A 111,693-nucleotide genomic window follows, 5' to 3' on the forward strand; every position below is an offset into this window, starting at 1 on the left:
ACGCCCGCGCCGCCGGCGCCTCGGCGCTCGATCCAGGACCGCACCCGGCGCCGACGTCGGCGTCGCGCATCCTTGCCCACATCCGGACCGCACTGGCCCAGCTGTAACTCGAGAGGAAACGCCATGTCGCGCAGGCACAAGCCCGCCCCCCACATCGCTCCCGCGTACACCGGCCGGCTGGCGATGGCGCCGGTGCCGTCACTGCGCATGCCCGAGGAGTGCCTCGATCCGCAGTCGGCGTACCGGTTCATCCACGACGAGTTGATGCTCGACGGCAGCTCCCGGCTCAACCTCGCGACGTTCGTCACCACGTGGATGGACCCCGAGGCCGAGAAGCTGATGGCCGAGACGTTCGACAAGAACATGATCGACAAGGACGAGTACCCGGCGACCGCGGCCATCGAGCAGCGCTGCGTGTGCATGGTCGCCGACCTGTTCCATGCCGAGGACCTGCGCGACGACGAGCCGGCCAGCGCCGTCGGGGTGTCGACGATCGGGTCGAGCGAGGCGGTGATGCTGGCGGGGCTGGCGCTGAAATGGCGGTGGCGTCAGCGCAACGACGATTGGAAGGGCCGTACCCCGAATCTGGTGATGGGCGCCAACGTCCAGGTGGTGTGGGAGAAGTTCTGCCGCTACTTCGACATCGAGCCGCGCTACCTGCCGATGGCCGAGGACCGCTACGTCATCACCGCCGAGCAGGTGCTGGAGCACGTCGACGAGGACACCATCGGCGTGGTGGCGATCCTGGGCACCACCTACACCGGTGAGCTCGAGCCGATCGGCGAGATCTGCGCCGCCCTCGACGAACTCGCGACAGGGTCCCGCAAGCTCGACATCCCCGTGCACGTGGACGCCGCCAGCGGCGGGTTCGTGGTCCCGTTCCTGCACCCTGATTTGGTGTGGGACTTCCGGCTGCCGCGGGTGGTGTCGATCAACGTCAGCGGCCACAAGTACGGACTGACCTATCCCGGCATCGGTTTCGTGGTGTGGCGCAGCGCCGAGCACCTGCCCGAGGAACTGGTGTTCCGGGTGAACTACCTGGGCGGTGACATGCCGACGTTCACGCTGAACTTCTCCCGGCCCGGCAACCAGGTGGTCGGCCAGTACTACAACTTCATCCGGCTGGGCAGGGCCGGGTACACGCAGGTGATGCATTCCCTGTCACACACCGCGCGGTGGCTCGGCGACCAGTTGCGCGACAGTGAGCACTTCGAGCTGATCACCGACGGCTCGGCCATCCCGGTGGTGAGCTTCCGGCTCAAGGGCGATCCCGGCTACACCGAATTCGACGTGTCACAGGCGCTGCGGGGCTACGGGTGGCAGGTCCCGGCCTACACCATGCCCGAGGGCGCCGAGAACGTCTCGGTGCTGCGGGTGGTGGTGCGCGAGGGCTTCTCGACCGACCTCGCCAGAGCGCTGCGCGACGACATCGTGACCGTGCTGGGGCACCTCGACGCGCTCAAGCCCGACGGCCGGTTCGACGAGATCCAGCCCTTCGCGCACTAGTCCCGCGGGCGGCCCCGGCGGCGCCTCGGCGGCCTCTGGGACAATCGGTGACGAGATGACTGCGCCGCCGACCGACCTCACCACCACCGCGCAGGCGGTGGTGGACCTCGACGCGGTCGCCCACAACATCGCCGTGCTGCGCGAACGCGCCGGATCGGCGCAGGTGATGGCCGTCGTCAAGGCCGACGGGTACGGCCACGGCGCCGCTCCGGTGGGGCGCGCGGCGCTCGCCGCCGGAGCGGCCGAATTGGGCGTGGCCACCCTCGACGAGGCGCTGGCACTGCGCCGCGACGGCATCACCGCGCCCGTGCTGGCCTGGTTGCACGCGCCCGGCGCCGACTTCGCCCCCGCCGTGGCGGCCGACGTCCAGATCGCGGTGTCCTCGGTGCGTCAACTCGACGACCTCCTCGGCGCGGTCCGCCGCACCGGGCGCACCGCCACCGTCACGGTCAAGGCCGACACCGGACTGAGCCGCAACGGTGTCAGCCCGGCCGAATACCCGGCGCTGCTCGACGCGCTGCGCAGGGCGCAGGCCGACGACGCGATCCGGTTGCGGGGGCTGATGTCGCATCTCGCCCTCGGCGATGAACCGGACAACCCGGTCAACGACCGGCAGGCCCGGCGGTTCACCGAGATGCGGGAGCTGGCGCATGACCGCGGAGTCCGCTTCGAGGTGGTGCACCTGTGCAATTCGCCGGCGGCGCTGACCCGTCCGGACCTGGCCTACGACCTGGTTCGGCCGGGCATCGCCGTCTACGGCCAGACGCCGATCCCGCAGCGCGGCGACATGGGGCTGCGGCCGGCCATGACGCTCACCTGCCCGGTCGCGATGGTCCGCAGCATCACCGCCGGCGACGGTGTCTCCTACGGCCACACCTGGATCGCCGAGCGTGACACCACCGTCGCACTGCTGCCGATCGGCTACGCCGACGGCGTGTTCCGCAGCCTGGGCGGCCGCCTCGACGTGCTGATCAACGGACGGCTGCGTCGCGGCGTCGGCCGCATCTGCATGGACCAGTTCGTCGTCGACCTCGGCCCGGGTCCGGTGGACGTCGCCGAGGGTGACCGCGCCATCCTCTTCGGCCCGGGCGACGCCGGGGAACCGACCGCGCAGGACTGGGCCGAGCTGCTCGGCACCATCAACTACGAGGTCGTCACCAGTCCGCGGGGCCGGGTCGCCCGGGTGTATCGCGGCGGACCGCAGGCGGTTTCGGCCCGGTGACCGGCGACGAGGCACGCAGGCGCGGACGTCTGCGCGGCGCGCGCTGGCTGGCAGGGGCGGCGGGCCTTGCGGCCGTCGGCGGGCTCGCCGGTTCGACGGTGATGAGGTCGCTGACCCGGCGCGTCACCGACGACGACCCGCACCTCGACGAGGACTTCGAACTCCTCGACGCCGACCGCAGTTCGGTGGTGACCACGTCGGACGGGGTGCCGCTGGCGGTTCGCGAGACCGGGCCGCTGGACGCGCCGCTGACGGTGGTGTTCGCGCACGGCTTCTGTCTGCGCATGGGCGCGTTCCACTTCCAGCGCGCCCGCCTGGCCGAGCAGTGGGGGCCGCAGGTCCGGATGGTGTTCTACGACCAGCGCGGCCACGGCCAGTCCGGTGCGGCGCCACCGGACACCTACACCGTCACCCAGCTCGGTCAGGACCTCGACACCGTGCTGGCCGTGACGGCGCCGAAGGGCCCGGTGGTGCTCGTCGGACATTCGATGGGCGGGATGACCGTGCTGTCGCACGCCCGCCAATTCCCGCAGCGCTATCCCACCCGCGTCGTCGGCGCCGCACTCATCTCCTCAGCCGCCGAGGGAGTTTCGCGTTCGCCACTGGGCGAGATCCTGAAGAACCCGGCCCTGGAGGCGGCGCGGTTCGCGGCGCGGTACGCACCCGGGGCCGTCCACCGCACCCGCGGCGCGGCGCGCGCGGTGATCGGCCCGGTGCTGCGGGCGGCGTCCTACGGCGACGAGAAGATCAGCCCGAGCGTCGTCGCGTTCTCCGAGCGGATGATGCACGACACCCCGATCGCCACCCTGGTCGAATTCCTGCACGCGCTGGAGGTGCACGACGAGACCGCGGGCCTCGCGACGCTGGCCAAGGTGCCCACTCTGATCGCCTGCGGTGACCGCGACCTGCTGACCCCGATGGAGTACTCGCAGGAGATGGCCGCGGCGCTGCCGAAGTCCGAGCTGGTGATCGTCGGCGGCGCAGGTCATCTGGTTCAACTCGAGGAGCCGGAGACCATCGACGACGCGCTGGTGCGGCTCGTCGAGCGCGCCACGCCCTCCAAGCTCGTCGCTCTCGGGCGGCGGCTGCGGGAGCGGGCCCGGCCCCATGGCTGAGCGGTCGGGCGGGACGGCGGAACTGGCCACCGCCGAGGACACCGTCGCCCTCGGTGCGCGGCTGGGCGCACAGTTGCGCGCCGGCGACGTGGTGGTGCTGTCGGGACCGCTGGGTGCAGGAAAAACCGTGCTGGCCAAGGGGATCGCGCAGGCGATGGACGTCGACGGGCCGGTCACCTCGCCCACCTTCGTGCTGGCCCGCGTACACCGGGCGCGACGGCCGGACGCACCCGCGATGGTGCACGTCGACATGTACCGGCTGCTCGACCATCCCGGTGCCGACCTGCTGGCCGAGCTCGACTCACTGGACCTCGACACCGATCTCGACGATGCCGTTGTGGTCGTCGAGTGGGGTGAGGGTCTGGCCGAGCGGCTCTCCGAGCATCACCTCGGCATCCGCCTCGAACGCAGTGCGCACACCGAGGCCCGCAGCGCGGTGTGGCAGTGGAGCGCGCAGTGAGCACGCTGATCCTGACCATCGACACCGCCACCCCCGCGGTGAGCGCCGGTGTGGTGCGCCGATCGGGTGCCGAGGTGACCGTGCTCGCCGAGCGCGTCACCGTCGACGCCCGCGCGCACGCCGAACAGCTGACCCCGAACGTGCTCGCCGCACTGCGCGACGCGGACGTCGGGGTCGACGCGCTCGACGCCGTGGTCGTCGGCTGCGGACCGGGACCGTTCACCGGGCTGCGGGTCGGCATGGCGAGCGCCGCCGCCTACGGTCACGCGCTGGGCATCCCGGTGCGCGGGGTGTGCAGTCTGGATGCGATCGGTGTGGACGCCTCCTCCGCCCCGGATCTCCTGGTGGTCACCGACGCCCGGCGCCGCGAGGTGTACTGGGCGCGCTACCGCAGTGGCGTGCGGACCGACGGCCCCGCGGTCAGCGCACCGGCCGACGTGCCCGCCGGTGCCGGCGCCGTGGCCGGTTCACCGGAGCATGCCGCGCTGTTCGACCTGCCGCGACTCTCTCCGGTGTACCCGTCGCCGGCCGGGCTGGTCCGCGCCGTCGACGACTGGGACGCCGAGCCCGAGCCGCTGGTGCCGCTGTATTTGCGCAGGCCCGACGCGAAGCCCCCGACGGCGCGGCGATGACCGTCGTCTACGGCCCGCTGCAGCCTGAGGACGCTGCGCGGTGCGCGGAACTGGAGTCCCTGCTGTTCCCGGGCGACGACCCGTGGCCGGCGCAGGCGTTCCGCACCGAATTGGCCGCCAGGCACAACCACTACGTCGCGGCGCGCGTGGACGACACACTCGTCGGCTATGCCGGGATCGCCCGGCTGGGCCGAAAAGCGCCGTACGAGTACGAGATTCACACCATCGGTGTCGATCCCGAATACCAGGGCAGGGGCATCGGCCGCCGGCTGCTGGACGAGGTGCTGGTGCACGCGGGCGACGGTGTGGTGTTCCTCGAGGTGCGCACGGACAACGACCCGGCGATCGGGCTGTACACCAGTTCCGGCTTCGTCGTGGTGGGCCTGCGCAAACGGTATTACCGGGTCAGCGGCGCCGACGCCTATACGATGAGGCGCGATCCGCCATGACCATCATCTGTGCCATCGAGAGCTCCTGCGACGAGACCGGTGTCGGTGTCGCCGAGCTGACCGACGACGGCGCCGTCCGGCTGCTCGCCGACGAGGTGGCGTCCAGCGTCGACGAGCACGCCCGGTTCGGCGGCGTGGTGCCCGAGATCGCGTCCAGGGCGCACCTCGAGGCGCTCGGCCCGACGATGCGCCGGGCCCTGGAAACCGCCGGTGTGCGCAGACCCGACGTCGTGGCGGCCACCATCGGACCGGGTCTGGCCGGGGCGCTGCTCGTGGGGGTGGCGGCGGCCAAGGCCTACGCGGCCGCCTGGCAGGTGCCGTTCTACGCCGTCAACCACCTCGGCGGTCACCTCGCCGCCGACGTCTACGACCACGGCCCGCTGCCCGAGTGCGTCGGGCTGCTGGTGTCCGGCGGGCACACCCATCTGCTGCATGTCCGGTCACTCGGCGAGCCGATCCTGGAACTGGGCAGCACGGTCGACGACGCGGCGGGGGAGGCCTACGACAAGGTCGCGCGCCTGCTCGGGCTCGGCTACCCCGGCGGCAGGGTGCTCGACGAGCTGGCGCGTGAGGGCGACCGCGCGGCTGTCGCGTTCCCGCGCGGGATGACCGGCCCCCGCGACGATCCGTACGCGTTCAGCTTCTCCGGGCTCAAGACCAGTGTCGCCCGCTATGTGGAGAGCCACCCGGAGGCGGCGCAGGCCGACGTCGCGGCCGGCTTCCAGGAAGCCGTCGCCGATGTGCTGACCCTCAAAGCGGTGCGGGCCGCCACCGAGCTCGGGGTGTCCACGCTGCTCATCGCCGGCGGGGTGGCGGCCAACTCCCGGCTGCGTGAGCTCGCCGAAGAGCGTTGCGCCGCAGCCGGACTGACCCTGCGCGTGCCGCGCCCCCGGCTCTGCACCGACAACGGCGCGATGATCGCCTCGTTCGCCGCGCACCTGATCGCCGCGGGTGCGGCGCCCTCGCCGCTAGACGTCGCCAGCGATCCGGGTCTGCCGGTGGTCAAGGGTCAGGTGGCGTGAGCGACGAGGTCGGCCTTCGCCGCCGCCGCACACCTGTTGGTGGATCCGCGAACATCTGACGGCCGGTGCGGCAGACTCGCTGCCGTGCACTACGACCTGCGGTTGAGACCTGCACAGCCGGCGACACCCGCGCCGGACGCCTTCGAGATCCACCGCCGGCACGTCTCCGCGAGCGAGCACCGCGACGGCTTGTCGCTCGCGTTCGTGCACGAAGGCCTCGGCGGCTACCCGTTGTTGTTGGTGCACGGTTACCCCGAGACGAAGCGGATCTGGTGGCGCAACATCGGTCCGCTGGCCGCGGCCGGCCACGAGGTGATCGCGCCCGATCTGCGCGGCTTCGGCGACTCCGATCTCTCGGCCGACGACGTCTACGACCTCGCGGCGTGGAGCCGTGACCTGTACCTGCTCGTGCACGACGTGCTCGGTCACGAGCGTTGCGGCGTCGTCTGCGGTGACCTCGGCGGTGCGGTCGCCGTCGACATGCTGCACCGGTACCCCGGATTCGTCGACAAGCTCGTCTACTTCAACACGGTGCCGCCGTTCGTGTTCGACGACTTCGTCGCGGCGGGCATCGACGTCGCATCGATAACAGCACTCGGCGACGGACCGACCGCCGATTACCGCCACCTGCAGGGTGTGACACCGGATGCGCTGGCCGCGGAACTCGATTCACCGGCCAAACGCAGGCGGTACATCGGCGGAATGTACGGCCACCGGCTGTGGGCGTCGCCGGGTACGTTCAGCGCCGCTGACATTGACTTCATGGCCGAACCGTTCGCCACCGAGGAGCGGATGCGTGCCGGCTGGGCGTGCTACCAGCTGATGCACGGCAGGCCGATGAGTGAGCCGCCGATCCTGGACCGCAAGGTCGACGTGCCGACGCTGATCCTCTACGGCATGGACGACCACGTCATCGGGCCGGATTTCCTGCACACCTGCGAGGTGGCGTTCACCGACCGCGCCGGGCCGGTCGTGGTGCCGGGTGCGGGCCACTTCCTGCAGTGGGAGCGGGCGGACCTGCTCAATCCGCTGGTGACCGCGTTCTTCGGTGACCTTCGCGTTCACCATTCACGGTAGGCACTACCCGAGCCTTGAGTGCTAGCACTCGCATGTATAGAGTGCTAGGTGGCAGGCGGCCAACCCCCTGCGCCGGCACCCGCGACGACGGCGCACGGACCCGGACGCATGCCGAACACCTGGTAATACACAGGTCCGGGGTGTGCCCGGATCTACACCCGAAATAGTGGAGGGCTCCATCGTGGCGAGCGTGAACATCAAGCCACTCGAGGACAAGATCCTCGTACAGGCCAATGAGGCCGAGACCACGACCGCTTCCGGTCTGGTCATCCCCGACACCGCCAAGGAGAAGCCTCAGGAAGGCACCGTCGTCGCTGTCGGCCCCGGCCGCTGGGACGAGGACGGCGAAAAGCGTATCCCGCTGGACGTCTCGGAAGGTGACACCGTCATCTACAGCAAGTACGGCGGCACCGAGATCAAGTACAACGGCGAGGAATACCTCATCCTGTCGGCGCGCGACGTGCTGGCAGTCGTCTCCAAGTAGTGACGTGTTCCGCCCCGGAGATCCCCGTGCAGACGGGTGATGTCCGGGGCGGCATGCGTTCCTCTCGTCTTTCACACCCCTTTTCTTTTCACGACATCCGTCTTTTCAAGCAGGAAGCAGTTCTATGAGCAAGCAGATTGAGTTCAACGAGACTGCGCGCCGGGCAATGGAGGTCGGCGTCGACAAGCTCGCCGACGCCGTCAAGGTGACACTGGGCCCGCGCGGCCGCCACGTGGTGCTGGCCAAGTCCTGGGGCGGCCCGACCGTCACCAACGACGGTGTCACGATCGCGCGCGAGATCGACCTCGAGGACCCGTTCGAGAACCTGGGCGCACAGCTGGTCAAGTCGGTGGCCACCAAGACCAACGACGTCGCGGGCGACGGCACCACCACCGCGACGGTGCTGGCGCAGGCGCTGGTGAAGGCCGGGCTGCGCAACGTCGCGGCCGGCGCCAACCCGATCGCGCTCGGCGCCGGGATCAGCAAGGCCGCCGACGCTGTGTCCGAGGCGCTGCTGGCCGCGGCCACCCCCGTCAGCGACAAGAAGGCGATCGCCCAGGTCGCCACCGTCTCCTCGCGCGACGAGGAGATCGGTGAGCTGGTCGGCGAGGCCATGACCCGCGTCGGCGCCGACGGCGTCGTCACGGTCGAGGAGTCCTCGACGCTGAACACCGAGCTCGAGGTGACCGAGGGCGTCGGCTTCGACAAGGGCTTCGTCTCGGCCTACTTCGTCACCGATTTCGATTCGCAGGAGGCCGTCCTCGAGGACGCCCTGGTGCTGCTGCACCGCGACAAGCTCAGCTCGCTGCCCGACCTGCTCCCGCTGCTGGAGAAGGTCGCCGAGGCGGGCAAGCCGCTGCTGATCATCGCCGAGGACGTCGAGGGCGAGGCGCTGTCGACGCTGGTGGTCAACGCCATCCGCAAAACGCTCAAGGCCGTCGCCGTCAAGGCGCCGTTCTTCGGCGACCGCCGCAAGGCGTTCCTGGAGGACCTCGGCATCGTCACCGGCGCGCAGGTGGTCAACCCCGACGTCGGCCTGGTGCTGCGGGAGGCCGGCCTCGACGTGCTGGGTTCGGCGCGGCGCGTGGTCGTCGACAAGGACAGCACCGTGATCGTCGACGGCGGCGGCGGCGCGGAGGCCATCGCCGACCGGGCCAAGCAGCTGCGGTCGGAGATCGAGTCCACGGACTCGGAATGGGACCGCGAGAAGCTCGAGGAGCGGCTGGCGAAGCTGGCCGGCGGTGTCGCGGTGATCAAGGTCGGTGCTGCCACCGACACCGACATGAAGAAGCGCAAGGAAGCCGTCGAGGACGCCGTGTCGGCGGCCAAGGCGGCGGTCGAGGAGGGCGTGGTCACCGGCGGCGGTGCCGCGCTGGTGCAGGCCCGCTCGGCGCTCGACGGTCTGCGCGGGTCGCTCACCGGCGACGAGGCGCTCGGCGTCGAGGTCTTCTCCTCCGCGCTGTCGGCTCCGCTGTTCTGGATCGCCACCAACGCCGGGCTCGACGGCGCCGTGGTGACCAACAAGGTGTCGGGTCTGCCGAACGGCCAGGGCTTCAATGCGGCCACGCTGACATACGGCGACCTGTCCGAGGACGGCATCGTCGACCCGGTCAAGGTGACCCGCTCCGCGGTGCTCAACGCAGCGTCGGTGGCGCGGATGATCCTGACCACCGAGACGGCGATCGTCGACAAGCCGGCCGAGGACGAGGATCACGGGCACGGCCATCACGGCCACGCCCACTAGATCAAGCACTGAGAAGGCGCCCCCGGTCCTTGTGACCGGGGGCGCTTTCGTTCGTCGGTGGGTGCCCAGCCCGTCGATGGTCGACATCTCGGCTCTGAGGGCGGATGCGGCCGAAACGTGCCACCATCGGCAGGTGGCACCGGATTTGCCGATAGGCAGTGCGCTGCCGGCTGAGAACCCCACCTCGCCGGCACCGACCGGGACATCGCCATGATTGCTCCGCGGCGACTGTCGGGCAGGTATGAACTCGGCGAGATCCTCGGCCTGGGTGGCATGTCCGAAGTCCATCTGGCCCGCGATCTGCGGTTGCATCGTGACGTCGCGGTCAAACTGCTACGTCTCGACCTGGCTGAGGACCCCAGCATCAATCTGCGGTTTCAGCGAGAAGCGCAGAACGCGGCATCGTTGAACCACCCTGCCATCGCCGCCGTCTACGACACCGGTGAGGTGCAGACGCCGAGCGGGACGCTGTCCTACATCGTGATGGAGTACGTCGACGGTGTGACATTGCGCGATTACGTGCGTACCCACGGTGCGATGCGCCAACGGCAGGCCATCGAGGTGATCGCTGATGCCTGTCAGGCGCTGAACTTCAGTCACCAGCGTGGGATCATCCACCGCGACGTCAAGCCGGCCAACATCATGATCGGCACGGCCGGCTCGGTGAAGGTGGTGGACTTCGGCATCGCCAAGGCGATCGCCGACAGCGACGTGGGCGTCACCCAGACCGGCGCGGTGATCGGCACCGCCCAGTACCTGTCGCCTGAACAGGCCCGCGGCGTTCGGGTCGACGCTCGGGCCGATGTGTACTCGCTGGGGTGCGTGCTCTACGAGATCGCCACCGGTGAACCACCTTTCGTGGGGGATTCGCCCGTCGCGGTCGCCTACCAGCATGTCCAGGTGGAGCCGGTTGCGCCGTCAGTGCTCAACAGTGAGGTCACGCCCGACCTGGACGCAGTGGTGCTCAAGGCGATGGCCAAGAATCCCGACAATCGATATCAGACGGCCGCAGAGATGCGCACCGACCTCGTTCGCGTGCATCGTGGTCTGACCCCGTACGCCTCGTCGGTGGGGACCGACGCCGCCGGCCACTCAGCCCTGGCCGGGTCGCCCGACACGATTCCGCCGACTGAGCAGTTGGCGACACAGCCGTCAGGTGACGGCAGGCGGCACGCAGGCCGGTCGACCAGGCGTTGGCTGACTGCGGTCGCGGTGCTGGCTGTGCTCACCATCGGGGGTGGGATCGGGATCAATCTTCTTGCAAGCGATTCCCGCGACGTGGCGGTTCCCGACGTGCACGGTAGGACTTCGGCCGACGCGGTCACCGTCCTGAAGAACGACGGCTTCAAGACCCGCATCCTGCAGAGCGCGGACGCGACCGTACCGCCCGGTCTCGTGATCAACACCGACCCCGACGCCGACACCGCGGTCGCCGCCGGGGAGGAGATCACGCTCAATGTGTCGACGGGTCCCGTCCCCGACGTGTCGACCGGTGCTGCGCAAGTAACGGTGCCGGAGGTGAGGTCGTTGACCTATGCCGATGCCGTCCGCGAGTTGACGGACGCAGGCTTCGGGCGGTTCCAGCAGGCGTCGTTACCGTCACAACCGGAGATGAAGGACCTTGTCGTGGGGACGAATCCCCCGGCCAACCGAATTGTCGCGACCACCACCGAGATCACCATCGTGCTGGGTTCCGGTCCCCTGGCTCCTGATCCCTGATCTCATGAGGGCAGCGGTACGCGCGTGATCAGGTCGTCGAGTGCGACCAGGTCCAGGTACGCGACGACGCGGGTCACCCGTTCGTTCGCCATAGTCATCACCCAGGCGTACTCGTTGACGTACGGCACGCCGTCGCGTGCGGTCGCGGTGCCCCGCCATCGCGCGACCACCTGGTCGTCGTCGGCGATCAACTCCTGCACATCGGCCTGGATCTGTCCGGTCAGCCGGTCCACGATCGGGGCGACGCCGTCGTCGAGGAACTGCTGCCGGCTGGTGTACGTGGTCGGTGCCGTCGCCCGCGCCACCGTCCAGGTCACGTCGTCGGCGAGGATCGCGTAGAAGGTCTCGGCGTCCCCGACACCGCGTGCGAAGGCCTCCCGCACGAGGTGGGTGTTGCGTTGTTTGGCATCGGCCTGCGGCGGTGCGGCGTCGGCGGTGGCACATCCCGCCGTGACGGCGGCCGCAGCGAGCAGTGCGGCGAAGGTTGTCCTGGTCCTGCGTCGATCGGTCATATCCGCAACGTAGCCAGGCGGTGGCGTCTCAGGCAGGGTGCGGTACTCCCTGGCTGGACACCACGGGCGCGGCAGTCATGGTCGGACGAGTAACAGCCGCGCGCCCATGGCGATATCGGCGCCGGCGCAAGCCGCGGCGTACGTAGGGGGCAGGCGGGTGATCGAGGCATCGTGGGTGAAGACCGCGTCATACACCGCGTGGGCCGCCCAGCCGACGCCCACGACGCGACGGGCGGTGCCGGCGGGCAGCCAGGTCGCGGCGCTTGCGACCGCGCACGCTGCGGTGAGCGTGATCGCCTCACGGGTGTCGATGCCCCACCGTCGACGCGACAGCGGATACACCGCGGCAGCCGCGACCAGGCCGACGGCCGCGACTGCCGTGCGCCTGCGCGGGAGGAATCGAGCCATCGCCATGTCGGCCGCGAGTGCGAACCCTGCGCCTTGAGCGAGCGGGCTCCACGCCTCGAAAGCATTGCTGCGAAACATAACTGAACCGTTCTGCTCGGTGGGCCGGTCTCGTCGTCACCTGCTCTGCATTCCTGGTATCCGGATAATGCTAAGCAACTGCACAGCACATGGGTCGGAATTGCCTCGACTCACGGCGGGGAATTCCTGGGCACGCTGCGACGCTGCCAATCCGTGTACGTACGTCGGCTGGAGGATGCATGAGTAGGCGTTACCCCGCGATCGCTTTCACCGACGACGTGCAGGCGGTGCAGCGCGAGCACGGCAGCGACCGGGTGTACGCCCGCAAGCGCATCACTGCCGGTGCGTCCGCCGAACCGGACCGGCTGACCGACGACGAAGCCGAGTTCCTGGCCGAGCGCGACGGGTTCTATCTCGCATCTGTCGGCGAGACCGGCTGGCCGTACGTGCAATTCCGCGGTGGGCCAGCGGGATTCGCGCGCGTCTTGGATCCCGGCACGATCGGCTGGGCGGACTTCCGCGGCAACCTGCAGTACATCAGCACAGGCAACATCGGAGGGAACGACCGGGTCGCGATCATCGCCATGGACTACGCCCGGCGGAGGCGGCTGAAGATCTTCGGGCACGCCCGGATCGTGACCGCCGAGGAGGATACGGAGTTGATCCGGTCCCTGGGCGACGCCGGATATGACGCGGTGGTCGAGCGCGCGGTCATCGTCAGCGTGGACGCGTTCGACTGGAACTGCCCCCAGCACATCACGCCCCGGTTCACCGTCGAGGAACTCGAGCCGGTACTCACAGATATGCGGCGACGGCTGGCCGTCCTGGAGGAGGAGAACGCCGCGCTCAAGTCAGAGCTTCGTACGGGTCGGTGACCGCCCTCAGCCGAACTCCAGCAGGGTGTAGGCGCCGCGGATCTGCTTGGTGAGTCGCAGTTGCCAGAAGGCGGGAAACAGTCTGTCGAACACCAGGCCCCGGCCGTGCGGCATCGGGAGGTCGTGCACGGCAAGGATTCCCGGCACCGTGCCGGCCAGCTCCGCCAGCTGGGAGGCCGACATGCTGAACGGCATCGGCGGGACACGGTACCTGCGCGAGGCCCGCATCCCGTTCGGCGCGAGCCGCTTCACCAGCACCGGCGGCAGGTCGAACATCATCTGCCCACCCGGGAAGCGGTTGGCGCACTCCCTGATGAGGCCCATGGCCTCCTCCGGCTGCAGATACATCAACAGGCCCTCGGCGGTGATGAAGACACCGTCGCTCGCGTCCACCTGATCCATCCACGTGTAGTCGAGGGCCGATTGCGCGATGCTGAGGATCCGTGGGGACGACGGCAGCAGTCTCCTGCGTAGTTCGACCACGGGCGGCAGATCGACGGTGACCCAACGGAATGTGGCATCGGGCAGCGCGCTGTTCAGGCGCCAGAAGCTGGTCTGCAGCCCTTCGGCGAGGGCGACGACCACCGCCGACGGACGCCGGGTCAGGTATCGGGCCGCGGCGCGGTCGAAGGCGAGGGCGCGGACGGCCGTCTCCTGACCTCGTCGACCGAACTTGCCGAAGTCGAAGTCGATGGCGTCGGCCAGCTGGATCGCCATCGGGTCGTCGATCACGGGGCTCGGGTGGCGGGCCTGGTACGCCCGGGCGTTCAGTGTGAGCAGGGCGGTCTCCGAGACTCCGGTCAACGAGCTGGCGTCGACCTGCTCGCCGTCTGCGCGGTTCACCGGAATCAACCTACCCGGCGGCCGGCGAGTCCGGCGGGATCGATGACGATGCCACCGGTGGCCGGATTCCGGCGGTGACTGACACTCTGGCCACTGGCTGCGGGCGGACCCGCTGACCACCATGAGGACATGACCAGCCGGCACAACGTCCCGTTGACCACCCGAGGCGCTCAGTGGGACCTTCCCGACTCCGACATCTCCTCAGCAGCATTGAAGCTGGTGTTCGACGTCTCACCGGCATTCCTCTCCAACCACTGCGTCCGCAGCTTCTTGTTCGCGCGCGAGCTCGCGTCCACCCCCGACCGACGCGGAGGGGACGGCCTCGACGAGGAGACCCTTTTCCTCGCCTGCCTGCTGCACGACCTCGGCATCACCGACTACGGGACGGGCGGTCAGCGATTCGAGGTCGACGGCGCCGACGCCGCTGCGCGGTTCCTTCGCGACCACGGCATCGCCGAGGACCGGATCGTCACCGTGTGGCAGTCCATCGCCCTGCACACCAGTCTCGGCCTCGCGCAACGGTTCGGAGACGTGCAGTCACTCGCGTTCTCCGGTATCTCGCTCGACATCGACGGTATGGACAAGGGCCGACTCGCCCCGGGTTTCGCCGAGCGGGTCCATGACGCGTGGCCGCGCGACGACCTCGGATACGCGATCGCCCGAGCCATCGACCGCGGCATCCAGGCCGATCCGATGAAGGCGCCGCCCTTCACGTTTCCCGCGCACGTGCACGAATTGTTCAACGGCAGATCGCTGACATTCTTCGATGTGATCGCGAACTCCGGCTGGGGGGATCGACCGCCGCAGGAGTGACGCTCGAGGCGATCCTGTGAATTCCGCGCAAACGCAGGCGTTCTCCGTCCGGATGGCTAGGTTTCCAGTCATGAGAAGGCATCTGGCGCGCACGGTCGTGGCGATGGCGGCGCTGACCTTGCTGACGGCATGCGCGGGATCGCCCGTGGGCACCAGCACGGAACCCGCGACCGGCAACATGAAGGACGCCGCCGGCGCACCGGCGCCCCAGAACGGGCCGCCGCAGGAGCTGACCGAGCAGCGCGACGTCGTCAAGACCGCCTCCATGACGATCACCGTGGCAAGCACATCGGAAGCCGCCGACAAGGCGGCGGTGATCGTCGAGAACGCCGACGGGCGGGTCGACAGCCGTTCCGAGGATTCCGGCTCGGGGCAGGGCCGGGCGCTCACCTCGATCGTGCTGCGGGTGCCCGCGCCGAAATTGGACGGTGTGGTGCGCGAACTCAAGACGCTGGGCACCGTTCAGACCGCCGAGACCCGGTCGGAGGACGTGACCGCTCAACGCGTCGATCTCGACGCGCGGATCAAAGCTCTGCAGACGTCGGTCGACCGACTGTTGACGATCATGCGTGACGCCAGGGATCCCGAGGCGCTCATCGCCGCCGAGAACGCCCTGTCGCAACGCCAGGCCGATCTGGACAGCCTGCGGGCACAGCGCGATCAGCTCGGCGACCGGATCGACTACAGCACCGTGGACGTCACGTTCGTCGCCGAGCGGGTCGGCGGGCCGTCGCCGCAGCAGTACCAGGGATTCCTCGGCCAGGTCGAACGGGGATGGGACGCATTGGTCTCGGTGACCGGGACGCTGTTCCTGCTCGTCGGCCTGCTGCTGCCGTGGCTGGCTGTGCTCGCCGTGTTCGCACTGGCCGGCTACGCACTCATCCGGGTGGTGCGGTCGCGCCGATCGTGAAGCCGGACGGCGCACACCGAGCCGTCATTCGGTGGCGGGTGCCTCGAGGGTCATCAGGTAGTGGTCGACGGGTGCGCGCGTCTGGTCCGATGTCTGGAGCAGGCTCGGCAGCGTGTCGACCAGTGTCTGCGCCACGACGTGCAGCTTGATGTTCAGTTCCTGGGAGCGCCATCTCAACACCGCGAAGGCGGCGTCGGCGGTGAGGTCGTAGATGGCCATCAGCATGCCCTTGGCGATGTCGATCGACTCACGGTGGGCGACGATGACCTCGAGTTCCTCGTTGATCGTCTCCTGGACCTGAGCGTGGACGCTCGCCGTGATGTCGATGTAGAAGCCACGGGTGGCCACGATCCGCTTGTCGTCGTCGGTGACGGCTTCACCGACGACCACGACGTTGCGCGTGGTGCCGTCCTTGGCGATGATGCGGTGCCTACTGCTGAACGGCGCCGACGTCTGCTGCAGCAGTGCGCGCACCTTCGCCAGGTCGTCGGGGTGCTTGTGGCTGAGGACGAGTTCGGTGGTGGGTGTCACCTCGCCTGGCTCGTAGCCGTGCATCCGTGCCACGGTGTCCGACCACGTCCAGGTGTCGGTGAGGTAGTGGTATTGGAAACGCCCGACCCGCTGTGGGGGTCCGCCCATCAGGGCGCGGTCGAGGCGACTCGCGGCCTGGCCGTCGACGCCCATCTCGGCAGCATCGGCGGCCGCCTGGCTCGTGAAGCCGCTGCTCGTTTTCTTTGAAGCCTTGGTGGCCATGTTCCGAGATTAGGCCAAGCCGGATGGCGATCGACGCCGGCGTCAGAAATTGGCCGCCTGGTGCGGTAGGCACGGGCGAGCGCTGCTTTCTCAACGAGAGGGTTGATCCCGTACCCACCTCATAGCGAGCCTGTCAACGCAACCGCGTTGCACCCGCCACTCCACTGAGTATGCCCTTACCCGGGTGGATCAAACCCCGGGGCTCAGCCGCCGACGGCGGGCCGCAGGAAGTCGCCGGTCACCTTGATCGCGGGCGCCGAGGTGTTCCCGCCGACCACGAGCGTCGCGAAGGCGATGTCGTCGACGATGCCCGCGAACCAGCCGTGCGAACTCGTGTTGTCGCCGAACTCGGCGGTCCCGGTCTTGCCGCCCAGCCCGGGGATGTCGCGCAGCTCGCTCGCGGTGCCGTCGGCGACCGTCTGACGCATCATCGCCCGGAGGCTGTCGACGATGGCCGGGGGAATGGGCTTCGACTCGGTGTCCGCCGTGGTCTCCTCGCCGACGACGAGTGTCGGCGTGATCGTCGACCCGTGCCCGAGGCTGGCCTCGGCGACCGCCAGGCCGAACGGGCTCACGGTCACCGTGCCCTGACCGATTCCGTTCTCCACCTTCTGCGCCGGGGTGTCGGCGCTGGGCACGTTGCCCGTGATGGTGGTGAGGCCCGGGATGACGTAGTCCACGCCGATGCCGAACAGTTTCGCCATGTCGGGCAGCGCGTTCGCGGGCAGCTGGTCGGACAGCACCGCCATGGTGGTGTTGCACGAGCGGGCGAACGCCGTCGTCAACGGCACGGTGCCCAGGTCGAATTCGTCGTCGTTCGGGATCGTGCGGTCCTCGACCGTGACCCGACCGGGGCAGGCCTGCGGGCTGTCGGGTGTCGCGATGCCCGCCTCGAGCGCCGCCGCCGTGGTGATGGTCTTGAACGTCGAGCCGGGCGGATACGTGCCCGAGAACGCTATAGGCCCTTGCGCATCGGCGGGTGCGTTCTGCGCGGCGGCCAGGATGCCACCGGTGCCGGCTGAGATCGCCACCACGACGGCGGGCCGGGATTCCGCGGCGACGGCCGCCTGCGCCAATAACTGCAGGCGGGTGTCCAGGGTGGTGCGGATCGGCGGCGTGTCCCTGGCCGGCGTCGAAGTCAGGTCGTAGGTGGGCTGACCCTGGGCGTCGACGAGGGCCACCGACCACCCGGCGGCCGCATCGATCGCCGCGCGCCAGGCATCATCCAGGCCGCTGATCACCGGCGAGGACAGCTCGCGGTTGGCGGTGAGCAGCGCACCCTGCTCGGTGACCGTGACGCCCGGGATCTGGGCCAGCTGATCGCGAACCACGGCCAGATCGGCTTCCCGTAGTCGGATCACCGTGACGGCGTCGTCCTGCGTGGCTGCGAACTGTTCGGCGATGGTGGCGTCGGTGATGGTCGGTGCGAACTGCTGTAGCAGCGGCGCCAGGGTGGCCGCCGAGGCCAGGTTGTCCCGGCGCAGGTCGACCACGCCGACGGTCTGCCATGTCATCAGCGGCTGGCCGTCGCGATCGGTGACGGGGGTGAGGAAGTTCTTGTCGTCGCTGTACTGGAAGTGCATGCCCGCGGCCAGGTCCGGGTGCAGCACCGTCGGCGCCCACTGCACCCGCCACTCGTCGCCGGACTGCGTCGCGGTCGCGGTCGCGTCGTACCGGAAGTTCCGCTCGGGTCCGAACGTCCACGAGTAGTTCAGCGTTGCCTGGTGGGTGTCCTCGGACACGTCGCCGACGTCGACGGTCACCGTGGTGTCCTCCGGCACGCCGTCGAACATCGACGTGATGGCCGGCGCGGCCGCCGCCTGGTCGGTGGTGCCGGCCGCCGCGGCGGCGGCGTCCTTGCGTTGCAGCGCATCGGCGAATGCCTGCAACGCGTCCTTCGGGTCGCTGCCGGTGAACAGCGAACACCCCGTCGACGCGGACCACAGGACACATACGAGCAGCAGGAGTGCGAAACGTCGAGTCATGGCACCACGAGGGTAACCATGACGCCGTGCGGCGCCGCCTAGGCTTCGAGACGCGCCCGGACGCTCGCGAGGCGCTGCTGCAGCGTCGCCTCGTCGACCACGCCGCGCGCCAGCAGCGAGTGCGCGAGCGCCATCAACTGGTTCTCGGGGTAGGGCAGATCCGCGTACCGGCTCGCCGAGAGGGCGTCCTCCTCGTCGCGGCGTTCCTTGAAGTTCGGCACATTCGCGTCGCACGCCGCCTGGTCGAGCGCGTCGCAGAGGCCGTCGAGGCTGGTCTTCCACGGGGGCACCGGATTCTCGACGCCGTACTTGGCGGCCATCCGCGGCCACACCTGGTTGCGCTCGACGATCTCGTCCAGGACAGCGCTTCTGACCTCGTCGACGGGTTGTGATTCAGGCACGGTGGACACGATGGGTTCTCACTCGGCCGGAATCGGATGCGTCGCCGGACGGGTCTTGGTGATGACGTTGGTGGTCACGCCCGCCTTGGGCAGCGCCACCCCGATCAGGCAGTCGCGGGTGATGATCTCGGCCAGCTGGTCTTCGCTCCAGCCCTCGGTGCCCTCGGGCTGCATGGGCATCACCATGAACCGGTGCTTCTGGTTGGAGTCCTGCACCCGGACCTCGACGTCGTCGGGCAGGTACAGGCCGAATTCGGCGAGCACCGGGCGGGGCCACCGGACGAGGCGGCGGCGGTAGTTCGGGGTGCGGTACCACTCGGGGGAGTTGCCCAGGATGGGCCGCGGGTAGCACGAGCACAGCGCGCACACGATGACGTTGTGCAGAGTCGGTGTGTCGGCGAGGATCTCGAACGCCGTGAAGTCGCTGGGCGTGCCGAAGCCGGTCGGCTCCATCCAGTCGACGCCGCACTCCTTGCTGGCGGTCATCGGTTCGGTGAGTGCCAGCTGCTTGAAGTCGGGGTCCAGCCACGCCCTGGCCACCAGGCGCGCCGCGGGCGTGGGACCGATCTGCTCGGCGAACTCGGTGAAGCGACGATGCTCCTCGGCGGTGAAGATGCCCTTCTCGATGCACAACTCGCGCAGCGCGATCTCGAGGACCTCGAAGTCGGTGACTTCGTCCACCATCGGCTTGACCGTCCGGTCGTGGTCGTGGTCGTGGTCGTGGTCGTGGTCGTGAGACATGTATGGATTCCCTCTCGAAAACCGGCAGTCAGTGGGCGGATTCGAGCCAGCGCTCGGGCAGCTCGGTGCGCAGTGTGTCGGTGGCGGTTCCGGTGTAGCCGTCCCACAGCTCGGACATGTTGAACTGGACCACGTAAAACCATTCGGGCTTGGCGTCCTCGCGGTCCCAGGTCTCGTCCTCCGCGGCGGGACTCTCGTAGGCGACCGAGGCGATCTCGCCGGTGGCGCCGCGGCAGTATTCCGGTGTGCGGGTGTAGAAGATCACCGGCAGTTCGCGCACCGTGACCCGGTCGCCCACCTTGAATCCCGGCTCGCCGGCCAGACCGGAGTACTTCTGTGGATCACCTTTGCCGACAGCGTCTTTGTGGTGGCTGTTCCGTTTCACCTGGGACCCGTCGCCCTCGGACTTCGGCTGCGCCTCGAGCTTCCTACCGTCGAGGCCACCGGCGTACCGCGAGGACACCTCGGCCATCCGCTCGCTGATCTCACCGAGCGCCAGGTGATGCTTCTCCACCAGGATGCGGGCGACGGCAAGCAGCCACCGGCCGTAGTAGGGCAGGCCGAGATACTCGGCCCGGCCCACGTCCACGTTGCCGATGCGGCGCCGTTCCTCCGACAGCCAGATGCCGCGCCATGCCAGCACCTCGCAGATGACGTAGGTGAGTTCCTCCCACTGCTCGTACTCCTTGTTCACGAATTCTTCGGGCGCGCAGGGCTCTCCACCGACATCGTGAACGGGCTTGAGGTAAGCCGTGATCCGGGCATGGTCGAGCAGGTCGGGAGTGGGGGCGTCCGGGAGCTCGGGGTAGGCGGACTTCAGTCGCGACACCAGTTCGAGCTGCGCTACGCGTTCGGCTGCCGTGCTCATGGGGGCTCCCTTCATCGCGCCATGGTGTGGCGGGATGTCGAAGTACCGATCGTCGCGACTCAATCTAGTGGCGCGCGCCCGCGAGATGTGGGCTTTTCGGCGCGTTCTCCGCAGGGAGGCCGGGGTCCGGACACGGCGAGGCCCCACCCCGGTTTCCCGGAATGGGGCCTCCTCGAAGTCTTCTCTACGCCGTGCGGCGGATGCCGCGTTTGAGCAGCAGTTCGCGTTCCGCCTCGCTCAAACCGCCCCAGATGCCGTAGGGCTCGCCGACCGCCAACGCGTGGGACCGGCACTGTGCGATCACCGGACAGCTCCGGCACATCTCCTTGGCACGCATCTCCCGTTGGGCGCGGGCGCGACCGCGCTCGCCATCGGGATGGAAGAACACCGACGAATCGACGCCTCGGCAAAGGCCCTGCATTTGCCAGTCCCAGATGTCGGCATTGGGTCCGGGCAGCTGCTGCGGCTGTGGCATGGGTAAAACCCCTCTCTACACACTCTTGTGGAGAACGCGGGAGCGCGTGAGTTGTGGAACCGATCCGAGCTCGTGTCGCCGATGACTACTCGTGCACACAAAGTAGGGGTGCGCCAGAAATTCCGTCAATAGCCTGCACGTGTGCTCAATGACATAATCGCAGCTCGAGAATTTACGTCACGTTCATTGTTGTGACCTGTGGGTAGCGCGGAAGGTGGTAGCGAATCACCTTCGACCAGTGCGCTTCACGCGTTTCCGCAGATCGGGTTCGCCGGTTCTGCCCATGTTTCGCGGCACACCGGCGAGTACCGTAACGCCGCCGTAACCCGTGCACCATCAACTGTTAACCGCGGCTGATCCGGATCGTCGACGAATTTGCCGCAACGACCCCCGCGGTGTGCTTGATACCGTCGCCGAGCGATGACGACGACCCCAGCGACCGCTCTCCGGCTCGCCGCGTTCGGCGCCGACCCGGGCCGCTGGCCGCTGCCGCCCGCCGCGAGTCCGGCCGACCGGTGGCTGCGCGCGGTCGCCGCGGGCGGGCAGGGCCGCTACGGTGCGGCGCTGGCCGACCTCGCGGTCGTGTGCCGGTCGCCGGGCGGGCCGGTGGTGTCCCTCGCGCACAGCACGCGGGCATCGTTTCTTCGTCAACTCGGTGGACATCGCCACGCCCGGCGCTGGGACGGCACCGCGCTGGCCCTGGCGGGCGGCGATCCCGAGGCCCGTGCCGACGCCCTGACCGGACTGGCGGCCGACGCGCTGGGCACCGGCCGGTTCGCACTCTCGGAGCGGCTGCTGGATCAGGTGCGCGCCGAGGCCGGCGCCGTCGCGTCGGAGCGACCGCGGATCCGGCTCGGCTGGGTGTCGGCCGAACTGGCCATGGCGCGCGGCGACGGCGCCGCCGCCGTCGGCCATGCGAGAGCAGCGGTCGCGACAGCGGCGACCTTCGGCTCCACCCGGCACTCGGTGAAGTCGGACGTGATCCTGGCGGCCGCGCTGTGCAGTGCCGGCGCCGTGGACGCCGCCCGCCCGGTGGCCGACGCCGCGCTGGCCGCCGCCGACGCCGCGGGGCTGGTTCCGCTGCAGTGGGCGCTGGCCTGTCTGCTCGCCGATATCGGAAGTGCGACCCTCACCGCGGAGCGCGTCGCCGCCGTTCGGGACCGCAGCGCCGATATCGTGCAGCACAGGGGCGGCGTGTGGTCTGATCGCTGACCCCGGGCCGCTTCGGCACGGTCGTTATTGTTTAGCTCAGCCACACCACCGAGAGTGTCGGCGTTCGTAACGCTGGAGAAGCCGCCCACGATGACAAATTCGAGAGAACGTCTCGATGCTGTCGTTGCTGAGGCAGTGGCCGGCGATCGGGACGCGCTACGGGAGGTGCTGGAGACCATCCGGCCCATCATCGTCCGGTACTGCCGGGCAAGGATCGGGGCGGGCGAACGAAGTGGTCTCTCAGCAGATGACATCGCTCAGGAGGTGTGCTTGGCCGCCATCACGGCGCTGCCGCGCTACAAGGATCAGGGACGTCCGTTCCTGGCCTTTGTGTACGGTATCGCTGCTCACAAGGTTGCTGACGCGCATCGTGCCGCCGCCCGCAACCGCTCCGAACCCACCGACGTCGTGCCCGAGCGGTTCTCGACCGACGCCGGACCGGAGCAGATGGCGATGGACGCCGAGGCGTCCGCCCGGATGAACAGCCTGCTGGCCACGCTGCCGGAGAAGCAGCGCGAGATCCTGATCCTGCGCGTCGTCGTGGGGATGAGCGCCGAGGAGACCGCCGAAACGGTCGGCAGCACCGCGGGCGCCGTGCGGGTCGCACAGCACCGCGCCCTGGCCCGGCTCAAGCAGGAGATCATGGCGACGGGGCACGACCATGCCTGACTTCGGACGGTGGACCAACAACGGTGGTGACCCCTCGCTGAACGAGGTGAACCGCACCGACCGCTTCCTCGACGCGCTCGCCGGCGAGCAGCCCGTCTACTCCACCGATGCGGGCGAGGCGGAACTGGCTTACGTGTTGGCCGGCTGGCGCGACGAGGTCCGGCAGGCGCCGGTCACCTCGGTGGTGACCACCCGGGACGCGGTCATGGCGCTGGACCGGTCGGCGTCGTCGCGGCAACGCAGGCGCGCCTCGATGGCCGTGCTGGGCTCAATGGCCGCCGCCGTCCTCGCCGTCGGTGGCTTCGGCGCCGTGATCGCCGGAGCCGGACCCGAGGACCCGCTCTACGGATTGCGCACCGCCCTGTTCGGTGAACAGCAGCAGACCCGCGACGACCAGGTGGTGCTGGCGGCGCAGTCGCAGCTCGCCGAGGTGCAGCAGCTCATCGACCAGGGCGACTGGACGGCTGCCCAGACCAAATTGCAGACGATGACCACGACCGTCGCCGCGGTGGACGACTCCACCCGCCAGGAAGAGCTCGTCGAGCAGTGGCAGCAGCTGTCGGTGAAGGTGGACACCCGGGACGTCAACGCGACCGTGCCCCCGGACGCGCCGCCGGTCGTGCTGCCCGAGGTCCCGACGGACCTGCCGCTTCCGGTGATCCTCGATCCGGACGCCGCGACCTCGCCGCCGCCGGCCACGAGCGCCGGGGAGACCCCGGGTTCGACGTCGCCGACCACCACGTCGCCGACCACCCCGTCACCGTCGGACGGCACGCCGTCACCGACGCCGACGCCGTCGACACCGCTGCCGAGCCCGACGCCGTCGCCACAGTTGCCGCTGCCGACTCCGTCGCCGTCGCCGCAACCGAGCCCCACGCCGCTGCCCACCCCGCAGCCGACGCCTCAGCCCACCCCGACGCCGCGGCCGATCCCGACACCGCGGCCGATCCCGGCGCCGCCGCCGCAGGTGCCCACGACCACCTTCGTCCCGGCGCCGCCGATCCCGGCGCCGCCGCCTGTGCAGCTGCCGCCCGTCGAGGCGCCGCAGGCCGAGCAGCCGCCGGTGCAGGAGCCTGTCGAGTTACCCCAGCCGCGACTCAGTGGTGGTGGGGCGCAGGATCAGGGGCCCGCGAGGATTCCGCCGGTGGTCCAGATGCCCGAGTTGGTGCTGCCAGAGGTGGCCACGCCGAAGGGCGCTTGAGTGACCGGTCGGGTCAGCGGTATCCGTCGGACTCCGACGTAGCCTCGTTGAGCGAGGCGTCGGCGTAGCCGCGGCAGTAGTCCCACGTCACGTAGGCATCGGGTTCCGGGTCGTAGGCCGGCTCGTGCGGCCGCACCGTTCCGTCGACCAGCAGCTGTAACAGGTTGGCGCGCAACATGTCCCAGTCGTGGTAGTGGTCCTGCTGGCATTCGTCGCAGCACACCACGAGGCCACGGATGCCCTTGTGGGCCAGGAGTGCTTCATAGACCGCCAGATCGGCGAGATCGGCTTCCACCGCGGTGCGTTCCTGCGGGTCCAGCGGCTGACCCGGTTCGAGCGCATCGAGCGCAGCCGACGGATCGCACGGATCGTCGGCGAACGGGTCAGGCGGCAAACCCGGCGGCAAGTGGTCTCGCACGCGTCCAGAGTACGCAGCCCCACTGGGATCGCGCCAGCGGTTGCCCCGGCGCGGCGACCCAGGGATGGAATCGCGAGTTGCGACTGCTGAGCCGATAGGATTGAGTATCACGCTTCGCCCCGATGGAGGCAGTAAGGAGTCGAGGCCCATGTCGATCGCTGAAAGCAGCGTTCCCCTCGCCGTACCGGTCCCCACCGGCGGTGACGATCCGACCAAGGTCGCGATGCTCGGGCTCACGTTCGACGACGTCCTGTTGCTGCCCGCCGCCTCCGACGTGGTGCCGGCGATGGCCGACACCTCGAGCAGGCTGACCAAGCGCATCCGGCTGCGGGTGCCGCTCGTCAGCTCGGCCATGGACACTGTGACCGAGTCCAGGATGGCCATCGCGATGGCACGCGCCGGCGGGATGGGCGTGCTGCACCGCAACCTGCCCGCAGCCGAACAGGCCGGCCAGGTCGAGACGGTGAAACGCTCCGAGGCGGGCATGGTGACCGACCCGGTGACCTGCTCGCCGGGAAACACGCTGGCCGAGGTCGACGCCATGTGCGCGCGGTTCCGCATCTCCGGGCTGCCGGTGGTGGACGACAATGGGCAGCTCGTCGGCATCATCACCAACCGCGACATGCGCTTCGAGGTCGACCAGAGCAAGCCGGTGTCGGAGGTGATGACCAAGGCGCCGCTGATCACCGCGCAGGAGGGGGTGTCGGCCGAGGCCGCGCTCGGGCTGCTGCGCCGGCACAAGATCGAGAAGCTGCCGATCGTCGACAACCACGGCAAGCTCACCGGACTGATCACCGTGAAGGACTTCGTCAAGACCGAGCAGTTCCCCCTTGCCACCAAGGACTCCGACGGCCGGCTGCTGGTCGGGGCGGCGGTAGGGGTCGGGGACGACGCCTGGACCAGGGCGATGACGCTGGCCGACGCGGGCGTCGACGTCCTGATCGTCGACACCGCACACGCGCACAACCGCGGCGTGCTGGACATGGTCAACCGGGTGAAGATGGCCGTCGGCGACCGCGTCGACGTGATCGGCGGCAACGTCGCCACCCGGGCGGCGGCAGCGGCGCTGGTACAGGCCGGAGCCGACGCGGTGAAGGTGGGTGTCGGGCCGGGCTCGATCTGCACCACCCGGGTGGTCGCCGGTGTCGGCGCACCGCAGATCACCGCGATCCTCGAGGCCGTCGCCGCCTGCGCGCCGTCCGGCGTGCCGGTGATCGCCGACGGCGGGCTGCAGTACTCCGGCGACATCGCCAAGGCGCTGGCCGCGGGCGCGTCGACGGCGATGCTCGGTTCGCTGCTGGCCGGCACCGCCGAGGCGCCCGGCGACCTGATCTTCGTCAACGGCAAGCAGTACAAGAGCTACCGCGGCATGGGGTCGCTCGGTGCGATGCAGACCCGCGGCACCCGCAAGAGCTACTCCAAGGACCGCTACTTCCAGGACGACGCGCTGAGCGAGGACAAGCTGGTACCCGAGGGCATCGAGGGCCGCGTGCCGTTCCGCGGACCGTTGTCGACAGTGATCCACCAGCTCACCGGCGGCCTGCGCGCGGCCATGGGGTACACCGGGTCGGCCACCATCGAGCACCTGCAGCAGGCGCAGTTCGTCCAGATCACCGCCGCGGGGCTCAAGGAGAGCCATCCGCACGACATCCAGATGACCGTCGAGGCGCCGAACTACTACGCCCGCGGGGTCTGACGCGCATGCGCGACATGGTCGAGATCGGCATGGGCCGCACCGCCCGCCGTACCTATGAGCTCGGCGACATCAACATCGTGCCGTCCAGGCGGACCCGGTCGTCCAAGGACGTGTCGACCGCATGGCAGCTGGACGCCTACCGGTTCGACATGCCGGTGCTGTCGCATCCCACCGATGCGCTCGCGTCCACCGACTTCGCCATCGAGCTGGGCCGGCTCGGCGGCCTCGGCGTGCTCAACGGCGAGGGGCTGATCGGCAGGCACGCCGATGTCGAGGAGAAGATCGCCCAGGTGCTCGAGGCCGCCGAGAAGGAGCGTGGGTCCAACCCCGGGTCGCTACGCTCCTGCCCGCCGGCGCCGTCGGCCGCCATCCGGCTGCTGCAGCAGCTGCACGCCGCGCCGCTGGACCCCGAGTTGCTGGGCGCCGCGGTGGCGCGGATCCGCGAAGCGGGTTTGACGACGGCCGTACGGGTCAGCCCGCAGAACGCCAGGGCGCTGGCACCGTCGCTGATCGCGGCCGGGCTGGACCTGCTGGTGATCCAGGGCACCATCGTGTCGGCCGAACGCGTGGCCTCCGACGGCGAGCCGCTGAACCTGAAGACCTTCATCTCCGAACTCGACGTCCCGGTCGTGGCGGGCGGGGTGCTCGACCACCGCACGGCGCTGCACCTGATGCGCACCGGCGCGGCCGGCGTCATCGTGGGGTACGGCTCCACCAGCGGCGTCACCACCAGCGACGAGGTGCTCGGCATCAGCGTGCCGATGGCCACCGCGATCGCCGACGCGGCCGCCGCCCGCCGCGAGTACCTCGACGAGACCGGCGGCCGCTACGTGCACGTGCTGGCCGACGGCGACATCCACACCTCCGGAGACCTGGCCAAGGCCATCGCGTGCGGTGCCGACGCGGTGGTGCTGGGCACCCCGCTGGCCTCGGCGGCCGAGGCGCTGGGCGGCGGCTGGTTCTGGCCTGCCGCGGCCGCCCACCCGTCGCTGCCGCGCGGCGCGTTGCTGCAGGTCGCGGTGGGGGAGCGGCCGTCGCTGCGGCAGGTGCTTGACGGCCCGTCCGACGATCCGTTCGGTTCGTTGAACCTGGTGGGCGGGCTGCGCCGGGCGATGGCCAAGGCCGGATACTGCGACCTCAAGGAATTCCAGAAGGTCGGTCTGGCCGTCGGTTCCTGACCGCGCCGGCGCAAGTGTGACGCCTTTACAACTTAGGTCCACCTGTCTAGAAAAGTTACCCAGCGGTAACTCATACTGGTGTGATGCAGCCTGACTATGACGTCCTGATCATCGGCTCGGGATTCGGCGGCAGCGTGAGCGCGCTGCGACTCACCGAGAAGGGCTACCGCGTCGGCGTCCTGGAGGCCGGCCGCCGCTTCGCCGATAAGGAGTTCGCCAAGACCTCCTGGAACCTGCGCAAGTTCCTGTGGGCGCCGAAATTCGGGTGCTTCGGCATCCAGCGCATCCACCTGCTGCGCAACGTGCTGATCCTGGCCGGCGCGGGCGTCGGCGGCGGCTCGCTCAACTACGCGAACACGCTGTACGTGCCGCGCGAGCCGTTCTTCAAAGATCCGCAGTGGAAGCACATCACCGACTGGCGCGACGAGTTGCTGCCGCACTACGAGCAGGCGCAGCGCATGCTCGGCGTCGTCACCAACCCCACGTTCACCGACGCCGACCGCATCATGAAAGAGGTCGCCGAGGACATGGGCGTCGGGGACACCTTCGTGCCCACCCCGGTCGGGGTGTTCTTCGGCCCCGACGGCGAGAAGACGCCCGGCAAGACCGTCCCCGACCCGTACTTCGGTGGCGCGGGCCCGGCCCGGACCGGGTGCATCGAGTGCGGCCAGTGCATGACCGGCTGCCGCTTCGGCGCCAAGAACACCCTGCTGAAGAACTACCTGGGCCTGGCGGAGTCGGCGGGGACGCAGATCCATCCGATGACCACGGTGACCAGCCTCCAGCAGCGGCCCGACGGGCTCTGGGAGGTCAAGACCGCCCACACCGGCCGGCTGCTGCGCCGGAAGCGCCGCACGTTCACCGCCACTCACGTCATCGTCGCCGCGGGCACCTACGGCACCCAGAAGCTGCTGTTCAAGATGCGCGACACCGGGAAGCTGCCGAAGCTGTCGAACCGGCTCGGCCTGCTCACCCGCACCAACTCCGAGTCGATCGTCGGTGCGGGCCGGCTCCAGGTCCGCGACGATCTCGACCTCACCCACGGTGTCGCCATCACGTCGTCCATCCACCCGACGGACGACACCCACGTCGAACCCTGCCGCTACGGCAAGGGGTCCAACGCGATGGGCCTGCTGCAGACCCTGATGACCGACGGCGCCGGCCCGCAGGGCACCGACGTGCCCCGCTGGAAGCAGCTGTTCCAGAATGCCGGCGCCGACCCGAAGGGCACGCTGCGGCTGCTCAACCCGCGGCGCTGGAGCGAGCGCACCATGATCGCGCTGGTCATGCAGAACCTCGACAACTCGATCACCACCTTCACCAGGAAGACCAAGCTCGGCTTCCGCATGCTTGACAGCAAGCAGGGCCACGGCGAGCCGAATCCGAGCTGGATCCCGGTGGGCAACGAGGTGACCCGGCGCATCGCCAAGAAGATCGACGGCGTGGCCGGCGGCACCTGGGGTGAGCTGTTCAACATCCCGCTGACGGCGCACTTCCTTGGCGGCGCGGTGATCGGTGACAGCCCCGATCACGGGGTCATCGACCCGTACCACCGGGTGTACAACTACCCGACGCTGTACGTGGTCGACGGTGCGGCCATCTCCGCCAACCTCGGCGTGAACCCGTCGCTGAGCATCACCGCCCAGGCAGAGCGCGCGGCGTCGCTGTGGCCGAACAAGGGCACCGAGGATCTGCGGCCCGCCCAGGGTGAGGGCTACCGCCGGCTCGACCCCATCGAGCCCGAACACCCGGTGGTGCCTGCCGGAGCGCCCGCCGCGCTGGACTGGAACGCCAGCGCCGAGGACGTCAACCGGCGTGACCCCACCACCGCGGAGGCACGCGGCGCCTGAGCCGCAGCGCGGTCACACCTCGCCGGTGAGCCGGCGCCGCAGCGGTTCTCGGCCGGGTGGCTGCGGAGGCGCGGGCAGCAGCGGCTTGCGTCGCCGCACCGCGACGGTGGTCGGCTCCGCGGTGGTGACCTGGAGTTCCTCACCGGCGTGCCGGATCGTCAACTCGCCGTCGGGCCCGTCGCGCAGCGTATAGGTCACCTCGTCGTGCTCGGCGTTCACCGTCAACCGGAAACCCCTCCAGCACAGGCGGAACCGCAACCGGGAGAACGCGTCGGGCAGATGCGGGTCCAGCGACAGCACACCCTCGTCGTCACGCAACCCGCCGAACCCGGCGACCAGCGCGGTCCACGCCCCGGCCAGCGACGCCATGTGCAGCCCGTCGCGGGTGTTGTGGTGCAGGTCGCGTAGGTCGATCAACGCCGCCTCGAAGGTGTAGTCGTGCGCGAGCTCCATGTGCCCCACCTCCGCGCACATCACCGCCTGGGTGCACGCCGACAGCGAGGAGTCGCGGGTGGTGCGCCGCTCGTAGTAGTCGACGTTGCGGGCTTTCTGCTCGTCGGTGAACGCGTGGCTCTGCCACTGCATCGCCAGCACCAGGTCGGCCTGCTTGACTACCTGCGCCGGGTAGAGGCGCACGTAGGGCTCGTTGAGCAGCAGCGGGTAGGAGGTGTTGTCGGTGAAGTCCCACTCGGCCAGCGTGGTGAAGCCCTCGCACTGCTGGTGCACGCCGAGTTCCTCGTCGTAGGGGATGTGCGCCGAAGCGGCCGCGTCGCGCCAGGCCGCGGTCTCCTCGGTGGTCACCCCCATCTCGCGGGCCGCCTCGGGTCGCCGGGTGCACGCGTCGGCGGCCACCCGGAGATTGTGCGCGGCCATCAGATTGGTGAACACGTTGTCGCGCACCACGGCCGTGTACTCGTCAGGCCCGGTGACGCCGTCCAGGTGCCACACGCCGTGCCGGTCGTGGTGGCCGATCGATATCCACAGCCGGGCGGTGTCGACCAACACGGCCAGTCCGCACTCCTCCTCGAGGGAGTCGTCACCGGTGACTGTGCGGTACCGGTCGAACGCCATCGCGATGTCGGCGTTGACATGCCACGCTGCGGTGCCTGCCGGCCAGTAGGCCGAACACTCCTCGCCGCGGATGGTGCGCCATGGGAACGCGGCGCCCTCGAGATCGAGTTGGGCGGCGCGTTCCCTGGCCAGGTGCAGAGTCGACGCCCGCCAGCGCAGCGCGTCGGCCGCCGCGTTCGGTTTGGTGTACGTCAGCACCGGCAGCACGAAGCCCTCGGTGTCCCAGAAGGCGTGGCCGTCATATCCGGTGCCGGTCAAGCCCTTTCCGGGGATGGCGCGTCGTTCGGCGCGGGCGCTGGCCTGCAGCACGTGGAACAGCCCGAACCGCACCGCCTGCTGGATGTCCGGGTCGCCGTCCACCTCGACGTCCGCGCAGTCCCAGTATTCGTCGAGGTATTCGCGCTGGGCGTCGAGCAGCCCCTGCCACCCGACGTAGCGTGCGCCGGTCAGCGCCGCGGCGACCTGGTCGCGCAGCGCGGGCCGGGAGCGCAGGCTGGACCAGCCGTATGCCAGGTATTTGACGATCCGCAGCTGCTGGCCGGGTCGCAGCCCGCAGATCACTGTGGTGCGCGCCAGGTCGTCGCGGGAATCGGTGTGCACCTCGACCCGGCCGGGCACGTCGACCTCGTGGTCCATGGCCGCCGCCATCATCAGCGCGCTGCCGCGGGTGCGGTGCACCAGCACCGCCGACGTGTCGGTGTTCTCGTGGGTGATTGCCTCGAGCGGCGTCTTCAGCGCCGCCGCCACCCGCGGATCGTCCGACGTCTCCGGCTGGTCCTCGTTGGCGACCAGCTCGGATTGCACTGTGACGCGGACGAATTCGTCCATCGCCTCGACGATGTACTCGATGGCCGCGACGCTGCGTTGTGCCAGCGAGACCAGGCGGGTGGACCGCACCTTGACCTGCCTGCCCGCCGGGGAGCGCCAGTGCGCGCAGCGCGTCAGCGTGCCTGCGCGCAGATCGAGGACGCGCTCGTGGTCGATCAGCTCGCCGTAGCGGACGTCGAACGGCTCGTCGTCGACCAGCAGCCGCATGATCTTGCCGTTGGTGACGTCCACGACGGTCTGCCCGGCCTCTGGATAGCCGTATCCCGCTTCGGCGTAGGGCAGCGGCCGGATCTCGTAGAACGAGTTGAGGTAGGTGCCGGGCAGCCCGTGCGGTTCGCCCTCGTCGAGGTTGCCGCGTAATCCGATGTGGCCGTTGGACAATGCGAACAACGACTCGGACTCGTCGAGCAGGTCGAAGTCCAGCTCGGTCTCCCGGACCTGCCACGGCTCGACGGGGAAGGCGTCGTGGGAGATCACGACTCGTCCAGCAGTTCGGCGAGGTCGGTGACGACGATGTCGGCGCCGTTGCGGCGCAACTCCTCGGCCTGCCCCACCCGGTCGACGCCCACTACGTAGCCGAAATAGCCGGCCCGGCCCGCGGCGACCCCGGACAGCGCGTCCTCGAACACGGCCGCCGCGGGTGGCGCCACGCCGAACAACTGCGCCGCGCGCAGGAAGGAGTCGGGTGCCGGCTTGCCCGGAATGTTCTCCTCGCGCAACGTGACCCCGTCGACGCGGTGCTCGACGAACCGCGCCAGGCCGGTCACCTCCAGCACGTCGCGGGTGTTGGCGCTCGACGACACCACCCCGACGCCGAGCCCCGCGGCGGCGACCGCCTCGAGGTAGCGGCGGGAGCCGTCGAACACCTCGATGCCGTCGGTGCGCAGGGTCTGCTGGAACAGGTCGTTCTTGCGGTTGCCCAGCCCCGCGACGGTCTCGGCGTCCGGCGGGTCGTCGGCGTCGCCGTCGGGCAGTTCGATGCCGCGGCTGGACAGGAACGAGCGGACGCCGTCGTCGCGGCGCTTGCCGTCGACGTATTCCAGGTAGTCGTGGTCGACGTCGAACGGCACGAACTGCTCACCCGCCTTGTCGGCCCGCTGCCGCAGGAAGTCGTCGAACATCGCCTGCCAGGCCTTCTTGTGCACGCTCGCCGTGTCGGTGAGGACACCGTCGAGGTCGAACAGGCAGGTGCGTACTTCGTCGGGCAGACCAAGCACTGGCCACCTCGCTTCCGTCGGGTCGTCGAACGCGCAGTACCTCTTCAATGCCCACTTTCGTCGAGCGGCATACGTCGGACGTGGGCGGTGACGCTGTCGGTGGGATGAAGGCCCTGCGTGTGTCCGGTTTCTACGTTTGGCCTGCCGGCCGCGGGGTAGCTTCGTCAAGGAGCGTCGGGCGAGAAGGGCATGTCGATGAGGCTGCTGAGGCGGATGCGCATGGCGGTGCCCGTCGCGGCTGTGCTGCCCGCGCTGCTGCTGTCGGCCCCGGCGAGCGCGACACCGAGTGACGGGGAGTTCCTCGAACAACTGAGCCGGGACGGCGTCATCTTCACCGACTTCAGGGCGATGCTCGAATACGCCCACGGCATCTGCGCGTCGCTCGACCGGGGCGTGTCGCACGTCGACGTCGTCGATGACGTCATGGTCGACCAACCGCAACTCGACCGGGACCGGGCGGTGGTGCTGACGGTCAGCGCCTACCTGGCGTACTGCCCGTGGCACGCGCTGCCGGGTTCGGGTTCGGGGTCGGCATCCGGTGTGGCGTTCGCCTAGGCCGGCTGTCCGCTGACCGGCATACTTCGGGCGTGGACGAGGTGCGCTGGGATGCGCTGACCGAGGTGTCGCTGGTGATGACGACCGACGGGCCGGACGCCGAAGACGTGTTCCTGGTGTGCAATCACAGCGACGGCCCGGACACGGTGCTCGGCCTCGACGAGGTCGGCGGCGTGCTGGCCCGGATGCAGGCGCTGCCCGGCTTCGACAACGACGCATTCATCAGCTCCATGGGTGCGGGCAAGGACGGCGTCGCCGTGTTGTGGCGCCGCTGAATCGGCGTCACCGGTCGGGTCGCCACCGCCCGTGACGACCCGGGCAGCTGATTCCCCACCCCCCACTAGACTGGGCCGGTGAATTCTCCCGCCGATCCCTCGGACCCGCGGCCCGTTCTGGTGGTCGACTTCGGCGCGCAGTACGCCCAGCTCATCGCCCGTCGCGTGCGTGAGGCGCGGGTGTACTCCGAGGTCGTGCCCCACACCGCCAGCGTCGAGGACATCAAGGCGCGCGATCCGCAGGCGATCGTGCTGTCCGGCGGCCCGGCCAGCGTGTACGCCGAGGGGGCGCCGCAACTGGACCCGGCGCTGTTCGACCTGGACGTCCCGGTGTTCGGGATCTGCTACGGGTTCCAGGCCATGGCGCAGGCGCTCGGCGGCACCGTCGCGCGCACCGGGACCAGCGAGTACGGCCGCACCGAACTGAAAGTCGCCGGCGGTGAACTTCATTCGGATCTGCCCGCCACCCAGCCGGTGTGGATGAGTCACGGCGACGCGGTCACCGCCGCGCCCGAGGGTTTCGACGTCGTCGCCACCAGCACCGGCGCGCCGGTCGCCGCATTCGAGAACCGCGCCCGCCGGCTGGCCGGTGTGCAGTACCACCCCGAGGTGCTGCACTCGCCGCACGGCCAGCAGGTGCTCAGCCGCTTCCTGCACGACTTCGCCGGGATCGGCGCCAAGTGGACGCCTGCCAACATCGCCGACGCGCTGGTCGAGCAGGTGCGCGCGCAGATCGGCGACGGCCGGGCGATCTGCGGTCTGTCCGGCGGGGTGGACTCCGCCGTGGCGGCCGCACTCGTGCAGCGCGCCATCGGCGACCGGCTCACCTGTGTGTTCGTCGACCACGGGCTGCTGCGGTCCGGTGAGCGGGCCCAGGTCCAGCGTGACTTCGTCGCCGCCACCGGTGCCAACCTGGTCACCGTCGACGTCGCCGACCGGTTCCTGCAGGCGCTGTCCGGGGTGACCAACCCCGAGGGCAAGCGCAAGATCATCGGTCGCGAGTTCATCCGCGCCTTCGAGGGCGCGGTGCGTGGGTTGGTGGAGGACAAGGCCGGGGACGTCGACTTCCTGGTGCAGGGCACGCTGTATCCCGACGTCGTCGAGTCCGGCGGCGGGTCGGGCGCCGCGAACATCAAGAGCCACCACAATGTCGGCGGCCTGCCCGACGACCTCAAATTCAAGTTGGTGGAACCGCTGCGGCTGCTGTTCAAGGACGAGGTGCGCGCGGTCGGCCGCGAGCTCGGCCTGCCCGAGGACATCGTCGCCCGCCAGCCGTTCCCCGGACCGGGGCTTGGCATCCGCATCGTCGGCGAGGTGACCGCCGCCCGGCTCGACACGTTGCGCAGTGCCGACGCGATCGCCAGGGAGGAGCTCACCGCCGCCGGTCTGGACAACCAGATCTGGCAGTGCCCGGTGGTGCTGCTCGCCGACGTCCGGTCGGTGGGCGTGCAGGGCGACGGGCGCACCTACGGCCACCCCATCGTGCTGCGCCCGGTCTCCAGCGAGGACGCGATGACCGCCGACTGGACCCGGGTGCCCTACGAGGTGCTCGAGCGCATCTCCACGCGCATCACCAACGAGGTGCCCGCCGTCAACCGCGTCGTGCTCGACGTCACGAGCAAGCCGCCGGGCACCATCGAGTGGGAGTAGCCCTCAGCGCGGCGTGACCGGCACGACGGCCTCGTTGCGGCGGCGGAAGGGCAGCGTGAACGGAGGGTCGTAGAACCAGGCGACGGGCTCGCCCTCGGCCCGGTAGCCGCTCCCGGCGAGCACGTCCAGCAGTTCCGCGCCCTTGCGCGCGACGACAGCGGGGCTGCGGTCGCCGCTGTACCGCAGCACCGCGACGGTCTCCGCGGGCACCGTCACCAGGCGCACTGCGGCACTGTCGGGTTCGGGCAGCGTCTCGAGGCTGTACTTCGACGGCATGAAGAACCGGATCGTCGAGCCGCCGCCGGTGCCCGACTGGGCGACCGGGGCGGTCATCGAGATCTGCTCACCACCGGCCCCCGACTGGGCGACCGGCGCGGTCATCGCGATCGAGGTCTCGCTGTGATTGCCGCCGAAGATGTAGCGGGCCAGCCGGCGGAACCCGATGCTGCGCGCGGCGTCGTCGTCGGCCGCGACGAGCGTCTCGGCCGCGACCCGGGGACCGTAGACCCGGATCTCCACATCGCCGATCCGGTCGGTGACCCGGTGGTGGGGTTCCTCGGTGCCGAACCGCAGGCCCACGATCGATCCGGCCGATTCGGCGATCTGGACGGGGAGCTTCACCAGCGTGTTCAAGGACGTCATGGGGGTGATTCGGTGCTGTCGGCGCGGCGGATCGCCCGCCGGCGGAAACGGTTGACGAGGGGGTCGGCCGCTTGACGGTGTCAGAGGCGAGGTGTTTACTCGGAGCATCGAACATACATTCGAACAACGGGTGAATCGGATGGTGCTGGAGGTGCTGCTGTGACAGCGGCGACGAGTCTGGATTTGCGCCGCCTCAACCATACTGAACAGGTAGAACACCTGCGCAGGCAGATGGCGGCGGTCGGCGGGAAAGTCGGTTCCGGGCGTCGCGGCGCGGCCCCGTCGGCCGACCTGCTGCCCGAGTCGGAATCTTTGCTGCCGCTGCCCGAATCGCTGGCGGGACTGCTGCCCACCTCGTTGCCGCGCGGCACGGTGGCGGTGGCGACGGGCGCCCGGTCGCTGTCGCTGAGCATGGTGGCGGCGGTGACGGCCGCGGGCGGACACGCGGCCATCGTGGGTCAGCCCGACGTGGGCCTGCTGGCCGCCGTGGAGATGGGGGCCGACCTGAGCCGGCTGGCCGTCATCCCGGACCCCGGGGCCGACCCGGTCGAGGTGGCCGCGGTGCTGATGGACGGCATGGATCTGGTGGTGCTCGGGTTGGGTGGGCGTTCGGTGACCGCGGGCCGGGCCAGGGCGGTGGTGGCCCGCGCGCGGCAGAAGGGCTGCACCCTGCTGGTCACCGACGGCGAGTGGCAGGGGGCGTCCGCGCGGCTGGAGGCCCGGGTGTGCGGCTACGAGGTGAGCGGGGCGGGCCGGTCCGGCAGGCCGGTGCCCGGCTGTGGGCGCATCAGCCGGGTGCGATTGGCCATGCGGGCGTGCGGACGGTCCGTCGGCGCTCTGCGCGCCGTGGGGGAGTGAGGCGCCGTGGCCTCCCGGGTGCTGGCCGTCTGGTGCATGGACTGGCCCGCGGTCGCCGCCACGGCCGCAGCCGGGCTGGCCACGACGGCACCGGTGGCGGTCACGCTGGCCAACCGGGTGATCGCGTGTTCGGCGTCGGCCAGGGCGAGCGGGGTGCGACGCGGTCTGCGCCGCCGTGAGTCGCAGGCCCGCTGTCCGCAACTCCACGTGGCGCCCGCCGATCCGGCACGCGACGCCCGGCATTTCGAGAACGTGACGGTCGCCGTGGACGATCTGGTGCCCCGGTCGGAGGTGCTGCGGCCGGGCCTGCTGGTGCTCTCGGTCCGTGGGGCAGCCCGCTATTTCGGCTCCGAACAGGCCGCCGCCGAACGACTCGTCGACGCGGTGGCCGCGGCGGGCGCCGAGTGCCAGGTGGGTATCGCCGACCAGCTGGCCACCGCGGTCTTCGCCGCCCGTGCCGGCCGGATCGTCGAACCCGGTGGCGATGCCGGCTTCCTGTCGGCGCTGTCCATCCGGCAGCTGGCCACCGAACCGAGCCTGGCCGCACCCGGACGCGACGAGCTGGCTGACCTGTTGTGGCGCATGGGTATCCGTACCGTCGGCAAGTTCGCGGAGCTGTCCCGCAGCGATGTGGCGTCCCGGTTCGGCGCCGACGCCGTGGCCGCGCACCGGTTCGCCCGCGGCGAACCGGCCCGGGGCCCGTCGGGGCGCGAACCCCCGCCGGAACTCGACGCCGTGATGGACTGCGACCCGCCGATCGACCGGGTGGACGCCGCGGCCTTCGCGGGCCGGTCGCTGGCCGGCGACCTGCACCGCAGCCTGGAGGCGGCCGGGGTCGGCTGCACCCGGCTGGCCATCCATGCCGTCACCGCCAACGGCGAAGAGCTGGAACGGGTGTGGCGGTGCGCCGAGCCGCTGACCGAGGATGCCACCGCCGACCGGGTGCGCTGGCAGCTCGACGGGTGGCTGAACCGGCGGAATCAACACGACCGGCCTACCGCAGCGGTCACGGTGCTGCGGCTGCGCCCGGTGGAGGTGATCTCGGCCGAGGCGTTGCAACTGCCGCTCTGGGGCGGCGTCGGTGAGGAGGACCGGTTGCGGGCCCGCCGCGCCCTGGTCCGGGTGCAGGGCCTGCTTGGTCCGGAGGCGGTGCAGGTGCCGGTGCTCAGCGGCGGCCGGGGACCCGCCGAGCGGATCACGCTCACCCCGTTCGGCGACGAACCCGTCCCGGCTGCCGATCCGAACCAACCCTGGCCCGGCCGGTTACCCGAGCCGTCGCCCACGGTGCTGCTCGACGACCCGGTCGAATTGCTGGACGGCCAGGGCGATCCCGTGCGGGTGACCCACCGGGGACTGTTCTCCGGCGATCCGGCCCGGCTGGACGGCGGGGGGTTCCGCGGTGACCTGAGCTGGTGGGCGGGGCCGTGGCCGGTCGACGAACGGTGGTGGGATCAGGACCGCGCCAAGGGGCGCACGGCGCGGGCCCAGGTGCTGATCGGCGGCGAACCCGAGAAGGCGCTGCTGCTGTGCTACCGCCAGCGGCGGTGGTACGTCGAGGGGGTCTATGAATAGACAGTCTTGATCACCGATCAGCCCAGGCGACGGGCGAACTCGCCGACCCGGGCGATGAACCGGTCGAAGAACACATCCGGATCCACCTCGACGCCGACGAGCGCGTTCGGGTCGCGTCCCCACCGGCCGTGCCAGTCCGCCACGGTCATCCCGCGGGTCAGCGAGCCGGTCAACTCGACGTCGACCGTGGTCTGCCGGTAGCGCACCAGCTCCGGGTCGAGGGCCACCGCTGCCGCCAGCGGGTCGTGCAGGTGCGCGAGATAGCCTTCGCCCTGGTCGAAGTGGAACTCGAAGTAGAACCGCATCGCATCCTCGAGCACCCGGATCAACGGGTTGGCGGCCACCGACCGGGTGCCGCGGTCGTCGAGCACACTCATCGGCGCGGTCGGCGAATCGGCCGCGGCCGCCAGCCGGCTCAGCAGCGCCGGAGTCATCGCGATGTTCTCGGTGAGGTTGAGCCCCAGCACGATCGGTAGATGACCGGGCGCCCTCTGCTGGTCTCCGGAGCCCCATGCCGCACCCCAGCCGGCGAACACCTCGGCCGCGGCTTCGGGGTCGACGCTGACGTTCCACTCGGCCACCGCGGTGGTGTTGCCCCGGTAGTCGAACGCACCGCCCATGATCACCAGCCGGCGCAGCAGCGTGGGTAGCGCCGGTTCGGCGCGCAGCGCGAGGGCGAGATTGGTCAGCGGCCCGACGACCATGCCGATCAACTCACCGGGATGGGCGTGTGCGGCGCGGATCCACGCCTCGGCCGCATCGTGGGCGGTCAGTTGACAGTCGGAGGGTGGCAGCCGGGCGTAGCCGAGCCCCTGCGGCCCGTGAGTGTCCTCGGCGGTCCGCAGCATCGATGCGACGGGGCCGTCGGCGCCCCGCGACACCGGAATGCCGTTCACCCCGCACAGCCCGATCAGCCCGAGATTGTTCTGACAGACCTGGTCCACGCCGACATTTCCGGCCGTGGAGGCGATTCCGACCACCTCCGCGTCGGCGCTGGCGAACAGGTAAGCCAGCGCCATCGCGTCGTCGACGCCGGTGTCGACGTCGACGAACACCGGTTGTGGCGTGGCGGAATCACCACTGTGGGTCGGCATTTCGGAGAGGATACGCGGCGTTACCAGTGCACGCCGGGGACGAGTCGCACCATGCGCTTGACCGGCCGCGGCATCCTGATCGGCGACGCGGCCGGGCGGGACGGGCGCGCAGGCCGGCGCGCCGTGGTCGTATCGGCGCTGACGCCCCTGGCGGCGGCCGAGTCCGGATAACCCAGATAGACCTGATGCAGCACCCGGCGGGAAAGCTTGGGCGCGAAGTACATCCCGATGTCGGCGAGGGTGCCGACCGGGGTGTCGATGCGCGCCGGCTTGTCGATCAGTGCCCGCACGATCATCGCGGCGGCGTGGTCGGCCGTGATCGGCGGCATCGGGTTGAGCTTGCGCGAGGGCGCGATCATCGGGGTCTTCACCAGCGGCATGTGGATCGTGGTGAACGTGACGTGATCGGACAGCGTCTCGGTGGACACCACGTCGGCGAACGCGTCGAGCGCGGCCTTGCTGGGCACGTAGGCGCTGTACTTCGGGCTCGCGGCCTGCACGCCCGCGCTGGACACGTTGACCACGTGACCGAACCGGCGCTCCTGCCAGTGCGGAAGCAGCGCGAGCACCATCCGCACCGCCCCGAAGTAGTTGACCGCCATCACCCGCTCGTAGTCGTGCAAGCGGTCGGTGGAGTTGGCCACCGAACGGCGGATGGAGCGGCCGGCGTTGTTCACCAGATAGTCGACGTGGTCGAACCGGCCCAGGATGTCCTTCACGGTCGCGTCCACCGACGCAGAATCGGCGACATCGCAGGTGAACGCGTGCGCCTGACCGCCTGCAGCCCGGATCTCGGCGACCAGGTCGTCGAGCGCCTCGGCGTTGCGGGCGAGCGCGAACACCGTCGCGCCGCGTGCGGCGACCGCGAGGGCGGCGGCGCGGCCGATGCCGCTGGAGGCGCCGGTGATGACGACATGCCTGCCCACCAGCGGACCGGCCGGATCGTCGCGGCGGGCCCGGTCGGGATTGAGGTGTTTCGCCCAGTACCGCCACAGCTGCGGGGCGTACGACGAGAAGGAGGGCACCTCGATGCCGGTGCCGCGCAACGCCTCCGCGGTGTTGTCCGCAGTGAACGTGGGGGCCAGGTCGACGACGTCGAGGATCTCGGCGGGCACACCGAGTTGGGTGGCCGCCATGTTGCGCCACACCTTCATCCGCCCGGTCGCGCCGAGCACCGGGGCGGCCGTCACCCGGGGCAGCGTGCCGCGCAGCGGCGGCAGGCCCGCGGCCTTCGCGACACCCCGGTAGATGCCGCGCAGCCCGATGGTGCCGGGTGCGGTCAGGTGGAACGTCTGGCCGTCGCGGCCCTCGGCATGCAGCAACTCCGTCAGGGCCCGTGCCACGTAGTCGACCGGGACGATGTTGGTCCTGCCGGTGTCGGGCAGCGCGATCGGCGTCAGGCTCGGCAGCCGAGACAGCTTCGCCAGCAGACCGAAGAAGTAGTAGGGGCCGTCGATCTTGTCCATCTCGCCGGTTTGCGAGTCGCCGACCACCACGGCGGGCCGGTACACCCGGTAGCGCAGGCCGGGGGCCGACCGCACCAGCAGTTCGGCCTCGAACTTCGTCTGGTGGTACGGCGTCGGGAGGTCCTGCGCGACGTCGAAGTCGTCCTCGGTGAACTGGCCCCGATAGGTGCCCGCCACCGCGATCGAGGACACGTGGTGCAGCGTGGCGTCGAGGCGGCGGGCCAGTTCGATCACCGCGCGGGTGCCCTCGACGTTGGCCGCCCGCTGGGCGTCGTCGTCAGCGGTGATGTCGTACACCGCGGCGCAGTGCACCACGTGGTCGACTTCGCCCAGCTCCGCGACGGCTTCCTCGGTCAGGTCGAGGCCGGCCGCGGTCAGGTCGCCGACCAGCGGTTTGACCTGCTCACCCCACTCGCCGGCGAGGCGTTCGAAGCGGGACAGCGACTCGCGGCGGACCAGCACCCACACCTGCGCGGCGGTGCCGCGGGCGATGAGCTCGGACACGACCCGGCGTCCAATGAACCCGGTACCGCCGGTAACGACATAGCGCATGCGAGCCATGGTCACCCCTGGCCCGGCAAAGGTCAATAAGGTGTGACGCTGCCGTACAGACTCGTCAACGCCTCGGTCAGGGTGCGTGCGTCGTCAGCGGTGACACCGAAGCCGACGCTGCACAGCGCCGCCGTCGCCCCCTCCGCGACCGCCCGGCCCTCACCGGTGATCGTGACCAGCGTGGCCCTGCGATCGGTGGGGTGGCGCTGGCGCGTCAGCAGGCCGCGCTCGGCGAGGCGGTCGCAGGCGATGCTCACCGTCGTGGCGTGCACCGAGAGCCGGCGGGCCACCTCGCCCAGCAGCCGCACGCCGTCGGCCTGCTGCAACTCCTTGAGGATCTCGTAGTCGATGAGGCGCAGCGCGAAGCCGGACTTGAGCTGCTGGTCCACCACCGCCGTCATCGACCGGTGCAACCTGAGCACCGTACTCATCGCCAAGTGCCCGCTCGGCTCGACCATCTGCCTTCCATAGCCACTATTCGCCCTGCTAACCGTCTTTGCGTTACCGGTATGGTCCGTCTCAGCCGAGAAGGGAGTGTCCATGCCGATCGACCCGACCGCCGTGGGGAAGAAGTCCGCACCTCAACTGCTCGAGTGGACCGACCGCGAGACCCTGCTGTATGCGCTCGGAGTGGGCGCGGGCACCACGGATCTGGCATTCACCACCGAGAACAGCCACGACATCGAGCAGCAGGTGCTGCCCACCTACGCCGTCATCGCGAGCCCTGCGTGGGGCGCGGTCGGCGAAGTCGGGACCTTCAACTTCGGCATGCTGCTGCACGGGTCCCAGCAGATCCGGCTGTTCGCGCCGCTCCCGCCGGCCGGCAAGCTCAGCGTGGTGTCCGAGGTGGCCGACATCCAGGACAAGGGTGAGGGCAAGAACGCGATCCTGGTCTTCAAGGGCACCGGCACCGACCCGGACACCGGCCAGGTCGTCGCAGAGACACTGTCCACCGCCGTCATCCGCGGCGAGGGCGGCTTCGGCGGCCAACCCGGCGAGCGCCCGGTGGCGCCGCAGATCCCTGACCGCACACCCGACGCGCAGATCGCCCTGCCCACCCGCGAGGACCAGGCGCTGCTCTACCGGCTCACCGGTGACCGCAATCCGCTGCACAGCGATCCGTGGTTCGCCAAGGAGCTCGCCGGCTTCCCGCGGCCGATCCTGCACGGCCTGTGCACCTACGGCGTCGCGGGCCGGGCGCTGGTGGCCGCACTCGGCGGCGGCGACGCCACGAAGATCACCGCCGTCGGCGCCCGCTTCACCTCGCCGGTGTTCCCCGGCGAGACGCTGACCACCTCGATCTGGCGCACCGACCCCGGCCGGGCGGTGTTCCGCACCGAGGCCGCGGCTCCGGACGGCGCGGACAGCAGGCTGGTGCTCGAGGACGGCACCGCCGAGTACACCGACTGAGCCACCGCCCCCTGCCGCGGATTTCGCCGAAGCCGTCGCCAACCGCTGCCGCGGTTGACAGGATCATCACGACGGTCGGACGAGACGCGAACGGGCGGTGGTGGTCGTGAGACTGGTGGTCGGTTTTCTCGCAACGCCCGGAGGTGGTGACGCCCTGGCGCTCGGTGTGCGCCTGGGCCGGACGCTCGGCGCCGAGGTGCACGCCTGCATCGTGATGCCACCCGACCGGGGTGTGCCCGCGATGGTGACCACCGGTGGCTACGAGGACCTGCTCGCCGAGCAGGCCACGGAGTGGCTCGACCGCGCGCTCGGGGCGGTGCCCGATGACGTTGTTACCCAGGGGCACGTCAGCTTCTCCGCCTCGTACGCCGACGGGCTCATCCGGGAGGCGGGCAGGCTCGAGGCGGACGCGCTCGTGGTGGGCGGATCCGGCGGCGGCCTGGCCGGCAGCTTCTCGCTGGGCTCGGTGGTCAACGAACTGCTGCACTCGTCGCCGGTGCCGGTGGCCGTGGCGCCGCGGGGAGCGCGCCTTTCCGGAATCGAGCGGGTCCGCGAGGTGACATGCGCCATCGGTGAGCGCGAAGGCGCCGATCTGTTGCTGGACAACGCCGTTCGATTCAGTATGGCGGCAGGCACGCCGCTGCGACTGGTGTCGCTGGTCGCACTCGACCCCACCTTCGGCACCCTGCGCGGTGACGCCGACGCCGTGCACAGACGAGCGCTCGACCATGCGGCGCGGACCCTGGACACGGCGAAAAGCGAGCTGCCCGACAGTTTTCCTGTGACGTCGACCGTGGTGGACGGACCGTCGGTGGAAACCGCCGTCAGCAAGCTGGAATGGCGCGACGGCGACCTCATCATGGTGGGGTCGAGCCGGCTCAGCGCACCGAAGCGGCTCTTCCTCGGTTCCACGGCGGCCAAGATGTTGCGCGTGCTCGACGTGCCGATGGTCGTCGTGCCCCGCGACCAGCTCGGTGAAGAGGACCTGCCGTGACGGAGGCGGTGGCGCACGACGAATCAGGCCTGGTGTCGAAGGGCCTGGCCAGTGGCAAGATCGGGACGCTATCGGGCGCGGTGCTCGGCATCTCCTGCGTCGCGCCCGGATACACGCTGACGGCCAGCATCGGGCTGATCGTGGCCGCGGTCGGGCTGAAGATGCCCGCGATCTTCATCGCGGGCTTCATCCCGATGTTCCTGACGGCCTACGCATACCGGGAGCTGAATTCCCGCGCGCCGGACTGCGGTGCGTCGTTCACGTGGTCCACCAAGGCGTTCGGCCCCTATGTCGGGTGGATGTGCGGGTGGGGGATGGTCGTGGCGTCGATCATCGTGCTGTCGAACCTCGCGGCGATCGCGGTCGAGTTCTTCTACCTTTTCATCGCCCGGATCCTCAACCGTCCGGAGATCGCCGACCTGGCGGGCAACACCGCGGTCAACATCGCCACGACACTGGCGTTCATCGCGATCGCCACCTACATCGCCAGTCGCGGCATCACCACCAGCGAGCGGGTCCAGTACATCCTGGTCGGCTTCCAGATGATCGTGCTGCTGGCCTTCGCGGTCGCGGCGCTCTGGCATGTGGGCGCCGGCGATGCGCCCGCGGGGCTGGCCTTCGACCTGGACTGGTTCAACCCCTTCACCGGTTTGGCGTTGAGCGCGTTCGTGATCGGGGTGACCGGTTCGATCTTCGCGTTCTGGGGCTGGGACACCTGCCTGACGCTGGGCGAGGAGTCCAAGGACCCGACGAAGGTCCCCGGACGGGCGGGCCTCGTCTGCGTGCTGTCGATCCTGCTGACCTACCTGCTCGTCGCGGTCGCGGTGATGATGTACGCCGGCGTCGGCGCCGAGGGCCTCGGGCTGGGCAACGAGGAGAACGCCGACAACGTGTTCGGCGCGCTCGCGGACCCGGTGCTCGGCACCTGGGCCGGACCGTTGCTGTTCCTGGCGATCTTCGCCTCGTCGGTGGCCAGCCTGCAGACGACGTTCCTGCCGGCGGCGCGGGCGATGCTCGCGATGGGCGCCTACCGCGCGTTCCCTGACCGGTTCGCCTCGGTGCACCCGCGGTTCCTGGTGCCGGTGTTCAGCACCGTCGTGGCCGGCGTGGTCACCGGGGTGTTCTACACCGTGGTGAGCCTGCTCTCGGAGAGCGTGCTCCTCGATACCATTGCGGCGCTGGGCATCATGATCTGCTGGTACTACGGCATCACCGCGTTCGCGTGCGTGTGGTATTTCCGCCGTGAGTTGTTCGCCAACCTGCACAACGCGGTCTTCAAGTTCCTGTTCCCGTTGCTCGGCGGGCTGGTGCTCGCCGCGGTGTTCGTGATCTCGGTGCGCGAGAGCATGAATCCCGAGAACGGCAGCGGCACCTCGGTCGGCGGCATCGGGCTGGTCTTCTACATGGGATTCGGCATCCTGCTGTTCGGCGCCGTGCTGATGCTGATCTGGCGGGTGCGCAGCCCGGGGTTCTTCCAGGGGCAGACGCTGCGGCGCGACACCCCGGCGCCGGTGGACACTCCCGTCGGCTAGGGCGGCGAGCGCCGGGTCGGGACTACTCCGACCACACCTGCAGCACCGTCACGTACGGGGCGGGCTCGACCGAGAGCGCACCGACGTACGGGTGCTCCAGCGCGAAGATAAGGTACATGACGAATCCCAGCAGAGCCGCCGTCAGCCCCACTGCCAGCGCATGAATCAGTAGATCGCGGGTGCCGAACAGGAAGGTGAACGCCATCACCACGCCGCCACCACCCAGCAGCAGGACCCAGAGTTCGCCGGGGACCGACGCCTCGCCGGTGGACACCCGCATCTTCCGGTTGGCGCTGAGGTCGTTCAACCGGAGGATCGCGTGATCGAAGAACGCGATCTCGTTGCGGCTCTCCGGCTGCACCGTCAGGTAGGTCTCCCAGACGTCGGCCAGTTCGTCGGACTGCTCCTCGATGGTCTCGCCGCGACGCATGCGCGGGAACTCGTCGTCGATCACGTCCCGGGTGTAGGCGATGAGGCTCTGCTGCACCGCTACGCGGGACTCCACAGGCAGGGCAGCCGAGTCTCGGAGTAGATCGGCGATCGCACTGGCCTCAAGGCCACTGGCGTCCTCGGCGTCACCGAACTGCTCCCACACCACTACCACGACGAACGCCACGAGCACGGCATAGAGGACGCCGGCGAGCTGAAACACCGTGCTGGACACCGCATTCGCGTTCTCGAGTCTGGTGTGGGAAACGGCCTTGCGGAACACGAGGAGTCCGCCGACGGAGAACCCGACGACGGCGCCGACCCACAGCAGACCGAGAATCGGCGCAGGAATCTGCAGCAGCCAGATCACACCCGATTATGACCACGGACGTTGGCCGAGCGACGGCAAACACACCGCAGCGGCGGCGACGGGTCAGACGGTCAGCGCAACCGAGCTGTTCGAACTGGCGTTCGATACACTGGTCAGGTGGCGTGGAACGACGGGCCGTCGAACTGGCCGGAGATGGAGCGGGTGCTCAACAGCAAGCCCCGCCGCGCCGGTGCGCCGTTGGCCGAGCCCACCGGCGACGGCGGTGACAGTCCGGCCTGGTCGAGCAGGCGCGGCGCCTACGAGCCGGTGGGGGAGAACCGGATCGCCTCGTCGGTGCCGTACGCCGAACTGCACGCGCACTCGGCGTACAGCTTCCTCGACGGCGCCAGCACGCCCGAGGAGCTCGTCGAGGAGGCCGCCAGGCTGGATCTGCGCGCCATCGCACTGACCGACCACGACGGGCTCTACGGGGTGGTGCGCTTCGCCGAGGCCGCCCACGAACTCGGCGTGCAGACCGTGTTCGGCGCCGAACTGTCGCTGGGCAACACCGCCCGCACCGAGGTGCCCGACCCGCCCGGCCCCCATCTGCTGGTGCTGGCCCGCGGGCCCGAGGGCTATCGCCGGTTGTCGCGCGAGATCGCCAGGGCCCACCTCGCGGGCGGGGAGAAGGGCAAGCCGCGCTACGACTACGACACGCTCACCGAGGCCGCCGGCGGTCACTGGCACATCCTCACCGGATGCCGTAAAGGCCATGTGCGGCAGGCACTGTCGCAGGGTGGTCCGGAGGCGGCCGGCGCGGCGCTCGCCGACCTGGTCGACCGGTTCGGCCGCGACCGGGTCAGCGTCGAGCTCACCCACCACGGCCATCCCCGCGACGACGAGCGCAACGCCGCGCTGCTCGAGCTGGCGCCGCGCTACGGTCTCGGCGTGGTGGCCACCACCGCGGCGCACTTCGCCGAGCCGTCGCGGGGGCGGCTGGCCATGGCGATGGGGGCGATCCGGGCCCGCAACTCGATCGATGACGCCGCGGGTTGGCTGGCGCCGCTCGGCGGATCGCACCTGCGGTCGGGTGAGGAGATGGCGCGGCTATTCGCGCACAGCCCGGAAGCGGTCCGGGCCGCCGCCGACCTCGGCGAGCAGTGCGCGTTCGGGCTGACGCTGATCGCCCCGCAGCTCCCGCCGTTCGACGTCCCACCGGGGCACACCGAGGACAGCTGGCTGCGGCATCTGGTGATGACCGGCGCCCGCGACCGGTACGGTCCGCCGGAGCGCGCGCCGCTGGCCTACCACCAGATCGAGCACGAACTGAGGGTCATCGAAGAGCTTTCCTTCCCCGGCTATTTCCTTGTGGTGCACGACATCACCCGGTTCTGCCGGGAGAACGGCATCCTGGCCCAGGGCCGCGGGTCGGCGGCCAACTCCGCGGTCTGTTACGCCCTCGGCGTCACCAACGTCGACCCGGTTGCCAACGAATTGCTGTTCGAGCGGTTCCTGTCCCCGGCGCGGGACGGGCCGCCCGACATCGACATCGACATCGAGTCCGACCTGCGCGAGCAGGCCATCCAGTACGTCTACCAACGCTACGGCCGCGACTACGCCGCCCAGGTCGCCAACGTCATCACCTACCGCGGGCGCAGCGCCGTGCGCGACATGGCCCGTGCGCTCGGCTTCTCCCAGGGGCAGCAGGACGCCTGGAGCAAGCAGTTCGGGCAGTGGGGCAAGCTCGCGGACACCAAACACGTCGAGGGCATCCCCGAGCAGGTGATCGACCTGGCCCAGCAGATCTCCAACCTGCCGCGGCACATGGGCATCCACTCCGGGGGCATGGTGATCTGCGACCGGCCGATCGCCGACGTGTGCCCGGTGGAGTGGGCCCGCATGGAGAACCGCAGCGTGTTGCAGTGGGACAAGGACGACTGTGCCGCAATCGGTCTGGTGAAGTTCGACATGCTCGGACTCGGGATGCTCTCGGCGCTGCACTACTGCATCGACCTGGTCGCCGAGCACAAGGACATCGACGTGGACCTGGCCCAGCTCGACCTCTCCGAGCCCGCTGTGTACGAGATGCTGCAGCGGGCCGACTCGGTCGGCGTGTTCCAGGTGGAGTCGCGCGCCCAGATGGCCACCCTGCCCCGGCTGAAGCCGCGGCTGTTCTACGACTTGGTGGTCGAGGTGGCGCTGATCCGGCCAGGACCGATCCAGGGTGGGTCGGTTCACCCGTACATCAAGCGGCGCAACGGCGAGGAGCCGGTCACCTACGACCACCCGTCGATGGAGCCCGCCCTGCGGAAGACGCTCGGCGTGCCACTGTTCCAGGAGCAGCTGATGCAACTGGCCGTCGACTGTGCGGGCTTCACCGCCGCGGAGGCCGACCAGCTGCGCCGCGCGATGGGCTCGAAGCGCTCCACCGAGAAGATGCGCAGGCTGCGTGGCCGCTTCTACGACGGGATGCGCAACCGGCACGGCATCACCGGTGACGTCGCCGACCGGATCTATGAGAAGCTCGAGGCGTTTGCCAATTTCGGTTTCCCGGAGAGCCATTCGCTGTCGTTCGCGTCGCTGGTGTTCTACTCCTCGTGGTTCAAGCTGCACCATCCGGCGGCGTTCTGCGCCGCGCTGCTGCGTGCCCAGCCGATGGGGTTCTATTCGCCGCAGTCGCTGGTGGCCGACGCCCGGCGGCACGGGGTCACCGTGCACGGCCCCGATGTCAACGCGAGCCTGGCGCACGCCACCCTGGAGAACAGCGGGCTCGACGTCAGGCTGGGTCTGGGCAGTGTCCGCCACATCGGCGATGAGCTCGCCGAGCGCATCGTCGACGAGCGGAAAGCCAACGGCCCCTTCATCGATCTGCTCGATCTGACCGGGCGGGTGCAGCTGTCGGTGCCGCAGACCGAGGCGCTGGCGACGGCGGGGGCGCTGGGCTGCTTCGACATCACCCGCCGCGAGGGGCTGTGGGCGGCGGGGGCGGCCGCCGCCGAACGGCCCGACCGGCTGCCGGGTGTCGGCTCGTCGTCGCATGTGCCGTCGCTGCCGGGGATGAGTGAGCTGGAGCTGACGGCGGCCGACGTGTGGGCCACGGGCGTCTCCCCGGACAGCTATCCCACCCAGTACCTGCGTGAGCACCTCGACGCGATGGGGGTCGTCCCGGCCGACAAGCTGCTCGGCGTGCGGGACGGCAGCCGGGTGCTGGTCGCGGGCGCGGTGACCCACCGGCAGCGGCCTGCGACGGCGCAGGGCGTGACGTTCGTCAACCTCGAGGACGAGACCGGGATGGTCAACGTGCTGTGCGCACCCGGGGTGTGGGCGCGGCACCGTCGGCTGGCGCAGACCGCTCCGGCGATGGTCATCCGCGGCATCGTGCAGAACGCCACCGGCGCGGTGACCGTGGTGGCCGACCGGCTGGAGAAGCTCGACCTGCGGGTGGTGTCGAAGTCGAGGGACTTCCGCTGAGCGGCTAGCTCTTGTGCCCCAGCACGATGTCCACCGCGGCGGCGATCACCTCGTCCTCGGGCAGGTGGCCGAACATCAGTGACGGGCAGGCGACGACACCGGTGAGCATCGACACCGCCGCCTCGAGGTCGGCGCCGTCGAATCGCTGAGCCAGCATGTCGCGCAGGTTGCGCTGGCCCGCCGAGTTGACCCGTTCCCGCAGCGCCGCCACGTCGTCGACCGACGACGACTGCGCCATCCCGGCCAGGATGTGGTCCAGCCGCAGTTCGCGGATGGCCTGCCGGAACACCGTCAGCTCGCCGACGATGTCGGCCCGCAGTTCTCCGGTGGGCTCGTGGTGGGGCATGTCCCCGAGCGAGTCGATCGCCGTGGCGATGAGGTCGTACCGCGACGGCCAGTGGGTGTACAGCGTCGACTTGGAGTAGCCGGCCGCCTCTGCCACCCGGGCATGGGTCACTTGCTCCCAACCTTCGCCGATCAGCACGTCGAGTGCCGCGCGGGAGACATCGGCGCGGGTGCGGCCGATGCGTGCGTCCTCAATCCCCGTGCGATCACCTCCCTCATCCGCGTCATGGATCCGACAGAAATTATCTGATGGACAACTCTTCCAATAGTGCATCAAGTGTGAAGTAATGGACGAGCTGTTCAGTAGTGAACGGTCAGATTGGTTGTCATCGCGGGGTGTCGAGAAGCGGGCGTCCGCGACGCCGATAGCTGTCTCCCCAATGTGCGCGGCGTGCTCGTGTTGAGCGTTTTCGCCGCCGACCAGGAAGGATCTTTCATGGCCGCCATTCTCTTCGGCTCCATCAGTACGGTTGCTGACACCTCGGAGCTGCAACGCCGGGCCTTCAACGGCGCGTTCGAGGACCACGGACTCGACTGGAACTGGTCGCAGGATGATTACCGCGAGATGCTCGGCGCCAACGGCGGCGCCGACCGGATCGACGAGTACGCCAAGGCCGTCGGCGACGAGGTCGACGCCGCCGCCGTGCACGCCACCAAGTCGGAGATCTTCCAGCGCCTGGTGGCCGACTCCGGCCTGGCCCCGCGGCCTGGAGTGGCCGACGTCATCGACGCCGCCAAGGCCAAGGGCGTGAAGCTCGGCTTCGTCACCACCACGTCGCGGGCCAACATCACCGCGCTGCTGTCGGCGCTCGAACCGCACCTCGGCGCGGATCCCTTCGACCTGATCGTCGACAGCGATGCCGTCGACACACCGAAACCCGATGCAGCGTGCTATCTCTGGGCGCTCGAACAACTCGGCGAGGACGCCGCCAAGTCGGTCGCGATCGAGGACAACGCCGGCGGGGTGAAGGCCGCGACGGCCGCCGGGGTGACGTGCATCGCCTTCCCGAACGAGAACACCGAGGGCGCCGACTTCGGCTCGGCGGCCGAGACGGTCAACAATCTCGACCAGCGCCGGGTCGTCTCGCTGGCCGTCAGCGAGGGGTTCACGGAATGAGCGACATGACCGCCCGGGTCTCGGCCTCCGAGAAGGCCTTTCACGTCGAGGGTTACGAGAAGATCGAATACGACCTGCTCTACGTCGACGGCGTCTTCGACGTCGACCGCCCCGATCTCGCCGAGTGCTACCGGCCCTACGGCCGCGCCCTGATGGTGATCGACGAGACCGTCTACGCGCTCTACCGCGAGGCGATCCACCACTACTTCGACCATCACGGCATCGCGCTGACGGTGGTTCCCGTGCAGATCCGCGAGACGGCCAAGTCGCTGGAGACCTTCGAGCGCATCGTCGGCGAGTTCGACGCCTTCGGACTGGTCCGCACGGAACCGGTGCTGGTCGTCGGCGGCGGGCTGACCACCGACGTCGCCGGCTTCGCCTGCGCCAGCTACCGGCGCAACACCCCGTACATCCGCATCCCCACCACGCTGATCGGTCTGATCGACGCCAGCGTGTCGATCAAGGTCGCCGTCAACTACGGCAAGCACAAGAACCGGTTGGGCGCCTATCACGCTTCCCAGCGGGTGTTCCTCGACTTCTCCTTCCTGAAGACCCTGCCGGCCGACCAGGTGCGCAACGGCATGGCCGAACTCATCAAGATCGCCGTGGTCGGCAACGCCGAGATCTTCCAGATGCTCGAAGAGCACGGCCCGGCACTGCTTTCCACCAGATTCGGCCACCTCGACGGCACACAGGAACTCCGCCGGGTCGGCGACCGGCTGACCTACCAGGCCATCGCGACCATGCTGGAGCTCGAGGCGCCCAACCTGCACGAGATCGACCTGGACCGGGTCATCGCCTTCGGTCACACGTGGAGCCCGACGCTCGAACTCGCTCCGCCGGTGCCGTTCTTCCACGGGCACGCCATCAACATCGACATGGCGCTGTCGGTCACCCTCGCGGAGCGACGCGGCCACCTGACGCCCGCCGATCGGGACCGCGTGCTGGCGGTGATGAGCGGACTGGGGCTCGCGCTGGACAGCGATCACCTGACCCCGGAACTGCTGGAGCAGGCGACCAGCTCGATCCTCAAGACCCGCGACGGCACCCTGCGGGCGGCGATCCCCGACCCGATCGGGTGCTGCCGCTTCCTCAACGACGTCTCGGTCGAGGAGCTGTCCGACACGCTGACACTGCACAAGAAGCTGTGCATCGAGCTCGACCGTGGCGGTGAAGGGATCGAGATGTTCACCGCTGCGGAGGTGGTGTCATGAGCGTGCAGTTCGAGCAGCGGCGCCTGCCCCGGGCGGTGACTCCGTCGACCATCCTGGCCGCGGAGCTCGACGAGGTCTGGCGACGGCTGCAGACCACACCCGACGTCGACGCCGAGACGCTGACGAGGCTGGCCCGGGCCCGTGATCTCGCCGCCGGGCTGGATCCCTATCTCGACCGGTGCACCACCCCCGAGTCGCCCGCGCTGGCCGAACTCGCCCGCCGCACCCAGGGGGCGTACTGGACCGACGGGCTCGAGGCCGAGATGCTCTCCGGCCACGTCGAGGGTCAGGCGCTGAAGTTCTTGGTGCACATGACGCGCGCCACCCGGGTGCTCGAGATCGGGATGTTCACCGGCTACTCGGCGCTCGCCATGGCCGAGGCGCTGCCCGCCGACGGCGTGCTCGTCGCCTGCGAGATCGACCGCCACGCAGCGAAGTTCGCGCGGCAGTGTTTCGCCGCGTCCCCGTCGGGCAAGAAGATCACCGTCGCCGTGGCGCCGGCGATGGAGACGCTGGGCATGCTCGCCGAACGCGCCCGCCACGATGAGCTGCAGGCATTCGACCTGGTGTTCATCGACGCCGACAAGGCCGGATACCTGGGCTATCTCGAGGTTCTGCTCGACTCGGACCTGCTGGCGCCCGGCGCGGTGATCGCCGTCGACAACACGCTGATGCAGGGTCAGCCGTACGCGGTCAGCGGTGAGCCGACGGCCAACGGCGCGGCGATCGCGTCCTTCAACGCCGCTGTGGCCGCCGATCCACGCGTCGAGCAGGTGCTACTGCCCGTCCGCGACGGGCTCACCCTCATCCGCCGGGCCGACGACTGGTGACGGTCACGGCACGGGCGCACACGGGACGCACAGTGGCGGCCCTGGCCGCACTGTGCGCCACGCTGCCGGTCGACGTCGCCGTCGTCGGACTGACGCTGGTGCGTCGCCGTCCGCCGCCGGCCCGCCTGCCGGGACCCGTTGCGGTGCGGACCGTGCTGCTCACGGGTGGAAAGATGACCAAGGCGCTGCAGCTGGCGAGGTCGTTCCACCTCGCCGGGCACCGGGTGGTGCTGGTGGAGTCGGCGAAGTACCGCTGGACCGGTCACCGCTTCTCCACGGCCGTCGACGCCTTCCACTCCGTTCCGGAGCCGTCGGATCCCGGCTACGCCCAGGCGCTGCTCGACATCGTCCGCCGGGAGCGGGTCGACGTCGTCGTGCCGGTGTCGAGCCCGGCGGCCAGCGTGCCCGACGCGCGGGCACGGTCACTGCTCGACGGCGTGTGCGACGTGGTGCACGGTCACGCCGACACCGTCGCCGCGCTCGACGACAAGTCCGAATTCTCCAGAGTCGCATCGTCTCTCGGCCTGAGCGTGCCCGACACCCACCGCATCACCGATGCGCGGCAGGTCGAGGAGTTCGACTTTCCTGTGGGCAGGACGTACATCCTCAAGCGGATCGCCTATCACCCCGTCGGACGGACCGATCTCACCCCGCTGACCCGCGAGACACCCGAGCGCAACGCGGCATACGCCCGCTCACTGGCCATCTCCGCGGACGACCCGTGGATCCTGCAAGAATTCATCCCCGGCCGCGAGTACTGCACCCACGCCACCGTGCGCGACGGCGCCCTGCGCGTCTACTGCTGTTGCGAGTCGTCGGCGTTCCAGGTCAACTACGCACACGTCGACAAGCCGCGGATCCGGCACTGGGTCGAACATCTCGTCAAGAGCCTCGAGTTGACCGGCCAGGTGTCGTTCGACTTCATCGAGGCCGCGGACGGCACGCCATACGCGATCGAGTGCAATCCGCGGACGCATTCGGCGATCACCGTGTTCGGCGACGATCCCCGCGTCGCCGGCGCGTACCTCGACGCCCAGCACGTCGAGATCACTCCGGCCGCCGAGTCGCGGGCGACCTACTGGGCCTATCACGAGCTGTGGCGCCTGCTGACCGGGCACGGCGGACTGACGACGATGCTGCGGGGCCGTGACGCGATCTTCTCCCGTTGGGACCCGTTGCCCTACCTGATGGTTCACCACCTACAGATTCCCTCGCTGCTGCTGGCCAACCTGCGCAGCGGCCGGGGGTGGAGCCGCATCGACTTCAACATCGGCAAGCTCGTCGAGGCAGGAGGCGACTGATGATCTCGGTGCTGCACCTCGTCGGCTCGCCGGTCGACGAGTTCCACGCCGACCTGTCCCGGCTGTACGCCCGCGACTGCCTCGCCGCACTCGACGCGCCGCACCGGTACCGCCATCAGATCGCCTACGTCGCGCCGGGCGGAAAGTGGTGCTTTCCCGCCACTCTAGAGACCGGGAGTATCGCCGCCGCGGAGTCGTACAGCATCGCGGCGGCCGTCGACCGGCTGAGCGACATGCCCATCGACGTGGTGGTGCCGCAGATGTTCTGCCGTCCAGGCATGACCACCTTCCGGGCGCTGCTCGACCTGCTCGGGCTGCCGTATCTGGGGAACCGGCCCGAGGTGATGGCGATGACGGCCGACAAGACCAAGGCCAGGGCGGTCGTCGCGGCCGCCGGGGTTTCGGTGCCGGACGCGCAGACCTTGGAACCCGGCGAGGCACTGCAGATTCCGCTGCCGGTGGTGGTGAAGCCTGCCGCCGCCGACAATTCGGCGGGGGTCAGCCTGGTGCATGACGATGCGGAATTCTCCGCCGCGGTCGACGCGGCGACGGCGCACGGCTCCGGCGTACTCGTCGAGTCCTACGTGGAGCTGGGTCGCGAGGTGCGCTGCGGTGTGGTGGAGCGCGACGGCGAACTGTGGTGCCTGCCGCTCGAGGAGTATGCGGTGGATCCGTCGAGTAAGCCGATCCGCACGGCGGGGGACAAGCTGGCCCGCGGCGCCGACGGTGAACTGTTCCTGGTGGCCAAGGACGTCAGCCGGGCGTGGATCGTCGCGCCCGACGACCCAGTGACGCAACGGGTCTGGACCGCAGCCCGGTCCTGCTATCGGGCGTTGGGATGCCGGCACTACGGCCTCTTCGACTTCCGCATCGACCCCGACGGCGAAGCATGGTTCCTCGAGGCAGGCCTGTACTGCTCGTTCGCCGAGTCGAGCGTCATCGCCATGATGGCGGCGGCCGACGGCTGCGAGGTGGCCGATCTGTTCGCACATGTGCTGCGGGAAGCCGAGATCGGATCGGCGTCGTGTTCGAGGTGAGGCAACTGGCGCCGGTCGGCGCGCGGGTGGAGGGCCTGCGGGTCGGGGCGCTGGACGACGCGAACGTCGGCCGCCTGCGGCAGGTGCTCGCCCGCCATGGCGTCGTGATCATGTCCGGCCAGTGCGTCGACGACTCCGGGTTCCTGGCGTTCCTACGGGGTTTCGGCGACTTGATGTTCACGGCCGGGGAGACGCCGGTACCTGGATTCGCCGACCTGAACGTGATCAGCAATGTCGGGCGGACAACGCCGCCGCGGTCGAACTTCCACGTCGACACCAGCTACGTGCGCCGTCCGCCCGCCTACACCGCGCTGCGCGCCGTCGACGTCCCGCGGCACGGGGGGCACACCCTGTTCACGAACCAGTACCGGGCGTGGGAGACGCTGCCTGCCCATGTCCGCGGGGATTTGCAGGGCCGCAGCATCACCCACGTCGTCACGGGGCTCGATCTCGGTGACGACGAGGAGACCTCGGCCGCTCACCCGGTGGCGCTGACCCATCCGTTGTCGGGCCGCACCGCGCTGTACCTGTCGACACCGAAGCGGTGTGCGGCGGTGAGCGGCCTGTCCGCGGACCGGGCGGCCCGGGTGGTGTCGATGCTCGTCGCACACTCCACCCGCGAGGACAACGTGCTGCGCCACCGGTGGCGGCCCGGCGACGTGGTGATGTGGGACAACCGGTGCGTGATGCACCGGGCGGACCACGACGGCGTCGACGGCGACCGGGTGATGCACCGTGGCATGGTCGCCGACTCTGTCAGGGCTTGAGCCACCGCCACTGCGTCGAGCACCAGACCTCGGCCCCGGGCAGTGTGTCGCCGACCGCGTCGACCACGCCGGGGAACCAATCCCGGTTGTAGTCGTCGCCGGACAGCCAGCCGCCGGGGCGCACCTTGGGCAGCCACGCCGCGATGTCGGCCCGCACGCTGTCGTAGTCGTGCCGGGCGTCGAGGTGCACCCAGGCCAGCGACTCGTCGGCGAACAGCGCGGCGGCCGCCACCGAGTCGGTGATCAGCAGCTGTACCAGATCAGCTGCGCCGCAGGCGATCAGGTTGCGGTGCAGCAGTCCGGCGAAGGTCCCGCCGCCGAACTCCACCGCGGCGCCGTGAGCGTTGATCTCGCTGACACCCTCCGGGCCGCTGCCACGGCCGGTGTCCACACCGGTGACCGCGATGTCGCGACCGCTCCCACGCACCACCTCGGCCAGCGAGCACAGGCTCTTGCCCAGGTAGCAGCCCACCTCGACGAAGCGGCTGCCGTCGCCGAAATGGGCCACCGCCTCCTCCTGGCCGCCGCGCCAAGTGAACCAGCCGGGGATGTCCTGCCAGGTGCTGACGGGCCGCTCGAAATCAGATGCGTTGTGCACGCTCACCCCGCCGTCGGCGTGGTCCACACCTTGTCGATGCGGATCCGCAGCCGGGTGCCGTAGGAGGCCATCGCGTCGGCGATGCCGATCGTCTCGGCGTCAGCGGAGTACTTGGCCCAGTACGGCGCATCCTCGCGAGGGTCGGCGTCGGTGGCGTCGACGGTGGCCTCGCCGCCGATGACGACGATGCCCCCGCCACTGCCGTCGGAGTCGAGGTTGAGGCTGACCTGCGGGTGGTTCTCGACGTGGCGCACCTTGGCCGCCTGCCCCATGGTGTAGACGACGATGTCGGTGCCGTCGAAGTAGAACCACACCAGCCGCGGCACCGGCTGCCCCGACTTCGCAACCGTGGTGAGCCACCCGAAGTGGTCTGCTTCGAGCCTGCCGGAAACCTCTTGCGTCAAGTCGACTGCCATGGGAGCGAATGTAGTCTCGCGGAGATGAACTTGAACCTGTCTGCCGACGAAGTCCTCACCACCACCCGTTCGGTGCGCAAGCGCCTGGACCTCGAGAAGCCGGTGCCGCGGGACGTGCTGATGGAGTGTCTGGAGATCGCGCTGCAGGCGCCGACGGGCTCCAATGCGCAGGGCTGGCAGTGGGTGTTCGTCGAGGACGCGGCGAAGAAGAAGGCGCTCGCCGACATCTACCGCACCAACGCGACGCCGTACCTGAACGCCCCGAAGCCCTCCTACGGCGACAGCCGCGACGAGCGCACGCCGAAGGTCGTCGACTCGGCGAAGTTCCTCAACGACCACCTGCACGAGGTACCGGTGATGCTGATCCCGTGCCTGGAGGGCAGGCCCGACGGCGCACCCGCGTCGATGAGCGCGGGGTACTGGGGATCGCTGATGCCCGCGGTGTGGAGCTTCATGCTCGCGCTGCGGTCCCGCGGCCTTGGGTCGGCGTGGACCTCGCTGCACCTGATGGGCGACGGCGAGAAGCAGGCCGCCGAGCTGCTCGGCATCCCCTTCGACAGGTACGCCCAGGGCGGGCTGTTCCCCATCGCCTACACCAAGGGCACGGACTTCAAGCCCGCCAAGCGGCTGCCCGCCGAGCAGCTGACGCACTGGGACACCTGGTAGGCCGGTCGTCACACCGCGCCGGTGAAACCTTGCTGGCGCCATGCCTCGTACACCGCCACCGCGGCGGCGTTCGACAGATTCAGTGACCGCCGGCCGTCGAGCATCGGGATGCGCACCGTCGCGGTGATGTGCGGGTCCGCCAGCGTCTCGTCGTCCAGGCCGGTCGGTTCCGGACCGAACATCAGCACGTCGCCGGGGCGGTAGCCGATCTCACCGAACGGCGTCCGCGCGTGCGCGGTGAACGCGTACACGGCTTTCGGAGCCAGGGCTGCCCACGCCGCAGGCAGATTCGGGTGCACGGTGACCGACGCGAGGTCGTGGTAGTCCAGTCCGGCGCGGCGCAGCTTCGGTTCGGTCAGATCAAAACCCAACGGTTCGACGAGGTGGAGCTCACAACCCGTCGCCGCCACCATGCGAATCGCGTTGCCGGTGTTCGGCGCGATCCGCGGTGAGTAGAACATCACCCGGAACATCCGATGATGATCGCAGCTGAATCGCCGGTGGCCGAAACTGTTTGCTCGTGTACCACGAGGCGACACTGAAGGACCGTTGTGAACTCTGTCTGTTCAGTAAGAATTGTGGAATCGCCCGCGAGTGGCTGTCATACTCGTGCAATTGCCAGGCGCATCCAGGCGTAGAACCGCGCCGCCCGCATACGGCGAAACAGCAGGAAACCTATGAATCACGATCCAATACTGAGCGGACCGGCCGGCGGCTCCGTCGCGCCCGCGGCGCCGACCAGGCGTCCGTCGCGGTGGTCGCCGACCAATTGGCCGGTGCGCTGGAAGGTCTTCGCGATCGTGCTGGTGCCGCTGCTGCTGGCCGGTGGGTTCGGCGGGCTGCGGATCAATGCCAGTGCGAGCGAGGCGTCCGAACTGCGCCTGGCCGCCGAGCGTGCGGACATGATCCCGGCGATCAGCGAGTACATGGCCGCATTCGAGAGCGCGATGATCGCCGCCACGGAGGGCACCCCGACGCAGCAGCCGCTGGCCGACTTCGACTCCCGCAAGGCCGATCTCCGCGAGCGGTTGGAGAACACCGACGTCGTGGGCGACGTCGAGTCGGCCGTCAGCAACCTGCTCACCATCGGTCAGGAACTGATCAACAAGGTGATGGCCAACACCATCGACCTCCGGGGCCGGGTGCTCGCCTACGGGGCGCTGCTGCTCACCTCGGAGACGGCCGTCACCGGATCGGCGCGCGCCGACACCGCCGACGTGCAGGTGCAGGCGCGGGCCCTGTCGCGGGCCATCGGCGCCCGCGGCCAGATGGCGTTGCAGCACATGCTCGTCACCCGTGGCGGTGACGTACCCGAACCCGAGCTGCGGGTGTCGATGACCACGCTGGCGGGCACCGAACCGTCCACAGTCACCGGCATGGCGGAGTTGCTCGGTCCGGCGTCGCAGGATGCCGCCACGCTGCGCACCGAGATGTTCAAGCGGATGTCGATGATGGCCACCCCGGGGGTGGTGCTGGTGGGCAATCCCGAACTGCTCCAGTCCCAGCAGGTGACCGACGGCATCGCCGGCACCATGATCGACGACCTGACCGCCAGCATTCCCGCGGCCGTGCACGACGAGGCCGCCGCGCAGCGCAGCGCCGCCATCCGGGAAGCCGTCCTCGTCGCCGTCGCGATCGTCATCGCGCTCGCGGTAGTGCTGCTCGTGGCGCGCTCGCTGGTGCGGCCGCTGCGCCGGCTGCGCGACAGCGCCCTCAAGGTCGCCCACGAGGACCTGGCCGGCGAGATCGAGCGGGTGCGCGCCGGCGGTGAGCCGGGTCCGGTCGCCCCCATCCCGGTGCACACCACCGAGGAGGTCGGGCAGGTCGCCCACGCCGTCGACGAGCTGCACGAGCAGGCGGTCTTCCTGGCCGGCGAGCAGGCGCGGTTGCAGATGCAGGTCGGCGACATGTTCGAGACGCTGTCGCGGCGCAGCCGGTCGCTGGTGGACCAGCAGTTGTCGCTGATCGACCGGCTCGAGGCCAACGAGGACGACCCCGAGCGACTGGAGAGCCTGTTCCGGCTCGACCACCTCGCGGCCCGGATGCGCCGCAACGGCGCCAACCTGCTGGTGCTCTCCGGGGCGAGGATCCCGCGCGACCAGGCCGCACCGGTGCCCGTGGCGGCCATCATCAACGCCGCCGCCTCGGAGGTCGAGGACTACGCCAGGGTGATCACCGCGACGGTGCCCGACAGCGAGATCGCCGGTCCGGTGGCCGGTGACCTGGTGCATCTGCTCGCCGAACTGCTCGACAACGCCCTGCGCTACTCACCGCCGATCTCGCAGGTGCGGGTGTCGGCTGTGCACAGCGGCAACGGCGGACTGGTGATCGAGGTCAGCGACATCGGGCTGGGCATGACCGAGTCGGACCTGCGGGTGGCCAACACCCGCCTGCAGTCCGGTGGTGAGGTCGACCCGTACACCGCCAGGCACATGGGCCTGTTCGTGGTCGGACGGCTGGCCGCCCAGCACGGCCTGGTGGTCCGGCTGCGCGCCACGGTCGCCGAAGAGCCGAACTCGGGCACCACCGCGGGGGTGTACGTGCCGGTCGAGCTGATCGCGCGCAGTGACGCCGCGTCGCCCGAGCCGTACGCCGAGTCGGCCGACGCACCCGCCGGCCTGACCGCCTTCCCGGCGATGCCGTCGCCCGGACGGGAGCGCACGAACGGGACCGCGCACGGTGACGCCTACGGCGACGGGTTCGGCCATGCGGCCCAGGACGAGCCGGTCGGGCACCTCAACGGGCACGCCGACATCCCGATATCGCTGTTGCCGCAGCGCAACCCCGGTGCCAGTGGCATCTCCGGCGTCCCCGCGCCGGCGCCGGTCGATGAGCCCGAGGTGCGGCCCGACCTGCAGCCCGTCGATGACTGGCCGGAGGACTCGATGCCGGCGCAGACGCCGGCCGAACCGCAGGGTCCGTCGAACACGTCGGCGTTCTTCGCCTCGCGGGCGCAGGTGGCCAGCAACGGCGTGCACCGGCCGGAGCAGATGGAGCCGCCGCAGGACGAGCGGCCGGTTGAAATGGCCGAGCCCGCGTCCGCCGTCGAGCCGGTCCGCGGTCTCGCCGACCTGCCGGGGGAGCTGTCCGGCGACCTGTCCGAGACCGCCGGGTCCGACGACGCGATCTATCAGAAGATGCTGTCGGAATGGTTGGTCGATCCCCACGAGATCGCGAACAGCAGCGACCTCAACTGGGAGTCGGTATGGGATCACGGCTGGTCAGCGGCTGAAGCTGCCGACGAGGCGCCCGTCGTCGCGCACACCGAGGAGGGGCTACCGGTGCGGCAGCCGGGCGCCCGGCTGGTGCCGGGCGGGGTCGATGCCGTCAACGGCGGACAGCGCAACGGCGGAGCGCATCGCAGCGTCGACCCGGACGACGAGGTAGCATCGGCGGTCGACGCCGGCAATGGGTCGGAGTCGCTTCCGCTGCGCGATCCGGACGCTGTCCGCGCGAGCATCAGCAACCACTTCGGCGGTGTGCACGCCGGCCGCATGCACGCCCGTGAGACCAGAGGATCTGAATACGAATGACGTTTCCGGACAGCAGGAGCACCGCGAACCCCCGGGACTCATTCGCACGCCCGTCCGCGCGCGAGTCGCTCGACTGGCTGGTCTCGAAGTTCGCGCGCGAGGTGTCCGGTGTGTCGCACGCGGTGCTGGTGTCGGCCGACGGACTGCTGATGGCGGCCAGCGAGCACATGCCCGGCGAGCGGGCCGACCAGCTCGCAGCCGTCGCGTCCGGGCTGGCGAGCCTGTCCACCGGCGCGGCACAGCTGTTCGACGGCGGGCACGTGTTGCAGTCGGTGGTCGAGATGGAGAACGGCTACCTGTTGCTGATGCGGGTCGGCGACGGGTCGAATCTGGCGACGCTGGCCAAGCGGTCGTGTGACATCGGCCAGATCGGTTACGAGATGGCGATACTGGTAGAGCGGGTCGGCACTGTGGTGCAGTCGGCTCGACGGACTCCGCAGCACTCGTGATCCGCGATGGACTATCCGAGCGGCAGAGGCGAATCGAGCGGTTGGGAACCCGATCCGGGACCTGACTCCGAGGAGTCCGGGCCGACGCCGAACCTGGTCCGGCCGTACACTCTGACCGCGGGTCGCACGGAGTCTCGCGTCCACCTGCCGATGGAGGCGCCGGTGGAGACGTTGAATTCGGGCAAGGCGCCGCGCTGGCCGGCGAGCGACATCCGCGGTCAGATCCTGGCGTTGTGTGTGGACAGTCCCTCGGTCGCGGAGATCGCGGCCAGGTTGTCCGTGCCGCTCGGCGTGGCGCGCGTGCTGATCGGCGACCTGGTGACGCAAGGTTATCTACGGGTGCTCGTCACCCTCGACGACTCGGCGACCTACGACGAACGTCGCGAATTGATAGGAAGGACGCTGCGTGGCCTCAGGGCACTCTGATCGACGCGACGCCGCCTCGACCAAGATCGTGATCTCCGGCGGATTCGGCGCCGGGAAGACCACCTTCGTGGGTGCGGTGTCGGAGATCATGCCGTTGCGGACCGAGGCCCTGGTGACCAACGCGTCGGCCGGGCTGGACGGACTGGACGCCACCCCCGACAAGCGGACCACCACGGTGGCGATGGACTTCGGCCGCATCACCCTCGGTGACGACCTGGTGCTGTACCTGTTCGGGACGCCGGGGCAGCGCCGCTTCTGGTTCATGTGGGACGACCTGGTGCGCGGGGCGATCGGCGCGATCATCCTGGTTGACGTCCGGCGGCTGCAGGACAGCTTCGCCGCGGTCGACTTCTTCGAGGCGCGCCGGCTGCCGTTCCTCATCGCGGTCAACGAATTCGACAATGCGCCGAAGCACCCGGCCGCCGCGGTGCGTAAGGCGCTCGCACTGCCGGACCGTATCCCGGTGGTCAGTGTGGATGCCCGGGACCGGCATTCGGCGAAGGCCGCCCTGATCGCGGTCACCGAGTACGCCCTCGACAGCCTCAGCGCGCTGCCCGGCTGACGGGTGGGCGGCGACACGGTCTGGACCGAGGAAGAGTTCATCGGCCGGGACTTCCGCGACGAGGACCTGAGTCGGCTGCGCACCGATCGGGTGGTGTTCGACGGGTGTGACTTCAGCGGTGTCGACATGAGTGAGTCCGAGCATGTCGGTACGGCGTTCCGGAACTGCCGGTTCCGGCGGACGACGTTGTGGCACAGCGTGTTCAAGCACTGCAGCCTGCTGGGTTCGGAGTTCACCGAGTGCAGGTTGCGGCCGCTCGTGCTGGTCGAGGTGGATCTGACCCTGGCGGTGCTGGGCGGTTGCGACCTGCGCGGGGTCGACCTGTCGGACTGTCGGCTGCGGGAGGCCGGCCTCGTCGGCGCCGACCTGCGTAAGGCGGTGCTGCGCCGTGCCGATCTCACCGGTTCCCGTTGCAACGGGGCGAAGTTCGGTGAGGCCGATCTGCGCGGGGCGCGGATGGACCCGACGTTCTGGACCACCGCCTCGGTGCGCGGCGCGAAAATCGACATCGAGCAGGCACTGTCGTACGCCGCGGCCCACGGGCTGGATGTCAACGCGGAGTAGGAGGGCCGGTGACGACGCGGGAGACCATCGAGCGCTGGGTGGAGTTGTTCAACGCCAATGACCCGGAGGCTCTTTCGGCGTTGTACGCCGAGGATGCGGTGAACCATCAGATCGCGCTGGACCCCGTCGCCGGCCGAGCGGCGATCGAGCAGTTCCACCGCGAGACGTTCGCGGCCGGCCCGTTGACATGCACACCGATCAACCTTGTGGTCGACGGTGACTGGGCTGCACTTGAATGGGTCGACCCGGACGGCTTCCGCGGGTGCGGGTTCTTCCATGTCCGCAATGGATTGATCGAACACCAGCGCGGCTACTGGGACAGCGCGCAGTTACGCGCCGTGCATCCAGATGTGCACTGAATCCTCACTCGCGCAGGCGGTTACCGCCGACGTGTGATGGCGTCGGCGGTGTTGAGCCGCGGTGTCGCTAGAAGGGTGGCGGTTCGTCGCCGGGTTGTGGTGGTGGCTTGGGGGCGAAGAGTGCGTCGAGTGCTTGTCGGCGTGCGCGGCGGCGGGCTTCGCGGTGTTCGCGGTTCTGTTGGCGTTCCGCGGCGATGCGGGCGGCGCGGGATTGGGCTCGGGTGCGTTGCCGTTTGGGCATCATCGCGGTGCGCTCACCGCATGGATCGTCGGGTCGCGGTGTGACAACTGCGGCGGCCGTCGGTGCGCAGAGGCTGGGGAACAGCAGCGCCGATCCCGGTCTGGTGGTGTAGGTCTGGCCCGCGGGGCTGGTCCAGATGACCGTGCCGTCGCACTGTTGTTGGTCGTGCCAGCCCCAGAAGGTCTTGATCAGATGGTGAAGGCGGCACAGGCATTTGAGGTTCGACGCCTGGGTCGGCCCGCCTTGGCTGTAGGGGATGGTGTGGTCGATGTCGGTGCTGAAGGCCGGCACGTCGCAGCCCGGGAATCGGCAGCCCATGTCGCGGCAGCGGACGAACTCCGCCAGGTTGCGCGAGGGGGTGTAGCGCGGCTCGGGCGGGGCGTCGCCGGGATGGATCAGCGGCCGGATCGTGGCATGCTCGGCCAGGGGCGCGACCTGTTCGGGCGGCAGGATGCCGTCGTTGTGCACCAGGCTCGCCACCGAATCATCGGCGTCGGCGTCGGTGTCGGTGTCGGCGTCGGCGATGTCGGGGGTGTCGGGGGTGCCCACGGTGTCGGTGTCGGCGGCCGCGTCAGTGTCGGCGGCAGCCCCAGCCCCACTATCGGTGTTGGGGCCGGTGATGGTGTGGATGACGAAGGGGGCGGCGACGGCGTCCTTCTTCGGGCAGCCCGGATTGGCGCACTGGCAGGGCAGGCGTTGGGCGCCGCTGCACACCGCGGCGATGGCATCGACACGACGCTGCCGCTTGGTACGGGGATCATCGGGGCACACGGTGTCGGCCATCGCGTCGACACTCCGTTCGAAGATCTGGGCATCGACGGTGCTCATGGTGCCGCCGAAGGTGCTCATCCCATCGAGACCGTCGTTGACCCAGAACTCACGGAGTTCGGCGGCCCTCCTGCGTCGCCGCACCGCATCGCGATCCTGGCGGGCGATGATCCGGTCGACATGACCGCACAGCTGCCCGGGACTCAGTGTCATCAACCGCGCCGCCGCACCGGCCAACGCCGCATCCACCCCAGCGAGGATGTCGGGATCGGTGATCAAGCTGGTGCGATGCAGCAACACATCCACGATGGCGATGCTCAGCTCACCGGCCCGGAACACCGCCGCCACCGCGGGGAGCCGTTCCCGCAACCCGCGCGCCAGATTGACCTGGATCGACGCCGACCCGTGCCCGATGTTCAGTGCGGCGGCGACTTCGGCGGCCACCGCGCACTCGGTGTCCACCGCCCACTGGTCACTGATCTCGTCACGCTGCGCGATCCGCAGCCCATAGAGCTCACCGATGATCGTCAACCGGGCCGCGGCTTGCTGGTTCTCCCGGCGCGCGGTCGCCACCAGGTCGGCGATCAGCGCGTCGGCCTCGACCAACCGCGGACGCGGCGAGGTCAGCACCTCGTCGAAACTCGCCTGCATCGGATCGAACATACATTCGATTATGGCAGAGGGGTACGACGCGCAACAGCCGCGATTCCGGCACTGGGGATAACTCTGAGGCGACTATCGCGCCAGGCGCGTCAGACCCAAACCCGTCAGAAAAGCCGTCAGGTGGCCCACCTCGGTATAGGTCGGCTGGACGACGACGTCGACGACGAGCGCACCGGCACCCAGCACCTGCGCGCCGGCGCGATACCGGCGGGGGAGGTACCGCGACGCCGCACCGGCGACTCCAAAAACGAAGTAACTGACTCCGACATCGCGTGCGTTCTCCAGCCGAGAGGGCGCCTGCCCGGCCCGGATCGACCGGCGGAGGAATCCCTGCCCAGCGACCGTCCCGACGATGTGCGCGGTCAGCCCGACCAGCAGCCACCGGCCTGACCCCATCCTCCGCTCGGCCGGCGCCAGCACCGCCGCGTACACAGGCACATAGGGCCACCAGCGTCGCCCGTCGAGCCAGAAGAGGCTGGTGACCAGCACCCGCAGCGGCTCCCGCGACAGGTGATGCAGATTCGTCGACTGCTGACGCAGCAAGCGTGACCGCTTCCGCCCTGCCGCCCGCTGCAGCCGTGTCGTGACCAACAGGACGGCCAGCCACCCGTAGGTCAGAGGAGCGCTCAGGCGCCCTTCAGCCGGATCTTCCACCGCACGAACGTCAGATAGCCGATGCTGAGGGCCGCGAGCATCCCCATGTCGAAAAGCCAGGTGCCGCCGGTGTGTTCCCAGTGCGAGTCCTTCGGCGTCAGCGGTCCTGGGACGAGTCTGATCAGGTCCACCGTCGACGCCGACGCGGCGAAGCCCCAGCGGGCCGGGGTGATCCATGACATCTGGTCGAGGCCGATGCGGCCCGTCACGGGGATCATGCCGCCGGAGAACACCAGCTGCGACATGATCGCGATCACCAGCAGCGGCATGATCTGCTCACTGGTCTTGGCCAGCGCCGACAACGCGAGCCCGACCATCGCCGCGGTCACCGTCGTCGCGGCCATCCCGAAGAACAGCTCGAGCGACGGATTGCCCACCACCGAACCGCTGTCGACCGCGCCCTCGCCGAATCCCTTGCCCGCGATCGTGATACCGGTGACGATGGCGGACTGGATGATCGCGAAAATCGAGTAGACGCAGACCTTCGCCAGCAGGTACGCGGTGGTGGACAGGCCGACGGCCTGCTCGCGAAGGAAGATCGCGCGCTCGCCGATGAGGTCGCGGATGGTCAGCGCCGTGCCCATGAAGATCGCGCCGACGTTGAGCAGCACCAGCACCTGGCCCGGCTCGTTGGGTGCGTCGCCCATCGGGTTCGGGACGCCGAAGCCGACGGTGCCCGGCACCGAGAGCGACAGCGTGCCCATGATGAACGGCAGCAGCGCAAGGAAGATGAAGTAGCCGCGGTCGGACACGATGAGCCGGATCTGGCGCCGCGCGATCGTCGAGAACTGCCTTCGCAGACTGGTTTTCGACGGCTCGCCGAGGTCGGCCGGTTGATCGGCCGGCGGTTGGGCAGGCGGCGGGCCGTTGAGTTCGAGCCACCGCTGTTGGGCCGCTTCGGGATCGCCGGCCACCGTGCTGAAGATGTCGGCCCAGTTGGTCGTGCCCATCGCCGCGCCGATCTTCGCCGGCGGCCCGCAGAAGGCGGTCTTGCCGCCCGGTGCCAGCAGCAGAACCTGATCGCAGACGTCGAGGTAGGTCAGCGAGTGAGTGACCACCAGCACGACGCGACCCGCGTCGGCCAGCTGGCGCAGCATCGTCATCACCTGGCGGTCGAGCGCCGGGTCCAGACCCGAGGTCGGCTCGTCGAGGATCAGCAGCGACGGCCCGGTCAGCAGCTCGAGCGCCACGGACGCCCGCTTGCGCTGACCGCCGGAGAGCTTGTCGACCCGGGTCTCGAGGTGCTTGGTCATCTCGAGTTCCTCGAGCACCTGCATGACGACCTGTTCGCGGTCGGCCTTGGTGGTGTCCGGTGGCAGCCGCAGCTCGGCGGCGTACATCAGCGCCTGACGGACGGTCAGCTGCCCGTGCACGACGTCGTCCTGCGGCACCATCCCGATGCGGGAGCGCAGCGAGGCGTACTCGGCGTGCACGTTGTGGCCCTCGAACGTGACCGTTCCGCTGGACGGATGGGTATAGCCGGCCACCAGCCGGGCGAAGGTCGACTTGCCCGCGCCCGACGGGCCGATCACCGCCGTGAGCGTGCCCGGCCGCGCCGTCAGCGAGATGTTGTCGAGCAGCGTCTTGTTGTTCTCGATCGTCCAGGTGACGCCGTGCACGTCGAGGCCGCCGGTGGCCGTCGCGGCCGCGGTCTCGGTGCGCCGGACCAGTGTGCCGCCGCTGAACACCAGGTCGACGTTGCCGATCGTGACGGTGTCGCCCTCTTGGAGCAACGCCGAATCGACCCGCGAACCGTTGACGAAGGTGCCGTTGATGCTGCGGTTGTCGACGATCTCGGTGCCCTGCGCGGTCGACACCAGCGAGGCGTGGTGGCGCCCGGCCAGCACGTCGGGGATCACGATGTCGTTGTCGGTCGCGCGACCGATCTTCACCGCTCCCGCCGGCGTCTCCGGCGTCCGTCCGGGCCGCAGGATCTTGAGCATGCTGGTGGCCAGATTGCCGCCGTCGCTGGAGCGCGGCGCCGCCGTCGGACCCATGCTGGTGACCGGCTCACTGGACTGCTGTGAGATCGGTTGCGACATCGGCGGCCGCGTCTGGTGCGATGCGGGACCCGTCGGGTACCGCTGCTGCGACGACGGGGGAAATCCCTGCTGCGCACCGGTCGGGTAGCGCTGCTGCGGCCGCGACGTGGGCGGCGTCGCGATGTGCGGACGGCCCGGGGCGGTGTGCGGCTGCGGAGTGTTCCAGCCGGTGTTGGGGCGCGCGACCGGCACCGCACTGGTCGGCGGTGGGCTGCCGACCGAACCCTGGTGGCGGCCGACCTCGAATGACACCTGCGGGCCGTCCGGGTTGCCGATGTTGAGGGTCTGGCCGTCGCGGATGTCGACGGACGGGACGCGTCGGCCGTTGGCGAACATGCCGTTGAGGCTGCCGTTGTCGATGGCGACCCACCGGCCCTGGTCGAACCGCAGCACCAGGTGGGCGCGGGAGATCAAGGGGTGGGCGATTCGCACGTCGGCGCGCAGGTCGCGGCCGATGACGACGTCGTTGCCCGGCGCGAACGTGCGGGTGGAGCCCTCGTAACGAACGGTCAGCGCGGGCGGTGCTGGTCGGCTCATCGTGATCAACTCTATCGGTACCGCCACTGGAATTGCCGCTGCTACCGCGCAGCGCGGCGTGTGACGATGACCGGCGTGGATCGTGGCGAGTTGGGCTGGCGGATGCGGGCGGCACTGGAGACGGTGATGACGGCATTCGCGGGGCTTGCGGTCGCGTTGCTGCTGTGGGCGGCGGGCCTGGCGCTGTGGAGCCGGCAGCAGGCGGAGCAGACCCGGCATGTCGGCGGCTGGCCGGGGTACATCGAGCGCCTGCCCCGGCTGGGTGATTCGCCGGTGGACGCGCTGGCCGTCGTCGTCTGGATCGCGGCCGTCACGTTGCTGGCCGCCGCCGCCGTCAGCGTCTGGCTGGGCCGCACCCGGCGCAGCGGCGCCGTGAGACCTGTGGCGGTGGCAGGCGTCCTCGCCCTCGCTGTGTATGGGATCTACAGCGTCGACATCGCCTCCTTCTACGCGAGGGTGACGAGCACATATCCGGTCACCCCGGCGCTGCCTGCTGGTATCGCGGCGTGGCTCCTGGGGGTGGCCGGTGCGATAGCCGTGCTGCTCGCCGCCGTGCGGATCCCGCTGCTGGCCCGCCGGGACCTGCGTGCGGTCGCCCTCGGGGCAGTCGTCGGCGTGGTGATGGCGTCAGTGACGACGGTGGCATCGGTGCGCGCCGGTGACGACACCCGCTACGTCGATGCGACCACGGCCGCGGCCGCCGATGTCCCGCCGGTCCCGATGGTGCTGGGGCAGAAGCGGTTCACCGTCACGGTTCCGGACGCCTACGACGACCAGGACTATCCGCAGTTCTTCGCAGCGGCCGCCGGCGCCGGATTCATCGTCGATGTCGGGGACATGGTGACTGCATACGACGCCGACGGAGCGCAGCGCTGGCATTACCGGCGAACCGGGCCGGGCGTATCCCGGGTCGAGACGGTGCTGGTGTTCGACGACGGCGCGACGGTCCTGGTCTGGATCGACGGCGACGACAAAGTCGGCGAGAAGAGTGTCGTCGCACTGGACGCCGTCACCGGCGAAGAGCTGTGGAGCGGAAGTGGCAGGCAGCTGTACACCACCAAGGGATTCGACCGCCCGCCCTACATGGTCTACCGCGATGAACGGACGTGGACCCGCACCGACTCCCGGACCGGGAAGCCGATGTGGACGGTGGCCGCGCCGCATGCCGGGTGCGCGACCGAATACATGGACACGGCCGAACGCCTGGTCTCGGTGTCGACGTGCTTCGAAAACCAGCAGGGCACCGTCTGGCTGACGGTCCTCGATCCGCAGACGGGGAGCATCGTCTGGGACCACCTGCTGCGCGAAGGGGCGTCGGAGGACACATCGAACGCTTATCACAGTGGATCCGGGTCGGCGCTGAGCGGCTCCGGTGTTCTCCTCCGGCTGTCCGATCCCCAGGCGCCGGGGACCAATCAATACGTCGACGTCGTTGATCGGACGATCACCGATCTGCCGCGCGAGTTGACATTCAGAGAGGCTCCCGGTCCCGACGACGACATCCTCGGTACGCAGTCGGTCGGTCGAGATGAACGGCTGACGCTGTTCGACGGCCGGGGTTCCGAGCGGTGCTCGACGGTCGGCGGGTTCTCGAGCGGCTACCCGCTGCTCAGGGGTACCGGCTTCGACACCGCGCATCTGACCTTCGGCGACGCCTTCGTCGTCCAGGATCAGGAGCGCGAGAGCCTGGTGACCCTCGACAGCACCACGTGCGCCGAGGTGGCCCGCACATCTGCCCCTGATGTCGACGGCCTCCTGCCCGTGCCCGGCGCGAATCTGGTGCTGCGCCGAGGCGAGAACCGCACCCTCGTGATCGACGGCTACCGCTAGGCCGGAAGCGGCACGCTCCACCGCGCGGTGTCGGTGATCTGCCGCAGGGCCGTCATCTTCTCGCCGTGCACGGTGATCACATGGGCGAACGCCGCGTCCACCGTAGACCCGCCGTCGCGGGCAGAGCCGCGGTAGGCGCCGAGCACGACCACCCGGTGGTCGTCGACCGGCAGGTACTCCGACGGCGCGACGTCGACGTCGTAGAGGGAATCGATGCGGGCCCACACCTCGGTGATGGTCTCCGCGGCGCCGCGGTGTTCACCGCCGACGCCGTGCGGCATGCCGGCGCTGACGTCGGCCACGAAATCGTCGGCGAGGACGTCGAACAGGGCACTGCCGTCACCGTCGGCCATCGCCGCGTAGAACCGCCGGGCCACACCCGTGGGATCGCTCATCGGGATTCCTTCCGTATTAGAGATGCATCTCTACTATAAACTGTGCGCCATGCCGCGGCCAGCCCGATTCACCGTCGACCAGCTGCTGGACGCGGCCGCCGCGATCGTCGCCGCGGACGGCGCGGCGGCGGTGACGGTGTCGGCGGTGGCCCGCGCGGTCGGGGCGCCGAGCGGGTCGATGTACCACCGCTTTCCGTCGCGCGCCGCGCTGTGCGGCGAACTCTGGATGCGCACCGAGGAGCGGTTCCAGAACGGCCTGATCGCGGTGCTCGAGCGCTCCGGAGAACGGCAGGACCGGGTCGCCGCAGGCGCGCTCTACACCGTGCAGTGGTGCCGCGACCACGCGGACGAGGCGCAGGTACTGCTGGCCGGCCCCGACGCATTTTGCCGCTCCGAATGGCCGACGGAACTCGAGGACCGTCGAAAAACGCTGCACCGCAGAATGATCCGACAACTGCGCGACATGGGTGGGCCGGTCGACCGAGTCACCGCCGCGCTGGTCGACATCCCGTCGGCCGTGGTGCGCCGGCACCTGGCGGCGCGCAGCCGCATTCCTGCCACCGCCGACGGCATCGTCGTGGACTGCGCACGCGCGCTGGCGCCGCCGGAGTGAGCCGTCAGACCAGGGCGTCGGGCGCGCCGGTGACGACGCAGTGGGTGTGGCTGTAGATGGTCGCCATGCACTTGTTGCAGTGCGTGCACGCCGAGCGGACCAGCGCGTCGGCCTGAATCCGGTTGATCAGGTCCGGCTCGGCCAGCAGCGCGCGGCCCATCGCCACGAAGTCGAACCCCTCGGCCATCGCGAGGTCCATCGTCTCGCGGTTGGTGATGCCGCCCAGCAGGATCAGCGGCATCGTCAGCTCGGCGCGGAACTGCCGGGCCTTATCCAACAGGAACGCCTCGCGGTACGGATACTCACGCAGGAACTTCTTGCCGGTCATCCGGATGCCCCAGCTCAGCGGCGGCTTGAACGCACCGGCGAACTCCTTCACCGGCGCGTCGCCGTGGAACAGGTACAGCGGGTTCACCAGCGAGCTGCCTGCGGTCAGCTCGATGGCATCGAGGCCGCCGTCCTCCTCGAGCCACTTGGCGGTCTGCAGCGACTCCTCCATCGGGATACCCGCGCGGACCCCGTCGGTCATGTTGAGCTTCGCCGTCACCGCGATCTGGTTGCCCACGGCGTCCCGGACGGCACGCACCACGCCGCGCGCGACCTTCGCCCGGTTCTCCAGCGACCCGCCGTACTCGTCCTTGCGGTGGTTGAGCAGCGGGCTCAGGAACGAACTGGCCAGGTAGTTGTGGCCGAGGTGGACCTCGACGGCGTCGAACCCGGATTCGATGGCCAGCCGAGCCGCATTGGCGTGGGCCCTGGTCACGGCGTCGATGTCGTGGCGGGTGGCCTTCCTGGCGAACCGCATCGACAGGGGGTTGAAGAACCGCATCGGGGCCAGCGCCTTGGCCTTGTTCGTGCGGGCGTTGGCGACCGGACCCGCGTGGCCGATCTGGGCGCTGATGGCGGCGCCCTCGGCGTGCACAGCGTTGGTGAGCCGTCGCAGGCCGGGCACCGCCTCCGGCCGCATCCAGATCTGCCAGCCGTCGGTGCGTCCGCCGGGTGTCACCGCGCAGTACGCGACGGTGGTCATGCCGACGCCACCCGCGGCGGGCAGCCGGTGGTAATTGATCAAGTCGTCGGTGACCAGGGCGTCCGGTGTGGACGCCTCGAATGTCGCCGCCTTGATGATGCGGTTGCGCAGCGTCACGGGGCCGAGTTTGGCCGGAGTGAACACATTGGGCTGAGTGTCCATAAGAGAGAGCCTGTCACAGCGCATGCGAGACTGGACGCCGTGGGTGCGATCACGTTGGACGGCAAGGCCACGCGCGACGAGATCTTCGTCGACCTCAAAGACCGCGTCGCGGCCCTGGCCGAGGCCGGTCGTACGCCGGGGCTGGGCACGGTGCTCGTCGGCGACGACCCCGGATCACAGGCCTACGTGCGCGGCAAGCATGCAGACTGCGCCAAGGTGGGCATCAACTCGATCCGGCGCGACCTGCCCGCCGACATCAGCCAGGCGACCCTCGACGAGACCATCGACGAACTCAACGCCAACCCGGAGTGCACCGGCTACATCGTGCAGTTGCCGCTGCCCAAGCATCTCGACGAGAACGCCGCACTCGAGCGCATCGACCCGGACAAGGACGCCGACGGGCTGCATCCGACCAACCTCGGCCGCCTGGTGCTCAACGAGCCGGCGCCGCTGCCCTGCACCCCGCGCGGCATCGTGCACCTGCTGCGCCGCTTCGAGGTGGAGATCGCCGGCGCGCACGTCGTCGTCATCGGCCGCGGCGTCACGGTCGGCCGGCCGCTGGGCCTGCTGCTCACGCGGCGGTCGGAGAACGCCACGGTGACGCTGTGCCACACCGCCACCCGCCACCTGCCGCAGTTCACCCTGGAGGCCGACATCATCGTGGCCGCCGCGGGTGTGCCGCACATGGTGACCGCCGAGATGGTGCGGCCCGGCGCGGCGGTGATCGACGTGGGTGTCAGCCGGGACGACGCCGGGAAGCTGGTCGGCGACGTCGCGCCCGATGTGTGGGACGTGGCGGGTCACGTGTCGCCGAATCCCGGCGGCGTCGGGCCGCTGACGCGCGCGTTCCTGCTGACGAATGTCGTCGAGCGGGCCGAAAAGGGGCGATGACCCCGAAGGAGTTCGCCCGCAAGGTCTTCGCGGGGCAGTGGCCGATCCTGGCGGTCGGCCTGATCCTCATCGCCGCCTTCGGCCTGGTGGTCGCCGGGTACTGGCGGCGCGGCGCGCTGGTGATGGCCATCGGGGTGGGTGTCGCGGCGGCTTTGCGCCTCGCGCTTTCCGACGACAGGGCCGGCCTTCTCGTGGTGCGTTCGCGCGCAACGGATTTCGTCACCACCGCGACGGTGAGCGCGACCATGTTCTATGTCGCGTGGACGATCGATCCGCTGGGCACCAGCTGAGAGTTGCGCACCGGGCAATCTTGCCTACTGTGCAAAATTATGTAGGGTGGCCGCATGGCCGGACTCCGGGAACGCAAGAAGGCGGACACCCGCCGCGCACTCAGCGACGCCGCGCTCGCGCTCGCCCTCGAACGCGGCTTCGACGCCGTCACCCGCGAGGCGATCGCCGAGCTGGCGGGCGTGTCGTTGCGGACGTTCAACAATTACTTCACCGGCAAGTACGAGGCCCTGGCCTACCGCCAGACCGAACGGCTGCGACACAGCATCGACGAACTGCGGCGGCGTCCGGCCGGCGAGCCGCTGTGGACCTCGATCGCCGAGGCCGTCCTGAGTCCGCTCGAGGCCGACTTCCGTGCCGCCGACAGCGAGGAGAGCAGGATCCCCGACCGCCGGGAACTCGCCGAGGTCCGGAAGCTGCTGCTGAGCCCGGAGATCCGGGACGCCACCAACAGGGAACTGTTCGACGAGTGGCTCGCGGCGATCGCCGAGCGGACCGGCACCGACCCCGCGAAGGACATGTACCCGCGACTGGTGGCGGCGGTCATCCGCGCCGTCGGCGACGCGGCGATGGAGACCTACGTGCGGGCCGAACCCCCGGTCGCGCTCACCGAACTGCTGCGAGCGGCGTTCACCGAGGTGGCCGCGGGACTGCCCGAGCCGAGCGGATCCACCGGGAGGACGTCGTGACCGACGAACGCGTAGACGTCGCCATCTCCGGAGCCGGACCGAACGGCCTGCTGCTGGCCTGTGAGTTGGCACTCGCCGGCATCCGGCCGGTCGTGCTCGACGCACTGCCCGGACCCAGCGCCGAACCGAAAGCCAACGGCCTTGTCGGACAGGTGATCCGACAGCTCGACATGCGCGGCCTCTACCACGCGTTCGGCGGGGACGCGGGACCGCCGCAACCGGCCCACGGCTGGATGTTCGCCGGGATGTCGCTGAGTTTCCTCGGTATCGAGGACAATCCGATGTACGCGCTCATCCTTCCGCAGCCGCGGCTGGTCCGCCTGCTGGAGAAGCGGGCGCGTGACCTGGGCGTCGACATCCGCTGGGGGAGTGAGCTCACCGCGCTGGACGCTCGCGAGGACGGCGTGGCACTGACCGTTGCCACGCAGGACCGGCAGCACCGGATGGACGCCGGTTATCTGGTCGGCGCCGACGGCGGCCGCAGCATGGTGCGCAAGGCCGCGGGTATCGAGTTCCCCGGCCACACCTCACCGATCGTCAGCAGGATCGCCCACGTCCACCTGCCCGACGCACGACTCGTGCCCGGCCGCGGCTTCGACATCGAGGGCTTCGGAACACTCGCCTTCGGCGTCAGCAGATTCGACAACGGCACCGTCGTGGTGTTCCCGCTCGAACCGGACCGGCCGATGCTCGGCACCATCGAGTACGGCTGGACGCCGGGCAGCACCGAGGCTCCGATGACGCTCGCCGAACTGCAGGACAGTCTGAGCCGGGTGCTCGGTGTCGACGTGGCGATCGAGGCGCCCAGGACGCCGGACACGCATGCGTTGCGCCGTCTCGACGGGATCAATTCGCGGCTGGCGCAACGCTACCGGGCCGGACAGATCCTGCTGGCCGGTGACGCCGCGCACGTGCACTCACCGATGGGTGGGCCCGGTCTGAACCTCGGCATGCAGGACGTCGTCAACCTCGGCTGGAAGCTCGCGGCGGTGGTGAACGGGTGGGCGCCCGAGGGGCTTCTCGACACCTACGAGTCCGAGCGTCGTCCGGTGGGCGAGCGGGTGATGATGCACTCGCTGGCTCAGCTCGCGCTGGCGCGCCGGGGCCCGAAGTCAGCGCGCTGCGTGAGCTCTTCGGTGAACTGGCGGGTCAGCCCGAGGTCGCGCGGCACCTGGCACGCACTCTCGCGGGTGCGGATGTCCGCTATGACGTCGGCGACGATCATCCGATGTCCGGGTTCATGGTGCCCGATCTCGTGCTCGACGACGGGCGCCGCGTCACCGACCTGCTGCACGACGCGCGCGGCATCCTGCTCGACGCGATCGGCGGCGCCGCATCGACCGTCGCGGCGCCGTGGGCCGACAGGGTGGACGTGGTCTCCGGCCAGATCGCCGGCGGGCCTGCGGTGCTCCTCGTCCGCCCCGATGGCTACGTGGCCTGTGCGACGGACGATTTCGAGGTTGCCGACGAGCCACGGCTCCACCAGGCGCTGAGCAGGTGGTTCGGCGCCGGCTAGGCGCGGACGCAACCGCATCGAGCGATCAACCGACTTTCGGTGCGGCGGTGAATAGTCCGCCCACCAGTGCCCGCGCGACGACGCCGGCATCGCGGCGAGCGCGCCGGGGATCGTCGGACGACGCGATGAGCAGGGCTGCCTCGTCGAGCGCGCCGATGATCATCGACGCCAGCGTGTCCACCGGCAGGTCGGCGATCTCACCGGCATCCACTCCCGCGCGCAGGCCGTCGCGCAGCGCACTGAGGTAGTTGCGGTTGTCGATCTCACGCATCTGGGAAAAGCCGAGCGCGGCGGGGGCGTCGAGGATGCTGATTCGAGCCACCGCCGGGTCGAGGCAGCCGTCCAGGAACCGTTCGCACCCGACCTCGAGCCGGCGGCGGGCCGTCGGTTCGGCGAGCGCGGCGGGGAGTACGGCGTCGGCCAACTGCCGCTCGACGTCCTCGTAGACCGCCCGGAACACCGCCTCCTTGGTAGGGAAGTGGTAGTACAGCGCGTTGCGGGTGACGGCGGCCGCCTTGGCGATGTCGCCGGTGGACACCGCCACGTAGCCGCGGTCGACGAACAACGCCCGCGCGGCGGCGACCAGGGCGGCCCGGGTCAATTCGCTGCGCAGCGCACGGCCGTCGCCTTCACTCGGCACGGCTGAATATTAACAGCCTGTCTGCCTTGTTTTACCCGGCGCGGCCAGTTTTAATACAGGGTGTATGAATACTTTCTCGCCCCTTCAGGACCGCCGCACGGTGCGCATCCCGGCAGGCGTCGTCGGCTGTCGCGAGGCCGGCGCCGGGATACCCGTCCTCTTCGTCCACGGCATCGTCGCCAACGGCCTGGCGTGGCGTCACGTCGCCCGCCGGTTGGCCGGGCAGGCGCGCTGCATCGCACCGGACTGGCCGCTCGGCTCACATCATCCCGCGATGCCGTCGGCCGACCTGTCCCTGCCGGGCCTGGCCCGGATCGTGGTCGACGTGATGGACGCCCTCGGACTCGGGGACGCCGTACTCGTCGGCAACGGCTACGGCGGCGACATCGCCCAGGTGGTCGCGGTGCAGTATCCGGAACGGGCGCGGGCCCTGGTGCTCGCCGCCACCAACGCCTTCGACTCCGACCCGGCGCCGACCCGGGTGCTGCAGCGGCTGACGGCGCTGCCGGGCGCCGGCGCGCTGCAGGCGATCGGCATGCGGAGCCGGCACATGCAGCGGCAGTGGTTCACCTACGGCGGAGTCACGAAGCGGCCCATCCCCGCCGACGTGATGACGTCCTACCTGACGTCGCTGTGGTCAGACCGCCAGGTGCGCGACGACTTCCGTCGCTTCCTCGGTCAGCTGTCGCCGCGTCACCTGGCCGAGGCGTCGCCGAGACTCGCGGCGTTCGACAAGCCGGCGCTCGTGGTGTGGCCCACCGAGGAGCGCTACTTCCCGGCCGAGGGAGCGCGCAGGCTCACGCAGACCATGCCGCGCGCCCGGCTCGTCACCGTCGACGACTCGTACAGCTGGATGCCCGAAGACCGGCCCGACCTGCTCGCCGACCTGCTCGCGGAGTTCCTCGCCGAGCTCAGCCCAGCGTCGCCCTGATGCACACCGTCACATACGGCAGCGCCAGCCCGCTGGTGTTGGCCAACGCCGGGTGGGTGTTCAGCAGCTCACGCACCTGCTCGAGCGTGCGGGTGCGCACCTCGGCGGGCGAGGTGATGCAGTAGCTGCGCGAGGCGACCAGGTCGATGAGCGCCTGCGGCGTCAGGTAATTCGTCCACTCGACGCGACGGCGCTCGAAGCCGGTGAACGGCTCGGGCAGCGTGACCTTGTCGTTGAACGGATCCTCCTCGTGCCCGGTGATCCGGCCGAGATCCTTGACCCAGCCCAGCCGTTCGTCGGCGGTGTTCCACACCAGCCCGAGCCGCCCGCCGGGCCGAAGCACCCGGGCGACCTCCTTGACCGCGCGGTCGGGATCAAACCAGTGCCAGGCCTGCGCCACGAGTACGGCGTCGACGCTGTCGTCGGGCAGTGGGATGTCCTCGGCGGTGCCGAGCAGCGCCGGGGTGTCCGGCAGTGAGGTGGAGAGCACCTCGAGCATCTCCGGGATCGGGTCGACGGCCACCACGGTGAGGCCGCGTTGCACCAGCCGCGTGGTGAGCTTGCCGGTACCCGCGCCGAGGTCGAGGACGTCGCGCGCGCCCGAGGGCAGCAGCCAGTCGATCGCCTCCGGCGGGTAGGACGGCCGGCCGCGCTCGTAGGCCGCCGCCTCTGCGCCGAACGACAGCGAGCGGTCGTTGGCGGGGTCGCTCACGTCGCCGCCAGGTCCAGGGTGCGGCGGATCAGCGCGCCGACGGCCTCGGTCTCCACCAGGAAGCCGTCGTGGCCGAAGCGGGACTCGACGATGTTGAGCCCCGAACAGCCCGGCAGCAGATCGGCGAGCTCCTGCTGCAGCCGCAACGGGTACAGCCGGTCGGAGGTGATGCCGCCGACCACCACCGGCACCCGGCAGCCCTGCAGTGCGGCCGCCACGCCGCCGCGGCCGCGTCCGACGTCGTGGCTGGACAGCGCGTCGGTCAGCGTCACGTACGTGCCGGGGTCGAACCGCTCGACCAGCTTCGCACCCTGGTATTCGAGGTAGCTCTGGATGGCGAACCGGCCTCCGTTGGTCGGGTCCTCGTTGCCCTGGGCGTCATTGCCGAACCGCTCGTCGAGCTCGTGCTCGCCGCGGTAGGTGAGGTGGGCGAACCGGCGGGCGATCTCCATGCCGGTGTGGGGTGTGCGGCCCGTGTGGTGGTAGTCGCCGCCCTGCCAGTCCGGGTCGGAGGTGATGGCCGCGACCTGGGTGGACTGCGTGCCGATCTGGTCGGCGGTGGCGCGGGCGCCGACGGCCAGCACCAGGGCCGCCCGCACGTCGTCGGGATGGCCGACGGCCCACTCCAGCGCACGCGCGCCGCCCATGGAGCCGCCCACCACCGCGGCAACCTCGGTGATGCCGAGGGCGGCCAGCGCCGCGACGTCGGCCGCCACCTGGTCGCGCACCGTGATCGCGGGGAACCGGGAACCCCAGGGCCGGCCGTCGGGGGCGGTCGTCGACGGTCCGGTTGAGCCCTGGCAGCCGCCGAGCACGTTCGTCGAGATCGCGCACCAGCGGTCGGTGTCGATCGGGGCGCCCGGACCGGCGACGCCGTCCCACCAGCCGGGGGTCGGATGCCCCGGTCCGGCCGGGCCGGTGATGTGCGAATCGCCGGTGAGCGCGTGCAGCACCATCACGACGTTGTCGCGGTTCGGCGAGAGCTCGCCCCAGCGCTGTACGGCGATGGACACGTCGTCGATCACGACGCCGCTCTCCAGCGTCAGGGGACCGATGTCCACCACACCGATCTCGCCTTCGGCGGGCAGCGTCGCGATGTGCACGTCAGAGATTGTCACTTGCCCGCCCTCGCCGCCGCGAACCCCTGCTCCAGATCGGCCAGGATGTCGTCGATTCCCTCGATGCCGACCGCCAGGCGCACCAGGCCGGGCGTCACGCCCGAGGCGAGTTGTTCCTCCGGGGACAGCTGGGCATGGGTCGTCGACGCCGGGTGGATCACCAGTGAGCGGACGTCACCGATGTTGGCGACGTGACTGTGCAGCGTCAGGGCGTTGACGAAGGCCTTGCCCGCGTCGACGCCACCGGCCAGCTCGAAGGCGAGCACGGCGCCGGTTCCCTTCGGCGCCAGGCGCTTTCCGAGGTCGTACCACGGCGAGCTGGGCAGCCCGGCGTAGTTCACCGACAGCACGTCAGCGTGCCCGGCGAGGTACTCGGCCACCCGCTGTGCGTTCGCGACGTGGCGTTCGACGCGCAGGCTCAGCGTCTCCAGGCCCTGCGCGATCAGGAACGCGTTGAACGGCGCGGCGGCCGACCCGAGGTCACGCAGCAGCTGTACCCGGGCCTTCAGCGCGTACGCCGGCGGCCCGAGTTCGGCGAAGACGACGCCGTGATAGCTGGGGTCCGGCGTGGTGAAGCCGGGGAACTTGCCGTTGGTCCAGTCGAAGGTGCCGGAATCGACGATCACACCGGCGATCGCGTTGCCGTGCCCGCCCAGGTACTTGGTGGCCGAGTGCACCACGATGTCGGCGCCCTGGCTGATCGGCTGGATCAGGTAGGGCGTGGCGATGGTGTTGTCGACGATCAGCGGCACACCGGCGTCGTGGGCGACGGCCGAGACGCCGGGGGTGTCGAGGATGTCGATCTGCGGGTTGGAGATGGTCTCGGCGAAGAAGGCCTTGGTGTTCGGCCGCACCGCCGCCCGCCACGACTCGAGGTCGTCGGGGTCAGCCACGAAGCTGACCTCGATGCCCAGCTTGGGCAGCGTGTAGTGGAACAGATTGTAGGTGCCGCCGTACAGGCGCGGGCTCGACACGATGTGGTCGCCCGCGTTGGCGATGTTGAGGATCGCGAACGTCTCGGCGGCCTGGCCGGAGGACAGGAACAGCGCCGCCACACCGCCCTCCAGCGCGGCGATGCGCTGCTCGACGACGTCCTGCGTCGGGTTCATGATGCGGGTGTAGATGTTGCCGGTCTCGGCCAGCCCGAACAGCGCGGCCGCGTGATCGGTGTCGCGGAACGTGTACGACGTCGTCTGGTAGATCGGCAACGCCCGCGCGCTGGTGGCGCTGTCAGGCGTCTGCCCGGCGTGGACCTGCTTGGTCTCGAACGACCAGCGTGCGGTCGGGTCGTCGGTGATTTCGGGTGTGCTCATGGCGGTTCCAGGTCTCCCTGTCTGTCGGGGGGCCCGTACCTGCGGACCCGCGCTTGCCGTGTGGCCGACTGGATCAACGGAACAGTCGGCTACTCAACCTGGTCGTCTCCCGGGGCACCCCACCGCGGTTGGAGGGTTGCCGGCCAGCAAGCCGGGGCTTGACGCTGGCGCTCATGACCGATCAGCAGCTTAACGCACGCCGCGCCGCGGCTGCCACCATGGCGGGGGCAGGCGGCGCGACGCGCGCAGACGGAGAACGAACTAGCCGGTGGCGCGTTGCCTGCCGACGTGCCCGTCGACGAAGCCGAGGATCACCTCGGCGATGCGATCGGGCGCCTCGAACATCGGGATGTGCCCGACACCGTCGAGGTGGGTCACCTCGGTGTCCTCGGGCAGGTGCTCGGTGAAGTGCCTGGTGAACCGGGGATGCGGCAGCACCCGGTCCTTCTCGCAGATCACCAGGTGCGTCGGGGTCTTGCCCTCGGCGATCTCCAGCAGGCCGGGCAGCGTCAGCGACTTGACCAGCAACTGGTAGTAGGCCGGGCAATGGGAGACGTCGTCGATGATCTCGGCCACGTCGTCGTCGGACAGCCCGTCGGGGGTCCCGCTCACCGGCAGGTGGGTCAGATACCGGGTGAACGGGAGTTTCAGCACGTGCTGACGGAGCACCAGCGTGGCCACCCACAGCGGCAGGCCGGCCAGGAACTTGCCGACGATCTCGAACTTCGCGGGGGTGAAGTGCCGCCACCCGCCGGCCGGCGCGATCCCGGTGAGCGTGCGGGCGCGGCCGCGCCGCTCGAGCTCGAACGCCACCCAGCCGCCCAGCGAATTGCCGACGACGTGCGCGGTGCCCCAGCCCAGTGCGTCCATCCTGCGCTCGACATCGTCGGCCAGCGAGGCGCTGTCCAGGAAGAACGTGCCGCGCGGCGCGCCGTTGTGGCCGAGCATCGTGGGCGCGAACACCTCGTAGCGGCCGGTGTCGGCGATCCGCGGGGCAACGCCCTTCCACACGTTCTGCGACATCATGAACGGGTGCAGCAGCAGCATCGGCTCGCCGGTGCCGAGGTGGATCGGTGCGCGTTCGGTCATGCTGCCCGACAGTAAGGTGATACCGCCGGTACCGCAAGATTGTCCGTTAGGGTCTGGCGCCGTGAGCCGGCTGATCGTGAGCACCGTCAACGTCAACGGCGTCCGCGCCGCGGTGCGGCAGCGCTCGGCCGAGAACCTCGGCCTGCTCGCGTGGCTGGCCGGCTCCGCCGCCGATGTGGTCTGCCTGCAGGAGACCCGCGCCGACGACGAACAACTGGCCGCGGCGCTGGCCCCCGCCGTGGCCGACGGGTGGCGGCTGGCCGCGGCGAGCCCGCACGTCAAGGGCCGCAGCGGCGTCGCGGTGCTGTCCCGGCACCCGGTCACCGCGGTGCGTCTGATGGAGTCCGACGAGTTCGGCGAGCACGGCCGCTACATCGAGGTCGACATCGATCACGGGGCTGCCGGGGTGACGGTGGCCAGCGTGTACGTGCAGACCGGTGAGGCGGGCACCGACCGGCAGCTGGAGAAGGAGCGGTTCATGGCCGCGCTCGCGCAGCGGATGGCCGCGATGGGCGGCGACGGCCGCGAGGCCGTGGTGTGCGGGGACTGGAACATCGCCCACACCGAGAACGACATCAAGAACTGGCGAGGCAACGTCAAGAAGTCCGGCTTCCTGCCCGGCGAGCGGCAGTGGCTGTCCGAGCTGCTCGACTCCGGCTGGGTGGACGTGGTGCGGGTGCTGCACCCCGATGTGGCGGGGCCGTACTCGTGGTGGTCGTGGCGCGGGCGGGCGTTCGACAACGACGCGGGGTGGCGGATCGACTACCAGCTGGCCACCCGCCCGCTGGCGGCCAGGGCGCGGGCGGCGCGGGTCGAGCGGGCCGACGCCTACGCGCTGCGCTGGTCCGACCACGCGCCGGTCACCGTCGAGTACACCTGACAGGCGGCGAAAAGCCGTTGGCCGGCCATGAAAAGATCGGGACATCATGAACTCTCCTGTCGAGATGCCGCCCCGGCAGCCGCGCGTCGTCTTCTCGGGCGTGCAGCCCACCTCCGACTCCCTGCACCTGGGTAACGCGCTGGGTGCGGTGAAGCACTGGGTCGGTATGCAGGACGACTTCGACGCGTTCTTCTGCGTGGTCGACCTGCACGCGATCACGGTGCCCCAGGACCCGGAGACGTTGCGGCGTCGCACCCTGGTGACCGCGGCGCAGTACCTGGCGCTGGGCATCGACCCGGCGCGCAGCACCATCTTCGTCCAGAGCCATGTGCCCGCGCACACCGAATTGGCTTGGGTGCTGGGATGTTTCACCGGGTTCGGCCAAGCCTCGCGGATGACGCAGTTCAAGGACAAGTCGCAGAAGCAGGGTTCGGACGCCACCACGGTCGGCCTGTTCACCTATCCGGTGCTGATGGCCGCCGACGTGCTGCTCTACGACACCGACCTGGTGCCGGTCGGAGAGGACCAGCGTCAGCATCTCGAACTCGCGCGCGACGTGGCGCAGCGGTTCAACGCGCAGTTCTCCGACACCTTCGTCATCCCGGACGTGCTGATCGCCAAGACCACCGCCAAGATCTACGACCTGCAGGAGCCGACGGCGAAGATGAGCAAGTCGGCGTCCACCGCCGCCGGGCTGATCAGCCTGCTCGACGACCCGAAGGTGACGGCCAAGCGGATCCGGTCGGCGGTCACCGACAGCGAGCGCGAGATCCGGTTCGACCGCGAGGCAAAGGCCGGGGTGTCGAATCTGCTGACCATCCAGTCGGCCGTCACGGGCACCGACATCGACGTGCTCGTCGAGCAGTACCAGGGCCGCGGATACGGCGACCTGAAGAAGGACACCGCCGATGCGGTGGTCGAGTACGTCACGCCCATCCGGGACCGGGTCGACGAACTGCTCGGCGACACGACCGAACTCGAGGCGGTGCTCGCCGCCGGTGCCCAGCGGGCCAGGGAAGTGTCTGCGGCGACGCTCGAGCGGGTATACGACCGTCTGGGTTTCCTCAAGCGATCGCGCTGAGGGCGTGCGCACGGGAGGCTGGCTGGCATGACCGACGAGGCCAAGCCCGGCATCCTCGACCGCCTGCGCGCACGCTACGGCTGGTTCGACCACGTGATGCGGGCGCAGGACCGCTATCAGGAGTCCAAGGGCAATTTCTTCGCCGCCGGCATCACCTATTTCACGGTCTTCGCACTGTTCCCGCTGCTGATGCTCGGCTTCTCCATCGCCGGCTTCGTGCTGTCCCGGCAGCCCGACGTACTCGCCTCGATCCAGGACCGGATCAGGCAGACGGTGTCCGGCAGCTTCGGCCAGCAGCTCGTCGAGCTGATGAACACGGCGATCGAGTCGCGGACGTCGCTGGGCATCATCGGCCTGGCCACCGCGGCGTGGGCCGGTCTCGGCTGGATGGCCAACCTGCGCGAGGCACTGAGCGCGATGTGGGAACAGCACGGCGAGCCGGGCAATTTCATCGGCACGAAGGTGTCCGATCTGCTGGCACTGCTGTCGGCCTTCGTGGCCATCGTGGTCACCGTCGCGTTGACCGCGCTGGGCGACCGTGGGTTGATCGTGCGGGTGCTCGCCTGGCTCGGCATCGAGGGCATTCCCGGTCTGGGCGTGGGTCTGCGGGTGGTGTCGATGCTTGTGGCACTGGGCATCTCGTGGTTGCTGTTCACCTGGATGATCGCCAGGTTGCCCAGGGAGAAGGTCACCTTCCGCAGCAGTGTCCGCGCCGGCCTGCTGGCGGCGGTCGGCTTCGAGGTGTTCAAGCAGGTCGCGTCGCTCTACCTGAAGTCGGTGCTGACCGGCCCCGCCGGCGCGACGTTCGGACCGGTGCTCGGGCTGATGGTGTTCGCCTACGTCACCGCGCGGCTCATTCTGTTCTCCACCGCATGGGCCGCCACCTCCACCGACAACCTCGCCATCGCGCCGGTGAGCCCGCCCGACCCCGCCCAGATCACCACCCGTGTGCAGGTCCGCGAGGGCGTCGGGGTCACCGGCGCGCTCGCCGCGGCGGCAGTGGGAGCCCTTGGCGCCGCCGGACTTTCACGGCTGCGACGGCGTCAGTGACCGATGACCTTCAAACCGATCACACAACCGACGACGCCGAGGATGAGTAGCACCTTGATCGCCGAAGCGGATTCGGCGCCGGTGACCATCGCGTACGCCACGGTCAGGCTCGCACCGATGCCGACCCAGACGGCGTAGCTCGTGCCGGTGGGCAGTTGGCGCATCGCGAAAGCCAGCCCCACCATCGACGCCACCACCGCCACCGCGAACACCACGGTCGGCACCAGGCGGCTGAACCCTTCGGATTTGCCGAGTGCGGTCGCCCACACCGCCTCCAGTACACCGGAAATCACCAACACGATCCACGCCATCACGCACCTCCGCTGGTCGCCGTCTTGTCGCTGGCCGGGTACGGTGCCGCTCGTCCGGTGTCACATCGTGACCGGCCCACCGTAGCAAATCGGTAGTGTCACCGAGCATGTCGCTGACGACGCCGTGGAGCCGTGCCATGAATCTGCGCGTTCCCGTGGTGAATGCGCCGATGGGGGGTGCGGCCGGGGGTGCACTGGCCGCCGCCGTGTCGCGGGCGGGCGGTCTCGGCATGATCGGCATGGGCAGTCCGGCCACGCCGGATCTACTGAGCACCGAATTGGCCACGATGGGAGACCTCGGTCTGCCGTTCGGGATCGGCCTGGTGCACTGGGTGATGACCGCGCGTCCGCAACTCCTCGAGGTGGCGCTCTCCGCCCGTCCAACCCTGCTGTCGGTGAGCTTCGGGGAGGACTGGGCGTGGGTGTCGTCCGCCCACCAGGCGGGTGTGGGGGTCGCGACCCAGGTGGGCACCGTCGACGCGGCGCTGCGCGCGGTCGACGCAGGCGTCGACGTGCTGGTGACCAGGGGCGCCGAGGGCGGTGGTCACGGAGAACCCCGCATGGGGACGCTTCCGCTACTCACCGAGGTGCTCGACCGGGTCGACGTGCCGGTGCTGGCCGCGGGCGGCATCGCGTCGGCGCGGGGACTGGCCGCGGTGCTGGCGGCTGGGGCGTCAGGGGCATGGCTCGGGACGGTGTTCTCCACTTGTGTGGAAGCGTCGACGCCCCCGGAGTCGCGTGTCGCGCTGCTGGCCGCGTCGGGTGAGTCGACCACGGTCACCGACGAGTTCGACCGGGCGCAGGGATATCCGTGGCCCCCGACCATCCCGGAGCGCGTGCTGCGCGGCGCCGACGGTCATCCCGTTCCGGTCAATGCCGGCCAGGGAGTGGGCATGGTGACGGCGTCGCCCAGCGCGGGCGAACTCGTCGCGCAGCTCTGCAGCGGCGCGGAGTCTCTGCTGCGGAGTTGGGAATGCTATTGAATGACGCGGCGATTCAGTGAGCGGGCGGCCATGATGAGACCGAACACGATGATCGCCCCGACCACGCCGACGCCCACCCGTACGGGCATCGCGTCGGTGGGCGGCAGCACCCCGGCGGCCTGGGCGGCCGCGGCGGCGTCCGCTTTGACCTCCAGTGCCTGCGGCGTCTGCAGCGACGGGTCGGGCTCGACCAGGGTGCCGACCTGGGTGCCCTCCGGCACGGAGAACCCGTAGTCGAGTAGATGCGCGGCCTGCTGCCAGGGCGCGATGGGTTGGCGGGTGCCGCGCATCAACACGGCGACCAGCCGGCGGCCGTCCCGTTCGGCGGCGCCGACGAACGTCTGGCCCGCGTCGTCGGTGAATCCGGTCTTGCCGCCCAGCGCGCCGGGATAGTTGACCAGCAGCTGATTGTCGTTGACCACCTCGTAGTGGGTGCCGTCGCGCGCGGGGAACTGGAAGCTGCGGGTGGCGACGATGTCGGTGAACGTCGGGTTCTGCCAGGCATACCGGTAGAACAGCCCGATGTCGTAGGCCGACGTGCTCATCCCGGGTCCGTCCAGGCCGGACGGGGTGGCGACCCGGGTGTCGCGGCCGCCGAGCTGGTCGGCGAGCACGTTGAGCTTGCGCAGCGCGGTGTCCCAGCCGCCGAGCTGGCGGGCCAGCGCGTGCGCGGCGTCGTTGCCCGAGTGCATGAGCAGGCCGTGCAGCAGGTCGTTGATCGTGTAGACGCCGCCCTCGCCGACCCCGACCCGGGTGCCCTCGGCAGCGGCGTCGTCGGCGGTGCCCGGCACGGTCTTGTTGAGGTTGAGCTCGTCGATAGCGGCCATCGCGGTCAGCACCTTGATGATGCTGGCGGGCCGGTGTCTGCCGTGCGGGTCCTTCGTGGCGATCACGTCGCCGCTGTCGAGGTCGGCGACCAGCCATGCCTCGGCCGAGATGTCGTTAGGCAGCGGCGGGGTGCCGCTCGCGGTGATGACTCCGCAGCCCGAGAGTCCGTCACCGCCGGGGGTCTTGTCCGGGACCGCCAGCGGCGCGGGCGGGGCCTGGCCGGGCTTCGGGACCTCGGACGCGTCGATGGCGGGCGGGGTGGTCGCCCGGTACGGACACGTGATGGGGGCCGCGTCCGGCTGGGCGCCGGCAGCGGGTGCGCCGAGCAGTGCGGGCGCCGCGGCCATCGCCGCGACGGCCAGCAGCCCCGCGGCGCGGGTGCAGAGCATGCGTGACTTGGCCATCGTCTGCGCAGATTAAGCGAACGGCGACCGCATTGGGCGGAGGCACGCTGTGACAGGAGTGATTGAAGTGACTTGGCCGATATTGAGTTTGCTTCCAGATCGCGATCGAGGGCCGAATCGCGATCTCACGACAATCTCAATGACTTGGCCCGCCGTCAGAGCGACAACCGGCTCAGCGGGACGTGTGCGACGGCGTCCGAACCGATGCAGCCAAGCCAGAGCCGGTCGCCGGCCTCGACCAGACCGGTCACCATGCCGAAGTCGGGATGGGTGGTGCGCAGCCCGGCGACCGGACGGCCGTCGTCCGGATCGAACGCCACCGCCCACACCTCGGGTGCGAGCTGCGGCGCGAACCGCTCGGGCAGCCGCCAGAGGAGTTGGCGCAGCATCGGCGCACGGGGCGCCAGCCACTCGGCGGTGGTGTTCAGCGGCGACACCATCGCACACCAGATCCGGCCGTCGGCGCCTGTCGACAGGTTGTCGGGGTGTCCGGGCAGGCCCGTCACGAGCGGTGTCACCTGACTCGCCTGCGGGCCGGTCAGCCAGTACTTGGACAGCCTGCGGGCCAGCGTCTCGGCGAACACCAGCGCCGATCCGTCGGCGGTCGGGGTGACACCGTTGGTGAAGTACAACCCATCGAGCACGGTGCTGACCGCCCCGTCGACCGACCGCCGGAACAGTCCGCCGCGCCCACGGGCCTCCAGCACCGCACCCTTGAAGTGCTGATAGCTGAACGCGCTGGTCGACTCGGTGAAATAGATTGTGCCGTCGGCTGTCTCGATGACATTCGAGCAGAACTGCAGGTGCCGGCCGTCGACGTGCTCGACCAGCGGCTGCACGACGCCGGTGCCCGGGTCGAGCGTCAGGAGGCCGCGCGGGCTGTCGCAGACGAGCAGTCGCCCGTCGCGCGCGACCGCGAGCCCCAGCGGCCGGCCACCGGTGTCGGCGACCACGGTGACCCGGCCGTCGGGATCGATCCGCAGGATCCGGCCGTCGTCCACCCCGGTCCACACCGCGCCGTCGGCGTCGACGACCACGTCCTCCGGGGCGTGGCCGGGTACCGGGACGACGGTGACTGGGGGAGCGGGCAATTGGGGCAGCGGTGTCACCGGCGGCGGCTGCCACCGCACCGGGTCGATCGGTGGCTTCCGTTCCGGCGACACCCGTCTACCTCCTAGAGTCGCCGGCTCGCCTCGCCCAGCACGCTGTGCAGGATTTCATAGATTGCGTCGAACTCGGCCTGCCCGCTGATCAGCGGCGGCGCCAGCTGCACCACGGGGTCGCCGCGGTCGTCGGCGCGGCAGTACAGGCCCGCCTCGAACAGCGCCGGCGTCAGGAAACCGCGCAGGAGCCGCTCGGACTCCTCGTCGTTGAAAGTCTCCTTGGTCGCCTTGTCCTTGACCAGTTCGATGCCGTAGAAGTAGCCCTCACCGCGGACGTCGCCGACGATCGGCAGGTCGTAGAGCCGCTCGAGGGTGGCGCGGAACGCCGGTGCGTTCTCCTTGACCCGGGCGTTGAGGCCTTCGCGTTCGAAGATGTCCAGGTTGGCCAGCGCGACGGCGGCCGACACCGGGTGACCGCCGAACGTGTAGCCGTGGGCGAAGGCGGTCTTGCCGTCGTTGAACGGCTCGAACAGCCGGTCACTCGCGATCATCGCGCCGATCGGCGAGTACCCGGAGGTGAGGCCCTTGGCGCAGGTGATGATGTCCGGCACGTAGTTGAAGTCGTCGCAGGCGAACATCGAGCCGATCCGGCCGTACGCGCAGATCACCTCGTCGGAGACCAGCAGCACGTCGTAGCGGTCGCAGATCTCGCGGACCCGCTCGAAATAGCCTGGCGGCGGCGGGAAGCAGCCGCCGGCGTTCTGCACGGGCTCGAGGAACACGGCCGCCACGGTGTCGGGACCCTCGAACTCGATGGCCTCGGCGATGCGGTCGGCGCAGTACTGGCCGAAGGCCTTCTCGTCGTGCTGGTAATTGGCCGGAGCGCGGTAGAAGTTGGTGTTCGGCGCGCGGAAACCGCCGGGGGTGAGCGGCTCGAACGGCGCCTTGAACGCCGGCACGCCGGTGATGGCGAGCGCGCCCTGCGGCGTGCCGTGATAGGCCACTGCGCGCGAAACCACTTTGTGCTTACCGGGTTTGCCGACCAGCTTGAAGTACTGCTTGGCCAGCTTCCACGCGCTCTCGACGGCCTCTCCGCCACCTGTGGTGAAGAAGACGCGGTTGAGGTCGCCGGGTGCGTAATTCGCCAACCGCTCGGCCAGCTCGATCGCCGGCGGCGTGGCGTAGGACCACAGCGGGAAGAACGCCAGCTGCTCGGCCTGCTTGGCGGCGGCCTCGGCCAGTTCGGCGCGGCCGTGGCCGACCTGGACCACGAACAGCCCGGACAGACCGTCGATGTAGCTGCGGCCCTTGTCGTCCCAGATGGTGGTGCCCTCGCCGCGGGTGATGATCGGCGGGGAGATGTTCTCGCCGTGGCGGGCGAAGTGCCCCCACAGGTGCCGGCTGGCCTTCGCGGCCAGATCGGTCGTCACTGGTTCGGTGATATCGGTCGTTGTCATCGTGTACCCCAATTGTATTGCTGCTTAACAAGTCTCAAATAAACAAGCGTTTCGGTGGATATCACTCCCGGCAGTGCGCGGATCTGGGTGTTGAGCAGGTCGAGCAGGTCGTCGTCGTCCTCGCAGACCACTTCGACGATCGCGTCGAACGATCCGGCGGTGAGCACGACGTAATCGACCTGTGCCATCCCGGCGAGCTTCTCGGCGATCTTGGTGGTGTCACCGGTGCAGCGGATGCCGATCATCGCCTGGCGGGCGAACCCCAGCTGCATCGGATCGGTGACGGCGACGATCTGCATGACGCCGGCGTCGACCATGCGCTGAACCCGCTGGCGCACGGCGGCCTCCGACAGGCCGACGGCCTTGCCGATGCCGGCGTAGGAGCGCCTGCCGTCCTGCTGCAACTTCTCGATGATCGCCTTGGACAGTTCGTCGAGCTGGAACGCGCCAGGCCGCGACGGGTTGACGCGCAAGCCGACGGGCGGGGTGACGGGTTGACCATCCGGATTGGTCATGCCAGTGATTGTGCACGGAATCCGTCGTTGCGGGCAACCAGACGTATGAAATCGATTGTTTCAACCCTGCGCGGCGGCTGGATTGCGTAGCCATGCGCGGGGCCGTCCGTTAGCGTTGGCGCATGACCGTGGCGACGAACGTGGCAGGCAGCTGGATCGACGGGGCGGCGGTGGCGACCTCGGGGGAGAACCACCGCGTCATCGATCCGGCGACCGGCCGGGTGGTCGCCGAGTACGCTCTGGCCACCCCCGATGACGTCGACGCGGCGGTCGCCGCCGCCCGTCGTGCGCTGCCCGACTGGGCCACCGCGACGCCCGCCGACCGGTCGGCGGTGCTCGCCCGGCTGGCGAAATTGGCCGACGAGCACGCCGACGACCTGGTCGCCGAGGAGGTCAGCCAGACCGGCAAGCCGGTGCGGTTGGCCGCCGAGTTCGACGTCCCCGGCAGCGTCGACAACATCGACTTCTTCGCGGGCGCCGCGCGGCACCTGGAGGGCAAGGCCACCGCGGAGTACTCCGGCGACCACACCTCGAGCATCCGGCGCGAGGCCATCGGCGTCGTCGCCACCATCACCCCGTGGAACTACCCGCTGCAGATGGCGGTGTGGAAGGTGCTGCCCGCGCTTGCCGCCGGGTGCTCGGTGGTGATCAAGCCCGCCGAGATCACCCCCCTGACCACGCTGACGCTGGCCCGGCTGGCCGTCGAGGCCGGGCTGCCCGCGGGCGTGCTCAACGTCGTCACCGGCGCGGGACACGATGTCGGCACCGCGCTGGCCGGCCACCGCGACGTCGACCTGGTGACCTTCACCGGGTCCACCCCGGTGGGCCGCAGGGTGATGGCCGCCGCCGCCGCGCACGGCCACCGCACCCAGCTGGAGCTGGGCGGCAAGGCGCCGTTCGTGGTGTTCGACGACGCCGACCTCGACGCCGCGATCCAGGGTGCGGTCGCCGGCGCGCTGATCAACACCGGCCAGGACTGCACGGCCGCGACGCGGGCGATCGTGGCGCGCGACGTCTACGACGACTTCGTCGCCGGGGTGTCCGAGGTGATGGGCAAGGTCGTCGTCGGCGACCCGCACGACCCCGACACCGACCTGGGGCCGCTGATCTCGATGGCGCACCGCGCCAAGGTGGCGGGCATGGTCGAGCGGGTTCCCGGCCAGGGTGGGCGGATCGTCACCGGCGGCACGACCCCGGACCTGCCGGGTTCCTTTTACGCGCCGACGCTGATCGCCGACGTGGCCGAGGACTCCGAGGTGTACCGCGACGAGATCTTCGGACCGGTGCTCACCGTGCGGCCGTTCACCGACGACGACGACGCGCTGCGGCAGGCCAACGACACCGACTACGGGCTGGCCGCCTCGGCGTGGACCCGCGACGTGTACCGCGCGCAGCGGGCGTCGCGCGAGATCCAGGCCGGCTGCGTGTGGATCAACGACCACATCCCGATCATCAGCGAGATGCCGCACGGCGGTGTCGGCGCATCGGGGTTCGGCAAGGACATGAGCGACTACTCACTCGAGGAGTACCTCACCGTCAAACACGTGATGAGCGACATCACCGGGGTCGCCGACAAGGAATGGCACCGCACCATTTTCAAGCGGCGCTGATCCGACGTCACTCGCGGGGCACGACCACCACGGGGACGTCGACGCCGGCCAGGATGCGGGCGGCCGTGGACCCCAGGAAGATCCGCCTCGGCGCGGCGAAGCGGCTCGAGCCGACGACGAGCAGCGCGCCGTCGTCCCACCTGAGCTTCTTGAGCGCCGACTCCAGCGTCATGCCCTCGGCGACGAGGGACTCGATCTCCGGAGCGTCGGGCAGGGCGCGCGCCGCGACGGCGAGGTTCTCCTCGGCGGCGGCGATCTGGAACTGCCGCACCTCCTTCACGCTCTCCGCCTCGGCCAGGTTCTCCGCTGAAACCAGCGACAGCATGCGGATCGGCAGGCCCGCGGCGCTGGCCAGGGTGAGGGCGAACGGCAGCGGATTGTCGTCACCGGGCCGGGTGGGCACCGCCGCGGTGATGGCGGCGATGTCGTCGTCGGGGTCCTCGGCGTAGCCGCGCGGTGCGAGCGCCACCGGAATCGGCGAGGAATGCAACAGGGCGCCGGTGACGGGGCCGATGGTGTGGCCGCCGAAGAATCCGTCACGGGCGCCGCCGACCACGATGAGATCCGAGGACTTCTCCTCGGCGAACTGCAGGAGCGACTGGGCGAAGGACTCACCGACGGTGACCGTCGATCCGGCGCTGACGCCCTTGGCCGCCAACGCATCGACCGCCCGCGAGACCCACTCCTCGCCGCGTTCGACGAGCAACCGCTGGTATTCGCTGCGGCCCGGGCTGCCCACGGGCATCTCCTCGCGGACCACCAGCACCACGTCCACGGCGGCGTCGAAGGTCCTGGCGAGTGCGCTGGCCAGGGCGACCCCGTCGTCGCCGGTCGGAGTGGCCAGATATCCGACTGTCAGATGCATGGCTGGTCCTTCTCTCGAGGTGTCGACATCAGAAGGTGTCGGGAACCTTGACTTCGGTGCTCGCTGTCAGGGTCTCACCGCGGAAGAACCGCTTGGTGCCGAATGCGAAACACGCCAGCATCAGAGGGACGCCGAGCGCCGGCGCGGCAGGTCGCGCCGAATTCCGCTATGTGCAGCACGTTGGGTCGAGTACGACGCAGAGTGCTTGCAGCGCTTCGCTTTTGACTCGGTGGAACACGTTCATGCCGCGGCGGTCGGAGACGACCAGGCCCGCATTGCGCAACTGACCGAGGTGATGGCTGACGGTGGACTCGCTGAGACCGAGCACCGTGGCGAGGTGACCGCTGGTCTCCTCGCCGGCATCGGAGCTGAACAGGTACGACATGATCTTCACCCGCATCGGGTCGGCGATCGCCTTGAGCCGCATCGCGACGGCCAGGGCGTCCTCGTCGCTGATCGGGCCTGCGGCCACCGGGGCGCAGCACACCGGGGCCGACATGTCGATGACGGGCAGCGCTTTGGGCATGCGGTCCATCATGCCACCGGTCTTGACATATATCAAAAAGGTGGCATTCTGAGTGCGACGCGTCAGTTCGATATATGTCTCATCCCTATGGAGGTCCATCATGTCCCGTGTCCAGCTGGCTCTCAACGTCGACGACCTCGACGAGGCGATCACGTTCTACTCCAAGCTGTTCAACACCACCCCGGCGAAGGTCAAACCGGGCTACGCCAACTTCGCGGTCACCGAACCGGCACTGAAGCTGGTGCTCCTCGAGAACCCCGGCAGGGGCGGAACCATCAATCACCTCGGCGTGGAGGTCGCCTCGAGCGACCAGGTGCACGCCGAGATCGCCCGACTGACCGACGAGGGGCTGTTCACCGACGAGGAGATCGGCACCACGTGTTGTTTCGCGACCCAGGACAAGGTCTGGGTGACCGGACCCGCCGGGGAGAAGTGGGAGGTCTACACCGTGCTGGCCGACTCCGACACCTTCGGCACCAGCCCTCAGCACCTCGACGAGGCGGGCGAGGCGCAGGGCGGGGTGTGTTGCGGCGGCGCGGCGGCATCCGACGCCGACCAGCCGGCCGCCACCACGTCCTGCTGCTGACCCCGCACGCACAGGCAGCGCCGGTTGCCCACCATTTGGCGGGTGACCGGCGACTGCCATGTCGGAAAGCCGCGAGCAAACGGCCGCTCGAGCTGGTCGACTGGCCTGATGACACAACAGGTTCGGCCGCACTGGCCGGCGGTGTTCAGCATCGCGGCGGGCATCTTCGTGATCGTGACCACCGAGATCCTGCCGATCGGGCTGCTGGTGCCGATCTCGGGCGCCTTCGCGGTGTCGACCGGAACCGCCGGACTGATGATGACCGTGCCGGGTCTGGTCGCCGCGGTGGCCGCACCTGTCGCGACGGTGGCGACGGCCGGGGTGGACCGCCGGACCATGCTGGTCGTGTGGACGGTCATCCTCGTCGGGGCGAACGTGGTGTGCGCGTTGGCGACCTCGTTCTGGATGCTGCTGGCGGCGCGGGTGCTCGTGGGGGTCGTCATCGGCGGATTCTGGTCGATCGGTGCGGGTCTGGCCGGCCGCCTGGTCGGCGAACACAGTGTGCCGCGAGCGACCTCGACGATCTTCCTCGCCGTCCCGCTCGGCTCCGTCGTCGGAGTTCCGTTGGGCACGTTCATCGCCGGCGTCGCGGACTGGCGCGCGACCTTCGCCGTCCTCGCTGTGGCGGCGGCGCTGGTGTGCGGCGCACTGTGGGCGACGGTGCCATCGCTGACACCGCGGCAGGTCACCCGTCCCGCGGTGCTCGCCGCGCTGCTCGCCCGCACCGAGGTGAGGATCGGCCTGCTGGTGACCGTGCTCGTCGTGGTCGCGCACTTCGGCGCGTACACCTACGTGTCGGCATTCCTGGACGAGGTCACCGGGATGGGTCTGACGACGGTCAGCGCGTTGCTGCTCGGCTACGGCGCGGCGGGCCTGGCAGGCAATCTGATCGCGGGCTTCACGATCCGGCGACACCTGCGGGCCACCTTCGCGACCGCAGCGCTGCTGATCGCGATCGCGACCCTGGCGCTGGCGGTGTTCGGACACGACCTTGCCGGCGCCGCAGCGCCGCTGCTGCTGTGGGGATTCGCCTACGGCGCCGTGCCCGCCTGCTCCCAGTCACTGCTCGCGCGGGGCAGCGGTGGCGCCGACGAGGCGGCCACGGTGCTGTTCACCAGTTCGTTCCAGGCGACGATCTGCCTCGGCGCGATGCTCGGCGGGCTCGTGGTGGATCACGCGTCGCTGTCACTGCTCATGATGCTCGCCGCGGCGACGGCGCTCGGAGCGGTCGCAGTGCTGGCCACCACCGGCCGGCGCGCCCAAGCGGCGCTCGGCAGCCCCGTCGGGTAGCGGCGCTCACCGTCGACCGTCATCATCACCGCGGTTCCGCCGACCGCGGCGGTGCCGGTCGAGACGTTCGACGGCGAAACACATCCGTTCGGTGGGGCCGGGATCTGGCACGTCACCCACCCGGCCGCCGGTCCGAAGCGCACGATCACAGAAGCGTCCGTCGTCGTCCTCCGTCATGGGTCGAAGCATCGCGGTTGCGGTGCGAAATGGCGTGAGTAGTCCACTACTCGAACGGGGCCCGCGGACTTACCCTTGGGGCGTGACCACCGCCGAGCGCACCCTGGACTTCGAGCAGGCACGCCCGCACCTGCTCGCGGTGGCCTACCGATTGACCGGCTCGGTGGCCGACGCCGAGGACGCGGTGCAGGATGCATGGCTGCGTTGGGATGCGCTGGGGGAGGGGCGCGTCCGCATCGCCGACCCGAAGGCATGGCTGACGACGGTGGTCAGCCGCATCGGCCTGGACCGCCTGCGCTCGGCCGCCCGGCGGCGCGAGACCTACGTCGGCGAGTGGCTGCCGGAACCCGTCGTCACCGGATTCAGTGACAGCGACCCGCTCGCCGCGGTGGTCGCCGCCGAGGACGCGCGATTCGCGGCGATGGTGGTGCTCGAACGGCTGACACCCGACCAGCGGGTCGCCTTCGTCCTGCACGACGGGTTCTCCGTGCCCTTCGGTGAGATCGGCGCCGTCCTGGGGACCACCGAGGCGTCGGCACGTCAGCTCGCGTCGCGCGCACGGCGCATCGTCGCCGATGCGAAGGCGCCGGACCGCGACCCGTCCCACGACGAGGTGGTGGGCAGGCTGATGGCGGCGATGGCGTCGGGCGACATGGCCGCCGTCGTCGAGCTGCTGCACCCCGACGTCACGTTCACCGGTGACTCGAATCGCAAGGCGCCCACCGCCGCCCGCGTCATCCACGGCGCCGACAAGGTCGCCCGGTTCATCTTCGGGCTGGCCCGCCGCTACGGCCCGCGGTTCTTCGAGGCGGGACAGCTCGCGCTCGTCAACGGTGAGATCGGGCTCTACACCGAAGGTCTGGCCGCGGACGGTGAGTGGCCGGAGATGGCGCCGCACATCCAGGCGGTCACCGTCCGCGACGGCAAGGTCTGCGCCATCTGGGATGTCGCGAACCCCGACAAGTTCACCGGCTCTCCGCTCGGCCCCCGGTGACTATCGATCCCGGGTCGCGTCGCTGGTGCCCTCCGTCGCCCACGGCACCCGGCAGGCGTCGCCGGAGTTGAAGCCCTGCTCGGTGATCCCCAGCGCGGAGTACATGCGGGCGCGCATGTTCTCCACCCCGATCTGGTAGGTCAGCTCGATCACCCCGTCGTCGCCGAAGCGCCGCCGCAGATCGGCCACCTGCTCGTCGGTGATGGTGTGCGGGTCAGTGCTCATCGCGTCGGCGTAGGCGATCGCGGCACGCTCGTCGTCGGTGTAGCGCGGTGACGTCGCGTAGTCGTCGATCTCCTTGAGCCTGTCGACGTCGAGGCCGTCGAGGCGCTGCAGCATGGCGCCGAAATCGACGCACCAGGAGCAGCCGACGGTGCGCGCCGTCCAGAACACGGCGAGCTCGCGGACGCTGGCCGGCAGCTTCTTCGATCCCGACTGCAGCATGCCCTCGTGGACGAGGTTGGCCAGCATCAGCCGCGGGTGGTGGGCGGCGACGGCGAAGGGCTCGGGCACCTCGCCGAAGCGGCGCCTGGCCGTCCGGTACATCAGCTTGGTCAGCAGTGACGCGCGTTCGGGGGTGACGGGTTCGATGCGTGATGTCGAATGATTCGTGGTCATACCCATCAGACGAGACAGCCCGCCGGAGTGTGACAGAGAATTCGGCCATCGAGTACTCGGATCGGCCGTTCGCGGGTAGAAGTCAGGGGTGACTGACAACACGACGGCGCTGCCAAGCCGTGGGTCGATCTACCGGGCGCACCTGCGATCGACCGCGGTGGTCGCGATCCAGCTCGTCGCTGTGGCCGCGGCGCTGTGGGGTCTGGCGTGGGTGGTGGGCAAGACATGGGTGGTCCTTCTGCCCGTCCTGCTGGCCCTGATCGTGTGCACCGTGCTGTGGCCACCGGTGCGCTGGCTGCGCAACAGGGGCGTGCCCCCGGCGGCGGCGGTCGCGGTGGTCCTGCTGATCGCGATGGGCGTGATCGCCGGCGTGGTCGCCGCGGTTGCCCCGGCGATCGTCGAGCAGTCCACGGAGCTCGCCGAGCAGGCCTCAGCCGGCGTGGTGAAGATACAGGACTGGCTCGGTGGGCCGCCGCTGAATATCAGTGAGGCACAACTGAACTCGGCTGTCGCCGCCGTCACCGACCGGCTGAACTCGAGTAGCGCGCAGATCGCGTCCGGGGTGTTCACCGGCGTCGGCGCCGCCACGTCGGCCCTGGTGACCGTGTTCACCACACTGGTGGTGACCTTCTTCCTGCTCAAGGACGGCCCGCGCTTCGTCCCCTGGCTGCGCGGCGTCGTCGGCAAGCCCGCCGCGCCCCATCTGGCGGAGATCCTGGAACGCGTGTGGGTGAGCCTGGGCGGATTCATCCGCACCCAGGCGCTCGTGAGCCTGGTCGACGCGGTGCTCATCGGGATCGGGCTGGTGATCGTGGGGGTGCCGCTGGCCTACGCGCTCGCGATCATCACGTTCATCGGCGGGTTCGTGCCGATCGTCGGCGCCTTCGTCGCCGGCGGCCTCGCCGTGCTGATCGCCCTGGTCTCCAACGGTCCGGTCGATGCGCTCATCGTGTTGGGGATCATCCTGGCCGTGCAGCAGTTCGAGGGCAACGTCCTGCAGCCGTGGTTGCAGTCGAAGTCGATGAAGCTGCACGCGGTGATCGTGCTGCTGGCGGTGACGCTGGGCGCGTCGACGTTCGGGGTGGTCGGTGCGTTCCTGGCGGTGCCGGTGGCCGCCACGGTGGCGGTGGTGATCCGCTATTACGGCGAGCAGGTCGGCAGGCAGGCCGGCGAGGATCCGCCCGAACCGCAGCCCGAAGAGCCTGAAGCCGCTGAGTCCTGACTTTCGAGCGCCGAAAGTGAGCTTGTGCGCGAGAATTCCGCCGGAATTGACGAACAAGCTCACGCTCGGCGGCGGGAGTCAGCGCGCGAACACCGTCTCGGCCAGCATGCGCCTGCACCACCGCTGGTAGGTGTCGATGTCCCAACCGTAGGCGGTCAGACGCAGATACGTCTCGGTGCTGCCGAGCGCTGCGGAGCCCTCGACGAGCTCATCGAACGGCACGTCGGTCCGTAACCACCCTCGATCGTGATAGGCCTCGAGCACCCGTCGTTCCTGAAGGGTCACGCTGGTGATCAGATTCCGGTGGTAGCGGTCCAGCTCCGGATCGACGTGTGCGGCCCCGATCAACGCCTCCGCGAGGCGCGCGCTCCTCTGATGCACCCGCGTTCGCGCTCCGACGAGCAACTCGATGGCCTCGTCGCGATCTCGGGCGGCGACGAGCGCCCGTCCGACATCGAGGTTGAGGATGTCGTCCTCGCCGGATACGCCGAAGGCCGCGTGCTCGATCGCGGCGATCATCAGCGCGGCTTTCGGGCCGTGTCCCTGAACGGTCTCGGCAGACACCCCGGCCGCTGCGGCGATCTTCGCGAGTGTGGTGCGCGCGTAACCATCGGCTGCGAACAACTCGGCGGCGGCTTCAAGCACCCGCGCGCGGGTCGCTTCGGCCTGCTGTTGGCGCAGTTCGGAGCGGTAGACGCGGGGCGCAGCTATTGACTTGGGTGACACAGTAATGAATACTACCTGACTGTAGTCAGGGGGCTGCCATGTCGTCCATCCTCATAGCGAGCGTGCCGGCGCACGGTCACGTCACGCCGCTGCTTGCCGTTGCCCAACATTTCGCCAAGCGAGGTGACGACGTCCGGTTCCTCACCGGCGCACGATTCGCCGACAGGGTCACCGCGACGGGGGCGTCGCATCTGGCGCTGCCCGCTGAAGCCGACTACGACGAGTCGTTGCTCGACAGCTTCCCCGAACGTGCCGCGCTCAAGGGCATGAAATCCACCGCTTTCGACGTCGAGCATGTCTTCGCCCGTCCCGCGAAAGCGCAATATGAAGCGCTCGCCGAGGCACTCAAGGCGCAGCCCGCGGACGCGGTGCTGGCCGAACCGGTGTTCCTCGGCGCGGCGTTCCTGCTCGCGCACCGGCGTCCCGACCGTCCTGCGGTCGTCATGTGCGGGGTGCTTCCCCTGTGCATCGACAGTCGCGACACCGCGCCCTTCGGGTTGGGGCTTCCGCCGGCGCGATTCCTGAACCGACCGCGAAACACCATGCTGGCCGCGGTGACCCGCCGGATCCTGCGACAGCCCTACCGGACGATCGATGACCTGCACCGCCAAGTCCACGGCGTCGCCATGCGGGGCACCTTTACGAATTGGGGGCGCCGAGCCGATGCGATAGTTCAGTTCAGCGTTCCGTCGTTCGAGTACCCGCTGAGCGACGCACCCCCTGAACTCCACTTCGCCGGGCCGCTGTCGGCGACGGGGTCGCACGCTGCGCTTCCCGACTGGTGGTCCGATGTCGACGGAACCCGGCCGGTCATCCACGTCACTCAGGGCACGGTCGCCAACATCGACTACCGGCAGGCCATCGCGCCGACGCTCCACGCGCTCGCCGACGACGACGTGCTGGTGGTGGTCACCACCGGTGGCCGCCCACTGGACACCTTGCCGCCGCTTCCGGTCAACGCCCGCGCGGCGACGTATCTGCCGTGCGACGAATTACTCCCTCGCACTGCGGTTTACGTGACCAACGGCGGGTTCGGCGGCGTTCAGTACGCCCTGCGGTACGGCGTGCCGATCGTCGCGACCGGCGGCAAGGAGGACAAGCCGGAGGTCGGCGCCCGTGTCGCATGGTCCGGCGCCGGACGGCGCATCAAGAATGAGCGTCCCAGCCCACGCGCCCTGAGGCGCGAGATCATGGCCGTGCTGACACAGCCGCGCTATCGCGAAGCCAGTCGGCGTATTGCTGCCGACATGGCCGCAGCGCCTGGGCTCGACGGCCTGACAGCCGTCGTCGACAGGCTGACGAGCGTCGGTTCGGAGCGCCGAACGTGAGCTTGTGCGCCAATCTCCGCTAGTTTCTCGCACACAAGCTCACGCTCGGCGGGAGATGCCTAGCGGGCGAACATCAGCGCGCGCTTGACCTCTTGGATCGCCTGGGTCACCTGGATGCCACGCGGGCAGGACTCCGTGCAGTTGAACGTGGTGCGGCAACGCCAAACCCCGTCCTTCTCGTTGAGGATGTCGAGCCGCTCGGCGGCCGCCTCGTCACGGCTGTCGAAGATGAAGCGGTGCGCGTTGACGATCGCGGCCGGTCCGAAGTATGAGCCCTCGGTCCAGAACACCGGGCAGCTGGTGGTGCAGCAGGCGCACAGGATGCACTTGGTGGTGTCGTCGTAGCGGGCGCGGTCGGTCTGGCTCTGGATGCGCTCGCGGGTGGGCGGGTTGCCGCTGGTCACCAGGAACGGCTTGACGGCGCGGTAGGCGTCGAAGAACGGCTCCATGTCGACCACCAGGTCCTTCTCCACGGGCAGCCCGCGGATCGGCTCGATGGTGATGGTCAGCTGCTTGGACGCCTTCTTGGGCAGCATGTCGCGCATGAGCACCTTGCACGCCAGCCGGTTCACGCCGTTGATCCGCATGGCGTCGCTGCCGCAGACGCCGTGCGCGCACGACCGCCGGAACGTCAGCGTGCCGTCGAGGTACCACTTGACGTAGTGCAGCAGGTTGAGCAGCCGGTCACTCGGCAGGCACGGCACCCGGAAGCTCTGCCAGCCGGCGGCGTCCGGGTCCTCCGGGTTGAAGCGGGCGATCTTGAGCGTCACCATCACCGCGCCCTCCGGCACGGGCGGTGTGGTGGCTTCGTTCTTCTCGATTGCGGGCGCGCTCATCAGTACTTCCGCTCCATCGGCTCGTAGCGGGTCTGCACCACCGGCTTGTAGTCCAGCCGGATGTCGCTCAGCAGATCCTCTCCCTGCTTGTACGCCATGGTGTGGCGCATGTAATTCGTGTCGTCGCGGTTCGGGTAGTCCTCGCGGGCGTGGCCGCCGCGGGACTCCTTGCGATTGAGCGCGCCGACCACGGTGACCTCGGCCAGCTCGAGCAGGAAGCCAAGCTCGATGGCCTCGAGCAGGTCGCTGTTGTAGCGCTTGCCCTTGTCCTGCACCGTGATCCGGCCGTAGCGCTCCTTGAGGCCGTGGATGTCGGTGAGCGCCTGCTTGAGGGTCTCCTCGGTCCGGAACACCGCGGCGTTGTTGTCCATCGACTGCTGCAGCGCCCCGCGGATGTCGGCGACACGCTCGTTGCCGTGCTCGGACAGGATGTCGCCCACCCAGCCGACGACCATGTCCGCCGGCTTCTCCGGCATCTCGACGAAGTCGTGGCCCGCCGCATAGTTGGCAGCGGCGATGCCGGCGCGGCGGCCGAACACGTTGATGTCGAGCAGCGAGTTGGTGCCCAGCCGGTTGGCGCCGTGCACCGAGACGCACGCACACTCGCCTGCCGCGTAGAGGCCGGGGATGACGCTGGTGTTGTCGCGCAGCACCTGGCCGTTGATGTTGGTCGGGATGCCGCCCATCACGTAATGGCAGGTCGGATAGACCGGCACCAGTTCGGTGACCGGATCCACACCGAGGTAGGTGCGGGCGAACTCGGTGATGTCGGGCAGCTTCGCTTCGAGCACGTCGGCGCCGAGGTGGCGCACGTCGATGTAGACGTAGTCCTTGTTCGGCCCTGCGCCGCGGCCCTCCAGCACCTCGAGCACCATCGACCGGGCGACGATGTCGCGCGGTGCGAGGTCGACGATCGTCGGCGCGTAGCGCTCCATGAAGCGCTCGCCCTCGCCGTTGAGCAGCCGCCCGCCCTCGCCGCGCACCGCCTCGGAGATCAGGATGCCCAGCCCGGCCAGACCGGTGGGGTGGAACTGGTGGAACTCCATGTCCTCCAGGGGAAGTCCCTTGCGGAAGATGATGCCGAGCCCGTCGCCCGTGAGGGTGTGGGCGTTGGACGTCGTCTTGTACATGCGGCCCGAGCCGCCGGTGGCGAACACGATCGCCTTGGCGTGGAAGATGTGGATGTCACCGGTGGCCAGCTCGTAGGCGATCACCGCGGTGGCCACCGGGCCGCCGGGGGTCTCGGTCAGCGAGATGTCGAGCGCGTAGAACTCGTTGAAGAACTCGACGTCGTGCTTGACGCAGTTCTGATAAAGGGTCTGCAGGATCATGTGGCCGGTGCGGTCGGCGGCGTAGCAGGCCCGCCGCACGGGCGCCTTGCCGTGGTCGCGGGTGTGGCCGCCGAACCGGCGCTGATCGATGCGGCCCTCGGGGGTGCGGTTGAACGGCATCCCCATCTTCTCGAGGTCGAGCACCGCGTCGATGGCTTCCTTGCACATGATCTCGACGGCGTCCTGGTCGGCGAGGTAGTCGCCGCCCTTGACGGTGTCGAAGGTGTGCCACTCCCAGTTGTCGTCCTCGACGTTGGCCAGCGCGGCGCACATGCCGCCCTGCGCGGCGCCGGTGTGGCTGCGCGTCGGGTAGAGCTTGGTCAGCACCGCCGTCCGGGCCCGCGGACCGGCCTCGACCGCCGCGCGCATGCCCGCGCCGCCTGCCCCGACGATGACGACGTCGTAGCGATGTTCCTGGATCATTTGAAGCTCCCGATCATGAGATGTTCGCGTCGAACGTCACCAGCACGTAGGTGCCGAGCACCAGCGTGAACAGGATCGACAACGCGAGCACGGTGTTCAGCCAGAACCGGGTGGAGTCCTTGCGGGCGTAGTCGGCGATGATCGTGCGCATGCCGTTGCCACCGTGCAGTTGCGCCAGCCACAGCAGCAGCAGGTCCCAGGTCTGCCAGAACGGGGACGACCAGCGTTCGGCGACGTAGTTGAAGTCGATCCGGTACACGCCGTCCTCCCACATCAACATGATGAAGAGGTGGCCGAGCGCGAGAAAGACCAGCACGATGCCGGAGAACCGCATGAACAGCCAGGCGTACTTCTCGAAGTTCGGCATCCCGCCGGCGCGGCGCGGTGCGCGCGGGTTGTCCAGCCCCGCAGGCCGGTCGTGGCTGCGCTGCATCACCGGGGCGATACCGCCGCGGTCGCTGATGTGGTCGTAGGGGTTCTCAGACTTGATGTTCGAGCTCATAGGAATCGCTCCGCCATGTGCATGCCGATGACGCCCAGCGAGGCGATCATCACGGTGAGGAAGACGCCGGCCACCACCCACAGCATCTGCCGCTGATAGCGCGGGCCCTTGGCCCAGAAGTCGATCAGGATCACCCGGATGCCGTTGAGTGCGTGGTACAGCACCGCGGCGACCAGGCCGATCTCCATCAGGCCGATGATCGGCGACTTGTAGGTCTCGATGATCTCGTTGTAGGCCTGCGGGCTGACGCGCACCAGCGCGGTGTCGAGCACGTGGACGAAGAGGAAGAAGAAGATCGTCGCGCCCGATATGCGGTGCAGCACCCACGACCACATGCCCGGGTCGCCGCGGTACAGGGTGCGGCGTTTCGCCGGCTGTGACCGCGGCGCGGCTATGTCCGTATCGGGTGATGTCGCGGTACTCATGTGACCCTCCAACGCCATCGGTGGACGCCTGGGGCTCGGCCGTGAAATCCGGTCCCCAAACCTCGGGGCGACTCTAATCCCCTTTGTACTGACGAACGAACTAGCGTGGAGCCGTATGCCCCGATCAGAGGGGTGAAATTAGGGTGCCCTATCTGGGACTTCGGGTCACGGGACGAGGTGTTCGGAATGGATTCAGAAACGGCTCGGACGGCCCGGCATGACTGCTGAGATCGACTGGAACACATTGCGCCGCAGGGCAATCACTGTCTCGGCGCATGCCTATGCGCCGTATTCGGGTTTCCGGGTCGGTGCGGCGGCGCTGGTCGACGATCACCGCGTGGTGGCCGGATGCAATGTGGAGAATGTCTCATATGGCCTGGGTCTCTGTGCCGAGTGCGCTGTGGTCTGCGACCTCCATTCCAGCGGCGGCGGACGGCTTGTCGCGCTGTCATGTGTGGGCCCCGACGGCGAGGTGCTGATGCCCTGTGGGCGCTGCCGCCAGGTGCTGCTCGAGCACGGCGGACCGGGGCTGCTGATCGACCACCCCCGGGGCCCGCGCCCGCTGGGGGAGCTGCTGCCCGACGCGTTCGGTCCCGACGACCTGGCCCGCAGGGAAACCCCGTGACGCAGTTCACATTCGACGCGCCGACCGTCATCCGAACCAAGCGGGACGGCGGCGTGCTCTCCGACGCGGCGATCGACTGGGTGATCGACGGCTACACCCGCGGCCGGGTCGATGACGGACAGATGGCGGCCCTGCTGATGGCGATCTTCCTGCGCGGGATGACCGACGCCGAGATCGCCCGCTGGACTGCGGCCATGGTGGCATCGGGAGAGCGGTTCGACTTCACCGGGCTGCGCCGCGACGGCAGGCCATTGGCGTTGGTGGACAAGCACTCCACCGGCGGGGTGGGCGACAAGATCACCATCCCGCTGGTGCCCGTCGTGATGGCCTGCGGCGGCGCCGTCCCGCAGGCCGCCGGCCGTGGGCTCGGCCACACCGGCGGCACCCTGGACAAGCTGGAGGCGATCCCCGGTTTCACCGCCGAACTGTCCAAACAGCAGATCCGGCAACAACTCTGCGACCTCGGCGCCGCGATCTTCGCCGCCGGCGACCTCGCGCCGGCCGACCGCAAGATCTACGCGCTGCGCGACGTGACGGGCACCACGGAGTCGCTGCCGCTGATCGCCAGTTCGGTGATGAGCAAGAAGATCGCCGAGGGTGCCCGGGCACTCGTGCTCGACACCAAGGTGGGTTCCGGTGCGTTCCTGCCGTCCGAGGACGAGGCGCGCGCGCTGGCCCGCACGATGGTCGACCTGGGCACCGCGCACGGGCTGGCCACCCGCGCGCTGCTGACCGACATGGACGTGCCGCTCGGCCGCGCCGTGGGCAACGCGGTCGAGGTGACGGAGTCGCTCGAGGTGCTCGCCGGCGGCGGCCCCGACGACGTCGTGGAACTGACGCTCGCGCTGGCCGCCGAGATGCTCGACGCGGCGGGACTGGACGGCGTCGACCCCGCCGAGACCCTGCGCGACGGCACCGCGATGGACCGGTTCCGCGACCTGGTCGCAGCTCAGGGCGGCGACCTGTCGGCGCCGCTGCCGCTGGGCACGCACACCGAGACCGTCACTGCGTCCCGGGGCGGCACGATGGGCCGCATCGACGCGATGGCGGTGGGCCTGGCGGTGTGGCGCCTGGGGGCGGGCCGTTCGGCGCCGGGGGAGCAGGTGCAGTTCGGCGCAGGCGTCCACGTCCACCGGAGGCCGGGCGAGCCGGTGGCGGCGGGCGAGGCGCTGTTCACTCTGTACACCGACACCCCGGAGCGGCTCGGGCCCGCCCTGGCTGAACTCGACGGCGGCTGGGCCATCGGCGACACCGCGCCGCCGCACCGCCCGCTGATCCTCGACCGAATCACCTGACCGGACGGAAGATGGAGCCATGACGACGACCGGACCGCTGCCGTTGACGATCGACAACATCCGGCAGGCACCCAAGGCGCTGTTGCACGACCACCTCGACGGCGGCCTGCGGCCCGCCACCGTGCTGGAACTCGCCGGCCAGTACGGGTACGCGGACCTGCCCGCCGACAACGTCGACGACCTGGCGAACTTCTTCCGCACCGCCGCGCACAGCGGGTCACTGGTGCGCTACCTCGAGCCGTTCGCCCACACCGTCGGGGTGATGCAGACCCCGGAGGCACTGCACCGCGTCGCCTTCGAGTGCGTCGAGGACCTGGCCGCCGACAACGTGGTGTACGCCGAGATCCGGTTCGCGCCCGAACTGCACATCGACGGCGGGTTGTCGCTCGACGCCGTCGTCGACGCGGTGCTGGCCGGCTTCGCCGACGGCGAGAAGGCGGCCGCCGCGGAGGGCCGGACCATCACCGTGCGGTGTCTGGTCACCGCGATGCGCCACGCCGCCCGGTCGCGTGAGATCGCCGAGCTGGCGATCCGCTTCCGCGACAGCGGAGTCGTGGGATTCGACATCGCGGGCGCCGAGGCCGGCTACCCGCCCACCCGTCACCTCGACGCGTTCGAATACATGCGGGGCAACAACGCGCGCTTCACCATTCACGCGGGGGAGGCGTTCGGACTGCCGTCGATTCACGAGGCCATCGCCTTCTGCGGCGCCGACCGGCTCGGCCACGGGGTGCGGATCGTCGACGACATCACCGTCGCCGACGACGGGTCGGTGCGGCTGGGCCGGTTGGCGGCGCTGTTGCGCGACAAGCGGATTCCACTCGAGCTGTGCCCGAGCTCCAACGTGCAGACCGGCGCGGTGAACAGCATCGCCGAGCACCCGTTCGACCTGCTGGCCCGGTCACGGTTCCGGGTGACCGTCAACACCGACAACCGGCTGATGAGCGACACCACGATGAGCGACGAGATGCTGCGCCTAGTCGAGGCTTTCGGTTACGGCTGGAGCGATCTGTTGCGCTTCACCATCAACGCGATGAAGTCGTCGTTCATCGCGTTCGACGAGCGGCTGGCGCTCATCGACGACGTGATCAAGCCGCGCTACGCGGTCCTGGTCGGTTAGTCGAGGACGCGGCTGATCGAGGCGGCGAACTCGACGGGGTGGCTCATGAACCCGACGTGCTCACCCGGGAAGATCACCGGCTGCGAGCCGAGCAAGTCCGCCAGCGCCGTCGACGTCCGGTGCGTCACCAGCCGGGCGGATTCGGCGCCGATTCCAACTACCACCCGGCCCGCACGCAGCGCCTCGATGTCGGGCACATAGCGGGTGGTGGCCTGCAGTTCGTGGGCGAAGAACCGGGTGGCCTCGCGGGCCTCCTGCTCGGACGGATCGGATTCGGCGGCAGGGCCGTCGCCGGGTTCGGCGGACATGTCGAAGCCGGCGTTCACCATGAACGCGTACCAGGCGGCCTGCGGGCCGTCGGAGTGGAAGGTCGCGACGATCGCGTCGGTGGCGGCCCGTTGTGCGTCGGCGTCGGGCAGCAGCTCGAGCAGCGGCGGCTCGTGCGCGATGAGCGTTCGCACCCTGCTCGGATGCCGGGTCGCCAGCGCCAAGCCGGTCACCGCGCCGCCGCTGGAACCGACGACGTCCGCCGACGCGACGCCCAGGTCGTCGAGGATGGCGACGAGGTCTTCGGCGCGCAGTTCCGGTGTCGATTCCTGCCGCGGATCGGCGATCGTGCTCGCACCGAAGCCGCGCGGGTCGTAGGTGACGACGGTGTGGTCGCTCGCCATCGCGTCGGCGACCGACGCGAACTCGGCGGAGGCCATCGGGGAGCCGACGACGAGCACGACGGGCCCGGCGCCGCGCACCTCGTAGTGCAGGGTGGCGCCGGGAACGTCGAGACGGTGGACAGTGGCGGAGGCGAGGGGAGTCATACCGGGTAGACCGGCGTCGTCCCGGGAAGTCATCGCCGGGCCGCTACTCCTCGCGCAGCCGCGACTCGACGAAGCTCTCCAGCTCCTCCCACTGCGCCACGGCCTTGGCGTAGGGCGGCTTGGGGCGGTCGGCGGAGTCGGGGTCGAGCGCGAAGGCGATCACCTTGCCGAGCGGCTGGCCAGGTCCGAGCTTCTCCTCGACGGTGGTGTCCTCCGCGTACTGGCTGACGTCGCGCAGCAGTTCGACGGCCAGCTCGAGCTGTTCGCGGTCCAGGCTGTCGGGTCCGTCGGCGATGTCGTCGGCGATCCCGCTCAGGACGTAGACGTTCTCGTCGCTGACCGCGACCTCCAGCGAGCCGTCGGTGGCGGCGGTGCGGATGTCGTCGTAGGTGGCCAGGTCGGACAAGTCGTGGTCGTGCTCGTCGGCCAGGTAGCGGGCCAGCGACCGCTCGGAGCCGAACACGCTGATCCGGCCGTTGCGGCCGAGGAACACCGGCTCGTCGTCGAGGTAGCAGCGCAGCGTGAAGAACGTGCCCGACCGGGTCATCACCCGGACCGGGTCGATGCCGACCTTGAGCCAGAAATCGTCGTCGCTGCCGAGCACCAGACCGCCGGCCTGGTCCTCGAGCGCATTGGTCTCCTCGACCTCGGCCTCGTCATCGGTGTCGTCCTCGGCGGTCTCCACCGACGCCGCGGCGTCCTCGTCCTCCACCTCGGGTGCGGGCTCGAGTAACTCGGCCCCGGCCTTCTCGGCGGCCGCGGAGTCGACGTCGGGGATGGTGACGATCTCGTCGATCGCGTCGAGGACGCCGTCCCAGCTGCGCCCGACCGCCGCCTCGATCTCGCCCCACCGCTTGCGTCCGGCCCGGCCGCTGAACGCCTCGACGCCGCCGCCGAGGGAACCCACCACGGGGTTGCCGTTGAAGAACTTGGTGACCGCGGGCATGTCGCACACCGAGCCGATCGACGACACCAGCGCCAGCGTGGCGTGCAGTGCCTTCACCGACTCCTCGGTCGGCTTGTCGGCGACGACCTCGGGCACGCCGACGATGTCGTGCGTGCGGTCATCGGCGGGCGTGAACCGGTGCGCGTTCGCCTCGGTGAGCTTCGTCCAGGCCGGGTGGTCGGTCAGGTCGTTCTCGGTGGTCGTCCGCACGAAGGCGACCAGGTCGGCCACCGACTCGAAGGCGTAGAGATCCTCGCCCGCACCGAGGAACGCCTCCCATTCGTCGCCGGCATCCCGCCAGCGAGGAGCCCACAGTGTGTACAGATCGCCCTTGGTCAGCCCGAGCCGAACCGGCACGATGTCAGCAGCCATGCGGCACAGCCTAACGACGTGCCCTGGCCGGTCGTGAAGGTCGTGGCGGGTTAGTGATCCAGCTCGGCGCGCAGGGCGTCGAGCATGCGCCGTCCCGCGGTCGCCTCAGCGGCCGCGGATCCCGACCGTTCCGTGTCGGTGTCGGCCAGTGCCTCGACCGCGTCGTCGAGCGCCGCGGCCCGCGCCCGCGCCCGGGCCATCGTCTCCTCGTAGTGCTGCGCCAGGGCGTCGAAGGTCATGGGTGTTCGACGGCGCGAGGACGGTCACCGGTTCCGCTCAGGCGTCGTGGCGGTCGCTGTACTGCGGGTAGCGCGAGCGGTAGCCGCGCAGCCGACCGAGTGGCGCCACGACGGCCGCCAGCGCGCGTACCGCCACTCCGCTCAACCCCGGCAGGTCGACCTGGCCGCGGTAGTCGTGGACGAGCACGGCGGCCTGCAGCGGGCTCTTCGGCAGGTTCGTCTTCGCACTCACCAGACCGTCGGCAGCCAGACCGAAGAACGTCTCGAAGAACGTCTCCATCTGGTAGGCGGGGCACAGGTCTATCAGCACGGTGGCCGGCTCGTCGTAGGGATTACCCCAGGCATGGCTCATTCCGGGCGGGATGACGACTTTGTCTCCGGCCAGCGCGTCCCACGTGTTCTCGGCGGTCGCGATCCGGAGTCGGCCCGAGGTGACCGCGAAGGTCTCCTCGGCGCGCGGATGAGTGTGCACGCTCGGCATGTCTCCGCCGGGGCCCATGTCGAACGCCATCCGCAGCCGGGCGCCGCCCGAACTGGAGGCGGTCTCCAGGAAGGTGATGCGTTCACCGGTGAGCGGGTGTTCGATCTTCTTCCCGACGTACGCCATCCCGGCCTCCCCCGATAGCAGGTATGCCGTACGTTAGCCCCCGTTCACGCCGTCGGCCGCCACTTGGATGTCGGCGCCTCCCGCAGCGGGGGACCCTTTCGGCGCGAACCGACCCGCCTTCGCGACGTATCTAGGGCAGGCTGAAGCGATGAAGGGAGCCGTCGACCTCATCGACGCGGTGGCTGCTCTGGGCGCAGTGCTGGGGCGGACGACGTTTCCGCTGCCGGCGCCGTCGGCATGGCCGGCGGAAACCGACCGCCGGGAGCTGGCCGGGCAGCTGACCGACTACCTGATCCCCCGGCTGCGCACCATCGACGCCCCGCTGTTGGCGGTGGTCGGCGGCTCCACCGGCGCCGGGAAGTCGACGCTGATCAACTCACTGGTCGGCGACGACGTGAGCCAGGCCGGTGTGCTGCGGCCGACCACCCGAGGCCCGGTGATCGTGTGTCACCCGTCAGACCTGGCCTGGTTCACCGATGACCGGATCCTGCCGCAATTGCCGCGTTCGTCCGGGCCGGACGGCCTGCGCCTCGCGCCGCACCCGGGAATCGGCCCCGGCCTCGCGCTGCTCGACGCCCCTGACATCGACAGCGTCGTCAGCACCAACCGCGAGCTTGCGGCCACACTGCTGGCTGCCGCCGATCTGTGGATCTTCCTGACGACCGCCGCCCGCTACGCCGACGCGGTGCCGTGGCAGATGCTGCACACTGCCCGCGACCGTGGCACCGCAATCGCCATAGTGCTCAATCGTTGCCCGCAGGAGGCGATCAGGGATGTGGCCGCGCACCTGTCGGACATGCTGGCAGCAAACGGTTTGGGCGACGCGCCGCTGTTCGTGATCGCCGAGCAGGGCTTACGCGCCGGGCGGTTGCGTGACAAGGCGACCGCACCCATCGGCTCGTGGCTGGCCAGTTTGACGGCCGACTCGGAGCAGCGGGCGGCGGTGGTGCGCTACACGCTCGACGGTGCACTGCGCAGCCTGCCGCCACGGACGTACGCGCTGGCCGATGCGGCCGACGGACAGTTCGCGGTGCGCACGCAGCTGGAGTCGTGTGTGTCGTCGGCATACAGCAGTGCGCTCGCGAGGGTGGACGAGGCGGTTCGCGACGGCGCGCTGCTGCGCGGCGAGGTGCTGGCTCGCTGGCAGGACGTGGTCGGCACGGGCGAGTTCCTGCGCAAGTTGGAGTCGCGGGTGGGGCGGGTCCGCGACCGGGTGGTGGCGGCGGTCACCGGGCGGTCCACTCCGATCGAGGAGCTCGGCGAGGCGTTGGAGACCGGCATTGCGACCGTGATCCAGGCCGCAGTCGAGGAGGCTGCTGAGTTGTCCTACGGCTGCTGGGCGCGGCACCAGGCCGGTGCACCGCTACTGACCGACGAGCTGGCCCGGCCGAGCCCCGGGCTTGGTGAGGCCGTCGAACGGCTGGTCCGCGACTGGCAGGAATACGTGCTCGAGCTGGTTCGGACCGAAGGCGCGTCGAAGCGGTCGGGGGCGCGATTGGCGTCGTACGGCGTCAACGGCGCCGGTTTGGTCGTCATGCTCGCGGTCTTCAGCCAGACGGCCGGACTGACCGGCGCCGAGATCGCGGTGGCCGGAGGCACCACAGTGGCCAGCCAGAAGGTGCTCGAGGCGATCTTCGGTGAGCAGGCCGTCCGCGGACTGGCCCGACAGGCCCGTGACGAACTACTGGCTCGAGTCGACGGCCTCCTGCGCCAAGACGCCGCCCGATATGGCGACGTGCTGGGTGCCGCGTCGGCACTGGTGTCGGGTGACGAACTGCGAGCGGCCGCCGATCGCGTCGCGAAGGTGCTGCGGTGACGCTCGTCGATCGGCTGGCGGCGCTGTCGTCGGTGGTGGCCCTCGGGACCGGCCGGCTGTCCGACGACGTCCTGAGGGATCTTCGCGACCTGGACCAGCGGGCGGGCAGCCGGCTGCGGTTGTCGGGTGAGTACACCGTCATCGCGCTGGCCGGAGCGACCGGGAGCGGAAAGTCCTCGTTGTTCAACGTCGTCGCCGGTGCCTCGCTTGCCGAGGTCGGTGTTCGGCGGCCGACCACTTCCGCCACCCAGGCTGTTGTCTTCGGCCCCGACGGTGCCACGGAACTACTGGACTGGCTG

The 111,693-nt window shown here is 69.6% G+C and carries 111 protein-coding genes, 2 pseudogenes and 2 riboswitches (2 of these 115 only partly in view); of the genes and pseudogenes, 65 read left to right on the forward strand and 48 right to left on the reverse strand.

The features are described 5' to 3' along the window. From O6P37_RS09385 to pknB, 12 genes and pseudogenes are all read left to right on the forward strand, one after another. Window positions 1–107: the 3' portion of an NAD(P)H-hydrate dehydratase gene (locus O6P37_RS09385; protein WP_269893800.1), read on the forward strand. The gene continues 1,315 nt to the left of window position 1, outside the view; only the last 107 of its 1,422 coding nucleotides appear in the window; its start codon lies beyond the left edge, outside the window; it ends in the stop codon at window positions 105–107. 16 nt (window positions 108–123) lie between these two features. Next, entirely contained in the window at window positions 124–1,506 is a 1,383-nt protein-coding gene (locus tag O6P37_RS09390; protein ID WP_269893801.1) for a glutamate decarboxylase, read from the forward strand. Window positions 1,507–1,561: 55 nt separating this feature from the next. Then, the gene (alr, locus tag O6P37_RS09395; protein WP_269893802.1) at window positions 1,562–2,728 is read left to right on the forward strand and encodes an alanine racemase; all 1,167 of its coding nucleotides are present in this window, start codon (window positions 1,562–1,564) and stop codon (window positions 2,726–2,728) included. Further along, a complete protein-coding gene (locus O6P37_RS09400) occupies window positions 2,725–3,843 on the forward strand; it encodes an alpha/beta fold hydrolase (protein ID WP_269893803.1) in 1,119 nt (372 codons plus the stop codon). The genes alr and O6P37_RS09400 overlap by 4 nt, the downstream gene beginning before the upstream one ends. Then, a complete protein-coding gene (gene tsaE, locus O6P37_RS09405; protein WP_269893804.1) occupies window positions 3,836–4,303 on the forward strand; it encodes a tRNA (adenosine(37)-N6)-threonylcarbamoyltransferase complex ATPase subunit type 1 TsaE in 468 nt (155 codons plus the stop codon). The genes O6P37_RS09400 and tsaE overlap by 8 nt, the downstream gene beginning before the upstream one ends. Further along, window positions 4,300–4,935 (forward strand): tRNA (adenosine(37)-N6)-threonylcarbamoyltransferase complex dimerization subunit type 1 TsaB, encoded by a 636-nt coding sequence (gene tsaB / locus O6P37_RS09410; RefSeq protein WP_269893805.1) that lies wholly within the window; start codon window positions 4,300–4,302, stop codon window positions 4,933–4,935. The genes tsaE and tsaB overlap by 4 nt, the downstream gene beginning before the upstream one ends. After that, on the forward strand, window positions 4,932–5,384 hold the full coding sequence (gene rimI, locus O6P37_RS09415) for a ribosomal protein S18-alanine N-acetyltransferase (protein ID WP_269893806.1): 453 nt from the start codon (window positions 4,932–4,934) through the stop codon (window positions 5,382–5,384). The genes tsaB and rimI overlap by 4 nt, the downstream gene beginning before the upstream one ends. Further along, window positions 5,381–6,406 (forward strand): tRNA (adenosine(37)-N6)-threonylcarbamoyltransferase complex transferase subunit TsaD, encoded by a 1,026-nt coding sequence (gene tsaD, locus O6P37_RS09420; RefSeq protein ID WP_269893807.1) that lies wholly within the window; start codon window positions 5,381–5,383, stop codon window positions 6,404–6,406. Before rimI ends, tsaD begins: the two co-directional genes overlap by 4 nt. 84 nt (window positions 6,407–6,490) lie before the next feature. Then, a complete protein-coding gene (locus O6P37_RS09425; RefSeq protein WP_269893808.1) occupies window positions 6,491–7,483 on the forward strand; it encodes an alpha/beta fold hydrolase in 993 nt (330 codons plus the stop codon). 181 nt (window positions 7,484–7,664) lie between these two features. Further along, window positions 7,665–7,967 (forward strand): co-chaperone GroES, encoded by a 303-nt coding sequence (gene groES, locus O6P37_RS09430; RefSeq protein ID WP_045384501.1) that lies wholly within the window; start codon window positions 7,665–7,667, stop codon window positions 7,965–7,967. Between the two features lie 124 nt (window positions 7,968–8,091). Continuing rightward, entirely contained in the window at window positions 8,092–9,711 is a 1,620-nt protein-coding gene (groL, locus tag O6P37_RS09435; protein WP_269893809.1) for a chaperonin GroEL, read from the forward strand. Window positions 9,712–9,921: 210 nt separating this feature from the next. Continuing rightward, window positions 9,922–11,412: pseudogene (gene pknB, locus O6P37_RS09440) on the forward strand (Stk1 family PASTA domain-containing Ser/Thr kinase); the annotation flags it as partial. A gap of 20 nt (window positions 11,413–11,432) precedes the next feature. Here the strand turns inward: pknB and O6P37_RS09445 are convergent. Further along, window positions 11,433–11,942 (reverse strand): nuclear transport factor 2 family protein, encoded by a 510-nt coding sequence (locus O6P37_RS09445; RefSeq protein ID WP_269893810.1) that lies wholly within the window; start codon window positions 11,940–11,942, stop codon window positions 11,433–11,435. A gap of 75 nt (window positions 11,943–12,017) precedes the next feature. Continuing rightward, window positions 12,018–12,428 carry a hypothetical protein gene (locus O6P37_RS09450; protein WP_269893811.1) on the reverse strand — a complete coding sequence of 137 codons (411 nt, stop codon included), beginning with the start codon at window positions 12,426–12,428 and terminating at the stop codon, window positions 12,018–12,020. 179 nt (window positions 12,429–12,607) lie between these two features. Between O6P37_RS09450 and O6P37_RS09455 the strand changes: the two genes are divergently transcribed. Further along, a complete protein-coding gene (locus O6P37_RS09455) occupies window positions 12,608–13,243 on the forward strand; it encodes a pyridoxamine 5'-phosphate oxidase family protein (protein WP_269893812.1) in 636 nt (211 codons plus the stop codon). Window positions 13,244–13,249: 6 nt separating this feature from the next. Here the strand turns inward: O6P37_RS09455 and O6P37_RS09460 are convergent, their stop codons facing one another. Further along, window positions 13,250–14,086, reverse strand: coding sequence for a class I SAM-dependent methyltransferase (locus O6P37_RS09460; protein WP_269893813.1), 837 nt, complete (start codon window positions 14,084–14,086; stop codon window positions 13,250–13,252). Window positions 14,087–14,215: 129 nt separating this feature from the next. On the opposite strand from O6P37_RS09460, the gene O6P37_RS09465 reads away from it, so the two are divergent. Both O6P37_RS09465 and O6P37_RS09470 read left to right on the forward strand, forming a co-directional pair. Further along, complete coding sequence (locus O6P37_RS09465) at window positions 14,216–14,899, forward strand: HD domain-containing protein (protein ID WP_269893814.1); 684 nt, start codon at window positions 14,216–14,218, stop codon at window positions 14,897–14,899. A 103-nt stretch (window positions 14,900–15,002) separates the two neighbouring features. Further along, window positions 15,003–15,809 (forward strand): DUF4349 domain-containing protein, encoded by an 807-nt coding sequence (locus O6P37_RS09470; RefSeq protein WP_408633146.1) that lies wholly within the window; start codon window positions 15,003–15,005, stop codon window positions 15,807–15,809. A gap of 24 nt (window positions 15,810–15,833) precedes the next feature. Here O6P37_RS09470 and O6P37_RS09475 read toward each other — a convergent pair whose 3' ends face one another. The 6 genes from O6P37_RS09475 to O6P37_RS09500 form a co-directional block, all read right to left on the reverse strand. After that, window positions 15,834–16,562, reverse strand: a complete 729-nt coding sequence (locus O6P37_RS09475) for a PAS and ANTAR domain-containing protein (RefSeq protein ID WP_269893815.1) — start codon at window positions 16,560–16,562, stop codon at window positions 15,834–15,836. A gap of 203 nt (window positions 16,563–16,765) precedes the next feature. After that, window positions 16,766–18,547: a penicillin-binding transpeptidase domain-containing protein gene (locus O6P37_RS09480; protein WP_269893816.1), complete on the reverse strand. Its 1,782-nt coding sequence runs from the start codon at window positions 18,545–18,547 to the stop codon at window positions 16,766–16,768. Between the two features lie 38 nt (window positions 18,548–18,585). Further along, window positions 18,586–18,867, reverse strand: a complete 282-nt coding sequence (locus tag O6P37_RS09485; protein WP_264011212.1) for a thiocyanate hydrolase — start codon at window positions 18,865–18,867, stop codon at window positions 18,586–18,588. Between the two features lie 99 nt (window positions 18,868–18,966). Then, entirely contained in the window at window positions 18,967–19,689 is a 723-nt protein-coding gene (scnC, locus tag O6P37_RS09490; RefSeq protein ID WP_269893817.1) for a thiocyanate hydrolase subunit gamma, read from the reverse strand. Between the two features lie 28 nt (window positions 19,690–19,717). Continuing rightward, a complete protein-coding gene (locus tag O6P37_RS09495; RefSeq protein ID WP_269893818.1) occupies window positions 19,718–20,557 on the reverse strand; it encodes an SH3-like domain-containing protein in 840 nt (279 codons plus the stop codon). Window positions 20,558–20,741: 184 nt separating this feature from the next. Beyond that, window positions 20,742–21,032: a WhiB family transcriptional regulator gene (locus tag O6P37_RS09500; protein WP_269893819.1), complete on the reverse strand. Its 291-nt coding sequence runs from the start codon at window positions 21,030–21,032 to the stop codon at window positions 20,742–20,744. A gap of 420 nt (window positions 21,033–21,452) precedes the next feature. On the opposite strand from O6P37_RS09500, the gene O6P37_RS09505 reads away from it, so the two are divergent. From O6P37_RS09505 to O6P37_RS09515, 3 genes are all read left to right on the forward strand, one after another. Further along, window positions 21,453–22,244: a hypothetical protein gene (locus O6P37_RS09505; protein WP_269893820.1), complete on the forward strand. Its 792-nt coding sequence runs from the start codon at window positions 21,453–21,455 to the stop codon at window positions 22,242–22,244. A gap of 90 nt (window positions 22,245–22,334) precedes the next feature. Then, entirely contained in the window at window positions 22,335–22,913 is a 579-nt protein-coding gene (locus O6P37_RS09510) for a sigma-70 family RNA polymerase sigma factor (protein WP_269893821.1), read from the forward strand. Next, complete coding sequence (locus tag O6P37_RS09515) at window positions 22,906–24,114, forward strand: anti-sigma-D factor RsdA (RefSeq protein ID WP_269893822.1); 1,209 nt, start codon at window positions 22,906–22,908, stop codon at window positions 24,112–24,114. Before O6P37_RS09510 ends, O6P37_RS09515 begins: the two co-directional genes overlap by 8 nt. Before the next feature lie 13 nt (window positions 24,115–24,127). Here the strand turns inward: O6P37_RS09515 and O6P37_RS09520 are convergent, their stop codons facing one another. Further along, a complete protein-coding gene (locus O6P37_RS09520; protein ID WP_085192450.1) occupies window positions 24,128–24,532 on the reverse strand; it encodes a DUF5319 domain-containing protein in 405 nt (134 codons plus the stop codon). A 148-nt stretch (window positions 24,533–24,680) separates the two neighbouring features. Between O6P37_RS09520 and guaB the strand changes: the two genes are divergently transcribed. From guaB to O6P37_RS09535, 3 genes are all read left to right on the forward strand, one after another. Further along, the gene (guaB, locus tag O6P37_RS09525; protein ID WP_264014943.1) at window positions 24,681–26,228 is read left to right on the forward strand and encodes an IMP dehydrogenase; all 1,548 of its coding nucleotides are present in this window, start codon (window positions 24,681–24,683) and stop codon (window positions 26,226–26,228) included. Window positions 26,229–26,242: 14 nt separating this feature from the next. Then, on the forward strand, window positions 26,243–27,406 hold the full coding sequence (locus tag O6P37_RS09530; protein ID WP_269894155.1) for a GuaB3 family IMP dehydrogenase-related protein: 1,164 nt from the start codon (window positions 26,243–26,245) through the stop codon (window positions 27,404–27,406). 83 nt (window positions 27,407–27,489) lie between these two features. Further along, complete coding sequence (locus tag O6P37_RS09535) at window positions 27,490–29,256, forward strand: GMC oxidoreductase (protein ID WP_269893823.1); 1,767 nt, start codon at window positions 27,490–27,492, stop codon at window positions 29,254–29,256. A gap of 12 nt (window positions 29,257–29,268) precedes the next feature. Here O6P37_RS09535 and O6P37_RS09540 read toward each other — a convergent pair whose 3' ends face one another. Next, entirely contained in the window at window positions 29,269–31,632 is a 2,364-nt protein-coding gene (locus O6P37_RS09540) for a glycoside hydrolase family 65 protein (protein ID WP_269893824.1), read from the reverse strand. After that, window positions 31,629–32,420, reverse strand: coding sequence for a beta-phosphoglucomutase family hydrolase (locus O6P37_RS09545; RefSeq protein WP_408633138.1), 792 nt, complete (start codon window positions 32,418–32,420; stop codon window positions 31,629–31,631). The genes O6P37_RS09540 and O6P37_RS09545 overlap by 4 nt, the downstream gene beginning before the upstream one ends. A gap of 147 nt (window positions 32,421–32,567) precedes the next feature. On the opposite strand from O6P37_RS09545, the gene O6P37_RS09550 reads away from it, so the two are divergent. The 3 genes from O6P37_RS09550 (at window position 32,568) to guaA (ending at window position 34,852) form a co-directional block, all read left to right on the forward strand. Next, window positions 32,568–32,927 (forward strand): DUF732 domain-containing protein, encoded by a 360-nt coding sequence (locus tag O6P37_RS09550; protein ID WP_269893826.1) that lies wholly within the window; start codon window positions 32,568–32,570, stop codon window positions 32,925–32,927. Window positions 32,928–32,959: 32 nt separating this feature from the next. Then, window positions 32,960–33,202: a hypothetical protein gene (locus O6P37_RS09555; RefSeq protein ID WP_269893827.1), complete on the forward strand. Its 243-nt coding sequence runs from the start codon at window positions 32,960–32,962 to the stop codon at window positions 33,200–33,202. 78 nt (window positions 33,203–33,280) lie between these two features. Beyond that, entirely contained in the window at window positions 33,281–34,852 is a 1,572-nt protein-coding gene (guaA, locus tag O6P37_RS09560) for a glutamine-hydrolyzing GMP synthase (protein WP_269893828.1), read from the forward strand. A gap of 3 nt (window positions 34,853–34,855) precedes the next feature. On the opposite strand, the gene O6P37_RS09565 is transcribed toward guaA, so the two are convergent. Further along, a complete protein-coding gene (locus O6P37_RS09565; RefSeq protein ID WP_269893829.1) occupies window positions 34,856–35,494 on the reverse strand; it encodes an SOUL family heme-binding protein in 639 nt (212 codons plus the stop codon). A 159-nt stretch (window positions 35,495–35,653) separates the two neighbouring features. On the opposite strand from O6P37_RS09565, the gene O6P37_RS09570 reads away from it, so the two are divergent. Both O6P37_RS09570 and O6P37_RS09575 read left to right on the forward strand, forming a co-directional pair. Beyond that, entirely contained in the window at window positions 35,654–36,352 is a 699-nt protein-coding gene (locus O6P37_RS09570; RefSeq protein ID WP_269893830.1) for a hypothetical protein, read from the forward strand. A gap of 36 nt (window positions 36,353–36,388) precedes the next feature. Continuing rightward, a complete protein-coding gene (locus tag O6P37_RS09575) occupies window positions 36,389–37,924 on the forward strand; it encodes a DNA polymerase Y family protein (protein ID WP_269894156.1) in 1,536 nt (511 codons plus the stop codon). Window positions 37,925–37,941: 17 nt separating this feature from the next. On the opposite strand, the gene O6P37_RS09580 is transcribed toward O6P37_RS09575, so the two are convergent. Genes O6P37_RS09580 through O6P37_RS09590 form a run of 3 tightly spaced genes read right to left on the reverse strand, consistent with a single transcriptional unit; the run spans window position 37,942 to window position 41,494 of the window. Then, window positions 37,942–39,018 carry a nucleoside hydrolase gene (locus O6P37_RS09580; RefSeq protein ID WP_269893831.1) on the reverse strand — a complete coding sequence of 359 codons (1,077 nt, stop codon included), beginning with the start codon at window positions 39,016–39,018 and terminating at the stop codon, window positions 37,942–37,944. Between the two features lie 20 nt (window positions 39,019–39,038). Further along, complete coding sequence (locus tag O6P37_RS09585; protein ID WP_269893832.1) at window positions 39,039–41,036, reverse strand: SDR family oxidoreductase; 1,998 nt, start codon at window positions 41,034–41,036, stop codon at window positions 39,039–39,041. Window positions 41,037–41,068: 32 nt separating this feature from the next. Next, window positions 41,069–41,494 (reverse strand): MarR family winged helix-turn-helix transcriptional regulator, encoded by a 426-nt coding sequence (locus O6P37_RS09590; RefSeq protein ID WP_269893833.1) that lies wholly within the window; start codon window positions 41,492–41,494, stop codon window positions 41,069–41,071. 82 nt (window positions 41,495–41,576) lie between these two features. Between O6P37_RS09590 and O6P37_RS09595 the strand changes: the two genes are divergently transcribed. The 3 genes from O6P37_RS09595 (at window position 41,577) to O6P37_RS09605 (ending at window position 44,972) form a co-directional block, all read left to right on the forward strand. After that, the gene (locus O6P37_RS09595) at window positions 41,577–42,446 is read left to right on the forward strand and encodes a MaoC family dehydratase (protein WP_269893834.1); all 870 of its coding nucleotides are present in this window, start codon (window positions 41,577–41,579) and stop codon (window positions 42,444–42,446) included. A 106-nt stretch (window positions 42,447–42,552) separates the two neighbouring features. Beyond that, window positions 42,553–43,440 carry a universal stress protein gene (locus tag O6P37_RS09600; protein ID WP_269893835.1) on the forward strand — a complete coding sequence of 296 codons (888 nt, stop codon included), beginning with the start codon at window positions 42,553–42,555 and terminating at the stop codon, window positions 43,438–43,440. Next, window positions 43,437–44,972, forward strand: a complete 1,536-nt coding sequence (locus tag O6P37_RS09605) for an APC family permease (RefSeq protein WP_269893836.1) — start codon at window positions 43,437–43,439, stop codon at window positions 44,970–44,972. The genes O6P37_RS09600 and O6P37_RS09605 overlap by 4 nt, the downstream gene beginning before the upstream one ends. A 22-nt stretch (window positions 44,973–44,994) precedes the next feature. Here O6P37_RS09605 and O6P37_RS09610 read toward each other — a convergent pair whose 3' ends face one another. Then, a complete protein-coding gene (locus O6P37_RS09610) occupies window positions 44,995–45,771 on the reverse strand; it encodes a bestrophin-like domain (RefSeq protein ID WP_269893837.1) in 777 nt (258 codons plus the stop codon). A 117-nt stretch (window positions 45,772–45,888) separates the two neighbouring features. Here O6P37_RS09610 and O6P37_RS09615 point away from each other — a divergent pair, with 117 nt between their 5' ends. After that, the gene (locus tag O6P37_RS09615) at window positions 45,889–49,182 is read left to right on the forward strand and encodes an error-prone DNA polymerase (protein WP_269893838.1); all 3,294 of its coding nucleotides are present in this window, start codon (window positions 45,889–45,891) and stop codon (window positions 49,180–49,182) included. 4 nt (window positions 49,183–49,186) lie between these two features. Here O6P37_RS09615 and O6P37_RS09620 read toward each other — a convergent pair whose 3' ends face one another. Further along, window positions 49,187–49,801 carry a TetR/AcrR family transcriptional regulator gene (locus O6P37_RS09620; RefSeq protein WP_269893839.1) on the reverse strand — a complete coding sequence of 205 codons (615 nt, stop codon included), beginning with the start codon at window positions 49,799–49,801 and terminating at the stop codon, window positions 49,187–49,189. A gap of 162 nt (window positions 49,802–49,963) precedes the next feature. On the opposite strand from O6P37_RS09620, the gene O6P37_RS09625 reads away from it, so the two are divergent. Genes O6P37_RS09625 through O6P37_RS09650 form a run of 6 tightly spaced genes read left to right on the forward strand, consistent with a single transcriptional unit; the run spans window position 49,964 to window position 55,793 of the window. After that, window positions 49,964–50,644, forward strand: a complete 681-nt coding sequence (locus tag O6P37_RS09625; RefSeq protein ID WP_269893840.1) for an HAD family hydrolase — start codon at window positions 49,964–49,966, stop codon at window positions 50,642–50,644. Then, window positions 50,641–51,858, forward strand: a complete 1,218-nt coding sequence (locus O6P37_RS09630; protein ID WP_269893841.1) for a sedoheptulose 7-phosphate cyclase — start codon at window positions 50,641–50,643, stop codon at window positions 51,856–51,858. Before O6P37_RS09625 ends, O6P37_RS09630 begins: the two co-directional genes overlap by 4 nt. Then, window positions 51,855–52,688: an O-methyltransferase gene (locus tag O6P37_RS09635; protein WP_269893842.1), complete on the forward strand. Its 834-nt coding sequence runs from the start codon at window positions 51,855–51,857 to the stop codon at window positions 52,686–52,688. The genes O6P37_RS09630 and O6P37_RS09635 overlap by 4 nt, the downstream gene beginning before the upstream one ends. Further along, a complete protein-coding gene (locus tag O6P37_RS09640; RefSeq protein WP_269893843.1) occupies window positions 52,685–53,989 on the forward strand; it encodes an ATP-grasp domain-containing protein in 1,305 nt (434 codons plus the stop codon). The genes O6P37_RS09635 and O6P37_RS09640 overlap by 4 nt, the downstream gene beginning before the upstream one ends. Further along, window positions 53,989–55,026, forward strand: a complete 1,038-nt coding sequence (locus tag O6P37_RS09645; protein ID WP_269893844.1) for an ATP-binding protein — start codon at window positions 53,989–53,991, stop codon at window positions 55,024–55,026. The genes O6P37_RS09640 and O6P37_RS09645 overlap by 1 nt, the downstream gene beginning before the upstream one ends. Beyond that, entirely contained in the window at window positions 55,014–55,793 is a 780-nt protein-coding gene (locus tag O6P37_RS09650) for a TauD/TfdA dioxygenase family protein (RefSeq protein WP_269893845.1), read from the forward strand. The genes O6P37_RS09645 and O6P37_RS09650 overlap by 13 nt, the downstream gene beginning before the upstream one ends. On the opposite strand, the gene O6P37_RS09655 is transcribed toward O6P37_RS09650, so the two are convergent. Both O6P37_RS09655 and O6P37_RS09660 read right to left on the reverse strand, forming a co-directional pair. Further along, entirely contained in the window at window positions 55,783–56,418 is a 636-nt protein-coding gene (locus O6P37_RS09655; RefSeq protein WP_269893846.1) for a class I SAM-dependent methyltransferase, read from the reverse strand. The genes O6P37_RS09650 and O6P37_RS09655 overlap by 11 nt on opposite strands. Further along, window positions 56,394–56,807, reverse strand: a complete 414-nt coding sequence (locus tag O6P37_RS09660; RefSeq protein WP_269893847.1) for a TIGR03667 family PPOX class F420-dependent oxidoreductase — start codon at window positions 56,805–56,807, stop codon at window positions 56,394–56,396. The genes O6P37_RS09655 and O6P37_RS09660 overlap by 25 nt, the downstream gene beginning before the upstream one ends. 24 nt (window positions 56,808–56,831) lie before the next feature. Between O6P37_RS09660 and O6P37_RS09665 the strand changes: the two genes are divergently transcribed. Next, window positions 56,832–57,473, forward strand: coding sequence for a nitroreductase family protein (locus O6P37_RS09665; protein WP_269893848.1), 642 nt, complete (start codon window positions 56,832–56,834; stop codon window positions 57,471–57,473). 8 nt (window positions 57,474–57,481) lie between these two features. Here O6P37_RS09665 and O6P37_RS09670 read toward each other — a convergent pair whose 3' ends face one another. Then, window positions 57,482–57,946: a tRNA (cytidine(34)-2'-O)-methyltransferase gene (locus O6P37_RS09670; RefSeq protein WP_264014915.1), complete on the reverse strand. Its 465-nt coding sequence runs from the start codon at window positions 57,944–57,946 to the stop codon at window positions 57,482–57,484. A gap of 204 nt (window positions 57,947–58,150) precedes the next feature. On the opposite strand from O6P37_RS09670, the gene O6P37_RS09675 reads away from it, so the two are divergent. From O6P37_RS09675 to O6P37_RS09700, 6 genes are read left to right on the forward strand one after another with little or no spacing between them, the layout of a single operon-like run. After that, window positions 58,151–61,006, forward strand: a complete 2,856-nt coding sequence (locus O6P37_RS09675) for an ATP-binding protein (protein WP_269893849.1) — start codon at window positions 58,151–58,153, stop codon at window positions 61,004–61,006. Further along, window positions 61,003–61,455, forward strand: a complete 453-nt coding sequence (locus tag O6P37_RS09680) for a roadblock/LC7 domain-containing protein (protein ID WP_264014913.1) — start codon at window positions 61,003–61,005, stop codon at window positions 61,453–61,455. The genes O6P37_RS09675 and O6P37_RS09680 overlap by 4 nt, the downstream gene beginning before the upstream one ends. A gap of 6 nt (window positions 61,456–61,461) precedes the next feature. Then, window positions 61,462–61,881, forward strand: coding sequence for a DUF742 domain-containing protein (locus O6P37_RS09685; RefSeq protein WP_269893850.1), 420 nt, complete (start codon window positions 61,462–61,464; stop codon window positions 61,879–61,881). After that, complete coding sequence (locus O6P37_RS09690) at window positions 61,862–62,443, forward strand: GTP-binding protein (RefSeq protein ID WP_269893851.1); 582 nt, start codon at window positions 61,862–61,864, stop codon at window positions 62,441–62,443. The genes O6P37_RS09685 and O6P37_RS09690 overlap by 20 nt, the downstream gene beginning before the upstream one ends. A 3-nt stretch (window positions 62,444–62,446) precedes the next feature. After that, a complete protein-coding gene (locus tag O6P37_RS09695) occupies window positions 62,447–63,007 on the forward strand; it encodes a pentapeptide repeat-containing protein (RefSeq protein ID WP_269893852.1) in 561 nt (186 codons plus the stop codon). Window positions 63,008–63,015: 8 nt separating this feature from the next. Next, window positions 63,016–63,366 carry a nuclear transport factor 2 family protein gene (locus O6P37_RS09700; RefSeq protein ID WP_269893853.1) on the forward strand — a complete coding sequence of 117 codons (351 nt, stop codon included), beginning with the start codon at window positions 63,016–63,018 and terminating at the stop codon, window positions 63,364–63,366. A gap of 67 nt (window positions 63,367–63,433) precedes the next feature. On the opposite strand, the gene O6P37_RS09705 is transcribed toward O6P37_RS09700, so the two are convergent. From O6P37_RS09705 to O6P37_RS09715, 3 genes are all read right to left on the reverse strand, one after another. Then, window positions 63,434–65,038 carry an HNH endonuclease signature motif containing protein gene (locus O6P37_RS09705; protein ID WP_269893854.1) on the reverse strand — a complete coding sequence of 535 codons (1,605 nt, stop codon included), beginning with the start codon at window positions 65,036–65,038 and terminating at the stop codon, window positions 63,434–63,436. A gap of 72 nt (window positions 65,039–65,110) precedes the next feature. Then, entirely contained in the window at window positions 65,111–65,692 is a 582-nt protein-coding gene (locus O6P37_RS09710; RefSeq protein WP_269893855.1) for a rhomboid-like protein, read from the reverse strand. After that, the gene (locus O6P37_RS09715; RefSeq protein WP_269894157.1) at window positions 65,665–68,277 is read right to left on the reverse strand and encodes an ATP-binding cassette domain-containing protein; all 2,613 of its coding nucleotides are present in this window, start codon (window positions 68,275–68,277) and stop codon (window positions 65,665–65,667) included. The genes O6P37_RS09710 and O6P37_RS09715 overlap by 28 nt, the downstream gene beginning before the upstream one ends. Before the next feature lie 60 nt (window positions 68,278–68,337). Here O6P37_RS09715 and O6P37_RS09720 point away from each other — a divergent pair, with 60 nt between their 5' ends. Then, complete coding sequence (locus O6P37_RS09720) at window positions 68,338–70,101, forward strand: PQQ-binding-like beta-propeller repeat protein (protein WP_269893856.1); 1,764 nt, start codon at window positions 68,338–68,340, stop codon at window positions 70,099–70,101. Here the strand turns inward: O6P37_RS09720 and O6P37_RS09725 are convergent. Continuing rightward, window positions 70,098–70,496 carry a nuclear transport factor 2 family protein gene (locus O6P37_RS09725; protein ID WP_269893857.1) on the reverse strand — a complete coding sequence of 133 codons (399 nt, stop codon included), beginning with the start codon at window positions 70,494–70,496 and terminating at the stop codon, window positions 70,098–70,100. The genes O6P37_RS09720 and O6P37_RS09725 overlap by 4 nt on opposite strands. Window positions 70,497–70,545: 49 nt before the next feature. Between O6P37_RS09725 and O6P37_RS09730 the strand changes: the two genes are divergently transcribed. Further along, a complete protein-coding gene (locus tag O6P37_RS09730) occupies window positions 70,546–71,109 on the forward strand; it encodes a TetR family transcriptional regulator (RefSeq protein ID WP_269893858.1) in 564 nt (187 codons plus the stop codon). A 4-nt stretch (window positions 71,110–71,113) separates the two neighbouring features. Here O6P37_RS09730 and O6P37_RS09735 read toward each other — a convergent pair whose 3' ends face one another. Further along, complete coding sequence (locus O6P37_RS09735; RefSeq protein ID WP_269893859.1) at window positions 71,114–72,301, reverse strand: NADH:flavin oxidoreductase; 1,188 nt, start codon at window positions 72,299–72,301, stop codon at window positions 71,114–71,116. Between the two features lie 39 nt (window positions 72,302–72,340). Between O6P37_RS09735 and O6P37_RS09740 the strand changes: the two genes are divergently transcribed. The 4 genes and pseudogenes from O6P37_RS09740 (at window position 72,341) to O6P37_RS09755 (ending at window position 75,685) form a co-directional block, all read left to right on the forward strand. After that, the gene (locus tag O6P37_RS09740) at window positions 72,341–73,192 is read left to right on the forward strand and encodes a bifunctional methylenetetrahydrofolate dehydrogenase/methenyltetrahydrofolate cyclohydrolase (RefSeq protein ID WP_269893860.1); all 852 of its coding nucleotides are present in this window, start codon (window positions 72,341–72,343) and stop codon (window positions 73,190–73,192) included. Next, the gene (locus O6P37_RS09745) at window positions 73,189–73,482 is read left to right on the forward strand and encodes a DUF3017 domain-containing protein (RefSeq protein ID WP_269893861.1); all 294 of its coding nucleotides are present in this window, start codon (window positions 73,189–73,191) and stop codon (window positions 73,480–73,482) included. Before O6P37_RS09740 ends, O6P37_RS09745 begins: the two co-directional genes overlap by 4 nt. A gap of 54 nt (window positions 73,483–73,536) precedes the next feature. Further along, on the forward strand, window positions 73,537–74,169 hold the full coding sequence (locus O6P37_RS09750; RefSeq protein ID WP_269893862.1) for a TetR family transcriptional regulator: 633 nt from the start codon (window positions 73,537–73,539) through the stop codon (window positions 74,167–74,169). Continuing rightward, a pseudogene (locus O6P37_RS09755) lies at window positions 74,166–75,685 on the forward strand (FAD-dependent monooxygenase). Before O6P37_RS09750 ends, O6P37_RS09755 begins: the two are co-directional and overlap by 4 nt. 25 nt (window positions 75,686–75,710) lie before the next feature. Here O6P37_RS09755 and O6P37_RS09760 read toward each other — a convergent pair. After that, a complete protein-coding gene (locus O6P37_RS09760; protein ID WP_269893863.1) occupies window positions 75,711–76,325 on the reverse strand; it encodes a TetR/AcrR family transcriptional regulator in 615 nt (204 codons plus the stop codon). Between the two features lie 64 nt (window positions 76,326–76,389). Here O6P37_RS09760 and O6P37_RS09765 point away from each other — a divergent pair, with 64 nt between their 5' ends. Then, window positions 76,390–77,256, forward strand: a complete 867-nt coding sequence (locus O6P37_RS09765; protein ID WP_269893864.1) for an alpha/beta fold hydrolase — start codon at window positions 76,390–76,392, stop codon at window positions 77,254–77,256. Here O6P37_RS09765 and O6P37_RS09770 read toward each other — a convergent pair. The 4 genes from O6P37_RS09770 to O6P37_RS09785 all read right to left on the reverse strand — a co-directional run bounded on the left by O6P37_RS09770 (window position 77,237) and on the right by O6P37_RS09785 (window position 81,488). Further along, on the reverse strand, window positions 77,237–77,968 hold the full coding sequence (locus O6P37_RS09770) for a class I SAM-dependent methyltransferase (RefSeq protein WP_269893865.1): 732 nt from the start codon (window positions 77,966–77,968) through the stop codon (window positions 77,237–77,239). The genes O6P37_RS09765 and O6P37_RS09770 overlap by 20 nt on opposite strands. Continuing rightward, window positions 77,965–79,086, reverse strand: a complete 1,122-nt coding sequence (gene metX / locus O6P37_RS09775) for a homoserine O-acetyltransferase MetX (RefSeq protein ID WP_269893866.1) — start codon at window positions 79,084–79,086, stop codon at window positions 77,965–77,967. The genes O6P37_RS09770 and metX overlap by 4 nt, the downstream gene beginning before the upstream one ends. Beyond that, window positions 79,083–80,399 carry a bifunctional o-acetylhomoserine/o-acetylserine sulfhydrylase gene (locus O6P37_RS09780; RefSeq protein WP_269893867.1) on the reverse strand — a complete coding sequence of 439 codons (1,317 nt, stop codon included), beginning with the start codon at window positions 80,397–80,399 and terminating at the stop codon, window positions 79,083–79,085. The genes metX and O6P37_RS09780 overlap by 4 nt, the downstream gene beginning before the upstream one ends. Before the next feature lie 44 nt (window positions 80,400–80,443). Further along, window positions 80,444–80,578: riboswitch (SAM riboswitch) on the reverse strand. 82 nt (window positions 80,579–80,660) lie between these two features. Then, window positions 80,661–81,488 carry an alpha/beta fold hydrolase gene (locus tag O6P37_RS09785; protein WP_269893868.1) on the reverse strand — a complete coding sequence of 276 codons (828 nt, stop codon included), beginning with the start codon at window positions 81,486–81,488 and terminating at the stop codon, window positions 80,661–80,663. A gap of 70 nt (window positions 81,489–81,558) precedes the next feature. On the opposite strand from O6P37_RS09785, the gene O6P37_RS09790 reads away from it, so the two are divergent. The 3 genes from O6P37_RS09790 (at window position 81,559) to yhjD (ending at window position 84,499) form a co-directional block, all read left to right on the forward strand. After that, on the forward strand, window positions 81,559–82,368 hold the full coding sequence (locus O6P37_RS09790) for an exodeoxyribonuclease III (protein WP_269894158.1): 810 nt from the start codon (window positions 81,559–81,561) through the stop codon (window positions 82,366–82,368). A gap of 64 nt (window positions 82,369–82,432) precedes the next feature. Beyond that, window positions 82,433–83,449: a tryptophan--tRNA ligase gene (gene trpS, locus O6P37_RS09795; protein WP_269894159.1), complete on the forward strand. Its 1,017-nt coding sequence runs from the start codon at window positions 82,433–82,435 to the stop codon at window positions 83,447–83,449. A gap of 27 nt (window positions 83,450–83,476) precedes the next feature. Beyond that, the gene (gene yhjD, locus O6P37_RS09800) at window positions 83,477–84,499 is read left to right on the forward strand and encodes an inner membrane protein YhjD (protein WP_269893869.1); all 1,023 of its coding nucleotides are present in this window, start codon (window positions 83,477–83,479) and stop codon (window positions 84,497–84,499) included. Here yhjD and O6P37_RS09805 read toward each other — a convergent pair. Beyond that, on the reverse strand, window positions 84,493–84,810 hold the full coding sequence (locus O6P37_RS09805) for a DMT family transporter (protein ID WP_269893870.1): 318 nt from the start codon (window positions 84,808–84,810) through the stop codon (window positions 84,493–84,495). The genes yhjD and O6P37_RS09805 overlap by 7 nt on opposite strands. Before the next feature lie 15 nt (window positions 84,811–84,825). After that, window positions 84,826–84,887: riboswitch (guanidine-III (ykkC-III) riboswitch) on the reverse strand. A gap of 18 nt (window positions 84,888–84,905) precedes the next feature. On the opposite strand from O6P37_RS09805, the gene O6P37_RS09810 reads away from it, so the two are divergent. After that, entirely contained in the window at window positions 84,906–85,793 is an 888-nt protein-coding gene (locus O6P37_RS09810; RefSeq protein ID WP_269893871.1) for a nitronate monooxygenase, read from the forward strand. Here O6P37_RS09810 and O6P37_RS09815 read toward each other — a convergent pair. The 4 genes from O6P37_RS09815 to O6P37_RS09830 form a co-directional block, all read right to left on the reverse strand. Further along, window positions 85,787–87,025: a D-alanyl-D-alanine carboxypeptidase family protein gene (locus O6P37_RS09815; RefSeq protein ID WP_269893872.1), complete on the reverse strand. Its 1,239-nt coding sequence runs from the start codon at window positions 87,023–87,025 to the stop codon at window positions 85,787–85,789. The genes O6P37_RS09810 and O6P37_RS09815 overlap by 7 nt on opposite strands. Window positions 87,026–87,180: 155 nt before the next feature. After that, window positions 87,181–88,188: an SMP-30/gluconolactonase/LRE family protein gene (locus tag O6P37_RS09820; protein WP_269893873.1), complete on the reverse strand. Its 1,008-nt coding sequence runs from the start codon at window positions 88,186–88,188 to the stop codon at window positions 87,181–87,183. A gap of 11 nt (window positions 88,189–88,199) precedes the next feature. After that, on the reverse strand, window positions 88,200–89,585 hold the full coding sequence (locus O6P37_RS09825) for an aspartate aminotransferase family protein (protein ID WP_269893874.1): 1,386 nt from the start codon (window positions 89,583–89,585) through the stop codon (window positions 88,200–88,202). Further along, window positions 89,582–90,100: an Lrp/AsnC family transcriptional regulator gene (locus O6P37_RS09830; RefSeq protein ID WP_264012932.1), complete on the reverse strand. Its 519-nt coding sequence runs from the start codon at window positions 90,098–90,100 to the stop codon at window positions 89,582–89,584. Before O6P37_RS09830 ends, O6P37_RS09825 begins: the two co-directional genes overlap by 4 nt. A 122-nt stretch (window positions 90,101–90,222) precedes the next feature. Here O6P37_RS09830 and O6P37_RS09835 point away from each other — a divergent pair, with 122 nt between their 5' ends. Further along, window positions 90,223–91,710, forward strand: a complete 1,488-nt coding sequence (locus tag O6P37_RS09835; RefSeq protein WP_269893875.1) for a gamma-aminobutyraldehyde dehydrogenase — start codon at window positions 90,223–90,225, stop codon at window positions 91,708–91,710. A gap of 7 nt (window positions 91,711–91,717) precedes the next feature. On the opposite strand, the gene O6P37_RS09840 is transcribed toward O6P37_RS09835, so the two are convergent. Together O6P37_RS09840 and O6P37_RS09845 are read right to left on the reverse strand one after the other, a co-directional pair. Further along, window positions 91,718–92,575 (reverse strand): universal stress protein, encoded by an 858-nt coding sequence (locus O6P37_RS09840; protein WP_269893876.1) that lies wholly within the window; start codon window positions 92,573–92,575, stop codon window positions 91,718–91,720. Between the two features lie 166 nt (window positions 92,576–92,741). Beyond that, a complete protein-coding gene (locus tag O6P37_RS09845; protein ID WP_269893877.1) occupies window positions 92,742–93,101 on the reverse strand; it encodes an Rv2640c family ArsR-like transcriptional regulator in 360 nt (119 codons plus the stop codon). Between the two features lie 100 nt (window positions 93,102–93,201). On the opposite strand from O6P37_RS09845, the gene O6P37_RS09850 reads away from it, so the two are divergent. The 3 genes from O6P37_RS09850 to O6P37_RS09860 all read left to right on the forward strand — a co-directional run bounded on the left by O6P37_RS09850 (window position 93,202) and on the right by O6P37_RS09860 (window position 96,148). Further along, a complete protein-coding gene (locus O6P37_RS09850) occupies window positions 93,202–93,687 on the forward strand; it encodes an ArsI/CadI family heavy metal resistance metalloenzyme (protein WP_269893878.1) in 486 nt (161 codons plus the stop codon). 108 nt (window positions 93,688–93,795) lie between these two features. Continuing rightward, window positions 93,796–94,977, forward strand: coding sequence for an MFS transporter (locus tag O6P37_RS09855; RefSeq protein ID WP_269893879.1), 1,182 nt, complete (start codon window positions 93,796–93,798; stop codon window positions 94,975–94,977). A 259-nt stretch (window positions 94,978–95,236) separates the two neighbouring features. Beyond that, the gene (locus O6P37_RS09860) at window positions 95,237–96,148 is read left to right on the forward strand and encodes a sigma-70 family RNA polymerase sigma factor (RefSeq protein WP_269893880.1); all 912 of its coding nucleotides are present in this window, start codon (window positions 95,237–95,239) and stop codon (window positions 96,146–96,148) included. Here the strand turns inward: O6P37_RS09860 and O6P37_RS09865 are convergent, their stop codons facing one another. Further along, entirely contained in the window at window positions 96,149–96,766 is a 618-nt protein-coding gene (locus tag O6P37_RS09865; protein WP_269893881.1) for a carboxymuconolactone decarboxylase family protein, read from the reverse strand. Between the two features lie 88 nt (window positions 96,767–96,854). Between O6P37_RS09865 and O6P37_RS09870 the strand changes: the two genes are divergently transcribed. Next, on the forward strand, window positions 96,855–97,988 hold the full coding sequence (locus tag O6P37_RS09870; protein WP_269893882.1) for an AI-2E family transporter: 1,134 nt from the start codon (window positions 96,855–96,857) through the stop codon (window positions 97,986–97,988). 78 nt (window positions 97,989–98,066) lie between these two features. Here O6P37_RS09870 and O6P37_RS09875 read toward each other — a convergent pair whose 3' ends face one another. Continuing rightward, window positions 98,067–98,714 carry a TetR/AcrR family transcriptional regulator gene (locus O6P37_RS09875; RefSeq protein WP_269893883.1) on the reverse strand — a complete coding sequence of 216 codons (648 nt, stop codon included), beginning with the start codon at window positions 98,712–98,714 and terminating at the stop codon, window positions 98,067–98,069. 38 nt (window positions 98,715–98,752) lie between these two features. On the opposite strand from O6P37_RS09875, the gene O6P37_RS09880 reads away from it, so the two are divergent. Beyond that, the gene (locus O6P37_RS09880; RefSeq protein WP_269893884.1) at window positions 98,753–100,042 is read left to right on the forward strand and encodes a glycosyltransferase; all 1,290 of its coding nucleotides are present in this window, start codon (window positions 98,753–98,755) and stop codon (window positions 100,040–100,042) included. Window positions 100,043–100,101: 59 nt separating this feature from the next. Here O6P37_RS09880 and O6P37_RS09885 read toward each other — a convergent pair whose 3' ends face one another. Genes O6P37_RS09885 through sdhC form a run of 4 tightly spaced genes read right to left on the reverse strand, consistent with a single transcriptional unit; the run spans window position 100,102 to window position 103,559 of the window. Beyond that, entirely contained in the window at window positions 100,102–100,878 is a 777-nt protein-coding gene (locus O6P37_RS09885; RefSeq protein WP_264012942.1) for a succinate dehydrogenase iron-sulfur subunit, read from the reverse strand. Then, window positions 100,878–102,632 (reverse strand): succinate dehydrogenase flavoprotein subunit, encoded by a 1,755-nt coding sequence (sdhA, locus tag O6P37_RS09890; protein WP_269893885.1) that lies wholly within the window; start codon window positions 102,630–102,632, stop codon window positions 100,878–100,880. Before sdhA ends, O6P37_RS09885 begins: the two co-directional genes overlap by 1 nt. A gap of 13 nt (window positions 102,633–102,645) precedes the next feature. After that, the gene (locus O6P37_RS09895) at window positions 102,646–103,134 is read right to left on the reverse strand and encodes a succinate dehydrogenase hydrophobic membrane anchor subunit (RefSeq protein ID WP_269893886.1); all 489 of its coding nucleotides are present in this window, start codon (window positions 103,132–103,134) and stop codon (window positions 102,646–102,648) included. Then, complete coding sequence (sdhC, locus tag O6P37_RS09900; RefSeq protein ID WP_264012944.1) at window positions 103,131–103,559, reverse strand: succinate dehydrogenase, cytochrome b556 subunit; 429 nt, start codon at window positions 103,557–103,559, stop codon at window positions 103,131–103,133. The genes O6P37_RS09895 and sdhC overlap by 4 nt, the downstream gene beginning before the upstream one ends. Before the next feature lie 217 nt (window positions 103,560–103,776). On the opposite strand from sdhC, the gene O6P37_RS09905 reads away from it, so the two are divergent. The 3 genes from O6P37_RS09905 to O6P37_RS09915 are packed head-to-tail and all read left to right on the forward strand — an operon-like array spanning window position 103,777 to window position 106,599. Beyond that, complete coding sequence (locus O6P37_RS09905) at window positions 103,777–104,184, forward strand: cytidine deaminase (protein WP_269893887.1); 408 nt, start codon at window positions 103,777–103,779, stop codon at window positions 104,182–104,184. Further along, entirely contained in the window at window positions 104,181–105,479 is a 1,299-nt protein-coding gene (locus tag O6P37_RS09910) for a thymidine phosphorylase (RefSeq protein WP_269893888.1), read from the forward strand. The genes O6P37_RS09905 and O6P37_RS09910 overlap by 4 nt, the downstream gene beginning before the upstream one ends. A 19-nt stretch (window positions 105,480–105,498) precedes the next feature. Next, on the forward strand, window positions 105,499–106,599 hold the full coding sequence (locus O6P37_RS09915) for an adenosine deaminase (protein ID WP_269893889.1): 1,101 nt from the start codon (window positions 105,499–105,501) through the stop codon (window positions 106,597–106,599). On the opposite strand, the gene O6P37_RS09920 is transcribed toward O6P37_RS09915, so the two are convergent. Genes O6P37_RS09920 through O6P37_RS09935 form a run of 4 tightly spaced genes read right to left on the reverse strand, consistent with a single transcriptional unit; the run spans window position 106,596 to window position 109,578 of the window. Further along, the gene (locus tag O6P37_RS09920) at window positions 106,596–107,447 is read right to left on the reverse strand and encodes an alpha/beta fold hydrolase (RefSeq protein ID WP_269893890.1); all 852 of its coding nucleotides are present in this window, start codon (window positions 107,445–107,447) and stop codon (window positions 106,596–106,598) included. The genes O6P37_RS09915 and O6P37_RS09920 overlap by 4 nt on opposite strands. 10 nt (window positions 107,448–107,457) lie before the next feature. Then, window positions 107,458–108,732, reverse strand: coding sequence for a protein export chaperone SatS (satS, locus tag O6P37_RS09925; RefSeq protein ID WP_269893891.1), 1,275 nt, complete (start codon window positions 108,730–108,732; stop codon window positions 107,458–107,460). A 50-nt stretch (window positions 108,733–108,782) separates the two neighbouring features. Continuing rightward, on the reverse strand, window positions 108,783–108,971 hold the full coding sequence (locus O6P37_RS09930; protein WP_269893892.1) for a hypothetical protein: 189 nt from the start codon (window positions 108,969–108,971) through the stop codon (window positions 108,783–108,785). Between the two features lie 37 nt (window positions 108,972–109,008). Further along, complete coding sequence (locus O6P37_RS09935; RefSeq protein ID WP_269893893.1) at window positions 109,009–109,578, reverse strand: cupin domain-containing protein; 570 nt, start codon at window positions 109,576–109,578, stop codon at window positions 109,009–109,011. A gap of 148 nt (window positions 109,579–109,726) precedes the next feature. Here O6P37_RS09935 and O6P37_RS09940 point away from each other — a divergent pair, with 148 nt between their 5' ends. Next, window positions 109,727–111,394: an ABC transporter gene (locus O6P37_RS09940; RefSeq protein WP_269893894.1), complete on the forward strand. Its 1,668-nt coding sequence runs from the start codon at window positions 109,727–109,729 to the stop codon at window positions 111,392–111,394. Beyond that, window positions 111,391–111,693 carry the beginning of a GTPase gene (locus O6P37_RS09945; RefSeq protein ID WP_269893895.1) on the forward strand. The gene runs 1,278 nt beyond the window's last position, so only the first 303 of its 1,581 coding nucleotides appear in the window; its start codon is at window positions 111,391–111,393; its stop codon lies off the right edge, out of view. The genes O6P37_RS09940 and O6P37_RS09945 overlap by 4 nt, the downstream gene beginning before the upstream one ends.

This window comes from Mycobacterium hippophais, from assembly GCF_027529605.1.
GTDB classification, from domain to species: domain Bacteria; phylum Actinomycetota; class Actinomycetes; order Mycobacteriales; family Mycobacteriaceae; genus Mycobacterium; species Mycobacterium arseniciresistens.

Excerpts from the sequence above, each read along its gene's own strand:
- O6P37_RS09725 (WP_269893857.1), bottom strand. The coding sequence starts at position 70,496 with ATGAGCGATCCCACGGGTGTGGCCCGGCGGTTCTACGCGGCGATGGCC.
- O6P37_RS09495 (WP_269893818.1), bottom strand. The coding sequence starts at position 20,557 with ATGAGCACGGCAGCCGAACGCGTAGCGCAGCTCGAACTGGTGTCGCGA.
- O6P37_RS09505 (WP_269893820.1), top strand. The coding sequence starts at position 21,453 with ATGACGACGACCCCAGCGACCGCTCTCCGGCTCGCCGCGTTCGGCGCC.
- O6P37_RS09585 (WP_269893832.1), bottom strand. The coding sequence starts at position 41,036 with ATGCGCTATGTCGTTACCGGCGGTACCGGGTTCATTGGACGCCGGGTC.
- O6P37_RS09815 (WP_269893872.1), bottom strand. The coding sequence starts at position 87,025 with ATGGCCAAGTCACGCATGCTCTGCACCCGCGCCGCGGGGCTGCTGGCC.
- O6P37_RS09835 (WP_269893875.1), top strand. The coding sequence starts at position 90,223 with ATGACCGTGGCGACGAACGTGGCAGGCAGCTGGATCGACGGGGCGGCG.
- O6P37_RS09390 (WP_269893801.1), top strand. The coding sequence starts at position 124 with ATGTCGCGCAGGCACAAGCCCGCCCCCCACATCGCTCCCGCGTACACC.
- O6P37_RS09825 (WP_269893874.1), bottom strand. The coding sequence starts at position 89,585 with ATGACAACGACCGATATCACCGAACCAGTGACGACCGATCTGGCCGCG.
- O6P37_RS09500 (WP_269893819.1), bottom strand. The coding sequence starts at position 21,032 with ATGCCACAGCCGCAGCAGCTGCCCGGACCCAATGCCGACATCTGGGAC.
- O6P37_RS09685 (WP_269893850.1), top strand. The coding sequence starts at position 61,462 with ATGGACTATCCGAGCGGCAGAGGCGAATCGAGCGGTTGGGAACCCGAT.
- O6P37_RS09730 (WP_269893858.1), top strand. The coding sequence starts at position 70,546 with ATGCCGCGGCCAGCCCGATTCACCGTCGACCAGCTGCTGGACGCGGCC.
- O6P37_RS09930 (WP_269893892.1), bottom strand. The coding sequence starts at position 108,971 with ATGACCTTCGACGCCCTGGCGCAGCACTACGAGGAGACGATGGCCCGG.
- O6P37_RS09780 (WP_269893867.1), bottom strand. The coding sequence starts at position 80,399 with ATGAGCACACCCGAAATCACCGACGACCCGACCGCACGCTGGTCGTTC.
- O6P37_RS09665 (WP_269893848.1), top strand. The coding sequence starts at position 56,832 with ATGAACTTGAACCTGTCTGCCGACGAAGTCCTCACCACCACCCGTTCG.
- O6P37_RS09445 (WP_269893810.1), bottom strand. The coding sequence starts at position 11,942 with ATGACCGATCGACGCAGGACCAGGACAACCTTCGCCGCACTGCTCGCT.
- O6P37_RS09515 (WP_269893822.1), top strand. The coding sequence starts at position 22,906 with ATGCCTGACTTCGGACGGTGGACCAACAACGGTGGTGACCCCTCGCTG.
- O6P37_RS09535 (WP_269893823.1), top strand. The coding sequence starts at position 27,490 with ATGCAGCCTGACTATGACGTCCTGATCATCGGCTCGGGATTCGGCGGC.
- O6P37_RS09765 (WP_269893864.1), top strand. The coding sequence starts at position 76,390 with ATGAATACTTTCTCGCCCCTTCAGGACCGCCGCACGGTGCGCATCCCG.
- O6P37_RS09705 (WP_269893854.1), bottom strand. The coding sequence starts at position 65,038 with ATGTTCGATCCGATGCAGGCGAGTTTCGACGAGGTGCTGACCTCGCCG.
- O6P37_RS09845 (WP_269893877.1), bottom strand. The coding sequence starts at position 93,101 with ATGCCCAAAGCGCTGCCCGTCATCGACATGTCGGCCCCGGTGTGCTGC.
- satS (WP_269893891.1), bottom strand. The coding sequence starts at position 108,732 with ATGGCTGCTGACATCGTGCCGGTTCGGCTCGGGCTGACCAAGGGCGAT.
- groL (WP_269893809.1), top strand. The coding sequence starts at position 8,092 with ATGAGCAAGCAGATTGAGTTCAACGAGACTGCGCGCCGGGCAATGGAG.
- rimI (WP_269893806.1), top strand. The coding sequence starts at position 4,932 with ATGACCGTCGTCTACGGCCCGCTGCAGCCTGAGGACGCTGCGCGGTGC.
- O6P37_RS09465 (WP_269893814.1), top strand. The coding sequence starts at position 14,216 with ATGACCAGCCGGCACAACGTCCCGTTGACCACCCGAGGCGCTCAGTGG.
- O6P37_RS09865 (WP_269893881.1), bottom strand. The coding sequence starts at position 96,766 with ATGACCACGAATCATTCGACATCACGCATCGAACCCGTCACCCCCGAA.
- O6P37_RS09510 (WP_269893821.1), top strand. The coding sequence starts at position 22,335 with ATGACAAATTCGAGAGAACGTCTCGATGCTGTCGTTGCTGAGGCAGTG.
- O6P37_RS09675 (WP_269893849.1), top strand. The coding sequence starts at position 58,151 with ATGAATCACGATCCAATACTGAGCGGACCGGCCGGCGGCTCCGTCGCG.
- sdhA (WP_269893885.1), bottom strand. The coding sequence starts at position 102,632 with ATGATCCAGGAACATCGCTACGACGTCGTCATCGTCGGGGCAGGCGGC.
- O6P37_RS09595 (WP_269893834.1), top strand. The coding sequence starts at position 41,577 with ATGCCGATCGACCCGACCGCCGTGGGGAAGAAGTCCGCACCTCAACTG.
- O6P37_RS09855 (WP_269893879.1), top strand. The coding sequence starts at position 93,796 with ATGACACAACAGGTTCGGCCGCACTGGCCGGCGGTGTTCAGCATCGCG.
- tsaD (WP_269893807.1), top strand. The coding sequence starts at position 5,381 with ATGACCATCATCTGTGCCATCGAGAGCTCCTGCGACGAGACCGGTGTC.
- O6P37_RS09905 (WP_269893887.1), top strand. The coding sequence starts at position 103,777 with ATGACTGCTGAGATCGACTGGAACACATTGCGCCGCAGGGCAATCACT.
- O6P37_RS09850 (WP_269893878.1), top strand. The coding sequence starts at position 93,202 with ATGTCCCGTGTCCAGCTGGCTCTCAACGTCGACGACCTCGACGAGGCG.
- O6P37_RS09470 (WP_408633146.1), top strand. The coding sequence starts at position 15,003 with ATGGCGGCGCTGACCTTGCTGACGGCATGCGCGGGATCGCCCGTGGGC.
- O6P37_RS09590 (WP_269893833.1), bottom strand. The coding sequence starts at position 41,494 with ATGGTCGAGCCGAGCGGGCACTTGGCGATGAGTACGGTGCTCAGGTTG.
- O6P37_RS09450 (WP_269893811.1), bottom strand. The coding sequence starts at position 12,428 with ATGTTTCGCAGCAATGCTTTCGAGGCGTGGAGCCCGCTCGCTCAAGGC.
- O6P37_RS09580 (WP_269893831.1), bottom strand. The coding sequence starts at position 39,018 with ATGCCGACCCACAGTGGTGATTCCGCCACGCCACAACCGGTGTTCGTC.
- O6P37_RS09670 (WP_264014915.1), bottom strand. The coding sequence starts at position 57,946 with ATGTTCCGGGTGATGTTCTACTCACCGCGGATCGCGCCGAACACCGGC.
- yhjD (WP_269893869.1), top strand. The coding sequence starts at position 83,477 with ATGACCGACGAGGCCAAGCCCGGCATCCTCGACCGCCTGCGCGCACGC.
- O6P37_RS09530 (WP_269894155.1), top strand. The coding sequence starts at position 26,243 with ATGGTCGAGATCGGCATGGGCCGCACCGCCCGCCGTACCTATGAGCTC.
- O6P37_RS09895 (WP_269893886.1), bottom strand. The coding sequence starts at position 103,134 with ATGAGCTCGAACATCAAGTCTGAGAACCCCTACGACCACATCAGCGAC.
- O6P37_RS09480 (WP_269893816.1), bottom strand. The coding sequence starts at position 18,547 with ATGACTCGACGTTTCGCACTCCTGCTGCTCGTATGTGTCCTGTGGTCC.
- O6P37_RS09880 (WP_269893884.1), top strand. The coding sequence starts at position 98,753 with ATGTCGTCCATCCTCATAGCGAGCGTGCCGGCGCACGGTCACGTCACG.
- O6P37_RS09785 (WP_269893868.1), bottom strand. The coding sequence starts at position 81,488 with ATGACCGAACGCGCACCGATCCACCTCGGCACCGGCGAGCCGATGCTG.
- O6P37_RS09915 (WP_269893889.1), top strand. The coding sequence starts at position 105,499 with ATGACGACGACCGGACCGCTGCCGTTGACGATCGACAACATCCGGCAG.
- O6P37_RS09550 (WP_269893826.1), top strand. The coding sequence starts at position 32,568 with ATGAGGCTGCTGAGGCGGATGCGCATGGCGGTGCCCGTCGCGGCTGTG.
- O6P37_RS09940 (WP_269893894.1), top strand. The coding sequence starts at position 109,727 with ATGAAGGGAGCCGTCGACCTCATCGACGCGGTGGCTGCTCTGGGCGCA.
- O6P37_RS09885 (WP_264012942.1), bottom strand. The coding sequence starts at position 100,878 with ATGAGCGCGCCCGCAATCGAGAAGAACGAAGCCACCACACCGCCCGTG.
- sdhC (WP_264012944.1), bottom strand. The coding sequence starts at position 103,559 with ATGAGTACCGCGACATCACCCGATACGGACATAGCCGCGCCGCGGTCA.
- O6P37_RS09620 (WP_269893839.1), bottom strand. The coding sequence starts at position 49,801 with ATGCACTATTGGAAGAGTTGTCCATCAGATAATTTCTGTCGGATCCAT.
- scnC (WP_269893817.1), bottom strand. The coding sequence starts at position 19,689 with ATGTCTCACGACCACGACCACGACCACGACCACGACCACGACCGGACG.
- O6P37_RS09485 (WP_264011212.1), bottom strand. The coding sequence starts at position 18,867 with ATGGCCGCCAAGTACGGCGTCGAGAATCCGGTGCCCCCGTGGAAGACC.
- O6P37_RS09625 (WP_269893840.1), top strand. The coding sequence starts at position 49,964 with ATGGCCGCCATTCTCTTCGGCTCCATCAGTACGGTTGCTGACACCTCG.
- O6P37_RS09575 (WP_269894156.1), top strand. The coding sequence starts at position 36,389 with ATGGACTGGCCCGCGGTCGCCGCCACGGCCGCAGCCGGGCTGGCCACG.
- O6P37_RS09635 (WP_269893842.1), top strand. The coding sequence starts at position 51,855 with ATGAGCGTGCAGTTCGAGCAGCGGCGCCTGCCCCGGGCGGTGACTCCG.
- O6P37_RS09935 (WP_269893893.1), bottom strand. The coding sequence starts at position 109,578 with ATGGCGTACGTCGGGAAGAAGATCGAACACCCGCTCACCGGTGAACGC.
- O6P37_RS09475 (WP_269893815.1), bottom strand. The coding sequence starts at position 16,562 with ATGGCCACCAAGGCTTCAAAGAAAACGAGCAGCGGCTTCACGAGCCAG.
- O6P37_RS09660 (WP_269893847.1), bottom strand. The coding sequence starts at position 56,807 with ATGGCAGTCGACTTGACGCAAGAGGTTTCCGGCAGGCTCGAAGCAGAC.
- O6P37_RS09645 (WP_269893844.1), top strand. The coding sequence starts at position 53,989 with ATGATCTCGGTGCTGCACCTCGTCGGCTCGCCGGTCGACGAGTTCCAC.
- O6P37_RS09680 (WP_264014913.1), top strand. The coding sequence starts at position 61,003 with ATGACGTTTCCGGACAGCAGGAGCACCGCGAACCCCCGGGACTCATTC.
- O6P37_RS09735 (WP_269893859.1), bottom strand. The coding sequence starts at position 72,301 with ATGGACACTCAGCCCAATGTGTTCACTCCGGCCAAACTCGGCCCCGTG.
- O6P37_RS09630 (WP_269893841.1), top strand. The coding sequence starts at position 50,641 with ATGAGCGACATGACCGCCCGGGTCTCGGCCTCCGAGAAGGCCTTTCAC.
- O6P37_RS09805 (WP_269893870.1), bottom strand. The coding sequence starts at position 84,810 with ATGGCGTGGATCGTGTTGGTGATTTCCGGTGTACTGGAGGCGGTGTGG.
- tsaE (WP_269893804.1), top strand. The coding sequence starts at position 3,836 with ATGGCTGAGCGGTCGGGCGGGACGGCGGAACTGGCCACCGCCGAGGAC.
- trpS (WP_269894159.1), top strand. The coding sequence starts at position 82,433 with ATGCCGCCCCGGCAGCCGCGCGTCGTCTTCTCGGGCGTGCAGCCCACC.
- O6P37_RS09840 (WP_269893876.1), bottom strand. The coding sequence starts at position 92,575 with ATGCATCTGACAGTCGGATATCTGGCCACTCCGACCGGCGACGACGGG.
- guaB (WP_264014943.1), top strand. The coding sequence starts at position 24,681 with ATGTCGATCGCTGAAAGCAGCGTTCCCCTCGCCGTACCGGTCCCCACC.
- O6P37_RS09455 (WP_269893812.1), top strand. The coding sequence starts at position 12,608 with ATGAGTAGGCGTTACCCCGCGATCGCTTTCACCGACGACGTGCAGGCG.
- O6P37_RS09565 (WP_269893829.1), bottom strand. The coding sequence starts at position 35,494 with ATGACGTCCTTGAACACGCTGGTGAAGCTCCCCGTCCAGATCGCCGAA.
- O6P37_RS09920 (WP_269893890.1), bottom strand. The coding sequence starts at position 107,447 with ATGACTTCCCGGGACGACGCCGGTCTACCCGGTATGACTCCCCTCGCC.
- alr (WP_269893802.1), top strand. The coding sequence starts at position 1,562 with ATGACTGCGCCGCCGACCGACCTCACCACCACCGCGCAGGCGGTGGTG.
- O6P37_RS09830 (WP_264012932.1), bottom strand. The coding sequence starts at position 90,100 with ATGACCAATCCGGATGGTCAACCCGTCACCCCGCCCGTCGGCTTGCGC.
- O6P37_RS09720 (WP_269893856.1), top strand. The coding sequence starts at position 68,338 with ATGACCGGCGTGGATCGTGGCGAGTTGGGCTGGCGGATGCGGGCGGCA.
- O6P37_RS09750 (WP_269893862.1), top strand. The coding sequence starts at position 73,537 with ATGGCCGGACTCCGGGAACGCAAGAAGGCGGACACCCGCCGCGCACTC.
- O6P37_RS09745 (WP_269893861.1), top strand. The coding sequence starts at position 73,189 with ATGACCCCGAAGGAGTTCGCCCGCAAGGTCTTCGCGGGGCAGTGGCCG.